The following is a 115343-nucleotide window of genomic DNA, read 5'->3' as shown; positions in this document are numbered from 1 at the left end:
CGTACCGGCATCAGTTCCGTTTCCGGCGAGTCCTTGCCCAACCGCGAGGTAGAATTCAAGCAACCACAACCCGCGGAGGGTAAGCGCATGTTGGACCGGGCAACCTGCCAGTACGCGCGGCTTGCACGTGACGCTCGCTTCGATGGCCAGTTCTTCACTGCCGTCAGGACTACCGGAATCTATTGCCGCCCGGTATGCCCGGCCACGCCGCCACAGGAAGACAATGTCGATTACTACGCCAGTGCGGTCGAGGCCGCCAAAGCCGGCTATCGTCCCTGCCTGCGCTGCCGCCCCGATAGCGCGCCTGGCTCGCCAGCCTGGAAAGGCACTGACACCACACTCGAGCGCGCGTTACGGCTGATCAATGAAGGCGCACTGCAACATGCCTCGCTCGAACAACTCTGCACACGCCTAGGGATTGGCGATCGTCATCTGCGCGCGCTTTTCCAACGCCGCTTCGGCGTTTCGCCGAAACACTATGCGCTCTATCAGCAATGCCTGTTCGCCAAGCAATTGCTCCACCAGACCCATCTACCGGTGACCACCATTGCTTATGCCAGTGGTTTTCGTAGCCTGCGTCGCTTCAACGACTGCTTTCGCACCCACATGGGCCTGGCGCCAAGCCAGCTTCGCCGTCAGGCTGGCACCACCGCTGGCGGCTTGACGCTTCACCTGGCCTATCGTCCACCCTATGCTTGGTCAGTCATGCAGCGTTTCCTGGCGAAGCGCCGGATCGACGGACTTGAGTGGATCGATGAGAACAGCTATGGCCGTACGTTTGCCTGGCAGCACACCAAGGGATGCTTTACCGCCATTCACGATCCCCGGCGGCATGGGTTCAAGGTCACGCTGGAGCTCGACGATCTAAGCGTCATGAAACCGGTCGTGACCAATATCCGACGCGTTCTCGACCTGGATGCCGACACCCGAGCGATAGAGGCTCACCTCGCCACGGCAATCCCCGGCCTGCCCCTCATCGAGGGCCTGCGCCTGCCCGGGACATGGTGCCTGTTCGAGGCGGGCATTCGGGCGATCCTCGGCCAGCAGGTATCGGTCGATGCCGCGAAGCGCCAGAGTCAGGTCCTGGTCGACAGACTCGGCGACACCTTGGCCGAGGCGTGTGGCGGGCTACGCCGCACCTTCCCGGCACCTGACACGATTGCCGCGAGCGACCTGGCGTTTCTGAGCATGCCCGGTGCTCGCCGCGAAGCATTGCGCCGCTTCGCCGCCTGGTACCGCGAGAACCCGGCATCGCATGACACTGCGCACTGGCAAATGCTCAAGGGCATCGGCCCGTGGACGGTGGATTATGCACGCTTGCGTGGCACCAGCCACCCCGACATTTGGCTGGCCGGTGACCTCGGTGTGAAACAGGCCTTGAGCGCCTTGGGCGAGGACGATATACGGCTCGACCCGCAAGTCGCCTCCCCCTGGCGCAGTTACCTGACCCTGCAACTGTGGAATCGCTGACATGTACGTGGATCACTTTATCTCCCCCTGCGAAAGCCCCCTCGGCCTGCTGGAAATTCGTGCCGATGATCAGGGCATTACACACCTGCTGTTCGTCGACGCACCAACACAGCCGCCCCACCCTCACCCGCTGCTCGAGCGCTGCAAGGCGCAGCTCGGTGAGTATTTTGAAGGGCAACGCCTGCACTTCGATCTGCCCCTGAGCCCGGCAGGCACGGATTTCCAGCAGCGTGTATGGATGCGCTTGCGCGACGTGCCCTACGGCGAAACCTGCAGCTATGCGACCATCTCTGCCGGGATCGGGTGTCCCAAGAGTCATCGAGCCGTAGGTGCCGCCAATGGCCGCAATCCGTTGGCGATCATCGTGCCCTGCCACCGGGTGATCGGCAGCAATGGCCAGCTCACCGGCTATGCGGGGGGAATCGCACGCAAGCAGTGGCTGCTGGCCCACGAACGGGCGCACCGGGATTTCGCCCTGCAAGGGGATAAATGAGTCCCGCTACTTGGCCGCATCATCCGGCTTGGCTAGGGTAGGCACGGTAACGACGTGCTGCGTGACACCATATGTGCTACGCCTACTCAAGGATGCGACCTCGGAGAACCTCATGAAAAAGCTCCTCGCAGGGATGATGTTCGCTGCTGCCATGCCGGCATTCGCCGACGGCAAGGCCACCATCACCTCGAACGACAGCCAGCAGAACATGCAGATGCAGATCCACTGGGCCGGCGACAAGATGCGCATGGATTTTCCCAGCCAACAGCAGCATGGCTATATGCTGATGCGCGATGGCAAGGGATACATGGTGACCCAGCAGGGCGGACAGCCACTCATCATGGATATGTCGATGCTCAGGGAAATGAGCGATTCGATGGGTGACGACGCCGGCGCGATGGCCACCCAGGCAGAAACCGTCGATAGTCTGGAAGCCACCGGCAAGACGGAAACCGTCGCCGGTATCGAAGGCGATGTATACCGCCTCGCGTGGACCGACCGCGGCGGCCAGAGCCACGAAGATACGCTGGTGCTCAGCGACGATCCGCTGGCGCATGAGATGCTGGGCGCTTTCCAGGATTATGTAAAAGCCGTCATGGGCCGCACCGACCCGATCGGTAAGGCGATTCTCGAGCGTGATCAGGGCATGCTGCGCTTCGGCGAGCGTTTCAAGGTCGCCGAAATCGCCGATGCCTCTCCTGATGCAAGTACGTTCGAGTTGCCGGAAAACGCCGTGACCATGGAGCAGATGATCCGGCAGCAGATGGATAACGGTGCTCAGTAACCGAAATGCTTGCTGCACCTGCCGTGTCTCAGATCGGTAGGTGCAGAATCGCCCCTCTCAATCCGCGCGCATCCGCCCACAGTTTGCCCACGGTGATCGGCAGCTTGAAACGCCGCCGCCCTCCCCCACCCGAGTTGAACAGCAGCCGCCCATCCTGCCATTCGTTGCGCGGCTTGTGGGAATGCCCGTGCAGCACGGCATCGCAAGCTGTATCAGGAGCGAAGTCGGCAAGATCATGGACCAGGTGCAATCGCCAGCCATTGACGACGAGATCCTGAGTCACGGGTAGCCGCTCGCCCCAGCCAGGCGTATCGATATTGCCACGTACGGCATACAGCGGCGCCAGGCCGGCCAGACGCGCCAGAATCTCCTCGTCACGTTCACGACTACCCACGTCGCCCAGATGCAGCAGCAGCTCGCAGTCATCGAGCATCACCAGCGCCTCGTCGCGCAGCGTGCCGTGGGTATCGGCGATGACACCGATCGGCGAAGCTATATCGTGAACCGGCGCAGCCATTCCATTATTCCAGCACGTCGGTGACGGCACCCTTGGATGCAGAGTTCACAGTACGCGCGTATTTGGCCAGCACGCCTCGTGTGTAGCGCGGCTCGGGCTGACGCCAGTCGGCCCGGCGTCGTGCCAGTTCGTCGTCACTGATATTGACCTCGATGACGTCGGCCTCGGCATCGATGGTGATCTCGTCACCATCCTCGACCAGGGCGATGGGGCCGCCCTCGAAGGCTTCCGGCGTCACGTGGCCGACCACGAAGCCGTGGCTGCCACCCGAGAATCGTCCGTCGGTAATGAGCGCTACGTCGTTGCCCAGGCCGCGCCCCATGATCGCCGAGGTCGGCGTGAGCATCTCGCGCATGCCCGGGCCGCCCTTGGGCCCTTCGTAGCGGATCACCAGCACGTCGCCAGCGACCACGGTACCGTCGTTGATGCGCGCCTGCGCTTCCTCCTCGGAGCCGAACACCCGGGCGCGCCCGGTGAAGCGCGTGCCCTCCTTGCCGGTGATCTTGGCTACTGCGCCGGTAGGCGCCAGGTTGCCGTACAGGATACGCAGGTGACTCTGCGCCTTGATCGGCTTGTCCAGCGGCATGATGATCTGCTGGTCATCCGGGTAGGGTTTCACGTCGGCCAGGTTCTCGGCCAGCGTCCGGCCGGTCACGGTCAGGCAGTCGCCATGCAGCAGCCCGGCATCGAGCAGCGTCTTCATCAACGGCTGGATGCCGCCGATGGCGACCAGCTCGCTCATCATGTAATGACCGCTGGGGCGCAGGTCGGCAACCACCGGTACGCGTTTACCGATGCGCGTGAAATCCTCCAGCGACAGCTCGACACCGATGGTACTGGCCATGCCGATCAGGTGCAGTATGGCGTTGGTCGAGCCGCCGAGTGCGATGACCACGGTAATGGCATTCTCGAAGGCCTCGCGGGTCATGATGTCGCTGGGCTTGAGGTCACGCTCGAGCAATTCCAGCACCGCCTCACCGGCGGCATGACAATCGTCGCGCTTGGTCTGCGAGACGGCGTTCTGCGCCGAACTGTTGGGCAGGCTCATGCCCAGCGCCTCGATCGCCGACGCCATGGTATTGGCGGTATACATGCCACCGCACGAACCCGGCCCGGGAATCGCTGTCTCCTCGATCTGCTTGACGGCGATGCGGTCGATATCGCCACGTGAGTGGGCGCCCATGGCCTCGAATACCGAGACGATATCGGTGTGGTTCTCGCCGGGCAGGATGGTCCCGCCATAGACGAAGATACTGGGCCGGTTGAGACGTGCCAGCCCCATCATGCAGCCCGGCATGTTCTTGTCGCAGCCACCAATGGCCACCAAGCCGTCGAACCCCTCGCAGCCGGCCACCGTCTCGATGGAATCGGCAATGACCTCGCGTGAGACCAGTGAGTACTTCATGCCCTCGGTGCCGTTGGCGATACCGTCGGAGATGGTGATGGTGTTGAAGATCACACCCTTGCCACCAGCCACATCGGCTCCGAGACGCGCCTGTTCGGCCAAGGTGTCGATATGGCTATTGCACGGCGTGACTTGACTCCAGGTCGAGGCGATGCCCACCTGGGGCTTGGTGAAATCTTCGTCACTGAACCCCACCGCCCGCAGCATGGCGCGGCTGGCGGCCTTTCCCGGACCGTCGACAACCGGGCCGGAGTAACGACGGCGCTTGTCCTGGGGGGTCTCTTCACTCATGGTCTCTCTCCGCGGCGGTATGTATGGTCAGATCAGAGTCTGGCCATGCACCGCCTCGGTTGCAAACCCGAAGCCCCTCTCTTTGGTCCGTCGCTGTGTCAGGCCAAGTCGAACAACAGCAGTTCTGCGTCCTCGAGCCCCGTCACGTCGATGGCCTCGCCAGGCTCAAAGGCGGCGGCATCTCCAGCCGACAGTGCCTGGCCATTGATCTCGACCTTGCCGCGCGCCACGTGCAGCCAGGCGTGGCGGGCATCGGGCACGACGAACGACAGTGCTTGTGCAGGGGCCACCAGCGAGGCGTACAGGTTGACATCCTGATGCACCGTGACTGCGCCATCTCGTCCATCGCGCGAGGCGACCAGCCGCCACTGATCCTGGCGATCGGCCACGGGAAACGCTTTCTGTTCGTAGCTGGGCGCAATACCGGCACGCTCAGGTTCGATCCAGATCTGTAGAAAGTGTACCTGGCGATCCCTGGCGTTATTGAACTCGCTATGACGCACACCGGTGCCCGCCGACATACGCTGGACCTCACCGGGACGGATGATCTCACCGTTGCCCATACTGTCCTGGTGAGCCAGCTCGCCCTCCAGAACGTAGGAGATGATTTCCATGTCACGGTGGGCATGAGCACCAAAGCCCTTGCCGCCCTCGACACGGTCCTCGTTGATCACCCGCAGCGCCCTGAATCCCATATGCGCAGGATCGTAATAGTTGGCGAACGAGAAAGTGTGAAAAGAGCGCAACCAGCCATGGTCGGCGTAACCGCGCTGATTCCCTGGACGAACGATCATGATGATTTCCTCCGTTTGGAGTGGCTAGATGAAGTCAGACGTGCTGCGCCCAGCGGCGATCGAGTGACACGCTACCGGCACCACTGAAGACCAGCGAGACCGAAATGGCCAGCAGGGCCAAGGCGAACTCGTAACCGTTATTGCTCATGAACAGGCCATTGCCGATATGCACGCTAAAGATCGCCACCAACATGGCAAAGGCCAGCACTGCAGCAGCCGGACGAACCAGCAGGCCCAGCAGCAGCGCCAGCCCGCCGAAAAACTCGGCGCCACCGACCAGCAGCGCCATTAGATACCCCGGCTCGATACCGATCGATGCCAACCATTGCCCGGTCCCTTCGAGACCGTAACCGCCGAACCAGCCAAACAACTTCTGGGCGCCGTGCGCCATGAAGATCAGCCCCACCGGCACGCGCAGGGCCAGTGTCGCCAGGCTGGAGCGGGTGGATACCATCTGAGAGAGTATTTGTGATTTCATGAAAGACTCCTGAGTTCGGTGATGAGTCACTGAACTCAGGATACGCGCTGCTTTCACCGGAAATGTCGCAATGTTTAGCGCAAAACGATCGACGTTTTCGATGATTCCATATCCATGAGGCCCGCTTCATGACGACACGCATCCCCCGTATCAGCCTGGAACAGTGGGCAGTCCTTCAGGCGGTGGTCGACGAAGGCAGCTTCGCTCAGGCCGCAGAGGCGCTGAACAAGAGCCAGTCCTCGGTAAGCTATGCCCTCAAGGGCATGCAGGAGCACCTGCCTGTCGATGTGCTGACATTACGCGGGCGCAAGGCGGAACTCTCGGACGCCGGCGAGGCACTGCTGCGACGCGCCCGGGTGCTGATCGACGAGGCCCTTCGCCTGGAGCGACTGGCCGATAACCTGGCACAAGGCTGGGAGACTGAAGTCCGGCTGGCCGTGGAGATCATCTTTCCGCCCGACCTGCTCGGGCGGGCACTGACTGCCTTCGTCCCCGAGAGCCGCGCCACTCGGGTACAACTGATCGAGTCGGTGCTTTCCGGTACCCACGAGGCCCTGCTTAATCATGAGGCTGACCTGATCGTCACCAATCGCATGCCGCCTGGCTTTCTTGGGCAGGCATTGATGCCGATCGAGTTCATTGCTGTCGCCCATGCCCAGCATGCCTTGCACCAGCTAGAGCGTGAGCTGACATCTCAGGACCTGGCCGGTCATCGCCAGTTCGTGGTCCGCGACAGTGGGCTCAAGCGCCGTCAGGATGCCGGCTGGCTCGGCGCCGAACAGCGCTGGACCGTGTCTCACCTCAAGACTTCAATCCAGTTTGTCACTCAGGGGCTGGGGTTCGCCTGGCTGCCGCGCGAACATATCCGGGAAGAGTTGGCCGCGGGCCAGCTGAAACCGTTGCCGCTCATCGAAGGGGGCAGTCGGCAGGAAACGCTGTATATGGTTTTTGCGGACCGTGACGGGGCGGGACCGGCGACCCGGGCCTTGGCACATGCCCTGCAGGACACGTGCCAGGCCGCCTGCGCCCGAGCAACAGGCAACTGAGTGCCGGGTGCTGTGAGGCGCCACCTAGGTGTATTGCGGGCTGGGCCGCGGCTTCACCATCGCAACCAGTATGCCCACCACGCAGGAGGCCACCAGCGCGCCAGCGAAAGGCGCCAATGTCGGGACACCGCCGGGGAAGCTCGCTGCGAGCAGACCGGCCTGCAAACTGCCTTGGGCAATCCATCCCGGCAACACGGCGCCGACCAGTCCTGCCAAACCACCACTCACGGCCGCTATCGTGCTCATGCGCGACCACAAGCCCAGCAACACCGGCACTACGGCCGTCGCACAAAGCAGATCGGCAATCAGAAACAGGCGCAGCACCGATACGCCCTGCAACGCAATGATCACGACTGGCACCATCAGCGCCACCGTCAGCCAACGCGCGCCATTCAGCGACAACCCCCGCCGCGACAGGCCATCCCCCACGGCCAGCGAGGCAATGCCGTTCTGTAGCGTGTCCACGCTGGAGGCGACCAGCGTTACCGCGAGCACCAGCGCCAAGAGCTTGAGCCAGCCCGGCGCTTCGCTGAGCAGTGCGAAGAACGGCATCGGCGGTTCCCCCAGTCCTATTCCGCTCATTGCCGCGAGAATGCCCAGTCCTCCGACTACCGTGACGACGACAACCGTCGTCACGCCGCCCAGCACAGCGCCCAGCCCCAAGGCCGCCCCGTTCTTGGCCGCCCATACACGCTGCCAGTAGCCCTGATGAAAGAGGTTGGCCGCGGTCACAGCGATCACCAGCGTCAGCGCGACGCCCAGCGCACTGCCGGTCGGCGCGCTGGGCAGCATCGCCTCGGCCGGCATGGCTGGCAGGCGCTGCAGGGCAACAACGCCCACCACGGCGAGCAGCCCGATCAACAACAGGGCCTGCCAACGATCGGTGACCAGGCTCGCCCGCAGCCCACCCAAGGCGGTGTAGGTAAAAGTGATGGCGGCGACTGCGACGACCACCACCCCGCCCGGTACGCCCGACAGCAGCGCAGTAATCCCGCCGATGGCGGTCAACTCCGCGGCCAGAAAGCAGGCCATGTAGAGCACCGAAATCAGCGACACGTAGCGGCGCACGCCATTACCGAAGCGCGATGCCGCGAACTCGCCGATGCTGCGCCCTTCGGGCAGGTGACGACGAATCGCTGGACCGCATAACGCCAGCACGATGAACGGCAGTGCCGAACCAAGCGCATAGCCCCCCAACGCTACAGGACCGACGAACGCCCCCACTTCCGGCGGCGCAAAAAGAATCCATGCACCCATGCCCGAGGCCAGGAAAGACAGTCCCAGGGTCGAAGCATTCTGGGAATTGCGCGCAGTGACGTAATCGTCGAGATTGGTACCGGCGCGGCTGGCGCGCAGGCCAAGAATGGCAAACAGCAACAAGGCAGCGCCCAGCGCCGCCAGGGTGGCGTACAGCATGTCGCTCTTCCTCCGCCGGTATTAACCGGATCAGGTTCCAGGGTCAGCCCAGCAAGAAGCCTCTGCACTCGACCATGCGGCGTTACAGGATGTTGGGATGCTCATTTACCATGCGTAAACTTCGCTCCCTCGTCCTTTTTGCCTGGCCGTCGTTCGATCGCTTCAAGCTCAACAGGACAATCTCAGCCCTACCGGTTGGCAGGACACCCCTGGCGACAGTGAATGAGATGAATTGTGGCCCCGAGGAGCTCGGGTAACGATATGATCGACCGCAAGGCACCCTGTGTAAAGCGCTACGCCTCACGGGAATCAGGAGTCGGATAGCCAGGCACTAATGCCGAGACAAGGGAAAAGCGCTCGCCCTCTGGGAAAGTAGCCCCCCGTGCTCATGGTCGAAGCGGGAGAACAGGCCATGCATGAACCGGCCAAGCGACGAATCGGCACCGAAAACTGCAGTCAAGTGCCGGTCTGCCTTGGCCAGGTGTCCCGCCAACCGCTGGCGCACTTCCTCCTCGCCGAGCAGGGCGACAAGCGTCGTCTTGCCATTATCCTGATCGACATCCTTGCCGTTCACCGCCAATCCATCGGTGAGATCGTCGTAAAGCTGGTACGCCTGACCGAATGCCAGGGCAAAACACTTCAGACGTGACGCGGTGAGTTCGTTCGCGCCGGCGGCGAGCCCCGCCAAGGCCAGGGTTGCCTGGAACAACACGCCTGTCTTGAGCGTGTTCGTCGTGGATACGTCATTCACGCTGCGCAACTGCTGGGATGCATGCAGGTCCTGATACTGCCCCCTGACCAGGCCCTGATCACCGACCGCCCGGGAAAGCTGGGTCACCATCTGCGTACATATTTCAGGAGCGAGACCGGACGCTTCCGACACCAGGCCGAACGCACGACTCAATAGCGCCACCATCGAGAGCATGGCAATGTCCTCACCGTACTGACGATGGGTTGTCGGCCGCCCCCGACGCAGGCTGGCGTCATCCATGCAGGGTAGATCGTCGAGAATCAGCGAGGCGCTGTGGATCATCTCCACGGCACACCCCAGGTCAAGCAGAGGCGGCGAGTCGTTTCCCAGCCCCCTTGCGGTGAGAATCAACAGACAGGGGCGCACGCGCTTGCCACCGGATAGCAGGCAATCGCGCATCGCCAGAGTCACGGGATCGTCTGCCTGCCTCGGCAGTAGTTGTTCCAGGCGTGCATCGATCTGGCAGCGAAGATGGGAAAATTCGCTCGCGGCCACGTTAACGTCTTCGGGTCTATGTGTTATTGAGCCCATCTAGAGACACTCCCGTTATGCACCCCGGCGCGACGTTGTTATCTTGAAGATACGGTGGGTTTGGTATCGATTGACGAACCCCGGATTTCCATTACCCTGCTTGTACAAGTTAGGTATAACTCTAGGTATTACTCTCAACAATAGCAATTTGTCATCCTCAGGCCCAGGAGACGCGCATGGCCGATGGCGATCTGGTAAACCGCAAGAACGATCATCTAGACATCGTACTGGATGAACAGCGTGCACTTGGCCCCGGACAGACGGGCTTCGCACGTTATCAGTTCGTGCATTGCGCCTTGCCACAGTTGCATCTGGATGACATTGATCTGTCTACCCAGCTACTGGGTAAGCCTCTCCGTGCGCCATTACTGATCAGCTCAATGACCGGTGGCGCCGCACGCGCCAAGGCCATCAACCACCATCTGGCCGAGGCTGCCGAAGCCCTTGGCATCGCGCTGGCCATCGGCTCGCAACGAGTGGCGCTTCAGTCCGGCAACGATCATGGACTGACCCGCGACCTGCGCAGGCTTGCGCCGAATATTCCCCTGCTGGGCAATATCGGCGCCGCCCAATTGATCGAGCGGGAAGGCACAGACTGGGCTCGCCGTGCCGTCGAAATGATCGGCGCCGACGCGCTCATCGTCCATCTCAACCCACTTCAGGAAGCCGTCCAGGCTGACGGTGACCGAGACTGGCGGGGCATTCTCGAAGCTATCGAATACCTGGCTGTGGCGCTGGGCGTCCCGATTGTCATCAAGGAGGTTGGGGCCGGCATCTCCGCCTCGGTCGCACGCTCGCTGATCGATGCCGGTGTGGCCGCGATCGATGTGGCTGGGGCCGGCGGCACCAGCTGGGCTGCCGTGGAGGCGGAGCGCTCCTCGGACGACACCTCGCGCAAGATAGCCATGGCCTTCGCTGGCTGGGGCATTCCCACCGCCCTGGCCCTGCAGTCGGTGCGCCAGGCCCTGCCCGACACGCCACTGATCGCCTCGGGCGGCATCAGGGATGGCGTGGATGCCGCCAAGGCGATCCGACTCGGCGCCAATATAGTCGGCCAGGCGGCAGCAGTACTGCACAGCGCCACGCAATCCACCCAGGCGGTGATCGATCACTTCGATATCGTGATCCGCCAGTTGCGCATTGCCTGCTTCTGCACTGGCAGCGCAGACCTTAAGGCCTTGCGTCGCGCCGCACTGATCGATCTTCAGGACCCGGCCTCAGGCAGCCTACATGGCTAAGGAACCGAGACATGTAGGTGTCATTGCGCCCCCTTTCCCCAGCCACTACCAGGCCCTGCAGGCCTTGGCCGTGACATTGATGGAGCGCGGCCACCGTGTGACGTTTATCGGCCAGCCAGACGCCGTGCGCTGGCTAGGCGAGCCACGCATCGGTTTTCACGCAGTCGGGCACGCCAGCCATCCCCCCTATTCACTGGAGCGGACCCTGCGACTGGCCGCCAACCCCGGCGGCCCGCAGGGCCTGCGTCGGTTGATAACAGAACTCGCGCGCACCACCAACATGCTCTGTCGCGAGGTACCCGAGGCATTGCAGACTCTTGGGATAGACGCCCTGCTTTGCGACCAGATGGAAGCCGCTGGCGGGCTGGTTGCCGAGGATGCCGGACTGCTCTATATCTCGGTGGCCTGCGCCTTGCCGGTCAACCGCGAACCCGGCATTCCCCTACCGGTCATGCCGATGGCATATGGCCAAGGGCTACGCTTCAGCCGCATGTACGACGGCAGCGAGCGAGTCTACGATGCCGTAACGCGCCCCCTGCGCCGGGTCATCGCCGATAATGCCAACGCTTTCGGCCTGTCGCCCCGCGACGGACTCCACGACTGCCTCTCGCCCTATGCCCAGATCAGCCAGACGGTGCCAGGCTTCGAGTTGCCGCGCCGGGCTTTGCCCGCCCACTTCCATCATGTCGGGCCACTACGCGCCCCGGCCTCGCCCCAAGACGAACTGGACTTTCCAGTGATGGAAGACCAGCCGCTGGTATTCGCCTCGCTGGGCACGTTGCAAGGGCATCGTTTTCGAGTGTTTAAGCGCATCGCCCGGGCCTGCCGACGCCTCGACGCGAAACTTCTGCTGGCTCACTGCGGCGGGTTGAGTGCCGCTCAGGCGCGCTCACTAGAGCGTGAGGGAGCAACCTGGGTTACCGACTTCGCACCACAGCGCGCCGCCCTGGCTCGTGCCGATGTCGCGGTAACTCATGGTGGTCTCAATACGGTAATGGATGCCTTGTCGGCTCGCACGCCGATGCTCGTGCTGCCTATCGCCTTCGATCAGCCTGGCGTCGCGACCCGCGTCGTACATGCCGGGGTCGGCCTACGCGCTTCACCGACATTTGCCAGCTCTCGGGCATTAGCCAGAAAACTGAATGACTTGTTAAATGGCAGCCGTTATATCGCACCGCTGGATCGCCTGGGATTGGAAGTCGACGCCGCAGGCGGGGCCCCAGCCGCCGCCGACATCATCGAGCGAGTCCTTACCGAGAGTGGGCCGGCCGGGAGGATGGGCTGCATATGACAACGCCGCATTACGATCTGATCCTGGCGGGTGGCGGCCTGGCCAATGGCCTGATTGCGCTGCGTCTCAAGCGCGAGCGGCCGTCGCTTCGCCTGCTGATGCTGGAGCGCGATGCCCGCCCCGGCGGCAATCACACTTGGTCGTTTCACGATAGCGATCTCGACGACGCCCAGCATGCCTGGCTATCGCCCTTGGTCGGTTGCCGCTGGCCGAGCCATCGAGTGGTATTCCCGCAGCGCACGCGTCAGTTGCATGGTGGCTATGCCAGCATTTTCTCGGCGGATTTCGCCCGAGCGCTGGAGATAGCCCTTGACGATGACCTATGGACCGATACGCCAGTCGACACACTGCACCCCACCCAGGTGACGCTGGCCGATGGACGCGTTCTAAATGCCGGTGCCGTGATCGACGGGCGTGGTGTCGAGGCCAGCCCGCATGTGGCACTGGGTTATCAGGCGTTTCTCGGTCAGGAAGTCAGCCTGACGCGTCCGCATGGTCTCGAGCAGCCTATCCTGATGGATGCCAGCGTCGACCAGGGTAACGGCTACCGCTTCGTCTACGTGTTGCCCTTCACGACCGATACGCTGCTCATCGAAGATACCCATTACGTCGATGGGCCAGAAATCGACGAGGCAACCTTGCGTGAGCACATCCAGACGTATGCCGGGGCCCACGGCTGGGAAATTCACGAGGTGCTGCGCGAGGAACGCGGCGTGCTGCCGATCACCCTGGCCGGGAACATCGATGCCTTCTGGCACGATGCCCATGGCCAACCGCGCAGTGGGCTGCGTGCCGGCCTGTTCCACCCCACCACCGGCTACTCGCTGCCACATGCCGTGCGTCTCGCCGAGCATATTGCAAGCCTCGATGACCTGAGCGCCCCGGCGCTGTTCGCTGCCGTCCGCGCCACGGCACACCGGGAATGGCGCCGCCAAGGCTACTTTCGGCTGCTCAACCGCATGTTGTTCCTGGCCGGGCGCAGCGACCAGCGCTGGCGTGTCATGCAGCGTTTTTACGGCTTGCCGGAGCCACTCATCGAGCGTTTCTACGCCGGCCGACTCACGGCTGCCGACAAGTTTCGCATCGTGATCGGCAAGCCACCAGTGCCACTGGGCGAAGCGGCCCGCGCTGTGCGTTTGACCCGCCCCGAGCAAGTCGTCTTTCACCAACACAGGAACCGCCCATGACCCAGCCTAAGCGTGCCGTGGTGATCGGTGCCGGCTTCGGTGGCCTGGCCTTGGCCATTCGCCTGCAAGCCGGCGGCTACCAGACCACTTTGCTGGAGAAGCGCGACAAGCCCGGCGGCCGTGCCTACGTCTATGAGGATCAGGGCTTCGTTTTCGACGCCGGCCCCACGGTGATTACCGATCCCTCTGCCCTGGCAGAGTTGTTCAACCTCGCCGGCAAGCGGCTGGAAGATTACGTCGAGCTGCTGCCGGTCTCGCCGTTCTATCGCCTGTGCTGGGAGGATGCCCCCGCCTTCGATTACGTCAACGATCAGGCTGCGCTCGAACGGCAGATCGCTGAGCGCAGACCTGCCGACGTCGAGGGTTACCGGCAGTTCCTAGCCTATTCCCGCGACGTGTTCGAGGAGGGGTATCGCAAGCTCGGCGCCGTGCCGTTTTTAACGTTCCGTGACATGGTGCGTGCCGGGCCGCAGCTGGCACGGCTCCAGGCCTGGCGTAGCGTCTATAGCATGGTGTCGCACTTCATTCAGGACGAGCATTTACGTCAAGCGTTCTCATTTCACTCACTGCTGGTGGGGGGCAATCCGTTCGCCACGTCATCGATCTACACCCTGATTCATGCCTTGGAGCGCGAGTGGGGTGTATGGTTTCCGCGTGGCGGTACAGGCGCGCTGGTACGCGGGATGGTCCAGCTGTTCGAGGATTTGGGCGGTGAGCTCGAACTGAATGCGCCGGTCAAGCGCATCGAGGTCACCGATGATCGCATTAGCGGGGTTACTGTCGAGGATGGTCGCCATTACCAGGCCGACGCGCTGGCCTCCAACGCCGATGTCATGCACACCTATGACCAACTGCTCGGCACTCACCCGCGCGGCATACGCCAGGCCAAGTCACTGGGCCGCAAGCGCTTCAGCATGTCGCTGTTCGTGATCTACTTCGGCCTCGATAGGCCGCCAGAAAACCTGGAACATCACACGGTCTGCTTCGGGCCACGCTATCGCGAGTTGATCGATGACATCTTCAATGGCGAAACGCTGGCCGATGATTTCTCGCTCTACCTGCATGCGCCGTGCGTCACCGACCCGTCACTGGCGCCGCCCGGCTGCAGCGCGCATTACGTGCTCGCCCCGGTGCCGCACTTGGGCAAGGCGCCCATCGATTGGGCCGTCGAAGGGCCACGCTATCGCGACCGTATTCTCGAGTATCTTGAGCGTTATTACATACCCGGGCTACGAGACCACTTGGTCACCTGCCGTCACTTTACCCCCGAGGATTTCCGCGACGAGCTCAACGCCCATCTGGGTTCGGCGTTCTCACTGGAGCCCATACTCACCCAGAGCGCCTGGTTCCGACCGCACAACCGCGACGCTAGGATCGACAACCTCTATCTGGTAGGTGCCGGCACCCACCCAGGCGCCGGTGTGCCGGGAGTGATTGGTTCAGCCAAGGCCACGGCCAGCCTGATGCTGGAGCAGCTCGGCGCATGAGCGAAACGACTCACCTGAACGACCTGGCGCACCATGCCACCCAGACCATCCAGGCCGGTTCGAAGAGCTTCGCCACTGCCTCGCGATTGTTCGATCCCGCCACTCGGCGCAGCGCCGTGATGCTCTATGCCTGGTGTCGACACTGCGACGACGTAATCGACGGACAGGAACTGGGATTCGGGCAGGCCAAAGGCGAGCGCGCCGACGCGGCCTGCCTGGCCGAGCTACGCGAAACGACGCGCCGCGCCTACGCCAGCGAGACAATAATGGATAGCCCGCCCTTCGCTGCCTTCCAGCAGGTCGCCCTGACCCACCGTATTCCCGAACGCTACCCCATGGACCACCTCGACGGCTTCGCCATGGATGTGCATCGTCATCGTTACGAAACGCTCGAGGATACGCTGACCTACTGTTACCGCGTCGCTGGCGTGGTGGGCGTGATGATGGCCATGGTGATGGGAGTACGTGATGAACCGACCCTGGACCGGGCCTGCGATCTGGGTCTGGCCTTCCAACTGACCAACATTGCTCGCGATATCGTCGAGGATGCCGGTATCGGCCGTTGCTACCTGCCGGCCGAATGGCTGCGCGAAATGAATATCCCGCCCGACCAGATCGCCACCCCATACCATCGCGACGCCTTGGCGGTGCTTGCAGCACGACTGGTCGACCTGGCGGAACCCTACTACCAATCCGCCCGGGGCGGGCTCAATGCGCTATCGCCTCGCTCAGCCTGGGCCATCGCCACCGCGCACGGCGTCTATCGAGAAATCGGCGTGAAGGTTAAGGCGCAAGGTGCCAGGGCGTGGGATGCCCGGGCCTCTACCAGCCGGGCGGACAAGCTGCGACTACTGGCCCGAGGGTCGCTCCTGGCGCTTCGCTCCAGGGTTGGCACACCCGAGCCAAGGCCGGCCGGGTTGTGGACGAGGCCTAGAGACTAGGAGTCCTCGTCGCGCTTTAACGGCCCATCGTGCAACTCACGCAGTTGCCGCTTGAGGGTACTCACCGGGGGCGCGACCAGGAAACCGAAAGAGACGCAGCCATCCTTGCCTTGCACGGCATGATGCATGCGGTGGGCTTGATAGAGCCGCTTCAGGTAGCCGCGACGAGGCACGTAACGGAACGGCCAGCGCTGGTGCACCAGGCCGTCGTGGGCCAGAAAGTACAGAAAACCGTACGCAGTCATGCCGGCACCGATCCACTGCAGCGGGTACCGCCCCGCCGTACCCAAGGCGATCAAAGCAATCGCCACACCGGCAAACACCACGGCATACAAGTCGTTCTTCTCGAACCAGCCGGTGCGCTCAGGCGAATCGTGCGGCTCATGGTGCGAGCGGTGCCATGCCCACCCCCAACCATGCATGATGTACTTGTGCGCAAACCAGGCGAACGCCTCCATGCCGGCCACTGTCAGCAGGACGATCAGAGTGTTCAACATATAACTCATGGTGGTCTCGTCTCCCGTGCCTTGACAGGACACTGACGTTTTGCCGTACCGCTACTGTACAAGTTACCGGCGTGAGTCGACAGGCCAGACTGGTAGAGATTTTATTCTTACCCATACATAAAAGCCGCCGCCCGAAGGCGGCGGAAGGGGGGCACGTCAGAAGGGGTACACCTCACCCCATCGAGATCGTGCTGTTGATGCCACTGGAGACGTTCTCGGGCTCGAACCAGCGGGCGGTGACGGTCTTGGTCTGGGTCCAGAAGGCGATGGCCTGCTTGCCGTTGGGGCCAAGATCGCCGAGCTTGGAGGCGCGTGAGCCAGTGAAGCTGAAATAAGCCACCGGTACCGGGATCGGCACGTTGATGCCGACCTGGCCGACATCGATGTCGCTCTCGAAGCGCTTGGCCGCCCAACCGGAGTTGGTGAAGATTGCCGTGCCGTTGCCGTTGGGGTTGGCGTTGATGAACTCGATGGCGTCGTCCAGCGTCTCGACACCTGCTACGCACAATACCGGGCCGAAGATTTCTTCCTTGTAGATGGTCATCTCGGCGGTTACATCACTAAAGATAGTCGGGCCGACGAAATTGCCGTCCGGGTAACCTTCCACCTGAATGTTGCGTCCATCCAGCGCCAGCGTCGCCCCTTCCGCTTCGCCGGTGCCGATGAGTTGCACCACGCGATCACGCGCGGCTGGTGAAACCAGCGGTCCGAGGTCGGCGTCGCGCTGAGTGCCGGGGCCGACCTTCATCGCCCGGGACTTCTCGACGATTTCGTCCAGCCATTGGCGAGCCTCGCCGACCAGTACCAGTACCGAATTGGCCATGCAGCGTTGGCCAGCTGCGCCGAAGGCGGAGCCGAGGATATTATTGATGGCCTGGCTGCGGTTGGCGTCGGGCATGATCACACAGTGGTTCTTGGCGCCCATCATCGCCTGTACGCGCTTGCCCGCCTTACCAGCCCGTTCGTGGATCAGGGTGCCGATACGCGTCGAGCCGATGAACGACAGCGCCTTGATGTCAGGATGGTCGCACAGCCGGCTAGCCACGTCCGGGCCGCCATGCACCACGTTGAGTACCCCGGCGGGTACACCGGCTTCGTGGGCCAGTTCAACCAGCCGCATGGTCGACGATGGATCCTGCTCGGAAGGCTTGAGCACGAAGGTATTGCCTGTCGCAATGGCCAACGGAAACATGAAGCACGGCAACATCACCGGGAAGTTGAAGGCGGTGATGCCGGCGCCCACGCCCAGCGGCTGGTTCAACGAATAGACATTGACGTCGCTGGCGGCATTCTCGGCAATCTCGCCGAGCTGCAGCGTGGTAATCGAGCAGGCATGTTCGACTACCTCCAGCCCACGCCCCACCTCGCCTTCGGCATCCGGCAAGGTCTTGCCATGCTCCTCGGTGATCAGTTCTGCAAGCTCGGCGGTATGTTCACGAATCAACGCCTGGAAGGCCAGCATGATGCGCATGCGCTTGGCCAGCGACACCTTTCGCCAACTCTTGAATGCAGCCTTGGCGCTGGCCACGGCACGGTCGACTTCTTCAACGGTGCAGAACGGCACCCTTGCCACGACTTCCTGGGTTGCCGGATTGACCACGTCCCGCCATTCCTGAGTCTGTGATTGTACGGGCTGGCCATCGATATACAGGGAAATTTCTCGAACGGACATGGGGTGCTCCTGGTTCGTTGTCTTTATTGGATATGCGCTATGACACCGCGAAACGCCACAATAGTGATCCTTCGAGTCTAGTCAGGGGTCGAATTGACAGACAACCGGCACCGCAGCACATTACTTGTGCACTCATGCACAAGGCATACCGGCATGCTGGATTGGCAGGACATCCAGATCTTTCTCGAAGTGGCGCGTTGCGAGCGGCTCACCGATGCCGCGCGTCGTCTGGGCCTGGACCACTCCACCCTGTCGCGACGCATTCGGCGTTTCGAGACACGTCTCAACACCCAGTTGTTCGAACGCAGCACACGAGGCTATCGCCTCACCGATGCCGGCCAGCGCCTACTCGGCCACGCCGAGGAAATGGCCCGTCACGCCATCGGTGCCCGCGAGACGCTGGGCGACCAGAATCACCAGGTCAGCGGCCAGATCCGGCTGGGCGTCACCGAAGGTTTCGGCACCTGGGTGATCGCGCCGCTGCTGGCCGCCTTTTGCGAGCGGTACCCCCGCATTACCGTGGACCTCCTGGCCCTGCCACGCATGATCAACCTCAGCCGTCACGAAGCCGACCTGGCAATCACACTGGACCGGCCTACCAGCCCCGGCCTGGTAGTGTCACGGCTGTGCAATTACGCACTGCGACTGTATGGCAGCCATCGCTACCTGCAGCGTCACGGCACCCCCAAGGTCCTGGCGGACCTGCCCCACCATCGGCTGATCGGCTACGTCGACGACCTGATTTTCAGCGAGCAACTCAACTACCTGGTCCCGCTACTCGATGCAGATGCCAATCCTGGTTCGTCGCCACATTTCAGCCTGCGCAGTACCAGCGTCTCGACCCAGCTCAGCGCCGCCCGCCACGGTGCCGGCCTGGCGATCCTGCCCTGCTTCATGGCCTCGGGGTGCGATGAACTGATCGAACTGCTCGGCAGCGAGATCGAGATTCGCCGTCAGTTCTGGATCGTGTCACGTCAGGAACAGCGCCAGCTTGCCCGGGTCAGGCTGTTGTGGGAGTTCCTGCGTGACGCGATCGAGCGCAACCACGATTTTCTTTTGGGCGAGCCGGTGGCACTAGAAGTGCCCCAGGATGGAGCGGAGTGAGCTTAAGTTCCGCAAAATGTCCGGAATACCTGCTCGCTCGGCTCCGCTGGGAGGGTATACGCCTCACGGCCGGGCTGCTCCTCGAAGGGCTTGGCCAGCACTTCGCGCAGCGTCTCGAAGGGACTGAAATCGCCCTGGTAAGCCGCCGATAGCGCTTCCTCGACCTTATGGTTGCGGGGAATGTAGAGCGGGTTGACCGCCCGCATACGCGTGGCGATGGTAGCGGCATCAACGTCCTCACGCGCCAGCCGGGCCTGCCACAGTTCCAGCCAGGTTTCCAGGGGTTCGGTGCGCTCGAAGAGTTCGAACAGTGCCTGTCGCCCTTCGGTAGACTCCGCCACGTCGGCCAGTTGCCGAAAGCTCAGGGTGAAGTCGGCACGCCCGGCGTGAAGCGCCTCGAGCAGAGAGTCGGCGAGCTCGCCGTCGCCTTCCTCTTCTCGAACCAGCCCAAGCTTGGCGCGCATCACCGCAAGCCATTCGCCTTCGTACTGGCCAGGGTAGGCTTCGATCACCTTGGTGGCCCGTTCGACGGCACGCTCCTGCTCGGTGTCGATCAACGGCAGCAGGGTCTCGGCAAAGCGCGCCAGGTTCCACTGAATGATGCCCGGCTGGTTGCCATAGGCGTAGCGACCACCCTCGTCGATAGAACTGAACACCTTGCGCGGGTCGTAGGCTTCCATGAACGCGCAGGGGCCGAAGTCAATGGTTTCGCCCGAGATCGCGGTGTTGTCGGTATTCATCACGCCATGGATGAAGCCTACGCCCATCCAGCGGGCAACCAGTGCAGCCTGGCGCGCCTGTACAGCCTCCAGCAGGGCCAAGTAGCGCTCTTCCTCGGGATGCTCGCGCAGTTCGGGGTAGTGACGATCAATGACGTGATCGGCCAGGGTGCGCACCCCGTCAATGTCGCCACGGGCAGCGAAGTACTGGAAGGTGCCCACGCGAATGTGGCTCGACGCCACGCGCGTCACCACGCCGCCAGGCTCCGGGGTGCGGCGGACGACCCGCTCGCCAGTGGTCACCGCCGCCAGTGCCCGCGTGGTAGGAATGCCCATGGCGTGCATCGCCTCGCTGACAAGATACTCACGCAGTACCGGCCCCAGCGGCGCGCGACCATCGCCGCCACGCGAGAACGGCGTGCGCCCGGCTCCCTTGAGCTGAATGTCGCGCAGCCTTCCCTGGCGATCGGTGACTTCACCCAGCAGCACGGCGCGACCATCGCCCAGGCGTGGCACGAAATTGCCGAACTGGTGGCCGGCATAGGCCATGGCCAGCGGCTCGGCTCCCGGCGGCACCGTGTTGCCGGCGAACCAGGCCGCGGCCTGATCGGTGTCGAAGGCGTCGAGGTCGAAGCCGAGTTCCTCGGCCAGGGGACGGTTGAAGGCAACCAGTTCGGGTGCCTTCACGGGAACGGGGTCGAAGTGCTCGTAGAAGCGCTCCGGAAGTCGTGCATAGTGCAACGTAAACGCAGAAAACATCGCAGCTCCAGTGGCTTCCAGCCGAATGGCAAATGACATCCTGTCCCGATCAGCGTAGGTCATGCCAGGCAGAGATGCTGGCAGTAAATGCGGTCAGGACGGAGGATAGCGTTGGCGCAATTCGTCATCATACTCGCCGTATCCATGCCCCACATAAACCTGAGGCAACCACTGCAGGTCGTGGCCGAGTACATCCATCCACTTGCGCAACTCGATAACCTCGAGCCAGGCCTGTGGCAGTCCGCCGAGGCCGAATTTCAGCCCCAGCAGGTTGCCGGCAAGCAAGCCGATTCCCTTGCTGTCGCCGGCGTGATTGACCGCCCACAGCGCACCTTCGCGGTAGTCCCTGGCGGCCAGGGCACACCATACAGCAACGGCTAGTGACACCTGAGCGCTCCGATCGGTACCCAGCATTTCGATGCCTTGCGGCGAAGGCACACTGCCTTGAGCATGAAAGTCGAGCACCGCCTCGAGGAGAAAGCGAATCCGTGCCTGACAACGCGGCAGACTGGCGCGTTCTTCATCGTCAGCGATATAGAAGTCGATGCAAGCCCCGCTCTCCATGAAGGCCAGGGCCTGGGGCAACAACGTTTCGAGGGGCTGTTCGCTTTCCAGCAGGCCGTTGATCAGGTAGGCGAACACACCGGCACTGAGGTAGGCGCAGGGATGGCCATGGGTGAGACGTGCTGTTTCGCTGGCCACCGAGAAGGCTCGTTCGCGGTGTCGCAGCAAAAAGTCGCTCCACGGGAACAGGCCGATCGGGGCGGCGCGTGTCAGGGCAGCGCAGTGATTGACCTTATTGTACGGTTGCCAGGTAAGGGCGGGTGACTGTTCAAGAGCTGCCAGGCTGGTCGCATCCGGCGAGCGCCGCTGATGCAAGCGCTCATCGGTCACCAGGCCGATTTCATCGTCTATCGGGCTCAGTGACGGCGTAATCCCCTGGGTAATGGCCCAGCGTATCAGGGCATGATGAATGGCAGCGACCGGGTCGTAGATGTCGCGCTCCTGAATACGTATATAGGCACGCAGCATACCTTCAGCGGTAAACAGCATCGTCTGGGTGTCGCCAGTCACGCTCCCCCGCCCCCCATCGCCCCCCACCAGGTCATCAACCCCGTCGGGGCCGAAACGAGCGCAAATCTGCTCCCAGCCCAGCGAGTCGACCGGTGCGCCCAGAGCATTGCCGATCGCCCCGCCAAACAGACAAGCCTGTGTCAGTTCGATCCGTGGTGCCGTAATCATCGCCCCCTCCCGCTCCCCGAAATGGAGCAGGCTAGAGCCAGCATACGACAATGGGTGTCGCTCGCCACCTGCCTTCGGACACATTACCACTCAGGTACCAGAACAAGAGCAGATTACCTGCGCATCATGACCAGATGCGCCATTCCCGCAGAGCCAGATACGTCATTCACCGGGCAGTCCTTCCTCGGCATTGCACCGAAGTCCTGTACACTGATCTTACGCCGTGTTGAAGGTATCCCTGATGATCAAGCTGATAACCTGGCCTGTTCATGTCCTGAATAGCTTTCGTCAGAGCATCGCCTACCTGACCAGCTTGATTACCCTGGCCTATCTGGCATTGGCACTGCTTGTCGTGCTGTTGCCCGTCGACTCCTCCATCCTTCCGGGCTTTCTCGATTTCGTGAATTTCGATGACCCCGATACGGCGCGAACCCTGCTGGCGACGTTGATCGCGGGCATGATCTCGTTGATGGTGTTCAGCTTCTCCATGGTCATGTCCGTGCTCACCCAGGCCGGAGGCAACTTTTCTCACAAGTTAGTCTTTGGGTTGGTCACGGAGCGCCGCCACCAGCAAGTGCTTGGCCACTATCTGGGCACGATCCTCTACATCCTGGTGTTGTTGATGGTCCCCGTGGATGGGAGAACACCGGACGTCTGGCGTTCGCTGGCGGCCTACCTCGGTGCGGGCATGGTGATCAATTGCCTGGCGCTGTTCGTCTACTTCATCCATAACGCCTCTCAATCCGTACAGATCAATGCCATAACGCAACAACTCCATGAGTCCGCGCTGCGCTCCATGGAGCGCCTCCAGGCCAGGCAACGGCACAACCAATGGTGCTACGTTGGGCACCGGGACATTTCCGACAACCGGTGCCACTATATCCATGCCCGACAGAGCGGCTACATACAGCGCGCCGACCTTCAAGAGCTGGCCCAACTCGCCAAGGCGGCGGACTGTGTAATCCATTTCAACTTCGCTCTGGGCGACTTCATCGTCAGAGGTTTTCCGATATTGAAAATAGAGTCGGAGCAGCCTCCCGATGACGAGTGGAGCGAAGCCGTCGTTTGCTATCTGGAGTACGTGGAAGGCGAGTCCATCCAGGACTTGTACGTCAATGGGCTTACCCAACTCATGGAGATAGCCGTAAAAGCGCTATCACCGGGGATCAACGATCCGGGAACCGCCCGCCTGTGCCTTCATCAGATCACCGAACTGCTCTGCGAACGCCTCAAATTCCAACCCTGCAACACGTTAGCGGATGAGACGGGGCGTGACCGGGTTACGTGGCCCGAAGAGTCCCTGGAGAGCCTTCTCTACAAGCTGTACACCCCCATTCTTCATTATGGGCGTGACGATGTAAGCATCTGTCTTGCTCTCCTGAAATCCCTGAAAACCTTGTCGTTGTTCGCCGATATGAGACAAAGGGATCTCCTCCAGGCGCACGCTCAGCGAGTTGTCGACGCGCTTTCGGAGTTGGCTGCCGATCCACTGGATAGCCAGTTCATCCTGGAGCGACTGGATGGCGGGACACATCGCCTCGCCCTGTCGAAAGACCCGTTCAAGTAGGGGCTCCCACGCGATACGATGAAAGAGGACAGGCTTCACTTCATGACAAGGAGAATAAAGTGCTTAACAAGTTGATGGCGGCTATCGGTATCGGCAGTGCTCAGGTGGATACCCGACTGGAAGCGGATATGGTTCGTGCAGGCGAGACACTACACGGCCAGATTCACATCAAGGGTGGCGAAGTTGCCCAGGAGATCGACGGCCTTAGCCTCGACCTGGTCAGCGAGGTCATCGAAGAGGTCAACGACAAGAAGGTGCGCATACCGCATACCTGGGCACGAATGAGCCTGACCGAGCGACTCAGCGTGCAGCCCGGCGAATCCCAGGTACACGACTTCACGCTGGAGATTCCCCTGCTATCGCCGTTGTCGGTGGGGCGTCAGCAGCCTCGGACTTGGGTCGCTACCCGGGCGGACATCGCCATGGCCATCGACCCACGCGATCAGGACGCCCTGCGCCTCCAGCCCGCCCCGCTTCATGAGAACATCTTCAATGCCATGGCAGCCTTGGGCTTCCGCATGACCGAAGCGCCATTGAACCGCTCGCGGAGGAATCCGCAGACTGGCTTCGTGCAGGAGTTCGAGTTCAAGCCCGAGCGTGGCGGCCGCTTCTCGCACCTCGACGAGGCGGAACTGGCCTTTCTGCCTTCCCGCGAGGGCGTGCTCGACCTGCTTATCCAGCGCGACACCAAGGCGCGCGGCTTCGGCTCGATGTTCGCTGAGATGACCGGCACAGACGAGCAGTTCCATCGCCTGACCTTACATGGCAACGAAACCCAGCAAAGCCTGCAGCACGCTCTGGAACAAGTATTGTCCTGAGCCCCGCCTAGAGGAGCCGATGCGCCAACGCTGGCCATCGGCTCTTGAAGCATCGCACGCGACATGGTTTATTCCCGCTCCCCGTCCAGTCCGGTATGGTTGGAGAATGTTCGACCGCCCCGCATCAAGGAAGCGCCATGTCACTGTTTACTGACGAAGCCCTGCAACCCGGCTTCATGGTCGTTCATGGCAATCGCCTGGAGGATCTGCGTGGCGTGGCGGTGGAATGGATGAAGCGCCACCCGCTGGCGCCGCTGGAAAACGAAGTCATCCTGGTACAAAGCAACGGCATCAGTCAGTGGATGAAGCTGGCGCTAGCCGCCGACACCAACGAGACCGGCACTGGCGGCTCCGGCATCGCCGCGGCCCTGGACATCACCCTGCCGGCACGCTTCCTGTGGCAGGCCTATCGTGCCGTGCTCACTCACGTTGAAGATGACCCTGCCGCGGTTCCATCGACCTCGCCGTTCGACAAGTCGCGGCTGACCTGGCGTCTGCTGCGCCTGCTTCCCGAGCTAATGACGCATGAGGTCTTTGCGCCACTCAAGCAGTTCCTGGACGGCGATGGCGACCTGCGCAAACACCATCAGCTCGCCGAGCGCCTGGCCGACCTGTTCGATCAGTACCAGGTCTACCGTGCAGACTGGTTGGACGCCTGGGGTCGCGGCGAGGACGTGTTGATTACCGCGCGTGGCGAGGCTCGCCCGCTGGACGACGGCCAGCGTTGGCAACCCGAGCTGTGGCGTGCCTTGCGCGAAGACGTGGGCGCCGACGGCATCGACTCCAGTCGCGCCATGGTCCACCGGCGCTTTCTCAATGCCGCCCAGGCGCTGACGCCCGAGACTCGTCCCCCCGGTTTGCCGCGCCGGGTCATGGTATTCGGCATCTCCTCGTTGCCCCAGCAAGCCCTCGAGGCGATGGCCGCCATCGCCCGCTGTTGCCAGGTAGTGCTCTGCGTGCACAATCCCTGCCAGCACTATTGGGCAGACATTATCGAACACAAGGACCTGTTGCGTGCCCGGCGCTTCCGCCAGGCGCGCAAGGACGGCATGCCCGAGCGCCTCGATGTGATCGGCGACGGTGACGGCGAGGCCGATCTACACCTGCACGCCCAGCCGCTGCTGGCGGCGTGGGGCAAGCAGGGCCGTGACTACCTGCGCCTGCTCGACGAGCACGACGACACCCAACAGTACGAAGGACTGTTTGCCGCCGAGTCGCTGCGCATCGACCTGTTCGAGTCGAACGGCGACGGCTGCTTGTTAAACCAGTTACAGGATGATATCCGCGAACTGCGCCCGCTGCGCGAGACCCGTGAACGCTGGCCAGCCGTAGACACCCACCGCGACGACTCGGTGGTATTCCATGTGGCCCATAGTGCCCAGCGTGAGGTCGAGATCCTGCACGACCAGCTGCTCGCCGCGTTCAGCGCCGACCCGACATTGCGCCCGCGCGACGTGATCGTCATGGTGCCGGACATTGACAGCTACGCCCCGCACATCCAAGCGGTGTTCGGGCAGATCCCCACGGACGATCCGCGCCATATTCCCTTTACGTTGTCGGATCAGGGCAGCCGTCATCGCCTGCCGCTACTGATTGCGCTGGAAAAGCTGCTGCGCCTGCCCGATCTGCGCTTGTCGGTGAGCGACTTTCTCGACCTGCTCGATGTGCCTGCGCTGCGAGCGCGTTTCGGCATCGCCGAGGACGACCTGCCTACCCTGCGCCGCTGGATTCACGGCGCCGGCATCCGCTGGGGCCTGCATGGCCTGCAGCGCCGAAGCCTCGATCTGCCCGACGGCATGGAACAGAACACATGGACCTTCGGCCTGCGCCGCCTGCTACTGGGCTACACCGTGGGTAGCGCCGCCGATGGCGCCTGGTTGGATATCGAGCCGTTCGATGATATCGGCGGGCTGGAAGCACAGCTGGCCGGGCCGCTGGCAACCCTGCTGGAAACCCTCGAAGACCAGTGGCACGCGCTGCGTGGCGAAACCGATGTAATCGGCTGGGGCGCACGACTACGCGCGCTGCTCGAAGCGTGCTTCTTCGCCGAGGATCCCCGTGACAGCCTGGTGCTCACCCAGCTCGAACAGGCCCTGCAAACTTGGCAGGAAAGCGCACTCGAAGCCGAACTGACTCGTGAACTGCCACTGTCCATCGTGCGTGAGCATTGGCTGAACCAGATCGACGAGCAGACCCTATCGCAGCGCTTCATGGCCGGCGCGATCAATTTCGCCACGCTGATGCCGATGCGCGCCATTCCCTTCCAGCGTGTCTGCCTGCTGGGCATGAACGACGGCGACTATCCGCGTAGCCACCCGCCCATCGACTTCGACCTGATGAACGGTGATTACCGCCCCGGCGACCGCTCACGCCGCGAGGACGACCGCTACCTGTTCCTCGAGGCGCTGCTCTCGGCACGCCAGCAATTCTATGTGAGTTGGGTGGGTCGCAGCATCGTCGACAACAGCGAGAAACCGCCTTCGGTACTGGTCGGCCAGCTGCGCGATCATCTTGCGGCCGGCTGGCGAGCCACGGATGACTCAGGCTTGCTCGACGCGCTGACCACCTTCCATCCTCTGCAGCCGTTCAGCCGCGCCTATTTCCCCAGCGCCGAGGAGTATGCTGCGCGCGACGTGGCTGCGCGCCGACTGGTGACATATGCCCACGAGTGGCGCGCAGTGCATCGCAACAAAGTACCTGACAACACAACGCGGGCCGACGCATCGAGCGCAGTCGCATTAGGCGATTTCGAACAAGACACACCCCTGACGTTGCATCAACTCGGGAGCTTCCTGCGCAATCCCGCCAAGGCGTTCTTCAATACCCGTCTCAAGGTCTACCTGGAGCGTGAAGACATCGTCAGCCACGATCAGGAGCCCTTCGCCCTCGACGGGCTGGAACAATGGCAGTTGCAGGACCTGCTGATCCAGGCCCAGCGTCAGGCCGTGGATAGCGGCTATTCCCGCGAGGCGGCGCTGAACGACATGCTCGACTGCCTGCAGGGCCAGGGCGTGCTCGCCATGGGCGCCTTCGGCGAGCGCATGCGCGAATCCCTCGCCGAGCCCATGGAGGCGCTATTCGACGACTATCGTCAAGCGCTGGACGAATGGCCCCACGCCTTCGACGAGCCAGTGCCGGTTCGCCTGGCCACGCCCGGCGGCCCGCTGCTGGAAGACTGGCTGGGCGACCTGCGCCGCGACGACGACGGCAACCGCTGCCGCCTGCTGCTGATCAGCAGCAGCCTGGTCAAGAAGAACCGCTACAACTGGCATCATCTGATGCGCCCCTGGGTAGCGCACCTGGCCGGGCATCTCGATGACGCGCCGATGACCACGCGCCTGCTCTCCAAGGCGGGCAACATCACGCTGCCACCGCTTGACCCCGACGTGGCCCGCGATCACTTGCGGACCTTGATCTATGCCTGGCAGGTCGGCATGCGCTCGCCCCTACCCCTGGCTACGGGCACCGCCTTCGCTTGGCTGGGCAAGGAAGGCACCCCGGAAAGCACGCCCGACAGCGACGCCTGGAAAGCCGCCGTCAGCACCTATCAGGGCGACGACTTCGTTGCCGGTGAGGTTGGCCGCGATCCGTACCTGGCCCACCGCTGGGCGAACTTCGCCGCGCTCTACCAGACACACCTCGGCACGCCCTACGCCTTCGCCACGCTGAGCGAGCGCTTGCTGGCCCCCGTGTACCACGCCGTGAAGGGAGGCGGAAAATGAGCGACGTCACCCAGCTCAATCCCTTGGAGTTTCCGCTGCATGGCAGCCGGCTCATCGAAGCCAGCGCCGGCACCGGCAAGACCTTCACCATCGCTTTACTTTACGTGCGTCTGGTGCTCGGCGCGCGCCGCGATGACGATCCCGCTGCCTTCGCCCGGCCACTGACGCCCCCGGAAATCCTGGTGGTGACCTTCACCAACGCGGCCACCCAGGAGCTGCGCGAGCGTATCCGTCATCGACTGGTCGAAGCCGCCAACGTCTTTCTACAGCCAAGAGATAATGCCGAAGGCGATGCGCTGCTGCTCCAGCTCCGCGACGAATACGATGAGGCTACCTGGCCAGCCTGCGCACGGCGCCTGCAGCTGGCCGCCGAATGGATGGACGAGGCTGCGGTGTCAACCATTCACAGCTGGTGCTATCGCATGCTGCGCGAGCACGCTTTCGACAGTGGCAGTCTGTTCTCGCTCAACCTGGAGACCGACCAGAGCGAGCTGATCAGCGAAGTGGTACGCGATTACTGGCGCAGCTTCTACTATCCGATGAGCGTCGACGAGTTGCCCGCGGTCATGCGCTATTGGCAGTCCCCCGACACGCTGTACGAGCACATCTGCCGGCTGCTGCCGGAATGCGACGCCCTGCCCGACGGTGCACCGCCGCCCGACGAGGCGCTGGCCGAGGCCCGTGAGGCCACCGTTCAGCGTCTCGCCGAGCTCAAGGCGCCCTGGCCACAATGGGTGGATGAGTGCGAGGCTCTGTTCGAGGATGCCGCCAAGCGCAAGGCCTTCAAGGGCCAGAGCTTCAATGCCCGCAGCCGCGCCAACTGGCTGGGCGCACTGCGCGACTGGTGCCAGAGCGACGCCGTGCGGCCTGAGCTGACCCCCGCCGCCTGGAAGCGCCTAACCCCGGAAGGCATGGCCGAGATCTGGCTCAAGGGTGAGCCACCGGATCATCCCGCCCTCAATGCTATCGCCGAGTTGCAGGCCGAGCTCGATGCCCTACCCGAGCCGCGCGCTACGCTATTGCTCCATGCCGTACACTGGTGCCGCACACGCCTGGAGCGCGAGCAGCTACGCCGTGCCGAGATGGGTCCCAACGAGTTGCTGACCCATCTCGACCGCGCCTTGGCCGGTGGCAACTGCGAAGCACTGGGTGCGCAGATCCGCCGCCAGTTCCCGGTCGCGTTGATCGACGAATTTCAGGATACCGATCCGGTGCAGTACCGCATCTTCGATTGCGTCTACCGCATCAGCGAGAACCGCCGCGATACCGGCGTGTTCCTGATCGGCGATCCCAAGCAAGCGATCTACGCCTTCCGTGGCGCTGACATTCACACCTACCTGCAGGCACGCCGCGACACCGCTGGCCGCCATGTCACGCTGGGTACCAATTTCCGCTCCTGCACGACGATGGTCGAGGCGGTCAATCGCTGCTTTGCGCATGCCGAGCAGCACCCGCCCGGTGCTTTCCTGTTCAAGGGCAAGGATGGCGGCAACCCGGTACCCTTCAACGAAGTCGCCGCCAAGGGACGCAAGGACTCACTCACGCTGAACGGCCAGACGCTACCGGCCATGACCCTGTGGCAACTGGAAAGCGACGAGCCGTTGGCCAAGGGCACCTATCACACCGAGATGGCCGAGCGCTGCGCCAGCGCCATGGTCGAATTGCTGGAACACGGCCAGCAGGGGCGTGCCGGGTTCAGTAGCGATGATGACTTCAAGGCGCTCAAGCCCTCCGACATGGCGGTGCTGGTCAATGGCCTGGGCGAGGCCCGCGCCATCCGCCAGGCGCTGGCCCGGCGCGGCGTGAAGAGCGTCTATCTTTCCGACAAGGACAAGGTGTTTGCCTCGCCCATCGCGCCGCAGGTCGAAACCTGGCTGCGTGCCTGCGCCGAGCCCGACGATGACCGTAAGCTGCGCGCCGCCCTGGCCACGCCCGCGCTGGGCCTCGGCCTGCCCGAACTCGACGCCCTGAACGAAGACGAACTGGCCTGGGAAGCCCGGGTCATGCAATTCCGTGACTACCATCGCCTATGGCAGACCCAGGGTGTGCTGCCACTGCTGCGCCGGGTGATGAACGACTTCGGCGTGCCTGCACGCCTCCTCGTTGACGGGCCTGCCAGCGATGGTGAACGCTTGCTTACTGACTTGCTTCACTTGGGGGAGTTGCTTCAGCAGGCCAGCCAGGAACTCGACGGCGAGCACGCAATGATTCGCTTTCTCGCCGAGGCCATTGCCGACCCTCAGGGCCAAGGTGATGCCCACAAACTGCGCTTGGAAAGCGATGCCGATCTGGTCCAGGTGATCACCATCCACAAGTCGAAGGGACTGGAGTATCCGCTGGTGTTCCTGCCCTTCATCTGTGGACATCGCCCCACCAAGAAGGATGACTCTCCGCTGCGCTGGCATGACGACGACGGCAAACTGCAGATCAGCCTGGAAGCCGACGACACCATCCTTGAGCGCGCCGACCGCGAGCGCCTCGGTGAAGATCTGCGCAAGCTCTACGTCGCGCTGACCCGCGCCCGCCACGCCACCTGGCTGGGCATGGCGCCGCTCAAAGGCATGGAGGGCTGCGCCATAGGCCAACTGCTGGCCAACGGTGAAGCGGTGGCGCCATCCAACTTCGGTAACATGCTGGCCACGCTCAAGGGCCGCTGTGAATCCATTGTGCTCAGCCCTGCGCCACAGCCCACCCGTCAAGTCATCACGCTGGACGACGACCAGCCCAAGCTCGGCGAGGCGCGCCAGCCGCTGCGCAGCGCCCGCGAGCACTGGTGGATAGCCAGCTACTCGGCGCTGCGCTTCTCCGGCGAGGCTCCGGCCATCGCGCCCGAGACGACCTTCGAGCCCGTTGCCGAGCCGATCACCGAGTCAACGCCGTTCGAACCGGCCACTGCCGTCGAGGCCACCGCCTTCGAGGTGATGACCGAACCCCGTGACAACGCCAACCCCGACCAGCCGGTGCCTAGCCTGCACCGCTTCCCCCGTGGCCCTGGCCCCGGTACGTTTTTGCACGGCATTCTGGAGTGGGCGGGACAGCAGGGCTTTGCGCTAGTGAACGCTCACCCCAACCAGCGCGAAGACACCCTAGCGCGGCGCTGCAACCTGCGCGGCTGGACCCAGTGGCTACCGACGCTGGACGACTGGCTGGCCGACCTGCTGAGCCGCCCCCTACCGCTGCCCGGCATCGGGCCGGAAACCGCCGAGGTGCGCCTGGAAGACCTGAGCGCCTATCAGGTCGAGATGGAATTCTGGTTCGCGGCCAACCAGGTCGAGGCGCCCACCCTCGACGCGCTGGTACGCCGCTACACCCTGCACGGCATGCCGCGCCCCCGCGCCGAGCGCGACCAGCTCAACGGCATGCTCAAGGGCTTCATCGACCTAGTCTTCGAACATCAGGGCCGTTATTACGTGGCCGACTGGAAATCCAACCATCTGGGCCTGGACGACAGCGCCTACACGCCTGAAGCGATGCGCGCCGCCGTTGCCGAGAAGCGCTACGACCTGCAGTACGCGTTGTATCTGCTCGCCCTGCACCGCCTGCTCAAGGCGCGCCTGAAGGGATACGACTATGACCGACACATCGGCGGTTCACTGACGGTGTTTCTACGGGGCACTCATGCCGCCAGCCGCGGCGTACACGCCGAGCGCCCCCCTCGCGAACTGATCGAGGCCATGGACGCGCTGTTCCGCGGCGAGCCCCTCGCCACCGTCAACGCTACCGACACCCAGGCCATGGAGACGCCGGCATGAAGGAACTCGACCTATTCGCCGATCTCAATCCCGAGGCGGACACTCCGTCCCGCGAGGTCTCCCATGCCGCCTGGCACGACCACGATGCATTGATGGCCCTGCTGCAGCGCTGGGTGGACCGCGGCTGGCTGCGTCCGCTGGATCGCGCGCTGGCGGTATTCCTGCACCGCGAGGTCGGCGACGGCCACCCACTGTTGTTGCTCGCCGCCGCCCTGGCCAGCCATCAGCTCGGTCGCGGGCACGTATGCCTGGATCTCGCCCAGACCCTGGCCGCTCCCAACCTGGCATTGTCCCTACCGCCGGAAGGCGACGATCTTAGCGACCCGCCGCCGCTGCCCAGCGAAATTCTCGACGGGCTGCATCTAGAGACATGGCGCGAAGCCCTCGCCAACCCGACGCTGGTCAGCCACGGCGATCAGACGCGTTCCGGCAATACGCCGCTGGTGCGTCTCGACACGTCCGGCAGCACGCGCATTTACCTGCGTCGCTACTGGAAATATGAGCAGGATATTCGCCACGCCCTGCACGGTCGGCTGATCCACGACCTGCCCACGCCGCCGACCGACACCCTGAAGCAGTCCCTCGATGCGCTGTTCGGCGAGGCCACCGCCACCGAGGCACATGACGACGCCCAACTCGACTGGCAGAAGCTTGCCTGTGCGCTGGCTGCTCGATCGCGCTTCTCGGTGATCACCGGCGGCCCCGGCACCGGCAAGACCACCACCGTGGTGCGTCTGCTCGCCCTGCTCCAGGCATTGCAGCTCGGCCAGACCGGTGACCGCCCCCTGCGCATCCGTCTGGCCGCGCCCACCGGCAAAGCCGCCGCGCGCCTCAACGAGTCCATCGCCAAACAGGTCGAAGGGCTTTCCCTGCTGGAACTCGCCTCGGCGACCTGCGCTGGCGGCGTGGATATCCACACGCTGCGCGAAGCGATACCGACGGAAGTCACCACGCTGCACCGCCTGCTGGGCTCACGCCCCGATACACGCCACTTTCGTTATAACCCCAACAACCGCCTGACTCTCGATGTGCTGGTGGTCGATGAAGCCTCGATGGTGGACATCGAAATGATGGCCGCCCTGCTCGGCGCCCTGCCACCGCGGGCGCGGCTGGTGCTGCTCGGCGACAAGGACCAGCTCGCCTCGGTGGAGGCCGGCGCCGTGCTCGGCGACCTTTGCCAGCGTGCCGAGGCCGCTTATTACACCCCGGCGACCTGCGACTGGCTGGCCCAGGTTGCCGGCGCCACACTACCCGAGCATTACATGAGCGATCATGGTCAGGCCTTGGATCAGGCCATCGCCATGCTGCGGGTGAGTCATCGCTTCGATGCCAGCAGCGGCATCGGCCAGTTGGCCCAGGCCGTGAACCGCCCGCTGGCGAGCGATCACCAACCCAAGGACAAACGCCGCGCGGTGCGTCAGGTCTTCCAGCAGGGCTATGCGGACATTGCCCACCTGCGCCTGAGCGACAGCGACGACCCGGCGCTGGACCGGCTGGTGGTCGACGGCAACCCCGGCGGCTTTCTCGATAAGGGCCGTGGCCGTATCGGGCGTGACGGCGAACTGCCCCCGCCCACTGGCTACCGGCATTACCTGGAAGTGTTGACCAAGCAACGCCCACCCGCCGATGCCGACCTGGACCATGACCGCGAGGCCTTCGATGCCTGGGCACGCGCGGTGATCGATGCCTATGGCCGCTTCCAGTTGCTGTGCGCGCTGCGCAAGGGCCCGTGGGGCGTGGAAGGCCTGAACCCGCGCATTGCCCGCGCCCTGCGCCGCCAAGGGCTGATCCACGCCAGCGACGCCGAACTCGAACGCGGTTGGTACCTCGGCCGCCCGGTGCTCGTCACCCGCAACGACTACAGCCTGGGACTGATGAACGGCGACATCGGCATCACCCTCGCGCTGCCGCTGCCCGGCCAACCCGGCAAGACGATGCTGCGCGCCGCCTTCCCCAGCAACGACGGCAGCGGACGCATCAAATGGGTACTACCCAGCCGCCTGCAGGCGGTGGAGACCGTCTTCGCCATGACCGTGCACAAGTCCCAGGGCTCGGAATTCACCCACACCGCGCTGGTGCTGCCCGACGCACCCAACCCCATCCTGACTAGAGAATTGATCTACACGGGTGTTACGCGTGCCAAGAACTGGTTCACATTAGCGGAAAGCGGGCGCGGGATACTGGATGAGGCGGTGCTGAGGGAAGTGACGCGGGTGAGTGGGTTAGCGTAAAGCAATCAAGGCAGCTTAGTAACCAAAGCTGCCATTCAATACCATGATCAACGCTGCTTTCAGAGGATGGCTGGATAGTCCTCGGAATGATCATGCCAGGGAGCCAGAACCTCGAACCCGTCACTGGTGACCGCGACCCTATGCTCCCACTGCGCTCACAAGGAGGATCCTTGGTGATTACGGTCCAGTCATCGTTCAGCATTCTTACAAACCGCTATCTGCAAATTGTCTTTGTAACATCGGGATAACCCGGGTTGGCCGGAGTGAGTGGACCTTGTCTATGATGGCATCAAGCGTCGCTGTGCTTTCAGGGGCTAACAGCTCTATCAAATCGGTTTTCTCGTCTTACCTGAGCAGGCCAAGCCCCATAACGCTCATGCGGGTCGGATTGAGTGCCAAACAAAAAACATGAACGTGATCATGTCGTTAACTCTCAAGGAGCGCCGCCAGGAGCCGTTTTAAAAAAGCCTTACCCCCTGATCGAATCAAGCGATAACATTCGCCATGGCACCCTCACGGGCTTTCTGGACATATTTATTTGACTGGGCCAAGGTGCTATGGCATGATGCTCTCAGTTGGTTAGCAAGTCGCATATTGTCAGTTGTACTCGAATCATTCGGTAGCCTGGTTGTATCCCTTGTTTTACCTACTTCATCTGGGGTAGTACCCGGCAATCGCATAAAGCGCCTAGCGCGTAAGGAATTCGAACATGACAACTGGCACAGTTAAGTGGTTCAACGACTCTAAAGGCTTCGGCTTCATCTCTCCGGCTGACGGTGGTGATGATCTCTTTGCCCACTTCTCAGAAATTCAGGCTGACGGTTTCAAGTCCCTGCAAGATGGTCAACAGGTCTCTTTTGACGTGACCCAGGGCAAGAAAGGCCTTCAGGCTGCGAACATCAAGCCTCTCTAACTTCGGTTAGTCTGCGCTTTCGAGCCGTAAGGCTTCGAGCACGAAAGCCCGCGTATGCGGGCTTTCGTGTTTCTGCATGTCTGAATTTTGAGTAAATACGCTATGGCTGGGTATCGGTTAAAGGCCAATTACCAGCTGTCCCGACAGCGTTAGTTGGCGCGCATATTTGCAACCAGGGTGTGTTCTAGCTCTGCCAAAGGACCGCTACTGGCCGAAAGCTAGCCACATGTTGAAGCGTCAGGAGAACCCACCTTGCCCCCTACCGAGGAAGGTGCCATGGTCAAACGGCAGCTTTCATCAACCTGACCGTAAGGAGAGTTCACCGTGTTCATCGTCATGAACCGTTTTCGCGTCAATCCCGAGAGAACGGAAGAGTTCGAGCAGATCTGGCTGGAGCGGGAAACCCATCTGCAGGGCCTGCCTGGTTTCGTCGAGTTCCATATGCTCCGCGGTCCCGATGAGGGGGATCACGTCCTTTACGCCTCGCATACCACTTGGCGTTCCCGCGAGGATTTCGATGCCTGGACGCACTCCGAGGCGTTCCGCGCTGCCCACGCCAATGCTGGCCAGAGCCGACGCGAGGGGCTTTACCTAGGCCCACCTAGGTTCGAGGGGTTTGAGGTCATTCAGACGGTTGGCAATGACTGATCACGATATCGAAGGGAAGTTGGCTGTTGTTACCGGCGCCAATGCAGGGTTGGGCTTCGAAACCACCAAGGGGCTAATCCGTCAGGGATATCGCGTCATCCTGGCGGGGCGGAATTCGGACAAGGGCCATGCGGCGATTAGCTCCTTGCGCAATGATTGCCCAAGAGCAGACGTTCGATTCGAGCCACTCGATCTGGACAGCCTGGCCTCGGTGCGAGACTTCGCTGCAAGATTGCGCGCCTGTGAGCCTTCGCTGGACGTGTTGATAAACAATGCCGGTGTCCTGGCATTGCCGACGCGGGAATTGACCCAGGATGGTTTCGAGCGCCAGTTTGGCGTCAACTTTCTGAGCCATTTTTTGCTGACCAGCCTGCTTCTCCCCCTGCTATTGGCGGCACCGGCGCCACGTGTCGTGCAACTCTCGAGCTTGGCGCACCGCGGTGGGCGTATCGATTTTGAGGATCTTCACGGCGAGTACCGTTACGACCCTTGGCGCGCCTACCGCCAGTCCAAGCTGGCCATGCTGCTGTTCAGCCAGACATTGCAGCGCTACAGCCACGCCGAAAACTGGGGGCTGGTTAGCCTGGCAGCGCACCCCGGCCTTTCGCGCACAGCATTGTTCGATCACGGCATTATCAGCCGCGGCATGGCGGGCCGTCTCTTCCGTTTGGCGATGCCGTTTGTCAGTCAGTCTGCTGTCGAGGGAGCGCGGCCCGTACTCTACGCAGCCACCGCCAGCAACGTTCGTCCAGGCAGTTACATCGGCCCTGCCGGCCTGGGGGAAACACGCGGTGCGCCCAAACCAGCTCATATTGCCCCGGCTGCCCGCGATCAGGACGTCGCCGAGCGATTATGGAAGGCGTCCTGCGAACTGACAGGAGCGAAGTGGCCCAAGGCGTGAGCGGTTATCGAACAGCATGCCGCTGCTGTACCGATTACAGGAGCGGCAGGCTAGCCCCGCAGCGGGAATACCCTGCGGGGCATCGATCAGGCACGTTTGACGAACATATACCCTCGGTTACGTACCGTCTTGATAAGATGAGGCTGGTTGGGATCGTCTCCGATCTTGGGGCGAATACGCGATACGCGCACGTCTATGCCACGATCCTGCCCGTTATAGGGAGTGCCGCGTATCGACGAGAATATTTCTTCACGGGTCAGCACGCGGCCGGCATTGTTGGCAAGCAGCCATAACAGATCGAACTCGGAACAGCTAAGGTCGATCCGCTCCCCGTCGAGCCAAGCCTCGCGAACCGTTCTGTTGATCATCAACCCACCGAAGTTCAGTAGAACCGGCTTACTCTTGCGGACGGCCGAATCCTTGCGCCGCATGAGCGCGTGCATGTGGGCCAGCAACACTCGCGGCTGTACCGGTTTCGGCAGGTAGTCGTCGGCGCCCATCTCCAGGCCCAGCACCTGATCCACGTCATCGGCACGTGCCGTGAGTATCAGAATCGGGCCGGCGTAATAGGGCTTCACGCGGCGGCAGATAGACAGGCCGTCTGCGCCGGGAAGCATCAGATCAAGAATGACGATGCCAGGCTGCAGCTCAATGATGCGCTCCACGGCGAGGGCGCCATCCGCTTCGACAATGACCCGATAGCCGTTGGCCTCAAGATATTCCTGAGTCAATGTCGCCAGGCGTTCGTCGTCTTCGACGATTAATACACGATCCTTGTTTTCACTATTCAAGCAATTACCCATCCTTAGCATGCTTTGCTATATCGTTGTCCTGAGTCCTGTCGAACGCACCAATATTACATTATTTTACTCTGCATTAATTAACAAAACTCTGAATACTGCCATTTTCACAACTTGTATTTACACATATTACCAAAGATCTCCAAAAACTCACTGGCAATAGGAAAATCTAAGCAACAAATATCAAATGTATTGCAAATCAATAAGATAGATGCAAAAGCAAGTCTTTCATGCTTGTTTTAAGCTATGTTCGTATGCGCTTTGTCATCAATCTCTTACGTGCTTGAGTTACATAGGTTATTACAATGGCACAGTACTCTTTATATGATGCGATTACTGGGTAAGGATGCTCAAGCAAGGAAGACCGAGTGCAGGGATGGCTCAGCACCAGGGATGTACGGGCAGGATGCCTGTAATGGAAGCACGGAAAGCAGCATTAGATTGCCCGGCCCAAGCGACCGGGCTTTTCTTGGTTCATCCCCACCTGAAGCCATCGCACCGTCTTGGCGATGTTTGCTTACATGGCGCCTGACACTAACCTCGCTGCGCCATGGCCCGCCGAAATTCTTCCCGATAGGCCTCGGCATGCTGTGCCGGATCTTCGGAAAAGCGCCCCAGCGTTACCGCAAGGTCGAAGAAGCCTTGTGCCGGCAGTCCCTCCCCTCGCCGGCTGACGATCAGCGCGGCGATGAAGGGGCGGTCTTGAGCGGCGTCTTCATGCATCAGGGTTTCCAGCGCCAGGGCAACGCGCTGGATGGTGCGCGGCGGACGGAGGCCCACTGCCTCGGCGAGTTGTTGATAGGTCATGGGCAATGCCTCATGCGGCGCTGCCTCGAGAACGTGTCGGACCTGCACGGGGAGCGATGAATTGTCAGTCATGGTATGGATCAGGGCTCGACCTATTGGCAATGGGCAGATGGCGATCCGTCAACTTACTCCAGCGGAGAGAGGCAGCCAAACGTGTTCGTAACCGATCGACAGTGAAACGGCAATCAACAGGGCGGACATAGTGAGACTGAACCCCTTGAGAATGACTGGATCCTCGACGCGTTTCCCTAGCACAGCGCCAACCAGCGCATAACTGCCAGGAGCCCCGATTGCCAGGGCAGCCAGCCCTAGCGACCAGACTATCAAACCGACACCATGAATCCCCACGGCAGGAAACTGAATCGTCGCGATCGGCAGTGTCGCGACGATGCCCTTGGGATTGCATAACTGCATGATCAGGCCGTCACGAAAGCGCAGCGCTCGCGGTGTTCGGCGGACGGCCGCCATGTTGATGCTCGACTTGGCGATCTTGATGGCAAGGTAAAAGATATACCCGCATCCCAGCGCCCCTATCACGGCGAGCATATCGCCTTGCACCCAGGCGGCACCAGCCAGGCCAAACAGCACGAACAAGGTGAACATGGCCAGCCCTACCCCGAGAAAGAACCCCAATGATGCCTTGGCCTGTCCATGGAGCCCGGCATTCAGGCCGAGCAGATTCACTGGCCCAGGCGTGTACATTACGCCCAAGGCATAGGCGATAATTTCCAACATGTGAGGAATCTCGGGTAAGAGGCGACGCTACGCTGATATTGATGGGGCGTCATGCCATAGATGCGCTTGAACCGGCGGTTGAAGTGGCTAAGGTCGGCAAAGCCATAACGGAACGCGACATCGTTTGGTCCAGCGCCAGACTCCAGTGCACTGCGTGCAGCATTGATGCGGCAGTTGATCACGTACTGGTGCGGCGTCATGCCGGACTGTTGCCGGAACAGGCGCAGGAAATGGTACTTCGAGAGGTGAGCGGCCCGGCTAATATCATCCAGCGATACATCATCCTCAAGATGCGCGAGGATGAAGTCCCTGGCTCGCTTAAGGAGGGCGTCAGGCCGACTGGACGTGCCATCCGGCTGGAACTTGCCGGCACGCTGCACGAGTCCTGCGGCCATCTGGTAGAGCGTATGCTCCTGATCGATGCGGCTACCGACCTGGCAGGTTACCAGGCGAGCCAGTTCCAGGATGGCCTGACGCAGGGCTGGGTCCGACATCAGGGTTTCATCGCTTCTAAACTGCCCGGCGCTCTCACGCCCTAGCGTATCAGCGAATAGCGCCTCGAGCTGGCGGGGAGAAACGTAGACCATGACATAGCCCAGCGTGCTGTCGCCGCCCGGCTGGCCATCATGCGCCTCCTCGGGATTCAACAGGATCACGTTGCCAGGTGGACTACGGTGAAATTGGCCACCGCTGAAGAAGTCCTGCCGTCCCGAGAGGGTGACACCGAAGGCATATTCTTCATGGGCATGGAAATCGTAGCTGAAATCGTTCATCGCCGCCTTCAGCACCATAAGCTCAGGGATATGCCGACTTTTGAAGAACTGAAACTGGGTGGTCTGCTTTGCCATGCCACACCTCCTGAACGCTGACTAGGCATAGCTTAGGCTTGGCCCATGCCGCGAGCTTGGACATTATTGCGGAAAGCACCGAATGAGCCGAATCCACCACGTTCGCCTGTTCAACGGCCCACAGTCTCTCTCGCGACTTGACCTGAAGCCCGGCTCGGTAGTGTGATACGTTTTGCTGTCATATGCGTCGGCACCCCGCCTTGCGCCAGCAACGAGGCCTCATGCGAAAGATACTGCTCGTCGACAACGGTTCCCTGCGCCCTCAGGCCACGCTCAATCTGCGCCGGCTTGCCCACGCCTTGAGCCAGGCCACCGGCGAGACGGTCGAGGCCGCTTCCCTGCTGCACTCCTTCAAGATCCCTCCCGAGGAACTCGAGGGCCACAAGGCCGTGACGCTGGGGCCGCTGGCCGAACGATATGCGGCACAGGGCGTTACCGAACTGCTTATCCTGCCCTTCTTCTTCGGCCCCAGTCAGGCATTGACGCACTACTTGCCCGAGCGTCTGGCCGAGGTACAGGCCAGCTACCCTCAGCTAAACGTGAAGGTAGCCCTGCCCTTGGTCGACAGCCAGGCGACGGTGGACCTGCGCCTGGCGCAGCTGCTGGCAGACAACGTGCGCGAAAGGTCGGCCGGCCTGTCACACCCGAAGGTTGTGCTGGTCGACCATGGCAGCCCGATTCCGGAAGTCACGGCCGTGCGCAACTACCTCGCCGGCCAGCTGAGCGTGCTACTGGCCGATGAGGCCAGTTGCGTCACCTTTGCCTCCATGGAGCGCCGCGATGGCGATGCCTACCGTTTCAACGAGCCGCTGCTGGAAGATCTGCTTGCCTCGCCGACGCTGGCCCACAGCAACGTGATCCTGTCCATGCTGTTCCTTTCCCCGGGTCGACACGCCGGCGAAGGCGGCGACATTGCGGAAATCTGCGAACAGGCGATGTCATGTTCACCCGACCTGAGCGTCACCACGACGCGGCTGGTAGGCGAGAACGACGCCATCGTGGATATTCTCGTAACTCGCCTACAGCAAGCCCTTGCCGGCGAGCCGCTACTGATAGAACTGCCGGCCACGGGAGCCGACATCACATAGAAAAATTACAGCCGGCCAAGTTCGCTCTCGAAGAGCCGGCCGCGATGAGTGGGTAGTTGTGGCGACGTTCAGCTGTTCGGGTCGAAGAGTTTCACTTCGCGAATATCGACATGTTCCCATACACGCCCGGTCATATAGGGCTCGGTCTCGAGCCAGGCATCAAGGTCCTGCCGGTCAACGAACCGGAAGTGGGCACTCGAGCCAATCATCTTGCCCTCATCGTTGAGGATCGCCCCGCCGCTGAGGAATTTCCCCTGTTTGGCAAGTTCGCGAACGCCCTCCAGATGCGACTCTCGATTGGCCAGTCGACGCTCGAGCGCCTCGGCGTCCGTGTAATCGTAGGCCACCACAGCGTATTGCTTCATCGAATGCTCCTTGGATTTACTAGCGGCTAGCCGGGTATAACACGATAACGTGTGCTGCGTCCGCCTCCTGACAGTTCTCGATGAGGCCTTTCTCCAGTTGAAGTTCAACTGGAGAAAGGCCTCGCCAGGTTTGGCCCTGCACCCTGAGCGGTACTATGTTGTAGGTGGTACCGATACTTAATAAATAACGACCCCAAGGAGGGAGTCATGGCCGTTGACAATGGTAATGGTGAAAGACTGGATGTAGTGGATATTCTTACCGCAGACCATCGAGAGATGACGGAGCTGTTGGCACAGGCCGAGCATACGCCGGATGCCACGCAGCGCCGGGAGCTGGTCGAAACGGTAATCGCTGAGGTGATGCGTCATTCCGTTGCCGAGGAGATGTACGTTTACCCGGCGATGGAAAAGCACTTGCCGAATGGTAAGGAAGAAGTCGAACATGACAAGCAGGAACACGACGAGATCGTTCAGGTCATGAAAAAGCTGGAAGACGCCGATGCGGCTGATCCGCAGTTCATGGCATTGGTGCAGTCGCTGGATAAACAGCTGCGCCACCATGCGAACGATGAGGAATCCGATCAATTCCCCTCGCTGCGAAAGCATCTGCCTCTGGATCAACTCGTCGACATGGGGGACAAGGTTCAGAAAGCCAAGCAGCTGGCGCCGACCCGCCCACACCCCAGCGCCCCTCATTCCGAACTGTTTCACAAGAGCGTGGGACCGGGAGTTGGCATGATCGACCGGCTCCGGGACAAGCTCACAGGGCGGACAAGCTCTTAACGAAACGTTTCCGTTGCTGCTGGTACGCCGGGAGCCAGTCGCAAAAGGCCTACTTAGAAGATGTAGGCGTATGTAATGTCCTCCGGGTAAGCCAATACCTTCCCCTTCGACGTCGTGACGTCGAAGGGGTGCTTGATTGTGCCTATAACAAGGTGGCAATAGGCCACCAGATGAGGCCGAGCGCTACACCCACGCCCTGCAGCGAGGCATCAGCCTGCCCACCGCCCCCTTGATGAGATAAGTAAGAATTAGAACATTCCTACGAGAGTCCGTGACAATGCATCAGGCTTTGCTACTTTAAGATTATGTCTCTTCAAGGAGGAAGCCACATGCACAATGACAGCCTTCTAGAAGATATTCAGGAAGTGAACCTGTCTTACCTTCTCCTCGCGCAGCGAATGCTGAAGGAGGATCGCGAAACCGCGATGTTTCGTCTGAAAATCAACGAACGCATGGCGGACTTGATGGCTTCGCTCTCAGTCAAGCAACTGAGCCAAATGGCCCGCTCCAATCAGTTGCTGTGTCGGCTGGCCTATGTCGATCCCGACCAATTCTTGAAACTGTCCGGTAACCCACGCGAGCTGGGAATGGCCCAGACCCATGCAGCCTTGCTCATGGCGGCCGACCGCTTCTCGACATCCGGCCACTGATTGCCGACTCGCCACGAGGGTATATGATGAAAAGCCTCGTCAGTGAAATGATGCAGGTGCAAGTAGCTATAGAGCTTATCGAACTCGGGGCCCGCCTGCAGGTGCTCGAATCAGAGACCGACCTGAGTCGTGCCCGGCTGATCAAGCTGTACAAGGAGGTTCGCGGCGCGTCCCCACCCAAGGGCATGCTGCCCTTCTCGACCGACTGGTTCATGACCTGGTTGCCGAATATTCATTCATCGCTGTTTTACAACATCTACCGCTGCATGAGCGAGGATGTCGGCTGCCACCGGCTTTCCGCCTTCATCAAGGCTTATCGGCTCTATATCGAACATATCATGTTGGAGGGAGCCGAACCGGTACTCGGCCTGACACGTGCCTGGACCTTGGTACGATTCTTTGAAAGCAACATGCTCCAGTTATCGACCTGCAAGGAATGCCGGGGGCCGTACGTAGCCCATGCCCACAGCCCCACCCAGCACTATGTTTGCGGCATCTGCCAGCCCCCGTCGCGTGCCGGCAAGACCGCAAAGGCCCGAGAAAGCAAGGTCGCCTAGCAACAGCAAGAAATCATTCGTCGCCTATCCTTTCCACGACCTTCGCTGTATCGAATGACAGTCGTCCTCGAATGTCCATGAGTGCAGCGAAGGGCGCTTCATAACTCCAGGCGGCATCCGCCAATGTCTCGTTGTACAGCGAGATGGCGTAATAGTTGGCATCGCCCTTGAACGGGCAATGCGTAGCGGTATCGGTGCGATTAAGATACGACATGTCCACGTCCTCCCGCGGGAGGTACTGGCGGGGCGGATAGCCTGTTTCGCGCAGTTCGATGGCGCTTCTCGTATCGGCAATCAGCGTATCGCCTGCCCAGACCCGCACGCGCCGGTAATGCAGGTGTAAGCTAATGCGGTCTGTCGGATCGTGGATCATGGCAAGTCCTGCCTGTAGTCAGTGAATTCCCTTCAGCCTAGCACTCTCCTCGCCTTCGCAAGTTAGCCTGCAATATCAGCCGAAGGCAGCTCATCCTTAATAACGCCAGGATGAAATAATCCACCCACCCGATGCCGGCGCTGGACCTATCTTCATCTCCTGGCTTTGTTGCATGATGGTCCGATTGGTCTATCGGGAGACACCATGATGTCCAAGAGCCTATTCCGGTGTGTTACCTGTCTTTTCCCCCTGCTATTGCTGGCAGGCCCATCCCTTGCCATTGAACTCGCCCAGCGAGCACAGATCGCCGAGGAAAAGGCACAAGTGCTGGAACAGGAGGCCTCGGCCGAAGGCAGCGGCCGGCCACCCGAGCCCGCCGAGCTGATCACACGGCCCGGCGCCCAGGCGGTAGATCCTGCCGGCCAGGCACCGCTGGATGATGCAATTACCTGTTTGGCACGCTCGATCTACTGGGAAGCGCGGGGGGAAGACACCATAGATATGGAGGCAGTAGCCAACGTGGTAATGAATCGGCTGGGCCACGAGGGCTTTCCCGATACGGTTTGCGAGGTAGTCAAGGAGGGCTCGGAACGGGGCAATTGCCAGTTCTCGTGGTGGTGCGATGGCCGCCCGGATGAGGCTCAGGAGGAAGATGCCTACGTTATCGCCAAAGAAATCGCTCGCAAGGCGCTGAATCAGCAACTGCAGGACCACACCGATGGTGGACAGTTTTTCCATCACCGGAACGTTACCCCGAACTGGGCCTCGAAATTTACCCGTACATTTCAGACCGATGAGCTGGTCTTTTATCGTGAGGATTCGTAAGGCTCAGGGGCGTGCTCGAAAAACGTGTCAGGAGATATTTCTGATGCGTCATTCATATGAAATAAAAGCGAGCAATCATAAGAGAAGGCCTAGGCACTGTTATGATGCGCCTAGGCCGGAAAATCTTCTTGTTGGTGCAGGAAAATCTGCCTAAGGGCATGAACGCCCAACTAAAAACACTTAAAGTTTTTTTACTCGATTGTTTTGGAAGGCTTTTTGTTATTGTGGCGCGCTTTTCGTATAGTTATTGGCATGGTGGGAGAAAAATACCACTCCCAACGTCCTAATGCCCAGTGGGGCTGGGACAAACCACCCGTTACCAACGTCGCCACACTGTGGCGATAAACCGAGTGAGCTGGCGTGCTCCCCTGGTCCCCTTCGGGGGACTTTTTTATTTCTAGCCCGTATTGTTCTTGTGGCCTTTCGGTTCGGACCGGCGAGCTACATACGACTAGTTTCCGGCTCTTGCACGCTAGAGACAACACCACCTTCGTTTAATACATACTGGTCTCGCATAAAGGCTGAATTCCCATGCATCAGCCTTTTTCCTGTTCTGTCATCAAAAATTCAAGTCCCCGCCTATACTTACCAGTCGTGGCGAAGTGTATCGCCGGCTTATTCTCGACTGGCCCACTAACGCCATCACTGTTCACCACCGTTCAATGGAAGGGACGCAGCAATGGCAAAGCACTCCCGTGGCGTCGCCTATGGCGCCTGGCTGCTATTGGCGATTTCGATCGTCGCCCTGATAGTGGCCGCCATCAACACCTTCAATGTAGGCAACGGTATCGCCTACACTCCCGGCACATATCTCGTATTGTTCTCCACCGCCATGCTGGTGATCGGGTCACTACTGATCACCTTTGTCAGAAGCATGCCTCGCTGGTTGAGTGGCTTGATTGCTTTCTTGCTGCTGATCGACCTGCTGGGCACCGGCCTTGCCTCCTACCTGCTGGAGGCCACGATCCTGGTGTGGCTCATGGTGGCGGGGTTGGTCGCCTGGCTCATTCATGTCTTCGCTGATCCCGCCAGCGGTAAACGCTCGCACCCGACAGCTACCAACCGTGAGGCCATGACGTCATGACCCGATACCCTTCACGAACATTGCTATCCATTCTGTTGCTGGCCAGTGCGCTTGGTTCGGCACACGCTCAGGACTCGCAAAGCAACGATTCGGACGGCGGAGCTAGTGGCGGCCAGCCTCAAGGCATCACCGATGTCGAAGGCACCCAGGCGGACGGGGAAAACGGTGATCAGAGCCAACAATCCCAGCAAGACCAGGAGGATCAGACAACCTCAGCCGAAAACGGCTTGCAGGTCACTCCAACACTCAAGAAGGGGCGTGTCTCGACAGGCCCCGCCGGTACGCCGCCCTCACCCGACGCCCAAGGCCTCACTCCGCCACAACAGGGGCCGGACGAGTGGATGGAGTCACCTGACACCTGGGCGACGTTCAACGGCGACCTCCGAGCGCAGAAATATTCCCCGGCGGACCAGATCACCCCGGAAAACGTCGGCCAACTCGAGAAGGCCTGGGAGTATCATACCGGCGACGTCTCTGATGGCAGTGGCGATATTCCCATGTCCGTGTGGTCGGCCACCCCATTGTTCGTCAATGATACGCTTTATCTCGGCACGCCCTTCTACCGGATCATCGCGCTTGACCCGGGCACAGGGGAGGAAAAGTGGGCATTTAACCCTGAGGCACGCCTGGAAGCCTTGACCCAACCAAACATGAAGAATCGCGGCGTTGCTTACTGGCAGGCTGACGATCCCCAGGATGGCGAGGCATGTCAGAAAATCGTCTACATCGGCACCATGGACGCCAAACTCTACGGTGTCGACGCTGATACAGGCGAGCCCTGCAGTACGTTCGGCGAGAATGGCATGGTCAATGTCAACCAATGGAACACGGTCAATGCCAAGTGGCCTTTATCCTTGTTACAGCCGCCGACGGTCTACAACGACACGCTGTACCTGGGATGGGCCGGCAAGGATTGGACCGATGCCGCCGCACCTCCCGGCACGGTGTTCGCTCTCGATGCCCGCAGCGGTGAGCTGAAGTGGATGTTCCATGCCTTGCCGGAGGAGGTGATCGATCGTACTGGCACGGCCAATGTGTGGGCCTCGATGTCCATCGATCCTGAAGCGGGCCTGGTTTACCTTCCGATCAGCTCACCCAGTCCGAACTACTACGGCGGCAACCGCACCGAAGAGCTGCCACTTGCCACCTCGGTAACAGCCCTCGATGCCGAGACCGGCCGGGTCGTCTGGAGCCGCCAGCTCGTGCACCACGATATCTGGGACTACGATACGGTTGCGCCTCCGACGCTGGTCGATATCCAGAAGGATGGCGAGACCATTCCTGCGCTAGTTCAAGTCTCCAAGCAAGGCTTTCTCTATGTACTCAATCGAGAGACGGGGGAGCCAATCTACCCCATCGAGGAGCGTGAGGTACCAGCGTCGGATATCGAGGGCGAGCAGGCCGCGCCTACCCAGCCTTATGTACCCAAGCCCGAGCCGGTGATTCCTGACGAGTGGCCTGGCGTGTCGACACTGGCCGATATCGTGAGCTTCGGCGAATGCAGCCGTCAGGCAGAGAAGTTTCGCTATGAAGGTCGCTTCACCCCACCGAGCCTCGAGGGCTCTATCGCCTTCCCTCCTACCACGGGCGGAACCCAATGGGGTGGTGGTGCCGTCGACCCCAACAGCGGAATCTTTGTGGTTAACTCCAACCATGTGGTACAGATCTATCGGCTCGTGCCACGTGACGAGTTCCAGCAGAAGGAGCAGTCGGGCGAGACAGCTGGCTACTATGCCCAAGGCGACGTGCCTTACGGTTTCCATCTGGAAACGTTCCTCAACTGGGCGGGCATGCCCTGCTGGAAGCCGCCCTACGGCACGATCGCTGCCTACGATCTGAAAACCGGTGAGCGCTTGTGGAACAAGCCGTTCGGCCAGGTCCAGAAACATGGCTTCTATATGCCCGAGTCCTGGGGCTCGGTGACCATAGGCGGCCCGGTGCTGACCAAGACAGGCCTGATCTTTATCGGTGCCTCCATGGATTCGCGGGTTCGCGCGCTCGACGCCAAGACGGGTGAAGAACTCTGGCGCGGCCAGGTCGAAGCACCGGCGGTATCGATCCCGGCAACCTACACCTACGAGGGCAAGCAGTACGTGACCTTCGTCGTTGGTGGCAATTCGATACTCTTGCCGAAGGTGAGCGATCAGGTCGTCTCCTACGCCCTCCCGGACTAAGTCCGGACAGGGCCGCCACGATCAGCCACCGGGCCCTGCCCGGTGGTTTTTTGTTGGCATTGGCCCATGTTCTCTCGCCTGACAACGTACATCACGAGACTGAATGAGAAGGAGCTTTCGTGCCACATCAAATCACCAACCGTAGACGAAGCTATCGACAGCCACCGGAAAGAGAACGTTTCTTGTGGGAGGGATTGAATGCGTCAGCCTACGTTGTGGGTGCCGCGACCTTCGTGGTCGGCAGCGTTTTCTTCCTACCCGCCTTGGAAAAATACTCGACTGCAGGTGCTGGGCTATTCATTGCGGGCTCGCTGATTTATCTGGCAGTCACGGCCCATGACTTAACGGAAACCATCAATCATTACCGCCACCACGCTTCGCATGGCAAGAAGACCGCACTGGAGTTCATTACTTCGACGGGTTATGTCATTGCATGCCTCCTGTTTCTGGTAGGCAGCATATTCTTTTTGCCAAGGCTGGGCGCAGAGCGCTGGGGGGCCTGGTGCTTCATCGTTGGGAGTGCCCTTTTCACTGGGGGCGCAATCCTCAATGTCACCCAGATCACTCAGGCCGGCTCGCTGATCACCTTGCAGTTGCTGAATGCGGTCGCTGTCTCGTTCGTCATCGGGTCCATTCTGTTTCTGGTCGCTTCCATTCCCTATCTCTGGGCGACTCATCAAGCACAGCTCGCCCATGCCCTTTACACCTACTTGGCATCCCAGTTCATTTTCGCCAGCGTACTGTTTCTCCTCGGCGGGTTGGCTAACTTCTACCGGGCCTATCGGACTCATCAGGATCATAAACAGAAAAGCCCCGACCGAAGCCGGGGCTGAACGTCATGAGAGTTGATACGGGCAATTACATCTTGGTGCCAGGAGTGCCGTCCCGGTGCTGCTGGGTACCCAGATGTGTCGGTTCACCGACTACATCGGACGCAGAGGAGCGAGACTGACCTCCTTTATGCTGGGCCGTGCCCAGATGTGTCGCCTCGCCAACGGCCTCCCGGTTTGGGGAGGCGCCGGTCGCAGTCGCTCCCTCCCCCGTCGAAGCCGTACCTACTCCTGAAGTCGTCACGGGGCGATTCGCACCGGTCAGGTGATCCTCCTGGTGAGGCGGTGCCGAGGTTGACGTGGTCGGGGTAGCCGGCATCACCGTACCTGGTTTGCTGTACCGCTCATCCATGTCCTGGCTATGCCTGGACCTACCAGAGGCTTTCTGGCCATTGCGATTTTGCGACATCATCAACCAGCCGATACCGATGCCGATCAGCAGGGTCGGGATCGGATTCTGCTTGATGGTGTTGCCGAGATTGGAAAGAAACTCGTTGGCCCCACCGTTGCGAACCTGATTGTAGGCGGAATCCATAAGATGTTTCGGCGAGAGACGGTCTTCCAACTCGTGCAGGGTATCGTCCAAGTTTTCACGTGTCTGACGGATTTCGTCTTCGATCTCATCCGGACTACGTCTATCGTGCTTATCGCTCATCAGCTGCCCTCCTTGACATGTTCACCATGATGCTTGGCCACATCCTTATCATTCCTGAAGCTGGCCATTGTTCTCTCGGGTGCCATCTGCAAATTCTTGAGCTTCTTGCGCCCAGCCTGTAATAGGATGAAACCGATGACCAACACAATGCCGCCAACGATAAGGGCCGAAAGCCAAGGCGTTTCGCCGTAGTCGATTATCGCATGGAGCCCATAGACTGCAGCGGCAAGCAGAACCAGAAAGCCACTGAACAACACTGCGCCCGCAGCGGCAATGGAGCCCGCGCCTTTCCCTGCTTGGGATGCTTTCTCGGTCATTTCGGCTTGTGCCAAGCGCACTTCACCGCGAATCAGGGTTCTTACCTCATCCGTCAGGTTCGAAACCAGTGAGCTAAGCATGGAACTCTCCGTACGGCTTCTATTCTCTTCTTCCATGACTGTCTCTCCTTGACAGAAGTTTTACTGAGTTGGCACTTACCAACGTAGTCAAAGCTACCGCCAAGGCAATGACATTTACCTTTCGATACTTAACGCCCTTTATGGGTTTGATGGCTCCTATACCGTCCAGGCCAGGCCGAGACATGGGAGCGCCCCGTTCCCACTGGACGGCATCTCGGTACATTCCTTAACGGGTGCAGTCCGTAATGCCTGGCGGATCTTACCGGATCGGCAGGCAACGACGATCGGCGCCATGTCGGGCGTTGCCGAAGTGCAGCCTGTCTGTAGCGCACACCAGCAAGATACTCATCGAGAAGTTTTATGAGCATGGTGGCCAACACGGCCAGTTTTCTGAAGTTAGCCATCGATCCGGTCCAGTGCCTGAGAGATTGAGTGGGTATCCGATGGCCGAACGAGGCGGGTGACCTCTTGGCCATTGTTCAGAAAAACCAGCGTGGGCCATAGCTTGACGCGAAAGGAACGCCCCAATCGGCGCCCTCGCCCATCCGCGATCTTGAGATGCTTGACGCCAGGGTGCGATTCCATGGCCTCGGCCAGGATCGGCTGTGTGGATATGCTGAAGCCACACCACGGAGAGCCGAATTCGAGGACGACCGGCTCTTCCAGCGCATCGATATCCTTGCGCGCTGGTTCACGCTCCAGATAGGCCGTGGTCATTGGCATTCCGTATCCTCCTTGACTTGATCCGTCAGCCAATGTCGCTAGCTTGAAAGTAAGCGCTTCCCAACCCAACAACAAACACGATATGGAGGTCGGTATGAAACGCTCGCGTTCGCTCCTGAACCTTTCTTCTTCAACCCTAGTTCGAAGTATGGCGACTTTTCTAGTTTTCGCCGTAATCTCACCACCTGTCGTTGTGGCACAAGACGGGACAGCGAATGCGATATCGAGCACAGGGGACGCACCTCGCCTTGAGGCTTCCGGCTGTGTCACGGATGCTCTGAAGGCCATGCAGGCCGAATGCTATACCTTCTACGGACAGGAAGACTGGAGTGAGCCCAATGGGCAGCTAGTGGAGTTGCCAGTCGCGGTGATTACGCCGGAACAGGCAGGCAGCCCGAACGCTCCGCCGGTCGTTTTCTTTCCCGGCGGCCCCGGCTATTCGGTGATTGGCAATCGTGATTATATCGAGCAGTTACGCAAGGATATCGGCAACCGTACATTGATAGTGATGGATCACCGCGGATTCATTCATGCCAAGCCGATGCTGGCTTGTCCGGACTATGCCGAGGTATCGCCTTACCACAACATTATCCATACTCCGGCCATTACGTCGTCCCTGGACCCGATGGAACGCATGGATGCCATCACAGGCGAAGTCGTCGCCTGCTATCGCAAGCTCGAGAGCGAAGGAGTCGACGTAGCGGAGTACAACCAATACGCCGTATCGCGCGATGTCGACGAGATTCGTCGTCTGCTGGGCTACGACACCATCGATGCCTTCGGCTCCTCGACAGGCAGCGGGACGGTACTTTCCTACATGCAATACCACCCCGGGAACGTTCGCGCGGCGATTCTCGGCTGGCCCTGGTTCACCAGCCTGCGCAACCGCTCGCCTCTGGATGAGTTCTACGTCGCCAAGCAGACCTTCAGCGACGTGCTTGCTCTGTGTACGGCGAACAGTGAACGCTGTCGAGAGCAACTGACGGCCTGGTTCCTGGCCATTGACCGAGCCCGTCGGACATTGGACAACCAACCCTTCGTTGCCACCGTACAGGATGGAGACAAGGAGAAACGCCTCTATTTTGACGGTGCCGCCTTTCTCGATACGCTCTACCTGATGCTACCCAGCGATTACGCTCAGTTGCCGCGCTTGGTCAACGAGATCCAGGCGGACGATTACTCTTCGCTGGCGCGCTTCTTCCGCATCGACGAGTACCAGCCGAACACCCAGGCACCCAACTACGCACTGGGGTATTTTCTTGCCCATGTTTGCAATGACATGGGAACCAACCGCCCCACACCAGCAGACTCGCGAGCCGCGATACAACGTGAACCGGGTATTCTTGGCTTCGAGCCGCCCTGGTTGTGTGCATGGTGGGGCGTGGATGGCGATGTGCCGAGTTCACATAGCGATCCGTTGCAATCAGCTACACCCGCCCTATCGATTCATGGCCAAATGGATCCGTGCTGCGGAACACGCTGGGGGGAGGTATTGTCACGCACCATGCCCAATCTGCAGACCATCGAGATTCAGGCCAAGGGCCACAGTCCGGTGACCGAGTGTCGCTCGCAAGTGATATCAGCGTTTCTCGACGACCCGATGGCCAGGATCGATACGAGTTGCGCCGACGAAGTGCCATTGGAGCCGTGGGCCTTGCAATAGCTTGATTAACGGCAGGGGCAGGTGACCCAGCCCCTGCCGAACAGGCCAGAAAGTCATCCCTGTGTCTGGGACTGGGTATCCTGCTGTGGCTGTTGCTCGTTCTTCGAGCCATCCGGGGCCACCAAGTACCACTCCCCGCCGAAGCCATGCACATCCTGGCCATTGACTTCGCCCGAGGCCTGATCCTTGACGAAGTAATACAGCGGCCAACCGCCGTAGGTCACTTGGGTCGTCCCGTCTTCACGCTGGAACGTACCCACCAGGTCCTGCTGCAGTTGATCCCCAACCTGCGGGTTACCGCTCTCTATCGTCAGCGGCGGCCAGGCTTCGGCACACGCGTCGTAACAGGAACTCTTGGCCTGGGTATCTCCCTGGCCTTGGGTGTCGGTCGTGAACATGTAGAGCGTCTTGCCTTGCCCGTCAGCGACATAGGCACCATAGCCGCTAGAGGTCTGTTCGGAGAGTTGGGCATCACCGCCAGACTGGGCCAAGGCCGACCCGGCGAACGCGACGGCAGTCATCATCAGCGAAAGTGAGAACAGTTTCATGGCTGGTACTCCTTTGACGTTGTCGCCTTCAACATAGCAGGTGGCGACGCCACGGCGACCGGAACCGATCACCAACATGCAAAGCGAGCAAATGAGTCAAAACTGTTGCATGGCCAGCAGCACGACCAAGTAGCGTGCACCCTTGCCAATGGCGGTCAACACGAAGAAGATCGGAAAGGAGACCCGCAGCAGCCCGGCAATGAATGTCAGAGCATCGCCGCCCACTGGCAGCCAGGCCAGCAGCAGCGACCATACCCCGAAGCGGTTGAACCAGCGCTGAGCATAGCCCAGCTTTTTTTCCTTGAAGGGAAACCAGCGACGGTCCTTGTAGTGTTCCAGGTGACGGCCTATGCCCCAGTTTACAGCAGCGCCGAGCGTATTCCCCGCGGTAGCGACGAGCAGCAGCAGCCAGAAATCGTAGCCGGCACGAAACAGGCCGGCTAGCAGCACCTCAGAGTAAAAGGGAAGCAGGGTCGCCGCGAGGAAGGAAGACGTGAACAACCCGAAGTATCCCGTCACATCCGCTCCTTTCGTTCATGAGTGGGTTACGGGCGATAAGGTAGCTATCGCCGAGCCCGGGGCCCAGCAATCAAGGCAGTAAGGCACTCGGCTCAATGTGTCGTGCCACGCTTGCCGGCAAGACGGCTAACGAGCTTCACGACACCCAGCACTACGCCCCCGGCGACGATGCCAAACAGAGCGTTGAGCAGCGTTGTTCCCAGAGTGCCGAGTACGACGCCGATACCGGGAATGGCGGCCGAGGCCTGTGAGACATCCTCCACCGCATGTTCGAGAAGCGGAATGCCATGGGTCAGAATGCCCCCACCGACCATGAACATGGCTGCCGTTCCGATCACCGACAGGCTTTTCATCAAATACGGCGCGGCACGCAGAATGGCGCTGCCGATGGCACGAGACACCTGGCCGGTCTTCTGGTTGAGATAGAGCCCCAGGTCATCTAGCTTGACGATGCCGGCCACCAACCCATACACACCGACGGTCATGAGGATAGCGATACCCGACATGACCAAGATCTGCTGGGTCAGGCTGGCATCGGCCACAGTGCCTAGCGTGATAGCGATGATTTCCGCCGAGAGGATGAAATCGGTACGTGTGGCACCCTTTATCTTGCCCTTTTCGTAGGCCACCAGGTCGACATTGGTATCGCTGAGTGCCTTGACCTGCTCGTCATGGTGCGCCTTGTCCTCGTCCTTGCTATGTAGAAACCGGTGCGCCAGCTTTTCGAAGCCCTCGTAGCAAAGGAAGGCACCGCCCAGCATCAGCAGCGGCGTCACCGCCCAGGGAATGAAGGCGCTGATCAATAACGCGGCCGGAACGAGAATCAGCTTGTTCAGGAACGACCCCTTGGCCACCGACCAGACCACCGGTAGCTCGCGATCGGCCCTGAGTCCGGTGACCTGTTGAGCGTTGAGCGCCAGGTCGTCACCGAGCACGCCGGCAGTCTTCTTGGCAGCCACCTTGGTCATCACCGACACGTCATCGAGGATGGTCGAGATGTCATCGATCAGGGTCAATAAGCTCGCACCGGCCAAGGGGTCTTCCTCTTCGATAGATTAGGCGGGTTCAGCATAACAGTAATTGGTGGTTTCGCTGCCTTCACCGCCGATTCACGACGTTGCGCGCAGGCGCCTCAGGTACTCGTCGGCCTCGCGCTGCAAGGCTTCGCGCTCCTGGGCGGCGCTTTCCCGTAAGCGGCTATCGTCGAGGCCGCTCAGGTTGGCATCCACATTCAGCAACACGGCGCTGAGTCCCGAGTGCAGCAATAATCCCCCGGCGACCACATCGCTCTGCAGGTAGGCCTCGGTCAACGGCCATGCCTCTAGCGTCAGGCCGAGCCCGGCCAGGCAGGCCTCGGCGGTAGCCAAGGGAATGCGGTTCACCTCTCGCGTCGCGGTATCCAGGGCCTGTCGCCGTTGATCGCGCTGCACCTTGTTGTCACTGGGCATTTTCAGCGCCTTGAGGTATCCCTCGAACGCCTGCATGTCACCGTCAGCGTGATCGGCCAACGTTTCCAGCAGTTGCTCCGCCTTGTCGAGCAGACGCTTGCATTCGGGACTGGAGTGCTTGGCGTCAGTGATTCGCAGTCCCTTCATTACCAGCGCCAGCCCTAAATCGGCCGAAGCTGCAGCGGCGGCGCCGCAGCCCGGGCTGGCGCGCTGCACGATCGCCTCGCGAAAATCGAGCAGTGGAAGTGTCCATAAGCTTCGTGGCGCCGTCATGACCGTCCCATCCGTATGACTTCGCCATCGCGCGAGAGCCGGTAGGTCTCGAGATCGCGAGCCAAGTAAAGCGTGTTGCGATAATGGCTACGCGCCTCATGCTCGACATCGTCAATGTTGGGAGAAACTTGGCGATTATCATGATATCGCGGGCTGAAGTGGGTCAGAATCAGGTTGGGCAGTTCAAGACGCTGGGCAAACGCAGCCACGGCCGCTGCCGTGCTGTGCTGGTTATCGGTGCCCAGGCGCTCGACCACCGCCTCGGTATAGGTGGCCTCATGAACCAGCAGGTCCGCCCCGCGGCAGGCGGCCTCGAGCCGTGACGGATCGTCATTGTCGCCGCCAATCACCACCTTTCTCGCTGGGCGGCCGGGCAGTAACACGTCCTCGCTGCGGATCTGCGTACCGTTGCCGAGTGTCACGTCTTCGCCGCGATGCAGCCGCCCCCAGTCCGGCCCGCGCGGAACACCCAACGCATCCAGGCGCTCGGTATCCAGTCGGCTTTCCACGCCACGCTCATGAAAGACGAAGCCGTACGATGCCACGCCATGGGAGAGCGACACCGCCTCCACGGCGAAATCCGGCAGCCTGAGCGACGCATCCATCGCTTCCACCGCTACGAATTCCAGAGAAAAGGTCAGATGCAACCCGGTGGTGGCCTGGATAGCCTCGAGATAGTCACGTATCGAGGTGGGAGCGACAATGGTAAGCGCGTGGCGACGGCCCGCCATCGAGGCGCTGGCCAGCAGGCCGGGCAGTCCATAGCAGTGATCACCGTGCAAGTGGGTAATGAGCACTGCCTCCAACCGATGCAGCGACAGTGGCGTCTGCATCACGCGGTGCTGGGTTCCCTCGCCGCAATCGATGAGATACCAGGCCTTGCCGTCCTGCTTCTTGAGGGCGGTCGCTGTGACGTTGCGTATCCTCGTCGGAACTCCGGCGGAGGTTCCCAGAAAGATGATTTCCATATCCTCTTCCTTGGCCTGAGCGAGTCATCAGCGTAGTGCGAGATTGCCCTACCCACCAGCCATCCCAGCCGACCAAGACAATACAATAGCCCCTCTTATTAGACTTAAGTCTTATGGACTGTAGCCGATATAGCATCATCCCACATTAATTGGAGCTGCTATGTCACTTCTGAAATCGCTTCGTCGAGCCAATATTGGAGTGAAACTATCGATTCTCGTCGCTGTAGTGCAGCTCATCGGCTTTCTAGGGCTTGGAATCGTGCTGTCTCAATCAGCCAGCCACCAACTACGTAGCCAGGTTAGCCAGAGCCTCGATAAACAGCAGAGTCAGGTTGCTGACATGGTTGAGCTCTTCGACCAGACCCTGCAAGAAGAAGCTGGCCTGCTTCTTACCCTCTTCCTCAACGGCCTGGCTCCGGGCTTCTCGCTGAACCCGAACCAGAAAGTCCTTGTAGCGGGGCGTCAAACACCAGCGCTGAGCAATGGGGGCAATGTTCTCAACGGCAACTACAGCATTCTTGACCACTTCACGGCCCAGACAGGAGCGCCTATCACCCTTTTCGCCCGCGATGGTAACGACTTCGTCCGCGTGACGACCTCGCTCAAAAAATCCGACGGCGAGCGTGCCGTTGGCACGCTGCTCGACCCGGCCAGCAAGAGCTATGCGCAGTTGATGAACGGTAAGCCCTACCTTGGCTTGGCCGAACTCTTCGGCACTCCCTTCATCACCAAGTACCAACCGATCCTGGATCGCAATGGGAAGGTAATCGGCGCCTCGTTCATCGGCATCGACATTACCGAACAGATGGCCATGCTGAAGGGCAAGGTCCGTCACATGTCGCAGGGTGAAAGTGGCTATACGATGCTTGTCAGCGCCAACCCAGCCCAACAGGGCCAGGTTATCGCAGGCGGCCCCCACGAGGGCGGCTCACTGATGAATCTCGAAACGCTGGACGGCGAGCCTGCTTTCTCCGCCCTCTTCGGCTCAGCGTCGGGAGAGATCAGTTACGCCCTTGCAGGCAACGACACACGTCAACGCACCACCCACTACCTTGCCTATCCGCAATGGGATTGGGTCATTGCGAGCACTGTTTTTGATGATGAAGTGAATTCGCACATTGTCGCCTTGCGCAACTGGGCCATCCTGGCGGCGACTCTACTCGCTCTCGGCTTCTCAGTGTTGCTGTATCTATGCCAGCGATCCCTTATCAGCAGGCCTCTGGCCAGCCTGGTAGCACTGGCTCAAGGACTCTCGAAGGGGGATCTCTCGCAGCGAATGCATACCTCGCGTGAGGATGAAATCGGCAAGCTGATCACCTCAATGAACGGGATTGGCGAAGGCCTTACCCGGATTGTCGGGCAAGTGAATGCCAGCACCAGCAGCGTGAACCATGCCGCGGAGGAGATTGCCCAGAGCAGCCGGGACATGGCATCGCGTACCGAGCAGTCAGCCGCCAATCTTCAGGAAACGTCCGCGTCGATGGAACAGATCACATCGACCGTTCAAAATACGGCGCACTCAGCTCAGCAGGCGAGTCAACTGGTTCAGGCTACGGCCGATACCGCAAAGCGCGGCAACACGGCAATGAATCAGGCTCGTGACACGATGCACGACATCAATGCCTCCGCAGCCAGGATTGGCGAAATCATCACCTTGATCGATGGTATCGCGTTTCAGACCAATATCCTGGCGCTCAATGCTTCGGTCGAAGCCGCCCGGGCGGGAGAACACGGGCGTGGTTTCGCCGTGGTTGCCCAGGAAGTGCGCACGCTGGCAACCCGTTCCAGTGACGCCTCGAAAGAGATCCGGACCCTGATAGACGAATCCGTTGCTTTCACAAGAACCGGATCAGAGCTCGTGGGCTCGGCTGCCCTGACGATGGAAGAAATAATGCAAGGCATCGAACGCGTCACGGACATGATCGGCGAGATTTCTTCAGGCGCGAAAGAGCAGAGCGACGGGGTCACCCAGATCAATATCGCCGTGACCGAGTTGGATACCATGACCCAGCAGAATGCGGCCTTGGTGGAACAATCAAGCGCTGCCGCCGATGAGTTGCGCGGCCAAGCCGAACAACTCAGCCAGTTAATGGCAACGTTCAATCTGGGAGAACACGACGGCAAGCGCGCGGGAGCGGAAGAGAAGCCCACAACACTCGGGGCAACGGTTCTGGCACAGAAACCTGTCCGCGCACCTATGCCCGCCGCGACTTCCTCCAAGCATGAGGTCGAGTGGGAGGAATTCTAAATACCTTTACCTTCTGGGCCTGCGGTTGCAGGCCCTTTTCCCCTCCTGCTCCACGAAAGATTGCCGGCCAATGGCATCGTCCCGGCCTACTGCTTACCCGCCCTCCGCGTGAAATATTTTTTCTTACCTCGGTGTCGATTTTCTAGCTCGCTGAACGACCAGGTGATGGCAATACGCTATGCCTACAACCCTGGCACGAACGAGGATGCCCTACATGAACACGACGACGGCCAACATCAGTGCAGAAAGCGAGATTCGCGCCCTAATGGATAGCTGGACACAGGCCTTCCTGGCCAAGGACCTGGACGGCATCATGGCTCACTACTCCCCCGACATCGTGGCTTTCGATGCAATTCTCGCCTTGCAGGTCAAGGGACAGGAAGCCTACCGGGAACACTGGGAGAAATGCTTTAGCTTCTGCCAGGGCCCGATCGAATTCAAACTGCACGACGTGAATATCGTAGCCGGAGATGACATCGCCTACAGTCACTCGCTAAGCCACTGTGGCGGACCCAATGAGCAGGGCGACATCCAGGCAAGCTGGATGCGGGGTACCGTTTGTTATCGCAAACTGGGCGGACAATGGAAAATCGTGCACGAGCACTTCTCGGCCCCCTTCGACATGGAAACCGGCAAGGCGTTGTTCGATCTCCAACCCTGACAGCCATACGGCTGATGTTCCGGCCCGCATCGATGCGGGCCGCTTCGTTATTTCACTGCATGGTGATGTTCGCTCGGCCTAGGCTCCTTATACTGAGGAGTTTTCAGAACTACGAGGCATGACCATGCGAATCGCGATATATGGCACTGGCGGTGTCGGTGGGTATTTCGGCGGCCGGCTCGCCGAAGCCGGAGAAGACGTGACCTTCATCGCCAGAGGCGAACACTTGGCGGCAATTCAGCGTGACGGCCTGAGTGTGAAAAGTGTCGCTGGAGACTTCCATATCGCCGAGGCCCAGGCCACCGATGATCCTGCCACGGTGGGTAAAGTGGACTGCGTGATTATGGCCGTGAAGGCCTGGCAAGTTGCCGAGGCCATCGATGCCATGCGGCCAATGATCGGTCCCGACACGTTCGTGGTTCCGTTGGAGAACGGGGTGGAAGCCGCCGACCAGGTTGCCGCGGCGCTTGGTGACCAACATGCCGTCGGTGGTCTATGCGGCATCCTCGCCTACCGTGCCGCCCCCGGGCATATCGTGCATGCCGGCGTCGATCCGTTCGTGCGTTTCGGTGAGCGGGACAATCGTTCCAGCGACCGTCTCGAGACGCTCAAGGCTGCCTTCGAGCGTGCCCGTGGCGTTCAGGCGGAAATACCTGAAGACATCAATGTCGCAATCTGGAGCAAGTTCCTGTTCATCTGCGCCATGAGTGGAATCGGCGCAATCACTCGCATGCCCATCGGCGTGAGCCGTCAATTGCCGCAAACCCGGCAAATGATCGAGCAGATCCTCGACGAGATTGCCCGGGTCGCGCGCGCGCGTGGCGTTGCCCTGCCGGACAGCGCCGTGCAGCGTGCCTTGAAGTTCATCGACGCTCTACCCGCCTCGGGCACGGCCTCGATGCAGCGCGACATCATGGATGGTCGCCCCTCCGAACTGGAATCGCAGAATGGTGCAGTGGTACGCCTGGGCGAGGAGTGTGGCGTAGCAACGCCGGTGAATGCACTGGTCCATGCTGCCCTGCTTCCTCAGGAGCTGGCGGCCCGTGGCGAGACACCCCCGACCTGACCATGCATCCGGAGGAAAAGCATCGATGCCCAACCTCTACCTCGTACGCGGCCTGCCCGGCGCGGGCAAGACCACTCTTGCGCGCAGCATTGTCGATCCGTCGCGGGTGTTCGCGGCGGACGACTATTTCTACGATGCCGAAGGCAACTATCACTTCGACGTAGATCGCCTATGGCCAGCGCACCGTTACTGCCAGCTCGCTGTGGCCCAAGCGATGAAGACCGGTAAAGACATTGCAGTGGCCAACACCTTCACCCGCACCCGGGAAATGAAACCCTACATGAAACTCGCCGAGGAACACGGCTACCGGGTGTTTTCGATGATCGTCGAGAACCGTCATGGCGGTAGCTCGCTTCATGACGTTCCCGAGGAGGATGTCGAACGCATGCGTCAACGCTTCAACGTCAAGCTGTAGCGTTGGCGCATGTCCAGCGTGCTCGCGTCAAGCCGTGGCGTAATTGCGCTTGCGCCGGTTGAAGTCCTCGACGAAGGCGTCCATGACCTCGGCATCGTACGGCTGCAGGCCACTCACCACCAGCTTCTTGGAACCGCTACCGACCGACTCGCCACCGGACACCATGCGGAACTCCAGGTGAGCCTCGCCGCGTTTGCCATTGATTTCGAAACTCGAACCAGCGAACTCCACATCAAGCGACGCAATATCCAGAGTGTCGAGGGTAAACCCCATGCTGTCGTAGATGACCAATGGCCGCTGCGGGTTGAACATCACGCCGTGGGATTTCATCAGCGGCTGCAGAAAGTGCGGAAAGTTACGTCCGGAAAAAGCGATGTAGCGCCGCGTGAAGGCCTCGATCACGGCAGGCTCGCGGGTGGTCTCACCGCTGCGTTCCACGCATAGGTATTCCTTGCCGGCATCATCGACGACACGAAGCATGCCATCTTCACATTCACGGATGGTCAATGGCACGTCGGCACCAACCATGCCACGAAAATAGAATATCATGCGCTGCGACAGGCCATGACGCGCCAGTACCAACGCAAACAGCAAGTCCCCCGGCACACAGAAGCGTCGTGCATCGGGGTCGTGAATCGGGTTGTAGTCGCCGGCCATTTGCTTGGCGAACTGACTGGCCTGCTCAGCGGCAATGCACATCCGTCCGCCGGCCAAGGCGTAGAAATCGTCGAGAAACATACGGTCCTGTCACCGGTAACGCCGCAGGGGCACCGGTATTGTTACTGTTTGCAAGAGACTGTCCGGGTGACTGTTTCTATCATCCCGAGCCAGCCAAGGCCAGAAGATATCTCTCGTCTGCATGAAAAAAGGTCTGGAGCAGCTCATCACCGGGCAAGCGTTGTTACAGTCGCCCCAGTAGCTCGGTTTTCTTGGCCGCGAACTCTTCCTCGGTCAACAGCCCTTTTTCCTTGAGCGCACCAAGACGCTCGATGGCGCTGAAGACATCGGACTCTGTCGGGCCCGAGGATGACGTGGCCACAGCAACGCCTTGCGATTGAGATGGAGAATAATCATGCGAGACCACGGGCAGGCTGGCCAGATCGATGACGCCATGCTGGCTGGTGAATGACACCGAGCCCGGGCCTCCTATCCCCTGCTGCTGTGAGACCCCACCGATACAATGATCGCCCGTGTCATAGACACTTGTACTGCCACCAACACGCACGGCAAGGCGACGCGGCTGGGCAAAATAGGCATAGCGAACATCGTTCTGGGCCCCGGTGGCATTAGGCATGCCCAATTCACTGGGCCACCATTGGTCGATCGGCTCGGACACAAGCAGGCCCGAGATGCCACGTGGCTCCTCGGGGGAGTGAGGCGGGTATTTGCCGCCACCCTGGCCCTCTGATTGAAAACTACCGGTGTCCTGCAGTCCCCTCTGGCTGGCGAGAATATCGGCAATCTCATGACAGAGCGCCCCGACACGCCCTTTGAGAGCATGATTGAACATGTCACTGAGCATCAGTAACCCGCCGCGCATCCACTGGCCCGAGCCGCCAAACTCAGGATGAGAGAACTGCGCCATACCACCGTTGCCGTTGAGCACCGCAAGTAGCATATGGGTCACGGCATCGGCACTGAAGCCATGGCGTCGAGCAAGATCGCCAACCACCGCCTGCCCTTGTGGAGTGAGTCGCTGCATGGCCGTCAACCCTGTCTGACTTAGACTCACACAGTCTAGCCGACAATCACGACCGGATGACTCAGGGCCCCTCCTCGCACAGGTACTTGTCTCTGATATATCGATGGTAGAAGCGTCCCACGGACGGCGCCTTAACGAACGTACGATAAACGGCTTCCGGCACGTCGCAGAACGTATATGTCGGCGTACTGTCGTGAAAGTCGATGAATAGCCGCCGCGTTTCTCTTTCGTAGCCGATCGCGGCGATGGCTGTCGAGGTGACGAATACCCATTCGGTCATGGTGTCCTTCCCTCCAGGGGCATAGCAGCCACCACTTGAACCCACTCAATAGGCTGCGCGGCAGTTTTTGCCGGCGCCACGCCTTGGTGAAAATTCACTTGAAAGAGTACCGCTTGGCCATGGCCCAAACACGTCTCGGAAGTTGCCGATATCCAACGATGAGGCTGACTGGAGTCATGACACACTGCCGTGGAAAAGCAGTCGATGGGTAAAGGATGCGCAGCTTTGCAAACCTAAGTAATAAGTGCGTAATATCGGGTAAGTAAAAATGCGGTGCTTTTTCATCATTTGTGCACCAGACTTCATGAAACGACAACGCTCAAGAGAGTGATTCCTCTCAAGATTTTGATGGCAGATATTGGACTTCAACGTTTGGAATCGACTTATGCCAGCTAGGCGGGGTGGGACAATAAGAGGTTTGGACCGGCTAGCCCCGCGCTGGCTGGTCTCGATCGCGCTATGTCTGACCTGTCTGTCAGGCTGGGCTGACGACCCAAACGATGTAATCATGATCGCCCATCCCAATGTTCGAGTCGAAACCCTTTCACGGGACACGGCACGTGCCATTTTTGCCATGCGCCAGCGAACCTGGCCCAACGGGCAAGCAGTCAGTGTGTTCGTACTTCCTGAAAATCACTCTGTGCATGCACGTTTTTCGAAATCCCTATTGAACGTTTATCCCCACCAGTTGAGGCTCGCCTGGGACCGCGTCGTATTTTCTGGCACCGGTCAGGCCCCAAACGTCGTGATGACGCAACCGGAGATAGTCAAGCATGTTGCCTCAACATCCGGCGGGCTGGGCTATATCGAGAGAGGTTATTTGGATGACAGTGTCAAGGTCATGCCACTGGCGAACTAGCCGCCTGCTATCGGGCTCGGGACTGATAGCATCGGTGCTGTGCATCAGTCCGGCCGCCCAGGCTACCGAAAAAGTCGTGGATACTCTGCAAATGCACGGTTTTCTCAGCCAAGCCTGGATCGCCTCCGAAGGTAACGACTTTTTCGGACCCAGCAGCGGGAACGGGGGGAGCTTCGAATACACCGAAATCGGTGCTAATGCCTCGTTGCGCCCACACCGGGACGTGCTCCTAGCCGCCCAGTTACTGTGGCGTCAAGCTGGCGATACCAGCGAGGAAGGACCTGTTCTGGACTATGGCATCATCGACTACCAGATGATTTCTAACCGGCATCGTACATTGGGCATACAGGCAGGTCGTGTAAAAAACCCGTTTGGCTTTTACAACCAAACAAGAGACATAGCTTTCACGCGACCAAGCATATTATTGCCTCAATCTATCTATTTTGATCGCACTCGTTCCTTGGGCTTGGCCGGAGATGGTGTGAGCGCCTATTTAGAGGAACGCCTACCGACGGGAACCCTTTATGTACAGACCAGTTTTGGGGAAGCGCAGATAGATGAGGATGTACAAGAGACGCTTTTACTTCCTAAATCTTCAGGTGACTTAGATAGTGGGACTTCCGCTCTTGGCCAGATACGTTATGAACATGATGGCGGCAAGTTCATAGCAGCGGTCAGCACAGGTCGTGCCCAAGCACATTTCAACTCTAACGAAGATACGCCTGGCAATGGAGAATTCCAATTCCAGCCAACGGTTTTCTCATTGCAATATAATGATGAATTTTGGAGCTTAACCGGCGAGTACGCTATACGAAAGGTATCGCTTACAGGATTCACTGACCCTAGAAACCATGAAACAACGGGAGAAAGTTGGTACTTACAATACACGAGGCGGTTCCACGACGATTGGCAATGGCTTATCCGCTACGATTATTTAGCCAATAATCGCGACGATCAGGATGGAAGCGATTATGAGGCAAGCGGTGCTGGCCAAGCGCACACGCAATATGCAAAAGACATTACTTTAGGGCTTCAATGGAGCCTTCACCCTCAGGTTCTTCTTGCAGCAGAGTATCATAGCGTCGATGGGACTGGCTGGCTCCCTTACCAGAGCAATACATCTCAGGAAGAAAGGGACAGGTACTGGAACATGCTTCTCCTCCAAATGTCGTTACGCTTTTGAATAGGCCAGAAATGAAGAGAAAGACCACAAAAAACATTTCTCGTTTCAGCCTTACATGGAGGGTGGTGTTCCTTTCCAGCCTTCTACTTTTAGGCTTGGCCTCGCTCTTTACTTACATTAGCCACAGCAGCCTAACAAGACAGTTTAGCGATCACAGAAATACTCAAGTAGAGAGCCAGGCAAAGGAAATTCAACTCGCGCTAAGAAGATCAGAAGAATCGCTCCGCCAGTTAGCCAGCTTACTGGCCGCATCGTACAGGCTAGGCCCTGCATTAATAAGCAACGACTCTACAACTGTCATTCATTCGCTTTCTTCTCAATGGCCGACACTACAATTAGAATCAGGGATTGATGAAATATTAGTGCTCAACGCCCATGGAAACCGAATAGCCTCATGGGGTATACCACAAGAAGGAATATTCAGGCCGGTTCGAGACTGGGCACAGCAGGTTATGTATTCAGAAGCTCCAATGTCTACTTTGCGCTGCACCTACGACTGCAGGCAATATATTGCAGTACCTGTCCTAGTAGAAGGGGCCAGCGTTGGCATGGTCGTCGTGTCGCGCTCGCTAGCCGATGTTACCCGTCAAGCCCAACGCATGGCCGACAGCGAGGTGGCACTTCTAGTCGCTGGTCAAGCCGCTTCTGCCGATATGGGAGGGGAGCGCACCCTTGACGCATGGAACGGACACTTGGAAACCGTAACGCACCAGTCCGTAACCCTCCCCCTACTTCGGGACGCCGCTCGCCAGGCAACCTTACCTCAGCTCGTCAACGCCCCTTTGATTATTCAATCAGGCAACTCCTATTATGAAGTTTCCGCCATACGCCTCGATAGTAATAACAGTTCTCAAAGTGCAGGCTATTTTTTGCTTGTTTCTGACATTACCGGTCAGATTCATACGATTACCCAAGATACACGTACCAGCTTAGTCATTTCATTACTTGGGTGGCTTGCGGCGGAAATCTTGCTGCTGGTTATCCTATGGCGCCCGATGGCACGCCTGAGACGCTTGGCTGATGTATTGCCATCGCTTGCCAAAGGAGGCTATTCGAAGGCCAGAGTCATGGTGCCTCTCCCTCAAAAGCGTCTCCTCGACGAAATCGACGTTCTGGATACAACGACGCTGGACCTGGCCCTGCAGTTAGAATCCTTTGAGTGCGAATTGCGCTCGCGAAGCGAGCAATTGACCCTCCGTGTCAAGGAACTGGCTCAAGAACGTGATTTCGTTGAAAGCCTACTGGACACCGCACGCGTCTTTATCCTGACTCAGGATGCTCATGGTCATATCATGATGGTTAACGACTATGCCCTGAGCATGCTCTCACTTGACGAAGCCTCCCTCATAGGCAAGTCATTTGACGATATTTTTTTATATCGTGAGCTGAAAGGCAAAGCCTCTATCGGTACACACCAGGACGAACGCGTAGTACAACTACCCGGCCAACCGGAACGTACCATTGTGTGGGCACACGCAGCGCTTCCAGCCCAGCAGGGCGAAACATCAGCACGTATTTCGGTCGGTCTCGATATTACCGAGCGTAAAGTCGCTGAAGCTCGCCTGACCTGGCTGGCACAGCACGACCCGCTGACAGAGCTTTATAATCGGCGCTTTTTTCAAGAGGCGCTGGACCGTGCACTGGAGCAGAACTGTCCCGGCGCCGTCCTGTTTCTAGATCTCGACCAATTCAAGGAAGTTAACGAACTTAGCGGTCATCATGCGGGAGATAGCCTGCTACGCATGGTAGCCGAAGCCCTTCACCGAGAGTTCGGTCGCGATTACGTGATTGCAAGACTGGGAGGCGATGAGTTCTCCATATTATTGCATGATGTCGATGCCAAGCAGGCCATACAAGCTGCAAAGTCTATCGACCGGGTGTTGGACAACGTCGGCCTGACAGTTGCTTCCCGTCTTCATCGCGCCGTTGCTAGTATTGGTATCGCCTTGTATCCCATGCATGGTGAGACCCCTTCCGACATCATGGCTAGTGCTGACGTTGCCATGTACAAGGCCAAGGAGAGCGGAGTTCAGCGGTGGTACCTGCTCGAAGCGATCCAGCATGCCAAGGACGAGTTGCAACAGCGGGTCTACTGGGTAGAGCGTATTCGTAAAGCACTGCGTGAGGACGATTTCGTATTGATGGTTCAACCCATCGTTCGGTTGGCGGACCGCGACGTACGCCATTATGAAGTTCTGCTTCGCATGCGTAATGAGGATGGCTCGCTGGTGGCGCCAGGTAGTTTCATCCCGATAGCAGAACGTAGCGGCCAGATTATCCAACTAGATCGTTGGGTACTACGTGAGAGTCTTAGGGCGCTTCGCTCGGTCCAGCATCAAGGGATCAGCTTGGCCGTCAACTTGTCTGGACAGTCCTTCCATGACGGTGGGCTAACCCGCTTTCTGGCTGATGAGTTGGCAATCAGCGGCGCGGACCCACATAAGTTGATACTCGAGATTACGGAAACGGCCGCAGTCACCGACTTTGCAACAGCACGTGGCATGATGCAGGGTATTCGTGATCTTGGTTGCCGCACGGCTCTGGATGACTTCGGCGTTGGTTTCAGCAGTTTCCATTACCTCAGCCAGTTGCCTGTCGATTACATCAAGATCGATGGCTCGTTCATTAGAAACCTAGCAACCAGCGCAGATAGTCGTATTATCGTCAAGGCAATTGCCGACATTGCCCAAGGCTTCGGCAAGCAGGCCATCGCCGAATTCGTGGATCAGGAAGCCTTGATCCCACTTTTACAGGCTTACGGCATCACTTACGGTCAAGGTTTTCACCTGGGAAAACCGATGCCAATGAAAGCCACTTTTTCCACCATGGCCGAAAACTAAAAAAATCAAAATCAATTGTCTCTAGCAAGGGAATGTCAATGGGATCTCTAATCACCAGCAAACCGACAGACAAAGAGGCTTTCAAAGAGCCTTACCTACGATTGACAGATTTTTTTAACTTCAAGCTGGCTTTTAGCGACAACGAAAAAAAGCATTTCTATAAGCTCCGCCACGAAGTGTTTTGCCAAGAACTAAGCTACAAAATGAACATACTGAATGGCGTGGAAAAAGATGATTACGACCATTCTTCCATACATTGCATCATTGAACACAAACACACAGGGATTACCGCCGGAGGGCTGAGAGTCATAACATTAGACAGCAGTCTCGAAAAGGCCGCCTCTAAACTTCCTATTGAAGAGCAGTATAAAAACAAATTACCTGAATTCATAACCGAACTTCCGAGAAAAAATATATGCGAAGCATCTAGGCTAGTAATTTCCAGACGCTTCAGGGAAGGGTTAACATATAATCACGAGCCATTAATCAAGGACGAAAAATCAACGTTCCCCTACTTGATCATTGGGCTATTTCTATCCTCTTACGCGATAGCGGAATTATTCAACAAGCAACATATGTTCGCCATGATGGAGCCAACTCTTCCTCGGTTACTAAGAAAATATGGCTTCAACTTCATAAAAGTAGGCGACCCTATACACTACCATGGCATTAGAGAGCCCTACTACATAGATAACTCAACAGCAAGTAATGGAATGGCCAAAAAACTGCTTCCTTTATATAGAGAAATACACGACCAGCTTAACTGCTCAAAAACAGAGCTTTCTACCACCATTTAGGAAATTAAAGACAACATTCCCGCCCGGTCGAGGTGCGCCCGCATCTCGTCTGTCGCGGCATCACCGTCATGGCTGCGAATGGCATCGAGAATGCGCGCATGCTCCTCCAGCGTGACATGCTCGTTGCCTTTCCAGTGCAATGCCTCGGTGTGAAAATTCGCCAGCCAGTTGAGCATGGCGTTGCTCACTGCGATAAAGATGGCATTGCCGGTCATCTCGGCAATGGCGACATGAAAGGACATGTCGGTCTTGATGAAGGCGCCGACATCGACGTTCAGTTGGGAGCGCTGCATCTCGAGTAATGTTTCGAGTCGCTCGATGTCCTTATCCGTGGCCTTCTGCGCCGCTCGGGCAACCATGCCAAGTTCGAAGAACGCCCTCGCCTCCTTGAGCTGCTCCAGCGATTGCGGTGAGCTCGACAGCATATGCATGGCAGTCAGCTCAATTTGCGAGAGTACACCCGAGGCCGTGGGCATGGTCACTGTGGGCCGCTGCCCATGATGAATACTGACCAGGCCGGCACGCTCCAGAGACTGCATCGCCTCGCGTACCGCCGGCCGCCCGACCCCGAACATCTCCATCAGTTGACGCTCCGACGGCAGGCTATCACCTGGCCGGTAGTCGCCATTGAGCAGCATGGCATATAGCCGATCGAACACCTCGTCAGACAGCTTGCGACGGGAAACCTTCAGGGCATCGCTCATGGAGTGTCTCTGAATTGATATCGGGAGGCAGCTTATCCAAACGCCCCATACATGCGCAGCCACATCATGGCTGCGACCAAAGTCGCGTTTGACAGCGTGGCGTACTTGTCATGTCATCATACCAGTTATATCGAGTTTCTTTCCATCGGCAAGGCAGGACAATAACCATGACACGCATTGCATTGATCGGCGCTGGCGGCAAGATGGGCTTTCGCCTGTCGCGTAACCTGAAGGGCTCGGAATTTACGGTCGATCACGTCGAGGTCAGCGAAGCAGGACGCGGACGCCTAAGCCAGGAGCTGAGTATCGATTGTGTCGACGCCGAGCGAGCCGTTCCCAATGCCGACGTGGTTATCCTGGCTGTGCCAGATACATTGGTCGGAAAGATCTCGCACCAGCTCTCGCCAATGATGGAAAGCGGTACCATGGTTATTACGCTGGATGCGGCGGCCCCCTTCGCCGGCCACCTGCCCGAGCGAGATGACCTGATCTACTTCGTCACTCACCCCTGCCATCCGCCAATCTTCAATGACGAGACGGACCTGGAAGCCAAGAAAGACTACTTCGGTGGCCTCAAGGCTACTCAGCACATTGTCAGTGCCCTGATGCAGGGCCCAGAGGAGAGTTTCGAACTTGGTGAACGCATTGCCCGTACCATCTATGCCCCAGTCGGGCGGTCACACCGAGTCAGCGTCGATGAGATGGCCCTGCTCGAACCGGGACTTTCCGAGACAGTCTGCGCCACACTGCTGGCAGTGATGCGCGAAGCCATGGATGAAGTCGTCGCTCGTGGCGTCTCCCAGCAGTGTGCCCGCGATTTCCTGCTCGGCCATATGAATATCCTTTCTGCTGTCATCTTCGATGAGCAGCCTGGCGCTTTCTCGGATGCCTGCAACAAGGCCATTGAAAATGGCAAGCCAATGCTAATGCGCGACGACTGGAAAAAGGTCTTCGAGCCTGAGGAAATTGCAGAGAGCATCCGCCGCATTACTTGATCGGGGAGGAGTGTCATGAGCGAACGAATCTACGCCACTTACCTTATCGAGACGCCCTACCCAGTCGAGCGCGCGGCCGAGGTGATGGCTGGCGAGCAGTCGTCAGGCACTTTCACTCGACTGGCCAACGAGACTGATGAGCTGCGCGCGAATCATGGCGCCAACGTCGAGCGTATCGAGCATCTCGAATGCGTCGAGACGCCGTCGCTTCCTGTGCGCCCGCCGAAGGGCAGCGACATGCCGCGCTACCAGCGTGCCCGTGTCACGCTGTCATGGCCGATCGCCAACCTCGGGCCGTCTCTGCCCAATCTGCTCTCCACCGTCGCTGGCAACCTGTTCGAGCTCAAGGAATTCTCCGCACTCAAGCTGCTCGACCTGACACTGCCGGATAGCTTCGCCACCGCCTACCCCGGGCCACAATATGCTATCGCCGGCACGCGCAAGCTCACCGGCGTTGAGCAACGCCCGCTGATCGGTACCATCATCAAGCCCAGCGTGGGCCTGTCGCCGGCGCAGACCGCCGAGGTTGTCGAGCAGCTCGTCGAGGGTGGCATCGACTTCATCAAGGATGATGAACTGCAGGCCAACGGGCCGCACAACCCTCTCGAGGCGCGGGTCGATGCAGTCATGCCGATCATCAACGCTCATGCCGAGCGCACCGGGCGCAAGGTGATGTACGCCTTCAACATTACCGGCGATATCGACGAAATGTTACGCCATCACGATTACGTGGCAGCGGCCGGTGGCACTTGCGCCATGGTCGCGCTCAATAGTGTGGGACTGGCTGGCGTGGCGCACCTGCGCAAGCGTTGCCGGCTGGCCCTGCACGGCCATCGTGCCGGCTGGGGCCTATTCAGTCGCTCGCCGCATATCGGCATGAGCTTTATCGCTTACCAGAAATTATGGCGCCTGGCCGGCGTCGATCATATCCACGTCAACGGATTGGCCAACAAGTTCAGCGAGGCCGATGACAGCGTGATCGCCAGCGCCCGTGCCTGCCTGACACCAATGTTTCCGCCCCCCACGCCGGGTTGCGAGGTGATGCCGGTGTTCTCCTCGGGCCAGACGGCGCGGCAAGCGGTAGACACCTACCAGGCGCTGGGTAGCACCGATCTGATTTTCTGTGCCGGCGGCGGCATCATGGCCCACCCCGGCGGCATCGCCAGCGGGGTGAAGAGCTTGCGCCAGGCCTGGGATGCCACCGTTCAGGGCACGACACTGGAGTCCTACGCCGCCGAGCACCACGAACTCGCCCAGGCGCTGGAGGCCTTTCGATGACTGCGAACGAGACGCTCATCACCTATTACGGCGATGACCTCACCGGCTCGACCGACGCGCTGGAAGCCCTGAGCAGTCGAGGCGTCTCGACGGTACTGTTCACAGCGATACCGGATGACGCGCAGCTGGCCCGCTTCGCGGATTGCCGCGCCTTCGGCCTGGCCGGCACCAGCCGCAGCGAGTCGCCAGCGTGGATGCAGGAAAACCTCACACCGGCACTCACCTGGCTGCGCGAGCGCCGGGCCGGAGTGTGCCACTACAAGACCTGCTCAACCTTCGACAGTGCGCCCGGGACCGGCAGCATCGGGTGTGCGCTGGAGATCGGACGTGATCTGTTCGATCAGGCCTGTGTCCCCATTGTGGTCGGCGTGCCACAGATGAAACGCTACACCGCCTTCGGTCACCTGTTCGCGGCATATCGGGGCGATGTGTACCGCATCGACCGGCATCCAGTGATGTCGCGCCACCCGGTAACACCAATGCGCGAAGCCGACCTGCGCCGCCATCTCGCCGAGCAGACCACACTGGACATCGGCCTGGTGGACCTGGCCTCGCTGACTGGCGACGATATCGACAGGCGCATCGATAACTGGCAACGGCAATACCAAGCGCTGCTCTACGACGTGATCGACGAGGCCACCCAGACCAGCGTCGGTCATCAGTTGTGGCGCACGCGCCAGGCCGGCGGTAGCTACGTAGTGGGCTCTTCCGGTGTCGAATACGCGCTGCTCACCGAATGGCGCCGTCAAGGATTGATCGGGCCGGCGCCGACATTCTCGAACCCCGGGGCGGTGGAACGCATTGCCGTAGTCTCGGGTAGCTGCTCGGAAACCACGGCAAGCCAGATACGCTGGGCACAGGGCAATGGCTTCCAAACCATCGCCATCGATGCCGCCCGGCTTGCCGACCCGACGAGCGGCGAAACAGCTCGAAGTGAAGCGCTACAACACGGACTTACGGCCCTGCGCGCCGGCAAGAGCGTGATATTGCATACCGCCCTGGGCCCCGAAGCGGCCGATCCGGCGCTGAATACCGAGCAGGCCCGACACGGCATCGGTCGACGCCTGGGCGAGATCCTGCGCGAGCTGGTCATCGCCGAACGACTGACACGCGTGGTAGTCGCCGGAGGCGACACCTCGAGCCATGCCCTCCAGCAGTTGGGTATTCATGCCTTGACCACACGGCTGCCACTGCCCGAGACACCAGGATCGCCGCTGTGTACGGCCTACAGCGTCGACATGCGTTTCGATGGACTGGAAATCGCCTTCAAGGGCGGCCAGATCGGCAGCGACAGCTATTTCGCCACCATCCGTGACGGTGGCATCCAGCGTTAGCGCATTTCCAGGATGCGTATCAACTCAGGCGCCAGCCGGTCGCCATGGCCTTGCTCGTTGACCTCGCGGTAAAGCGCCTCGATGGCACCGGCCACGCTGTGTGGCGCTTTCACATCTTCGGCCATGGCGTTGTAATAACCGACGTCCTTGAGCGTATTGGCCAGACTGAAGCGGAAACCCGAGGGGTCGTCGGCGGCGATAAACGGACGCAGCCGCTCGAGCACGACGCCTGCGCCACCCCCATTACCCAGCACCTCCAGAAAGACGTCATCGGCGATCCCGGCATGGCGTGCCGCCGCCGAGGCCTCGGCGAGTACCGCAGTGAAGCCCAGCGATACGTAATTGTGCAGCAGTTTAAGCTTGTGTCCCGAGCCTACCGGTCCACCATGCGTGATGTTCTCGGCAAAGTCCTGCAGCAGAGGATAGACATCCCGAAACAGCTCGTCGGAGGCACCGACGATCAGGTTCAGACGGCCTTCGGCGGCTTCCTTGGGGGTACGCGTCATCGCCGCGTCCAGAAACTGACCGCCGGCCGCAGCGACCCGCTCGGCAATCTTCACTGTGGAACTAGGGATCGCTGTGGAGCAATCAATGACGGTGGCTCCGGCGCCCAGCCCCTCGATCACTCCCTGCGAATCGAACAGTACGCTCTCCACCTGTGGCGTACCGGTAACACAGAGAATGACGACTTCCGAGGCTTCGGCGACTTCGCGGGCGGTACGTTTGATCACCGCCCCCTTGTCGATTAAGTCGTCGACCGGTTGATTGCCGGGATGATCGAGAAAACACAGTTCGTGACTGTGGCGCAGCAAGCAGCTGGCGATGCCATGGCCCATCAGGCCGATGCCCACCATGCCGACACGATAGTTTTTGCTCATGCCTGCTCCTCCTCAATGGCTGGCTGGGTTTGCGCATCGCCCGCGGCCAGCGCCTCGGCAATGGCCTGGCCCAATGTCTCGGTTGTGCCGCGGCCCTTCAGGTCCGGCGTGATCACGCTCGCATCTCCCCGCTCCATGACGCGCTCGATGGCGCTGACGATAGCCTTGCCTGCCTCGATTTCGCCCAGGTGTTCAAGCATCATCGCCCCGCACCAGATCTGGCCGATGGGGTTGGCGATGCCCTTGCCCGCGATATCCGGCGCGCTGCCATGGACCGGCTCGAACAGGCTGGGGTATTCCCGGGTCGGGTTGATGTTGCCGGACGGCGCGATACCGATGGTGCCAGTGCACGCCGGCCCCAGGTCGGAGAGGATATCGCCGAACAGGTTGCTGGCCACCACGACATCGAACCAGTCGGGGTGCAACACGAAGTTGGCAGTAAGAATATCGATGTGAAACTGATCGACGCTGACTTCCGGGTAGTTCGCCTTCATCGCCTTGACCCGCTCGTTCCAGTACGGCATCGAGATCGACAGGCCATTGGACTTGGTCGCCGAGGTCAGCTTCTTGCGCGGCCGTGACTGGGCCAGCTCGAAGGCGTACTTGAGCACGCGGTCGACACCGCTACGGGTCATGATGGTTTCCTGCAGCACCACTTCGCGATCGGTGCCTTCGAATACTCTGCCACCCAGGCGTGTGTATTCGCCCTCAGTGTTCTCGCGCACCACCATGAAATCGATGTCGCCCGGCCCCCGCCCCTTGAGCGGGCTCTCGATTCCCGGCATCAGCCGGCACGGGCGCAGGTTGACGTACTGATCGAAGGCACGCCGAAACTTGAGCAGCGAGCCCCACGCCGACACATGGTCGGGCACGGTATCCGGCCAGCCCACCGCACCGAAGAAGATGGCATCGAAGCGGGTCAACGTCTCGTACCAGTCGTCCGGCAACATGTCGCCGTGTTCCATGTAGTAAGCGCAACTAGCGAAATCGAACTGTTCGAACTCTAGCGACAGGTTGAAGCGCTTCGCCGCCGCCTCCAGCACCCGCAGCCCCTCCGGAACGACTTCGAGGCCAATCCCGTCACCCGGCAACACCGCAATCTTGTAGGTCATTGTCGTTATCCTCAGCCGTGCTTGATCGCCACTGTCTTGAGTTGGGTATAACTCTTCAGCCCTTCGAAGCCCTTCTCGCGCCCATGCCCCGAGCGCCCAACACCGCCGAACGGCAGCTCGACGCCACCAGCAGCGCCATAGTTGTTGACGAAGACCTGGCCGCTGCGGATACGCTTGGCCATCCGCAGCTGGCGTCCACCGTCACGGGTCCACACGCCGGCACACAGCCCGAAGTCGGTCGAATTGGCCAGGCGCACGGCATCTTCCTCGCTGTCGAAGCGCTGAACCGCCAGCACAGGACCGAACAGCTCCTCGCGTACCGCGTCATGGCCCTCAGGGATATCGATAAGCAGCTGCGGCACCACGAAGTGGCCCCCGCCGGGTGCCCCTTCCGCCAACTGCCCGGCGGCGGCAACACGGATACCGTCTTCCTTGGCCGCGGCAAGTCGAGCCTCGAGCTTCTCGCGCTGGCGAGCGTTGATCAGCGGGCCGCAATCCGGGTCCTTCTCGCCAGCATCACAGCGCAATGCCGAGAAGCGTTCGGTGAGGCGCGTTATCACCTCCTCGTAGCAGCTCGACTCGACCAGCAGGCGGCTACCTGCCGAACAGGTCTGGCCGGCATTCTGAATGATGCCCCGAACTACCGCGGCCAGCGCGGCGTCGAGGTCGGCATCGGCGAACACCACCTGCGGCGACTTGCCACCCAGTTCCATGGTCACGGGAACGTGATTGGCCGCTGCCGCCTGGGTAACCAGCGTGCCGGTGACCGGCGAGCCGGTGAACGATAAGTGGTTGATGAGCGGATGCGCCGATAATGCCGCTCCCGCCTCGCTACCCAGGCCGGGAATGACATTAAGCACACCGGGCGGCAAGCCACAGCGTGTAGCGATCTGCGCCAGGCGCAGCACACTCAGGCAGGCATCCTCGGCCGGCTTGAGCACCACGGTATTGCCGGCAGCGAGCGCGGCAGCAACACAGCGCCCGAAGATCTGCGCCGGATAGTTCCAGGGGATGATCTGCGCGCAGACACCGAATGGCTCCCGCAGGGTCATCACGGCGAAGTCGTTCTCGAACGGGATCGTCTCACCGTGCAGCTTGTCGGCGGCACCGGCATAGAAACGGAAGTAACGCGCACAGACGGCGATGTCGCCCTTGGCCTGGCTGATCGGTTTGCCGGTATCGGCGCACTCCAACGCGGCCAGCGCCTCGGCATCGGCGTCAATGGCTGTAGCAAAGGCGAACAACCACTCGCCACGCTGGCGGGCCGACCAATGACTCCACTCGCCCAGCTCGCCGTCGAAGGCCTGTCGTGCTGCCCTGACAGCCTCCTCGACGTGTTCCGCCTCGCAGCGGGCAATCTCGGTGAGCCTCTCGCCGGTAGCCGGCGCTTCCACGCGTAGCGTGTGCGGTGTCGTTACCCATTCACCGGCGATCAGCGCCGCACGGGGCGGCATGTCGGGTAGGTCATGCATTGTTATTTTCCTCGCTCAGTAAAGAAGATCGACCAGGCCCAGTGAGATCCAGGGCAGGTAGGTAATCGCCATCAGGCAGGCCAGCACCACCAGCACGAAACGCAGCAACCAGGGGATCAGCTGATCGATGGATAGCTTGGCCACCGCACAGGCGGCAAACAGGTTGACGCCCAACGGCGGCGTGAACATGCCCAAGGCCAGGTTGACGACGACGATCAGGCCGAAGTGCACCGGATCGATGCCGTATTGCACGGCAATGGGCGTGAAGATCGGGGCAAGCACCAGAATGGCGGCGGAAGTCTCGACGAACATGCCCACTACCAGCAGCATCACGTTGACGGCCAGCAGAAACGAGATTGGGCTGTCGAAGACCTGGGTCACCCACGCCGCTACGTCCGAGGGCAGGCCCGAGCGGCTGATCAAAAAGCTGAACAGCGTCGCGGCGGCAATGATCAGCATGATTGTCGTTGTCGAGATCACGCTCTGCTTGAAGATCGGCCAAAGGTCATCGAAGCCCAGTTCGCGGTAGACCAGCCCACCGACGATCAGCGCATAAACCACCGCCACTGCCGACGCCTCGGTGGGTGTAAACACGCCTCCGTAGATTCCGCCGATGACCACCACCGGCATCAGCATGGCCGCCCAGGCACGCCGGAAGGCAACGGGGAAGGCCTGGCGCTCCTCGCGATCGCGCAGACCGTAACCGCGCACCTTGCAGAACAGGTACAAAAACAGCAGAAGCGAGCCACCGATCAGCAGGCCCGGACCAATGCCGGCGATGAACAGGCGCCCTATCGAGGTATCGGTACTGACACCGTAAAGAATCAGCGGTATCGATGGCGGAATCAGCACACCCAGCTCGGCAGACGAGGCCTGGATTGACGCTGCCAGCGGGCGGGGATAGTCGTGGCGTACCATCGCCGGGATCAGGATGGAACCGATGGCAAACGTTGTGGCCACGCTCGACCCGGACACCGCGGCGAACATCATGCAGGTCAGCACACAGGTCATCGCCAGGCCGCCCTGCAGGCCACCGACAATCGACTTGGCGAGATCCACCAGGCGCTGAGAAATGCCCCCGGCGGCCATCAGGTTGCCTGCCAGAATGAAGAATGGAATTGCCATCAGCGGAAAGTTGTCGATACCGACGAACATCTGCTGCGGCACCATCAATAGCGGCAGCCGCGAGAAGAACTCGATGCCGATGATCGAAGCCAGCAGGATGGAAATGGCAATGGGCACGCCCAGGCCGAACAGAATGATCAGCGAGAGTCCGATGGCCAGGTTCATGAGCGGGATCTCCCGGTGAGTCCGGTCGGGGCCGGTGCGGACGATGTCTTAGCGTTGATGGGCGGCGTGTCGTGACGCGGTGCCTGGCTAGCTGGGGCAACCGGGGTATCGTGCTTGCGTTCGGGCAGCGCTTCGGCCTCTGCAGGGCCGATCGGCTCGCGCCGGGTCACTTGGGAGGCGATACGTGCCAGGACTGCCAGCACCGAGAAGGCAGCGCCGACAGGGATGGCTGCGTAGACCCAGGCGATGGATATCTGCATGCCTGACAGCATTTGCGCGCTGACCCGAATCGTCATCAAGGTACCGAAGTAGACCAGTATCCCCAGAACGAGAAGACAGCACAGGGCGACCAGCAACTCGAGCCACACCAGGGCCCGGACCGGCACCAGCTTGTAGATGACCTCGACGGCCATCATGTAGCCACCGCGGAAGCTGGCCGCGGCGCCCAGAAAGACACACCAGATCATCGCCGAGCGCGACATGACTTCGGACCAGGTCGACGGGGCGTCGAAAACGAAGCGCGTCAGCACCTGATAGAAGCCCAGCGTCACCGAGACGATCAGCATCAGCACGGCGGCGACCAGTGCGATACGTGACGTGAATCGCTCGATGCGTAGAAAGAGTTCCAGCATAGCAGTCACCATGTATCGGCCACCCCCGAACCGGGGGTGGCGAGGTTACTAGAGTGCTGTGCTTAGCTACCGGTCAGGCATTCACTGTTGCGAATACGCTCCAACATCTCGCTGCCGTACTGGTCGGTGTAGACCGAGTAGGAAGGCTCGACGGCATCCTGGAACTGCGACTTGTCGATGTCTTCGATCACCGTCAAGCCCTTTTCCTTGAGCTCCTTTACACCCGCGGTTTCGAGACGCGACACCTCGGCGCGGGTCGCCTCGGCGCCTGCCTGGGCAGCCTGCTTGAACCAGCCCTTCTCTTCATCGCTGAGGCTGTCCCAGAGTACCGGCGAGGCCAGCATGATGGCTGGCGAATAGACATGGCCGGTCAGTGACATATGATCCTGAACTTCCCACAGGTTGCTGGTTAGAATCACCGAGACGGGATTTTCCTGACCGTCGACCGTGCCCTGCTGAAGCGCAGTAAACAGTTCAGGGAAGGCCATCGGCGTGGGATGCACATCCATTTCCTTGAAGGCGGCCATGTGCATCTGGTTTTCCATGGTGCGGATCTTCAGGCCCGCGGCATCCTCGGGGGTTTTCACGTCGCGTTTGCTGTTGGTCAGGTGACGGAAACCGTTCTCGGTCCAGGCCAGGCCAACCAGGTTGTTGTTACCGATCTGATCGAGCAGGTCCTGGCCGATCTCGCCATCCAGCACGCAGCGTGCCTGATCGTAATCGGCGAACAGGAACGGCAGATCGAGTACATAGGTCTCGGGTACGAAGTTGCCCAACGGCCCGGTGGAGGTGATGACGGTATCGATAGTGCCGATCTGCAGCCCCTCGATCATGGCACGCTCACCTCCCAGCGCACCGGAAGGATGTTCCTCGACGGTGAACTCGCCACCGCTGAGTTCCTCCAGGGTTTTCTTGAAGGCATCGACGCCCACCGAATAGTGGGAGTTATCGGAAGTGGTATGACCGACCGTGACGGTCTGGGCCGCCTGAGCGCTCACACTGGTGGAAGCCAGAGCGGCGCCGGCGAGTCCGGCGATGGCGGTGTTCAGAGCGGTGCGTGCAAAGCGTGCTGTCATTATTGTTTCCTCTTTCACGTTACGCTTCATGGTGTGGCGGCGCTGCCGCCGGATGAGTCATTGTGTTCTTGTGGCTTGCCTCAGGACGCCTCTCGTTCGGCGACGAAGGTGCGTACGATCTCGTGAAAGTCGCGATCGCCGACGAAGCCAAGGCGCTCGGCTCGCTGCGTCTCGAAGCGCGCCGGCCAGCTAGTGACGATCGCTTCGATCCGCGGGTCGGGCTCGTGGCTCACTCTGGCCAGAGCCTCCTCCCCGCCGACTTCGCGCAGCACCTCAAGCATCGCGGCAACGCTGACGGTCAAGCCCGGCAGCATCACGCTGCGGTATGGCGCCAGCGAATCGCTCGGGAGCGTCGCGGCATGCAGCAACGCCTCGATGACACGCCCCGGTGACATCACGAACAGTTCGAGATCGGTGGGTACCGGGCAGACCGCGGCCTCGCCGTTCAAGGGTTCACGCAGGATGCTGGAGGCAAAGCTGGATGCCGCGGCATTGGGCCGCCCGGGGCGCACCACGATGGTCGGCAGGCGCAGTACGCAGCCATCGACCAGACCCCGGCGGCTGTAATCATTGATGAGCAGTTCACACATCGCCTTCTGGGCGCCGTAGGAACTCTGCGGCGTCAGGGCCGTCATGTCGTCGAGTACCGTCGGCAGCTCGCCACCATAGACAGCAACTGAGCTGGCCATGACCAGGCGCGTTTCGGCGAGGCCGGCCGCGCGGCAGCCTTCCAGCAGGGCACGGGTGGCATCGAAGTTGACAGCCATGCCCAGGTCGAGGTCGGCCTCGGCCGCCGCACTGACTACGGCAGCGAGGTGATAGATGACCTCGGGGCGTTCGCCGAGCAGGCTATCCAGCGCACCGGCTCGGGTGATGTCCATGGCCCGACAATCGAGTGTGATGTCATCGTGCGCCGGCGGTACCGGCGCGATCTGATCAACCAGCGTCAGACGCGTCAGAGCCCTGCCATTGAGCTCGCCGCGGTCGAGCAAGGCGGCCGTCAATCGTTGGCCGAGGAAGCCGGCAGCACCGGTAATCAATACGTGCATCATCCATCCTTATCGTTGTCGTCACGCGCTTTTGTTGATCAGGCCTGCAGCCCGTAGGCCGTGCCCCACCTCAAGCCGGCAGCGGTTTCCGCCGCTGGCTTGTACTCGCAGCCCACCCAGCCGTCGTACCCCAGCTCCGCCAGGCGCTCGAGCACCGCCGGATAGTTCACCTCGCCAACATCCGGCTCATGACGTCCCGGCACGCCGGCGATCTGCACATGCCCCATATAAGGAAACTGCGCCTCGAGATTGGCGAACAGGTTCCCCTCGGTCATCTGGCAGTGATAAAGGTCGAATTGAATGCGCAGGTTGTCGGCGCCGACCCGTTCCAGCACCTCACGGGCCTGGGCCTGTCGATTCAGGAAAAAACCCGGCATGTCGTGGGTGTTGATGGGCTCGATGAGTAGGGTACGTCCAGCCCGGGCCAGTTCCGACGCGGCATGGCGCAGATTGTCGATGTAGGTGGCCAGGTGCGCCTCGCGAGTGGCCTCGTCGGCATCCGCCGGCAATAACCCGGCCATGGCGTGCAGACTCGGGCAGTCGAGTGCCTCGGCATAGCGCAGCGCCTCGCTCACACTGTCGCGGAATTCGGATTCACGTCCCGGCAGGCTGGCCAGGCCGCGTTCCCCCGCCTCCCAGTTGCCCGGCGGCAGGTTGAACAACACCTGCGTCAACCCGTTATCGTCGAGGGCAGCACGCAGCTCTCGCGGCTCGTAGGCGTAGGGAAACAGATACTCGACACCGCGGAACCCGGCCTTCGCCGCCACCGCAAAGCGATCGAGAAAGTCATGCTCGGTGAACAGCATGCTGAGGTTGGCGGCCAGTCGGATCATGGGTGTCCTCATAGAGTCGTTGGCGACTTGTCATATCAGTCGCGGGGAAAGCGCGCTTCGAGTTCGGCCACTTGCTCCGGCGTCAGGCAGCGCGGGTTCTGGCCACGCAAGAGCAGAAACAGCTTGGCGGTTTCCTCGAGCTCTTCGGTGGCGTACACCGCTGCCTCCAGCGACTTGCCCGCCACCACCGGGCCGTGGTTAGCCAGCAGCACGGCGCTGTGCCGGCCGGCCAGGCCTTTTACCGCATCGCCCAGTGCGGTGTCGCCGGGCAGATGGTACGGCACCAGCGGCAGTCGCCCGACACGCATCACGTAGTAGGCGGTCAGTGGCGGGATGCAATCATGGGAGTCGATATCCGGCAGGCACGACACCGCCACCGAATGGGTCGAGTGCAGATGCACGATGGCCTGCGACTGCTGGCGCTCGGCATACATTGCCATGTGCAGAAAGCTTTCCTTGGTCGGCTTGTCGCCGTCGAGCAGGCGTCCATCTCGATCGAGACGCGAGATGCGCGCCGGGTCGAGCCGACCCAGGCAGGCGTTGGAGGGCGTCATCAGCCAGCCACCATCGTCAAGACGTACGCTGATGTTGCCGCTCGATCCCATGGTCAGGCCACGGTCGAACAACGACTTGCCATGGGTGGTTATCTGCTCACGCAGAAGATTGTCGTGACGGCTCATGACGGTCGCTCCCCACGCAGTGTCTCGAAAGCCCGAGTGAAGAAATCGACGCCTCCGAAATTGCCTGACTTCAGGGCCAGCGATAACGGCGCCTCGCGACCGGCTACCTGGGTCTGTGTCCAAGGTACGCCAGGATCGATCTGCTCGCCGATACGCAGTTCGGCCACGCCCAATGCCGAGACCACTGCGCCGGAAGTTTCACCACCGGCAACCACCAGTCGCCCTACGCCTTCACCCACCAGCGCCTGCGCCAGGCGTGCCAGGGCCCGCTCGACCAGTTCACCGGCCTGGGCCGCCCCGAGGCGTCGCTGCGCTTCCTTGACACGCTCGGGCGCAGCCGAGGCATAGATCAGTACCGGCGTCGTCTCGCTCAGGCGCTCGTGGGCAAAAGCCAGTGCCTCCTCGACTTGGGCATCGCTCTCGGCCAGCGCCAGAGGATCGAGCGCAAAGCCTTCGTGGAAACGCAGAAAATGCTCGACCTGGCCCAGCGTGGCCTGCGAGCAGCTTCCCGACAGTACCAGGGACGCTCCGTTCGGCACGGCTAATTGGCCCGCATTATCGACCGGCGCCAGCCAGCCGCGCTGACGATAGACTTCGGGCAGAGTCTGACCCAGCCCGGAACCGCCGGTGACCAGTGCCAAGTCGGCCACCGACTCGGCAAGAACGTTCAGATCGTTTTCATCGAGAGTGTCACAGATCACGTGGCGGACGCCGTCGCGATGCAGTTCGGCCAGGCGTACCTTGGCAGCATCGCCCCCCTGGGTCAGGGTGGCATGCGTCAGCAGGCCAACGGGATGAGGCGTCTGTTGCGCCAACACGCGCACCAGGTCGGCGTCACGCATCGGGTTGAGTGGGTGGTGCTGCATGCCGCTGTCGTTGAGCAGCCGGTCGCCAACAAACAGGTGGCCTTGGTAGACCGTGCGCCCGTTGACCGGAAATGCCGGCACCATCACTGTTTGCTCCGCTCCCAAGCGCTCCAGCAACGCATCGGCCACCGGCCCGATGTTTCCGCGCGGCGTGGAGTCGAACGTGGAGCAATACTTGAAAAAAACCTGCCGCGCGCCCTGCGCCTGCAACCATTCCAGTGCCGAGAGCGAATCGCTCACGGCCTCCTCCACCGGACAGGAGCGCGACTTGAGTGCGACTACCACCGCATCGACATCGTCGGCATCAAGGGCGTGATCGGGCACGCCAATGGTCTGGATGCAACGCATGCCGGCCCGCACCAGATTGTTGGCCAGATCGGTGGCGCCAGTGAAATCGTCGGCGATGGCGCCGAGAACCAGGCTCATGTGCCACCCTCCGCATCGTTGGCTGCCGGTAGAGCAATGCCCGACAGACGCTGGTATACCTTGATGACCGCCGCATCATCCTCGCGCCCGAACCCGGCGCCGCTGGCTGCGGTGAATTGCTGTAACGCGCTGGCCGCAACCGGGGTGGGAAAGGTCAACTCGCGCCCGGTCTGGTGCACGATATTGAGATCCTTGACGAAGATATCCACGGCGGAAAGCGGCGTGTAATCGCCTTTGAGAATATGCGGTACGCGATTCTCGAACATCCAGGAATTGCCGGCGGAATGGGTGATCACGTCGTAGAGCGTGTCGGGATCGATACCCATGCGGACACCCAGCGCCATGGCCTCGGCGGCCGCCGCAATATGTACACCAGCCAGCAATTGATTGACCAGTTTGACGCTGGAGCCCGCCCCCGGGGCATCGCCCAGCCGATAAACGGTCTCGGCCATCGCATCGAGCACCGGCCTGGCCTTGTCGTAGGCCGCATCGCTTCCCGAAGACATAACCGACAACCGCCCTTGGCGCGCCTTCGCGGCGCCGCCGCTGATCGGGGCATCAAGCATCAACAGCCCGGTGGCGTCTAGCCGTTTTCCCAGGGCCATGGCATAGCTCGGCGCCACCGTGGCGCACTGCACGACCAGGCTGCCCGGCGCTAGCCGATCCGCCAGTCCCGCCTCGCCGAACAATACATGCTCGACCTGCTCGTCATTGACCACCACTACCAATACGACGCCACAGCGCCCTGCCAACTCGGCTGGCGTAGCCACGCTGATGCCGCCGCGGGATTCGAAGGCCTCACGGGCCGAGTCGCTGATATCACAACCGATCACCGCCAACCCGGCCTCGTGCAGGGCCGTGGCCGTGCCCAGCCCCATGGCTCCCAAGCCTATTACCCCTACCGTCTCGGTGTGCGGCGTGCGCTCAATCATCTGGCGGACTCCCCTGTTGTCATGTTGTGGCGGGATCGAATGTTAGCGCTAACATTTGTTTTAGATTACCCTCTCCTGACACGCAAGGGTGGGAAGCGGGAGCACGACCAATGTCTAATTCAGAGCCGTCGGAGCGTCGCAAACGGCGTGGGGCCGACAACCCCACCCTGGCCGATGTCGCCCGCGAGTCGGGGGTTTCCACCATAACGGTGTCACGCGTGCTCAACTCGCCCGACAGCGTCCGCCAGACCACACGCGAACGCGTCGAGGCCGCTATCGAGCGCATCGGTTACGTACGCAATATGCTCGCTGGCAGCTTGGCCTCAGCCAATTCACGCTTCATCGCGGTGATCGTGCCATCGCTATCCAACGTCGTATTCATCGAGGTCATCCATGGCCTGCAGACCACCTTCGAGAAGCACGGCTACCAGATTCTGCTTGGCAATACCGAATACGACATACGCCGCGAGCATGAGTTGGTGCAGACCTTCCTCGGCTGGTCCTCCTCCGCGTTGGTCATTACCGGGTTACGCCATGATGCCGCCTGTACCGCCATGCTCAAGCGCTGGCAGAAGCCGGTCATGGAGATCATGGAACTCGGCCAGGGGATCGACCTCAATGTGGGACTGTCTCACTACGATGCCGGGCGCTGCATGGCGCAGCACCTACTGGACCAGGGCTATCGACGGATCGTTTATGCCGGCGCGCAGATGGATGGCAATTACCGCGCCCGGCTGCGCTACGAAGGACATCGCGATCTCCTGGAAGCGCACGGACTGGAAGCACCGCTCGCAGAGTGGCCGGACGCCAGCGCACTCGAGATCGGCGCCAAGGCGTTTCGCCACGTCATGGTTCAGCGATCAGGCACCGACGCCATTCATTTCGCCGACGATACCTTGGCCGCAGGTGCCATCTTGCATGCCAATCGGGCAGGTATCCGTGTGCCTGATGACGTCGCCATTGCCGGCTTCACCGGACTGCCCTTCGGCCAGCACATTACCCCCAGGCTGACGACGATCGTATCGCCTCGCGAAGCGATCGGGCGCATTGCCGCCCAGCAGGTCATTGCCCGCCTTGAGGGCAAGGCCGTGGATGCATCGGTTTGCGATGTCGGATTTGAGCTTTGTGTGGGAGAAAGTACTTGAGCGCGGAAAGTAAATACTGAGCGCAATAATATGAAGCGCAACGATAGCTTACACAAACCAAACGTGTGTTTGAAAGCAAACAAACGTGACAAGTCATGGCGTGTAGTCGACTAACGACTCAATCACGTTTACCGTTGCATGACATTAGAAACGACGCTTCCGAGAGAACAACGATATGGGCACGCGCAGACTGTAAATTCCCTGGTCTTCCGACACGCCACTCACCCCGCCTGGCTTTCCTCCCAGCCAAGTCCTGCATTCTAGCCTTGGCACTCGATACGATCTGCCAGTTCGTTCTCAGGAGCTTCACGTCATGCCACAGCGCGCCTTGGTCGTCGACGACGATATCGAAATACAGTTGTTGGGCCAGCATCTGTTACGCCGGCGCGGTTATGATGTCACCACGTTGGGCGGTCTCGACGAGCTGGCCCATCGGCCGGAGCTACTCGATGTTGACCTGATCTTGCTCGACTTCGGGCTGGGTGAGTTTACGGAACTGGAAGTTCTTCATCATTTGCGGGATTTGCGCCTCAGCGCGGCTGTGGTGCTGCTCAGTGGCTGCGATGCCGATACCCCCCAAGCCGTTCTTGGCATCGGAAGGGATATGGGACTGCATTTGCTCGGCTTTCTTCCTAAAGGGCAGCTACTGAAGCGGCTCGATGCCTTGATTGCTCCCCTGGGCAACCGCGACCGTCCACTGACGGTCAACGCCTTGGATAATGCCATGCGCCAGGGTCACTTCTTCCTGGCCTACCAGCCCAAGCTTGAGCTGCAGAGCGGTAGAATCGCAGGTGTGGAAGCGCTGCTGCGCTGGAAGGATCCCGATTGCGGGATGATTTACCCAGACAGCTTCATTCCCTTGGCCGAGCGCAGCCAACGCATTGTCGAACTGACCTGGCACGTGCTAGATCTCGCCCTGACGCAACAAACATGCTGGCACGCTCGGGGCTGGCCACTTAACATCGCCATCAACATTCCGGCCCAGCTGCTGAGAACGCCTAACATGCTAACGGCTTTCGACCGTGTCGTGGCCCGCCATACCTCACACCTTGGTGGCCTGACCTTGGAACTGACCGAGTCGGCAAGCATCGAGTGTCTCAGCCACGCATGCCAACTCCTATCGGCCCTACGTGAGCGTGGCTGCCGGCTGGCACTGGATGACTTCGGTACCGGTTACTCCTCGCTGACCCAGCTTTACCGGCTGCCATTCGACGAACTGAAGCTGGACCGGAGCTTCGTTTCACTATGCGATAAAGACCACGAGGCGCGTGCCATTACCTTGGCCATCGTCGACCTGGGTCGCCGACTCGATATGGAAGTGGTGGCGGAAGGGATCGAGACACAGGAGCAACATGGCCTGCTCAAAGCCGCCCATTGCCACATCGGCCAAGGTTATCTTTTTGCCCGCCCCATGGCACAAGAGCAATTCAATGGCTGGTACTCCCACCAGGCCCAAGCAAGCACTCTCGCATGATGACGACTTCAACGCTTGAATATTGAGTAAAAATATCAGTTCCTAGTCGCTGAGATGCCAAGCAACGCACTGCGTGTAGCAGCCCCAAGCTCGGCGAGATGCCGCATGTAGCGGTGTAGAGTCGATATCTCGGCCAGCAAACTCTCTTGCTCCATGGCGCGAGCCTGCTCGGCGATCGCCAAGCATCCCAACGACGAGGCGGCGCCCTTAAGCGAGTGAGCGTCCCTTCGAAACGCCTGCCAGTCTTCGTTTTCCAGATGCTGTCGCAGCGCGACCAGGCGCTTATCGAGGCGTGCAAAGAAAACTGTCAGCAACCCCTTCAAGGCGTCCGGATCAAGGGTATCGCGCAATTCTTTTTGAATGTCTAAATCCAGCAGCCCCACGCCTGACGAGTCTTCACTTGATGGAAGCGATGGCGGCGGAGCTGTTTCCTTGGTCTGGGAGCATGCCGTTTCATCACTTTCCCGGCACGGACTAAGATATTGGCCGAGCAGGAAATACAGCGCCTCTCGTGTAAAGGGTTTGCATATGACCTCGTCCATACCGCTTTGCAGGCAAACTTCACGATGCTCTGGCATAACATTGGCCGTCATGGCCAGAATCGGCAGATGTTGCCCAGCGGGCTCCTGTGACCGCCAGCGACGCGCCGTTTCCGGCCCATCCAGGACCGGCATCTGCATATCGAGCAATACCAGGTCGATCGGCGAGGACGACGCCAGGCAGGCCAGCGCTTCTTCGCCGTTATCGACGACAACTACATCCTGACCCATCCATTCGAGCATGGCTCTGGTCAAGATCTGGTTGATCGAGTTGTCCTCCACCACCAGGATCGTATGACGACCCAACTCCGTACCTGCCAGCGCGGTGGAGGCTAGAGCCTCGACAGCATCCGTCTCGGGCAGACTGATGGTAAACCAGAACAAACTGCCCAGCCCTGGCTGGCTACTCATGTCGATCTCGCCACCCATGGCCGTTATCAGGCGCTCGCAGATGGCCAGCCCCAGGCCCGTCCCTTCGTGCCGCCGGGCAATAGAAGCATCGACTTGAGTGAATGGCGAGAAGAGCCGCTGCTGATCGTGCGGAGAGATGCCGCAGCCGGTATCACGGACCTCGAAGCGAATGTGTTGCTCGCCATCACGGGTAACGCTGAGCCTGACGAACCCCTCTTCCGTGAACTTGAAAGCGTTTGTCAGCAGGTTCATCAGTACCTGGCGAAGGCGGTCGATGTCACCACTGACGAACGAGGGCAGGTCGGCATCGAGTTGATATAGCATCGAAACATTCTGGCCGTCCTGTCGTAACCGGTAGCCGGCACAGACCTGCTCGATGAACGTAGGCAGATTGAACGGTCGATCATCGAGATCCAGGGCACCGGATTCCAACTTGGTGTAATCCAGTATGTCGTTGATTACCGTGTGCAAACCGGCAGCACTTTGCCTGAGGGACAGTAGATACTTATTACCCTGTTCTGTCAGACGCTCGTCGCCGAGCAGATCGGACATACCGATTACGCCACTGAGCGGAGTACGGATCTCGTGACTCATCACCGCCATGAATTCCGACTTGGCCCGGCTCGCTGCCTCGGCACGTCGGGCGACTTCGTTAAGCTCGATGCTCTGTATCTCGAGTAGCTGCGCCTTTTCGTGGCGCGCCCGCCCTTCCCGCACCAACGCCTTCACCAGGGCGCCACCGGAAAACATCACCAGCACCACCAGAACCAATACCACCCAATACAGCTTGAGTAACTCCTGATGCTCGAAGGCCCGCATTTCCGAAACATGGGCATTGATGCCAACCACTACGTCACCGGTCAGCAGTTGTAGCGTTTGATTCTTGTCGAGAAGTGTCTGCACCAGCGCTGGAGACAGCCCTGCCGTATCGCCGGGCAACGCCACCAGCAGACCATCAATCTCATTGACTAGGCGCTTGGCCTGCCGAATAGGCGCGTCCAGCCCCGGTACCTCGCTAATTGATCGGGCAATGTCACCCTGCAGGAATAGCGCCATACGGCTATAGAGGAGTTCGTGGTGCAGCAAGGCGTCATCGATCGACGCCTTGCTGTCGTCCAGCAGGGCAAAGCGAAACTCCCGGACCTCACGATCGAACTGGTAGGCAGCCCAGACTAGGTTCTCCAGCAGGCGGTCCTCGATGGCTTGATGCCTTTGGAAGATCAGGCCGCCCGTGACCAAGGTGGCAAGAAAAAACAGGATCGCCGCAAAAGTGGCGATCCTGAAGCGTCGCGATAATAGCGACTGCATCGACAGGCCTCCCGAGGCCTGGGCGGTGTCACTTGATTTCAATAGCCTTCACCTGCCAGACCGAGCGTGTAATGACGTCCTCGTTGAGCAGTGACGGCTCCTCGTCGAAGGGATAGATCACGAACAGCGGACCATGGTCGCGTACACGCAGTCGACGATTGTCGGCGGACATCGCCAGAATCACGTCGTGTTCCCTGAAATCCTCTACAGGAACGCTGGCGGAATAGTCATTGAGAGCGTCAATCCGCATGATCTCGCCCTGGGCGCCCACGGTTTCAAGCAGCGAGCGTCCCAGAGGCCCCTTGAAGGTCATCTTGCCCTCGTGCCAGGGCGTCCCGGTCATGGTTTCACGCTGCTCCAGCGATTGGAGCATGTCATGGTCGAAATGCGCCTCATTGCCCAGGTTGGTCTCGGTGATATTACCGCTGACCACGAGGATCACCGGGCCTGTCGGCGCCTCAAGTGCCAGGGCCTGGCTGCCGATAGAAGAAAGCAAGGAGGCCAACATACCACCCAACAGCAGGCCCGGTGAGCGGAAAAGCGACATGTTAAGTGCCCCCAAGGTGTCTGACGTAGTGATTATATTTCGGCCGCTCGTCATCGAACTGTGAACCTTTGTCACAGTCACGGCGTGACTGACCGTATTCAATCAATAGCTGGCCACAGCCGGTAAGAAGAAAAACATGCCAAACCCAATGCATATCGGCGTGCTGGAAGACGATACCGATCAGCAGGACTTCATCGAGCAGTGTCTGATCGCTGCTGGCCACCGTATCTCGCAATTCACGCGCGCCAGCGAACTACGCCGGGCCATCCAGACGCAGGCGTTTGATATGTTCATCATTGACTGGAGGTTGCCGGACGCCAGCGGCATGGACGTCACCATGAACCTGCGCCAGCATGACGGTTGGAAAGGTCCCATTCTGTTCATCACCGCGAGCGATGAGGAGGAAAATATCGTGCTGGCCTTGGAGAGTGGTGCCGACGATTTTCTGTCCAAACCGCTACGTCCCCGCGAGCTTTCCGCACGCATTAACGCCCTTGCCCGACGCACCGGCTTCCAGGCGCAGGATACCAGGGAGCAACTCGGAGCCTACACACTGCATAGCAGTCAACGTGAAGTGCAATTCGCTGGCGAACACGTGAAACTGACGGAGCGGGAGTTCCGCCTGGTGTCGCTGTTCTTCAATCATCCCGGCGAGTTGCTTTCGCGAGCCCGTCTGCTGGAAGTCGTATGGGGCATCAATGGCGACGTATCGACACGCACCGTGGATACGCACATCAGCCGGTTGCGCCGCAAGCTGACTTTGGATGGCAGCCATGGCGTGCGCCTACGTAGCATCTATCAACATGGCTATCGGCTGGAAGCGCAGGCCATGCTGCATTGACATTGTCACTCGCGGCAGTCGCCTCGAACGTCTAGCCCCTGTCAGCAGAAGTACCCTTCCGTCGCCACTCGTCCCCGGTATCTTCCGAGTCGACAAAAAAGCGATAGTCCTGCGTTACGCAATCGGCATAGCTCATGGCCAGTGTGGACACCATGTTAACGAAGTTGTCGAGCCGGCCATCGAGCCGTTCGCACACGCTGCGAGCAAAACGTGCCGGATCGTCCGGATTCAACGCACGAGCCCCGCGCAGATGCTCGCGAGCCAGAATACGCCCCCATTGCTTGGACAGCTTGCGATAGGGCTTGGCTCCTTCGATGCGCTGAGTGGGAAAATCCACCTTGTAGGGCGACCGTTCACGAACCGAGAACACCTTATCCCCCAGGTGCAGCCAGCCCAGATAGATATCGGGGTGCTCGGCAATCGCACAGAAGGCCGCCGCATGACGTATGCCTTCATGGGGAAAAGCCCGGCGCCAGGCACGCTTCTCGTCGCGGTTCATGAGTCGCCACCCTTCCGGTGGTGTCTGTTCCTTGATATCGAGAATGACGTCGTCATGCACATGCTCCGCCCCACCCTCGATCAGCACGTAATAGCGTTCGAGTCCCAGCGAGCCGGTTCCCGCATCCAGCCGGCGCGCCATGTCCTTGACGCGAAAATGAGCGCTCTCGTTGCCAGCGGCATGCCCCTGTAACGTCTTGGGATATTCCTGCTCGATGGCCTGACGAAGCTGGATGGCCTGATCCTGGGGCAAGGGTGCCAGCTTTTTCGGACGCTCGGCGAAACAGCGTCCGTTCTCCTCAAGGCGCGTCCATTTCTCCAGCATCTTCGCGCGCGAAGAGGTGTCTGCAACCGTCCGCATGAACGGTTCCAGAATCCCCTTGGCATTTTCGAGCGTCACCGCCTGAGGTGTCTCGCCACGAACGTGACCGGCCAACTCGTCGTGATAACTCTCCAGCAGCGAGCTGAGCGCCTTGCGAATACCCTTGCGCGTCAGACCGACATTTTCGCGAGCATCCAGAACCACACTGATCGCCAACCGCCAGACATCGTATTGGTAATCACCTATCAGGGCATCGTCGAAGTCGTCCATGCCATAGCGCACACTATCATCGTGATGGCCATAGGCGCCGAAGTTGTAGGCATGGGCATCGCCCTGCAACCAGGTCTGGGTCCCGGGCAACCCGCCATAGAGGGCAAACCGCCAATCGTGCCAGACATCGGCCCAATAGAGATGGTTGGTGCCACGGAAAAAACGGTACGGCGACTCGGCCAGCTTGGTGTACTTGGCCTTGCGCTGCGCATCGGATAGGCCTGCATTGGCGGCGGCAATAGCTTCGAGCACTTGGCGGGGCCGGTTGTGACGCGTCAATGGCTGCGACATGCGCAGGCTCCTTCGGCGAAGTGAGAACAGGATCTTCAGCGTGCCGGATAAGCACGACGACGCCAAGTCCATAGTGAGCTTATACGCTTTGCAATCCTGCCCTGGGTTCTATGCTTACCGGACAGTAGGCAGGGAAATGAACCTTACATGCACTGCAACGCCTGTGACCACGGGCAAGGAGAGCAACATGGCACTGCGTTTGAAACCGCTCGATAAGCAGGTCATCGTGATTACCGGCGCCACAACGGGCATTGGTCTGGCCACGGCGCGCATGGCGGCCGAACACGGCGCCAGTCTTGTGCTTGCGGCTCGCGACGAGACGGCCCTTTCGCTGCTCGTCGGAGAGTGTCGCGAGGCTGGCGCCGAGGCAACGTATGTCGTCGCCGACGTCGGCGACGAGGGCCAGGTTCGCGAACTCGCTGCCAAGGCTATCGGAAGCTTCGGCGGCTTCGATACCTGGATCAACAACGCTGGCGCCTCGATCTTCGGCCGGATGCTCGACATCAAGATGGAAGACAACCACCGGCTAATGAACACCAATTTCTGGGGCGTCGTGCATGGCTCGTTGGAGGCAGCGCGTTACTACACCCAGAAACCGCGTGATTTCGGTGGTGTCATCATCAACCTCGGTTCGGCCGTGTCGGACCGTGCCCTGCCCATACAGGGCATGTATTCTGCGTCGAAACATGCCGTGAAAGGCTTCACCGATGCCTTGCGCATGGAGCTCGAAGAGGATGGCGCGCCGGTTGCCGTCACCCTGATCAAGCCAGGCAGTATCGCTACACCTTTCCCCGAGCATGCCGAGAATTACATGGAGGAAGAGCCCACCCTGCCGCCGCCCCTTTATGATCCGAGGGTGGTGGCCGAGGCCATTCTGCGTTGCGCGGTGAAGCCACATCGCGACATGGTCGTCGGCGGGGGTGGCAAAATGATCGCTGCGCTAGGCCAGATCGCGCCACGCCTGGCCGACAAGGCCATGGAAGCATCGGTGATACGTCAGCAGAAGTCGGGACAGCCCGAACATCGTCAGCGCTTCGCGCTGAACTCACCTACCCAGGACATGCGCGAAACGACGAGCTACCCGAGCCATGTCTCGAAATCGAGTATTTACACTCAGTCTTCGTTTCATCCTCTGCTGACGACAGCAGTCATCGCCGGTGCCGTGCTTGGCCTTGCCGCCCTGAGCGGCAAGGCCTCGCCAAACAAGTTTCGGCGCCACTGAGGCTGATCAGCGTAAGAGTTGCTTCATACCCCGGCCTGCGTGGTCGGGGCATCGTCGTTCAAGGTCCGCGTCATGATGGTGACGGCTTCACCGCGATAGGTCAGGTGTTCGCGTTCCTGCCAGCCCAGACGTCCGTACAATGACTGCTGATCCGGCGTGTAGAGATAGAAGCGTTCAAGCCCTGTACTACGCGCCTCTTCCTCGACCCGCTTCACCAAGCGAGACGCAATCCCCTGCCCACGCCATTCAGGAAGGACGAAAACCGACGCCAGCCAGGGGGTCAGGTGCGGCCGGCTCGTCATGTCGCACTCGATCAGGCTGGCGGTACCGACGGGACGGTCGTTACTCATGGCCACGAACACCCGGGGTACCCCGCCACTGCCGCACTCACTGCGAACTTCGTCACAGCGCCCGGTAAAGCCCAGCGACGGATTCAGATGTCCCCAAGCCTCGTGTTGCCAGGTGGCAACCGTGACCACATGCGGCGAGTCCGGGCGCAACGGAACGAGGACGACAGAGCTTGGCATGCCAATTCATCTCCTTGGGCTGTTCTGTACAGGCGTGTCGCTTGCTTATCGCACACCTGCGTCACGACGCCAAGATTTGTAGCCTGAACCCGCACGACACCGCACGCGGGCAAGCCCGCTATCGATCCTGATGTCGCCGACGCCATTGATACAGGCAGAACCCGCCGAGGACGGCAGCCGCCACGGCTGTCGTGGCTAACGCTGTCGTACGTTGTGCTGCGGGATCGCGGAACCCACCATCGATACGCCGTTCGCCACTCGGTGGTGCAAACAGGTTGCCCGACGAGGTGGCATCGGGATCTGCCCTACCCAATGCTGTTTCGACCATACGCGCATTGGCCAGATTGAAGCCGGGCACCAGCGCATAAGCGAACTTGGCCAGTAGCGATACGCTGCCTACATACACGCTATGCCGCGGGCGACGCGCCGCATTCACAATGGCGCGTGCCGTACGACGCGGATCGTAGACGGGGGGCACAGGCTTGGTGGCCCGCCCTGTATAGTTGCCGCCATCACGAAACCCGGGCGTATCCATGACAGGGGGATACAGGTTACAGACATGAATATGCGGCCATGCATGCAACTCGCCCCGTAGGCTTTCGGCAAATCCTCGCAGACCGAACTTGGCCGCCGAGTAGGACGCCGCATACGGCTGGGGCGCAAAGCCGCCCAGCGAAATGTTGTTGATCAGTACGCCCGACTGTTGGCGCTTGAAATAGGGCAATACGGCGTGAGCGCCCCGCACATAGCCCAAAAGATCGGTCTGGATGACCTGCTCATGCGACTCGAGGGGGATCTCATCGAAGGCACCCAACGCGCCTATGCCAGCATTGTTGACCCAGACATCAATACGGCCTGCCGTATCGAATGCAGTCCGCGCCAGGCGCTCGACATCCTCGGAGCGTGTCACATCGGCCACGACGATCCTGGCTTGCCCACCCTGACGATGGCACTCCTCGGCAACGTCATGTAACGCCTGCTTGTCGCGGGACGCCAGAAACAAGGCCGCGCCCTGGCGAGCAAATTCATGTGCGGTGGCACGCCCGATGCCGCTGGAGGCACCGGTAATGACGACGACAGCATCCTGCAAATCATGGGACATATTCGTCTCCTTCCTGTGGGTTGCGACATACGCAAGCCCAGTACACCTTACAAGCACCGACTCGCATGTGTACCTGGGCCTGTCTTAACGTAGTCGAACCTCAGCAAACAGGCGGGACGAGGGGCACCCTGCCCCATGATGGAGCCAATTCACAGGCGGCCATCAAGGCGTTCGGCGAGAAAATCGAGAAATAGCGTGATCCGCAATGACAGCGCCGTGTTGCGATAGAAGACAGCATGAATGACCTGATATCTATGCTGGGTCTGGGCCGCCAGCACCGGGACGAGGCGGCCCTGCTCACGGTCGCTACGCGTCATGTAATCGGCCAGGCAGACAATGCCCTGCCCGGCCAAGGCCAGAGCCTGGAGGGTTGCCCCGCTGGAGGCCGCGATGTCCGGTGTGATCATCAATGGTTGCCCCGCGGTATCGAACAACGGCCAGCGATTGAGTTCATCCAACCGATTGAAACCGCACAGCGTATGTTGCGTCAGCTCGGCAACGTTCTGCGGCTCCCCGTGCCTGGCCAGGTAATCGGGGCTGGCTAGCAGGCGCAGCGGCGTATGCCCCAATAATCGCGCATGCAGGGTGGAATCCCGTAATTCTCCAAAGCGAATGGCGATGTCTGTGCGCTGCTCGAGCAGGTCGATATAGCGATCATGGGTATCAAGCTCCAGCGTGATGCCTGGGTAATGTCGCCGGAACTCGCCGATCAGCGGCACAATGACATGTTGCATGAAACTCGGTGCGGCATTGACTCGCAGGCGTCCTGCCGGCTGCTGACTGCATAGCGCCATTTGCTCTTCAGCCGCTTCCACTGCATCGAGAATCGAGCGTGTTCGACTGAGAAACTCTCGGCCTTCGTCAGTCAGTTCCAGTTTGCGTGTGGTTCGGCGCAACAGAGTGATGCCCAGTTTCTGCTCCAGTCGACGCAGAGTCCGGCTGACGCCCGAGGTCGTTTGACCGAGCTGATCGGCAGCGGCCGTGATCGAGCCGGCTTCCACCACCGTCCGAAACGCCAGATATTCTTCCAGGGTCGTTTTCATGGTTATCTCGCCGTGCCCCTGTGCGGATTATTGCACTCGCATCAATTATCTTTCCCAGTTTACAGGCTTTTTCGTCAACCTAGGTATCGCCAGAATACGTCCATTCATAATCGCAACCTCACTCGATAGGAGAGGCCGTGAAGATTTTTCTCATCAATGGCGGCAAGGCCTTTGCGCACTCTGGCGGACGCTATAACGACACCCTGCACGACACCGCACGCGGCACGCTGGCGGAAATGGGCCATGAACTCAAGGAGATCCGGGTCGACGATGGCTATGACATCGATGAGGAGGTTCAGAACTTCCTTTGGGCCGATGTGATCATCTATCAGATGCCCGGCTGGTGGATGGGCGCGCCCTGGACCGTCAAGAAGTACATCGATGAAGTGTTCACGGCAGGCCATGGCTCGATGTATGCCAACGACGGTCGTTCACGTCACGACCCTAGCCGTCACTATGGCAGCGGTGGCCTGTTGCAGGGCCGCCGCTACATGCTTTCGCTGACCTGGAATGCGCCGCGCGAAGCCTTTGACGAACCTGGCAACTTCTTTGAAGGGCGCGGCGTGGACGCCGTCTATTTCCCGTTTCACAAGTCCCAGGAGTTCATCGGTCTGGAGGCGCTGCCTACGTTTCTTGCCAACGATGTAATCAAGGCACCCGATATTGAAGGCCATATCGCCGCCTATCGCGAGCACCTGAAACACATCTTCTGATCGTTGCACCGCGTTGTGAGGAAAAAACCCCGCCGACAGGCGGGGTACCGAGAGACAACGGCCTTGATGGACAACCCTCAGTCCAGTTGGAACGGGTAAACGCTGCCCAGGTTGAGCAGGCGTGTCAGCTCATCCAAGGCGGTGAGCGTTTCTTCGGCGAGCTGCGGGTCGGCGAGATCCTCCGGACTCAAGTGATCACGGTAGTGACGATTCACCCAGTCGGTAAGCTCGCCATATAGCGCGTCATCAAGCAGCACGCGTCCGGTCAGTCCATGACGCTCTGCCTCGGAAAGCACGATCCGCAGACGCAGACAGGCTGGGCCGCCCCCGTTGCGCATGCTCTGCTTGACGTCCTTGACCACCACTTCGTTGATCGGGTTGTTACCGGCCAGCAGATGATCCTGGATGGCCCGCCATACCGCCTCGTTCTCCTCGCACTCGCCGGGCACCACAAGTGACATGGCACCGGAACCGTCAGGCTGGGTAAGAAGCTGCGAGTTGAACAGGTATGAGCTCACGGCATCGTCAAGACTAATCGCCTCGCTGGGCACGCGGATCGGGATCAATGGGGTGGTCATCTTGCGGCGCAGCTCGTCGAGGGTCTTCTCCTCGTCGAGAAAGGCCATCTCATGATAGAGCAGCACTGGACCGTTGCCGACGGCAATCACGTCGTTGTGGAACACGCCGGCATCGATGGCATCAGGGTGCTGTTGGGCAAACACCGTCTGCGCATCGGACAGGCCATGCTGGCGCGCCACGGCCTGGCTGGCCTCCAGGGTCTGGCGCGCAGGGAAGCGCTTGGGCTCTCGCCTTTCTCCAGAGCCGCCGAATGCCTGGCGGCCGTAGACGTAGAGATGCACCCCGGGTTCACCATGGGCCGCGGCCAGTCGGGTATGGTTAGCCGCGCCTTCATCGGAAAACGCCGGAGTTGCCGGCAGTACCGGGTGGTGGGCAAAGCGTGACTCATCGTGAAACATCGCCGCCAGCACGCGAGCGGTGGTCTGTGGCTCGAGAAAGCGGTGAAAGCTCGACTGCAGGTTGGCTGCCGTAAAGTGCACACGACCATCCGGCGCATCACCGCTGGGGGTGATCGTGGCAGCGTTGGCGGTCCACATTGACGAAGCCGAACAGACAGCACGCAAGAGTTGCGGCGCCTCGCGGGCGGCACGCTCGAGCACTTCGGCATTGCTGCCGCTGAACCCCAGGTCCCTCAGGGCTCCGAGATCCGGGCGTTGCTGCGGTGGCAACACGCCCTGAGGGTAGCCGGCATCCTTGAGGGCCTTCATCTTGGCCAAGCCTTGCAGCGCGGCCTCCTTCGGATTGGAGGCCAGGCCGCCGTGGCGCATCGAGGCAACGTTGCCGTGAGCCAGCCCGGCATAGTTATGTGTGGGACCCACTAGCCCGTCGAAGTTGACTTCCTGTACGTTCATGTCGCTCACATTGCCTCTCATAACGTCACGCCCGGCGGCAGGTTGTCGGGCATCGCCAATGATTCACCTTCCATCGAGGCGATCGGGTAGGCGCAGTAATCGGCCGCGTAGTAGGCACTGGGCCGATGGTTGCCGCTGTCACCGATGCCGCCGAACGGCGCGTCGCTGGAGGCGCCGGTAGTCTGTCGGTTCCAATTGACGATCCCGGCACGGATGCGCAACAGAAAGTCGTTCCAATCGTCCCGGCTCCCACCGATCAAGCCCGCCGCCAGGCCGTAGCGGGTATCGTTGGCCAGCGCGATAGCCTCGTTCCAGTCACGGTAGCGATGGACCTTGAGCAGCGGCCCGAAGTGCTCCTCGTCGGGGACATCGAGGCCGGTGACGTCGATCAGCGCTGGCGTGACCAGGCTGGTGCCGTCGACCACCCGCCGCATGCGAGACAGCACGGTGCCACCCCGACTTTCCAGGTCGTCTTGGGCACGCAGCATCGCCTCAGCAGCTGCAGGACTGACCAGGCCACTATAGAACGGTGCCGGCTCGCTGAATGGCGCGGCAATGTGCAGCTTGCCAATGGCATCGTTGAGCGCCTCGATCAAGCGGTCGCCGACCTCGCCTTCGGGTACCATCAGACGCCGGGCACAGGTGCAGCGCTGCCCGCCGGAAAGGAACGCCGATTGCAGAATGGTGAGTACCGCTGCAGCCTGATCGGGCACGTCTCTGACCACGAGCGGATTGTTGCCCCCCAGTTCCAGAGCCAGGATCTTGCCCATCTGCCCCGCGAACTGCTCGTGCAGCATCCGGCCGATCTTGACACTGCCGGTGAACAGCAGACCATCAATGCCGCCTTCACCGGCCAGTGCCTGACCGACCGGGGCTGCGCCCTGGACCAGGTTGATTACGCCATCCGGCAGGCCAGCCGCCTGCCAGCACTGCAGAGTCAGGTCGGCGGTCATCGGAGTCTGTTCGCTGGGTTTGAAGACCACGGTATTGCCGGCCAATAACGCAGGAACGATATGTCCATTGGGCAAATGACCGGGAAAGTTGTAAGGGCCAAACACTGCCATGACGCCGTGCGGGCGATGGCGCAGTACGGCCTGGGTGCCACCGGCCACATCACGGCTGCGTTCGCCGGTGCGGTCCGCGTAGGCGGTGACCGAGATACCGATCTTGCCGATCATCGCGCCGACTTCGGTACGCGATTCCCATAGCGGCTTGCCGGTCTCATGGGCAATGCATTTAGCAAGTGCCTCACGGTTGGCTTCAAGCTCATCGCGGAAACGCTCTAGCAGCGCTTGGCGTTCGCTCAACGGACGGCCAGCCCACCCCGGGAACGCCTCACGGGCCGCAGCGACGGCACTGATGACCTGCCCGGCGCTGGCGGCCTGGGCCTGCCACAGCGTGTCACCGGTGATCGGATCGCATTTGTCGAAACGTTCTGCCTCACCGTCAACCCAGCGGCCACCGATCAAGAGTTGTTGCTTGGCGTGCATAATTCTCTCCTTAGTATCCCGCTCAGGTTTCCAGAACGCGGAGGGAATCGCCCGTGCCTACGTTCAGTCGGTACGCCTCCTCCTCGGTCAGTGTCAGCGTGCCGTCTTCGCTCGGGCCCCGACCGATCCATGCCGCCCGGAAGTCGACCATGCCGGTGGTCGATACCAACCAGCTCGGCCGCTCGCCATGGTCCAGGTCGCGCCCGATCTCGACTTGGCACAGCCGTGAAAGACGTACGGCGCGAACATCGTCGATGTACGCTTCCACCGTGGGGCCGCCATCGAAGATATCGACGTAGCCCTCCCAGCGCAGACCTTCCTTCTTGAGCATCTCCAGCGCCGGGCGGGTGTGCTCGTGAACTTTCCCGATGCAGGCCCGAGCTTCCTCGCTGAGGAACGTGGTATGGATCGGGAATTTGGGCATCAGCTCGCCGATGAAACTCTTCTGGCCCATGCCCGTCAGGCGGTCGGCCTCGTTGAAGTCCATGGGGAAGAAGTGGCTACCCAGACACTGCCAGAACGGGCTGATGCCGTTCTTGTCGAACACACCGCGCATCTCGGCCAGTACCTTGTCCGGGAAACGATCACGGAACTGCGCCATGAATAGCCAACGCGCCTTGGACAACAGCGCACCATTGCGGTCGCGACGGTATTCGGGGCGCAGGTAGAGCGATGCCACCTCAGCATCGCCAGTGTGGTCGGAGCTCAAGAACAGCGTGTCGATGGTTCGATGCAGGTCTAGCTGTACCGACGAGTGCGCCAGCTTGCCTACTCGGTAGTGGTAGAACGGCACTTCACGGCCGACTTGAGCCTCGATAGCGCAGCAGCCGGCCAATTCACCATTGCTCTCGTCTTCCAATACGAAGAAATACAGGCGGTCATCGACCGGCGTGCGCTCCTCGAAGGCGCGTGCCGCGGACTCGATCTTGCCGGCCAGGAATTCTCTGTTGTCAGGCAGCGAAGTGAAGCCGACGCCGGTTTCCTGGGCCAGACGCTGCAGGCCGTCCAGATCGTCGCGGGCGATAGGTCGGATGCGCATCACAGCTCCCCCTCGTCGAAGATATCTTCCCCAATGGGCAGGGCCAGTGGCGCGGCCAGCACCGCCCGGCCTTCCTCGACACCAAGCAGCTCGGCATGCTCCGGTGAGAGCATTAGCTGACCGGTTGGGGAAAGTGCATAGCGGGCCACCACACAGCGGAATCCGTCTAGCTTCTGATTGGCGATCATTGCCGGCTCAGCATCAGGCAATGACGAGGCAGGCCGGACTCGTACCGGATGCCAAGTGCTGCGGCGGAATGTCTGCAGCCGTTCACGCTCGGCCTTGATTACCGGGCCGGCATCGAAGATGTCGACATGCCTTGAGCGAACAAACCCCTCGGCAAGCATCTCATCAAGCGCCGTTTCATGATGCGGATGTTCGCGGCCGATCGCGGCCCGCGCCTGCGGTGTGAGCAACGGCAAGTAGAGGGGAAACTGTGGCATTACCTCGGCGATGAAACTCTTCGAGCGCACGCCAGCCAAGTGATTGATCTCCTGGTAACCACGCACAAAGAAATGGCGGCCAACGCTGTTCCAGAACGGTGACTCGCCATCGCCGTCGAGATAACCGGGGAAGGCGATCGCCAGGATTTCGGCGAAGCGTTCAGGATATTGGGCAATGAACATCAACCGCGCGCGGCGAAGTAGACTCTCGGCGCTGGTGCCCTTGTAACGCGAGTCGAGAGACAGCGCACAGAGCAACGTGGCCTCGGAAACCTCGTGGGACAGGGAGAGCGTCTGCACCTCACGGCGTACATTGAGTTGCTGGGAGGCGTGGATCAGCGTTTCCTGTCGATAAGTGTAGTACGCCTCATGCGCCCCGGCCTGGGCGCGGATAGTGGCAGTGCCCACCACCTCGCCTCGCTCCAAGTCCTCGAGTACGAAGGTGTAACTCTCTTCGCCTGGAAACTCTACCTCGCGCGAAAGCGAACGCTGCGAACGCGAGATGCGTTCTTCCAGCCGGTCACGGTGCGCGGGCAGGTTGGTAAGCCGGGGGGTGGCGGTGCCGGCCAGGCGCTCCAGCCCAGGCAGGTCCGCCGGCTTGGCAGGACGAACGACCAGCATGGTGTTCCCTCTTGTCAGATCCCGATAGCCCCGACTGCGAATGGTTCATTGCAGCCGGGGCAAGTCTCATGCGTTGTCGACGAGACGGGCGACGGCCCGTTCCAGGCGCTGCATGCCTTCGTCGATGTCGGCTTCGGGAATCACCAGCGACGGCGCCAAACGCAGCACGTCGGGACCCGCGATCAGGGCCATCACACCTTCCTCGATGGCCAGCGGCAGGATATCCCGCGCACGGCCTTCGTAATCCGCCGACATCTGCGCGCCGATCAACAGGCCCATGCCGCGAATTTCGCGGAATACGCCATACTTGGCGTTGATGCGTTCCAGATGCTCACGGAAACGCTCGTGACGACGCTGGACGCCCTCGAGAACTTCCGGAGTATCAATGGTTTCGAGCGCTGCCAGAGCAACGGCAGAGGCCAAGGCGTTGCCGCCATAGGTCGATCCGTGGGTGCCCAGGACCAGTACCTTGGCAATGTCATCCTTGGTCAACATCGCGCCAACCGGGAAGCCGCCACCCAGCGACTTGGCACTGGTCAGAATGTCCGGGGTGACGCCGTAGCGCATGTATGCGAACAGGGTGCCGGGACGGCCCATGCCCGACTGCACTTCGTCGAAGACCAGTAGCGCGTTGTGGCGATCGCACAGCTCGCGCAGGCCTTCAAGGAATTCCTGCGTGGCGGGGACGATGCCGCCTTCGCCCTGCATCGGCTCGACGATGATGGCGCAGGTATCGTCATCGATCAGCTCGCGCACGCTATCGAGGTTGTTGAACTCGGCATGCACGATACCACCCGGCACCGGCCCGAAGCCCTGGGAGTACTTGGGCTGGCCACCGACACTGACAGTGAACAGGGTGCGGCCGTGGAATGACTGGCGGAAGGAAATGATCTTGGCCTTGCGCTCGCCGTAGTTGTCATGCGCCCAGCGACGGGCCAGCTTTAAGGCGGCTTCGTTGGCCTCACCACCGGAAGAGCACAGATAAGCCTTGTCGGCGAAGGTGCGCTCGACTAATGCCTTGGCCAGCTTGAGTGCCGGCTCGTTGGTATAGATGTTGGAAAGATGCCAGAGTTTGTCGGCCTGTTCTTTGAGCGCATTGACCAGGGCAGGATGACAATGGCCCAGCGAGTTGACGGCAATGCCACCAGCGAAATCGATGTACTCGCGCCCCTCCTGATCCCACAGGCGGCTCCCCTCGCCTCGCACCGGTATGGTCTTCTGTGGTGCATAGTTAGGCACCATGTAACGGTCGAAATCTTCGCGGGTCGGGGTATAAGCCATGGTGTTCTCCAGCCAGTGGGATTGGTGTCATATGCTCAAGCGGCGGAATGCCATCTCGGCCGTCGTGTATCGCACGATGACACCCGAGTATAAGTGGGGAAAGCAGACATGGCTTTCAGCAATGGGACGACGAATTATGAAAAGCGGCTATCGCCATGAGCTCGTGGCAGTGTCATTTTCAGTACGGAAAAGTGTGATTGGATAGCAGTTGGACGCCAGAGGAGATAACGCCATGCTTAACACCACCGCCTGGAATCGCTTGCGCTATACCCTCTATGCGCCGATATACGACCTTATCGCTGATCGAGCCTTCCGCCGTGCCCGGCGCAAGTCGCTGGAAGCCAACGACTTGCACAGCGGGCAATGCGTGCTAATCGTTGGTGCCGGAACCGGCCTCGACCTGCCCTATCTCCCCCGCGACATCGAACTGCACGGCGCGGATCTTAGCCCGGCCATGGTCAAGCGCTTCCAGGCACGTGCCGACGAGCTTGGCTTCGACTGCCAGGCACGCGTCATGGACGCCGAGTCTCTCGACTACCCCGACAAACACTTCGACATGGTAATCATGCATCTCATCCTGGCAGTGATGCCGCGTCCCGAGCGCGGCCTGGCCGAAGTGCATCGCGTTTTGGCCGATAATGGTCGATTGTCCATCATGGACAAGTTCCAGCCCGATAGTCATTCCTCAGGCTGGGGTCGGCGCGCGCTCAACCTGGCGACCACTGCCATAGCTACCGATATCACCCGGCAGGCCGGCCCCTTGCTACAACAGGCTGGGTTCGTGGTCGAGCAGGACGAACCGGTAATGATGGGCTCGCTGTTTCGGGCACTGGTTGCCAGAAAAGCGACGGCTTACCAGACTGCCTAGAGCATCCGCTCTTCCCGCGGCGTCATGCCGAAATGATTGCGGTAAGCCGTCGAGAAATGCGCTCCCGAGGAAAAGCCCGTTTGTAGGGCGATGTCACCCACGGCCTGGTCGGTCTCGCGCAGTAACTTGCGGGCCTGTTGCAGGCGCAGGCCGAGATAGTAACGACTTGGCACCGCCTGAAGGTACTTCTTGAACAGCCGCTCGAGCTGACGCCGCGAAATCCCTAGATGCTCGGAAAGCTCGTGGGTGGTAAGCGGTTCCTCGATGTTCGATTCCATCAGGGTGACAGCATCGAGCAAGCTCTGCGGCGCGTGGCCAAGCCGCGAACGTAACGGCGCATGCTGGGGCTCGTCGCCCATGCGGATACGTTCACATACGAAGTGCTCTGAAATGCGCTCGGCCAGGCGCTGGCCATGCTGCTGACCGATCAGGGTCATCATCATATCCATCGCCGCCGTGCCACCACCGCAGGTCAACCGATCCCGATCGATCTCGAACAACTGATTCGTCACGCGCACCGTCGGGTGGTTGCGAGCGAATGTCTCGGCATTCTGCCAGGGCAATGTCACGCGATACCCGTCGAGCACCCCGGCGCGGGCCAGGACTTCGGTTCCACCGGCTATGCCGCCCAGGACGATGCCGCGCCCGGCCAAACGTTTCAACCAGTCCAGCAGACCGGCTGGGGTGTGGGTCGTTTGACTGGGAGCACAAACGAACAACAGATCCAGCGCACCGATATCGCCACCGACCGCGCCCTCCGGCGTCAGGGTAAGTTCGGCAGCACTCCTCACTTCACGCGTATCCATACCGAAGGTCATTGAGGTATAAAGCCTTGCCCCGGACAGCCGATTGGCAACGTGCAACGGCTCCAGTGCACACGCCTGTGCGAGCAGGGAAAAGCCCGGCAGCAGCACGAAGCCGACCTGCCGGGCAAATCCAGAGTGAGGAAAAGAAGATGATGCGTCAGGGGGCATCGTGGCTGCCGAGCTCGGCAATGAAGGCGTCAGAGCGTGCGATGGCTGCCTGCATGCGTTGACGTAACGCCGCTACATCACGCTCCAGCCCTTCCACTTCGCCTCGCAGGGCCCCGATTGCGCGAGCGTTGAGGTTGTGCTTGAGGAACAGCATATTGTCGCGCATTGCTAGTAATACCGGCTGCATGCTGTCGGCCGCATCGTGCATGGCTTCGATCATCTCAGCGTAACGCACCCGGGTATCGCGCAACTGCCGCTCGGACAGTCGACGATAGTCGGCACTCTGGTACAGCGAGAGCTCGTCTTCCCACTCGTCGAACAGCGCCTCGGCCACGTCCTCGATACTTTCGATGCGCGCCTCGACACGCTTGGCGGCGGCCTCGCTATCCTCGTACTCAGCGTTCAAGCGGTCGTAGGTCTGCGAGAGCTCGCTCTCGGGCACCTGCACAACCGCCCGAAACTGCTCGAGTGCCGAGGAGAATTGTTCCTGAGCCGCCTGCTGCGCGTCACGGCCCTCCTCGACACGGTCGACCAGCACGTCGCGCTTGTGAATGCCGACCTTTTCCAACGCGCTAAAATAAGCGCTTTGACAGCCGGCCATGCCGACCAGTACGACCAGCAGTAGCGGCCACAGCCAGCCAGCAGCACGCTGATGTCGTGTTCGCCTCGTCATGAGCTTGCCTACGTCTGAATCACAATTGAACGACATCGAAATCCGCGACCGGGTCGGTCTCGGCATCGTAGTCGATGTCATCACGCTTGAAGCCGAACAGCTTCAGGAATTCGTACTTGTAGCCGGCGTAATCGGTGATGTCGAACAGGTTCTCCGTGGTCACTTGCGGCCACAGGTCCTTGCAGGCCTGCTGAACGTCGTCGCGCAGTTCCCAATCGTCGAGGCGCAGGCGGCCGGCCTCATCGGTCTCGGGCGCGCCATCGGCATATAGGCGGTCACGGAACAGACGATTAAGCTGGTCGATGGTGCCTTCGTGCAGGCCCTGCTCCTTCATCACCTTGTATACCATGGCGATGTACAGTGGCATGACCGGAATAGCGGCGCTGGCCTGGGTGACCACCGACTTGAGTACCGCCACGTTGGCGCTACCACCCTTCTCGCTCAGGCGCTTGTCGATCTCGCCAGCGGCGCGATCGAGGTCTTCCTTGGCCTTGCCCAGTGCACCATGCCAGTAGATCGGCCAGGTGATTTCGGTGCCAATGTAGCTGAAGGCCACCGACTTGGCGCCGTCAGCCAGTACGCCGGCCTTATCGAGCGCATCGATCCACAGTTCCCAGTCCTCGCCACCCATGACCTGAATGGTGTCGGCGATTTCCTGTTCGGTAGCGGGCTCGACCTCGGCCTCGATGATCGTATCCTTGTTGGTGTCGATGGCAGTGGCGCGGTAGGTCTCGCCAATCGGCTTGAGCGCTGAGCGCTTGACCTCGCCACTGTCGGGCAGCTTGCGCACCGGCGAGGCCAAGGAGTAGATCACCAGATCGACTTCGCCGAGATCCTGCTTGATGAGCTCAATGGCCTTTTCGCGGGTTTCATGGGCAAAGGCATCGCCGTTGATAGCCTTGCTGTAGAGGCCTTCTTCCTTGGCGTAACGATCAAAGGCAGCGGAGTTGTACCAGCCCGCCGTGCCCGGCTTCTTATCGGTGCCGGGCTTCTCGAAGAATACACCGAGCGTACTGGCTCCATAGCCAAAGGCCGCGGTGACTCGTGCCGCCAGGCCATAGCCACTGGAGGCACCGATCACCAGCACCTTCTTCGGGCCCTTGGCCTTGTCGGCATTGCCGACCGCGGCGCGGGTGGCCTCGATCTGCTCGAGTACGTTCTGTGCGCAGCCAGCGGGGTGGGTAGTGGTGCAGATAAAACCGCGAACCTTGGGTTTGATGATCACGTCAGACCTCGACTTTATATTTACAGATTTTGCTCCCGTAGGATGGCATCGAATCGGGAGCCGCTGATTTGCGGCTATTCTAGCGGCTAGACGATTCCCTGTCCGCCTTGCTTGAGCTCATCCAAACAATGGTCGAAGATGCCGACCTAACCGACAAGTAGCGAGCAAACCGTGGAAGAAATCGAAGCCCTTGTCGCCAGGCGCGGCGAGTTATGGTTAGCACTGGCACCGTTGTGGTTAGACCGCGAGCCGCGCGAAAGCGACTACCAGCACATGATCGAGGTCATCGAGCGTCACGATCTATCCCTTGATCAGTTGGAGTGGATCTTTCGCCTGGAACTTGCGCCAGTGCTCTCACGCCAACAGATGTCCATGACCGGGGGATGGCGCAGCTTCGATGAGAATCGCCTACTGACGCATCTAGTCATCCATTACCGACGCTTGCGCGGCTGGCGCAAGGGATTCTGGATGCTATTTTCGGGGCTTACCACGATGATGACCCGCCATCGTTGGAACCTGCTGATGACGCGCCTGATGGAAGTGCGTGGCGAAACGCCTCCCTGAACGGCATCATGCCGAGAATGGCGTATCCAAGGCTGCCTCCAGCTTGGGTACGATGCGCTGCATACCGTCGCGCGGCGCGAAACGGCAGATGACCTGACCGTCACGCCCCACCAAGAATTTGGTGAAATTCCACTTGATCGGGGTGCTGCCCAGCACACCTGGCGCCTGTTTTCGTAATAGCGTGAACAATGGATGGGCCCGACTGCCGTTGACCCGCACTTTTTCCATGATCGGAAAGGTCACGCCGTAGTTACGCTCACAGAATTCGGCAAAGCTTCGTGCGGATTCGGGAGACTGGTTGGCGAACTGATTGCAGGGAAAGGCCAGTACGGTGAACCCCTGATCCCGATAGCGGCGATAGAGACGTTCGAGCTCGCTGAGTTGCGGCGTGTACCCGCAGCGACTGGCGACATTGACGATCAGCAGTACCTGCCCACGCAGTGCGCGCAGGTTGAAAGGTTCGCCGCTCTGGATGCGACAGTCCTGTGTATAGATTTGCATAACCCGCCGATTCGCTATGGTCCGCCTTGGACGTAAAATATCTCCCGCCCGGTGGTCAGCCGCAAAGATGCCATGTCTCATGATGGCGTGCCAACGACGTTGCCCTTTCGTTGGCGAACGCTTCTGCCGGATTTGCCTATTTCAGCATAGCCCTGCCTGGGTCGCCGAGCACGTTGCGCCAACGCTTGCCGCCCATGGCCAGGTCAACGGGGCTTTCCCATGTCCAGTAGGCCGCGATCAAGCATCATTTCCAGCGCAAGGCGACTGTCCGGTGTGGCTGGCTCGAGAGCCAGCGCCTCGGCCACCGGCAACCACAGCGCATCGGCGACCTCTTCCGGCTGGAGGCACAGCGGGCCATCGTAGTTGGCCAAGAACGCACTGCCGAAAATATGATTACCCTGCTCGGCAAAGCGAAAATCGAAACACGGCTGCAGGCGCACCCTCTCGATGCCCAACTCCTCAGCCAGTTCCCGACGTGCCGCCAGATGTACCGGTTCGCCGGCGCCAACCACGCCACCGGTGGCCAGATCGTAATGCCCCGGGAACACTTCCTTGGTCATCGTACGGACCTGCACGCAGAGCTCATGATGCGCATTAAGGACAAAGACGTAAGTAGCCCGGTGCCAGAAGTGAAAACGCCGCATCATGGCGCGCTCGGCACTACCGCAGGGCCGGTTTGTGGCATCGACGAGTTGGATGCGCTCCTTCTTGATGGGGACGGTGCGATCCATATCGACTGACATGCCGGGCTCCTTGGAATAATACCGGCCCAGCATGCCAGAAAAGCTGCTCATGCGTCATCGTCTCCTGCGACAAGGGCTGAATTGACCGCATGCACACGGGGTTCCATGCTCAAGCTGACAAGGAGACTCGTCATGCACGACCGCGCCCCACGAAGCCGCTTGGCCACACACAGCGTCGACAACCAGCCGCTCCCCCCGCGGGATCGCGACCTGTTGGCTCTTGATCGTCCGCTACGCGAGGCCTTGGCCCGCGAAGCGCCGGCATGGGTCACTCGCCGCCTTGCTCCGTTGGGTACCGCCGTCGGTAGTCGCGAGTTCCAGGCGTTGGGCGAAGAAGCCAACCGCCACTCTCCCGAGCTACGGCAGTTCGACCGCTACGGTCGCCGCCTCGATGAGGTCAGCTACCACCCTGCCTATCACCAACTTATGCACTTGGCATTCGATCATGGCTGGCACACGGTTGCCTGGGAGGAGGAGCAGCGGGGCGGCCACCAGGCGCATGTCGCAGCGCTCTACCTGCTCACCCAGGCCGAGCCGGGCTTCTGCTGTCCAGTGACCATGACGCATGCCGCTGTACCGGCACTACGTCATGAGCCGAACGTCTACAAGGCCTGGTGTTCTCGCCTGCAGGCTTGGGACTATGACCCACGTGCCGTACCCGCCTGGGAAAAACCCGCCGTTACCCTGGGCATGGCGATGACCGAGAAACAGGGGGGAAGCGATGTTCGCGCCAATACTACCCAGGCCGTTCGCGATGAGGGCGGCTATCGCCTGACCGGCCACAAGTGGTTTTGCAGCGCGCCGATGTCGGACGCCTTTCTGACCTTGGCCCAGACCGACGATGGGCTCGGATGCTTTCTGGTGCCCCGCTTCGCCCCCGATGGCGAACGCAATGCCATCGAGTTGCAACGCCTCAAGGATAAGTGCGGCAATCGTGCCAATGCCTCGGCGGAAATAGAGTACTGTGGCGCCTGGGCAGAAGCCATTGGCTCGCCGGATCGGGGTATCGCCAACATCCTTGAGATGGTTCAACAGACCAGGTTAGATGCCGCTACCGCTCCGGCGGGAATGATGCGCCAAGCACTGCTGGAAGCCTGGCTGCATGTTCGTGAGCGCCATGCCTTCGGGCGTCGTCTTGCCGAGCAGCCCTTGATGCGCCGGGTGATCGCCGACCTTGCTCTGGAAGCCGAAGCCAGCCTGGCACTGGCAATGCGTACCGCTCGTGCCTACGATACTCCGCACGTCCCTCATGAACTCGCTCTGGCCCGCCTTCTGCCGGCGCTCGCAAAATACTGGCACAACAAGCGAGGCCCCGGTTTCATGGCCGAGGCCATGGAGTGCCTGGGAGGCATCGGCTATGTCGAGGAAACACCTCTCGCCCGCCTGTATCGCGAGGCGCCGGTCAATTCCATCTGGGAGGGCTCAGGCAATGTGATCTGCCTGGATGTCCTGCGTATCCTGGGGCGTCATCCCGAGTGTATCGATGCGTTTCGTGCCGAGCTGGCCACGGCACGCGGCCATTCGAACCACTATGACCAGTCGCTGGCGCAACTCGACACACTGCTGCATCGCCCCAAGGACGAGATCGAAGCCAATGCTCGCTGGCTTACCCAGCGTATGGCCCAGTGCCTGCAAGCCGCGATACTGCTGCGCCATGCGCCCGAGGCAGTGGCACAGACTTTCTGTCGCAGCCGACTGGGCCACGACGCCAGTCCCGTTTATGGCGTGCTACCCTTCAATGCACCGCTCGACGCTATTCTTTCACGTATCGTGCCCTGACAAGCCGGCACATCTTTCACTGCCTTGAACCAGACATGATCCGCTCACTCGCGATGCTCCTGTTGGCCTTATCGATCATGGCCGAGCCGACACGATTGCTGGCACAGCCCGACACGACCGGCCGGAACGGTATCCATATCACTAGCGCTTTCGCCATGTCGACGCCGCCAGGTGCCCCGACTGGCGCCGCCTACCTCACCATCGGCGCCAGACAGCACTCGGTGATCCTGACCGGGGCTCGATCACCAATCAGCGAGGCGGTGGAATTGCATGACATGTCAATGCACAACGGGATGATGCGCATGCGGCATATTAAAAACCTTGAGATCGCCGCAGGGGACAGCGTGGAGATGCGCCCCGGGAATGGCGTGCACCTAATGTTGATTGGATTGAAGCACGCGCTCAAGCCGGGAGACAGACTTCCACTGACGCTGGAATTCCAGCATCACCCTTCACTGGAAATCGATGTTCAGGTACAGGGCAACAACACCGGACAGAAGACGAACGAGCCTCACCGGCACTAGGGACCGAGCAACACTCGCAATGCCAGGGCGAGCAGTAACACCCCGGTGATTCGATTGATCCAATGAGCGCGCGCCTGTAGCCAGGGCATCACCCGGGAATGCGACAGCGCCACAGCGACCAGCACATACCAGGCGCCGTCGATTAATGTTGCCGTCGCGACGATGATCGCCTTTGCCATCCATCCCATGTCGGCACTGACGAACTGGCTGAGCAGCGCGACGAAGAACAGGATCAGCTTGGGATTGGCCAAGGCAACCAGCACACCGTCACGCGCGGCCTGGACCGGGTTGGTAATGACGGCTTGGGCTTCCAGCGCACCGCCACGTCCGGCACCCAGCGCCTTGATCCCCAGCCAGGCCAGATAGGCAGCGCCGGCCCAGGTAATCATATTAAATAGCATGGGCTGATGCGTGATCACGGCGCCTAGCCCCCAGACCGTCAGTAGGGCATAGAACCCGACCCCCAACGCATGACTAAGCCCAGCCACGACGCCGGGTGTACGACCGCCTCCCAATGTATGCCGCAGGACCATCGCCAGGCTAGGCCCCGGCGACATGGCTCCCATCGCACAGACTGCGGCCAGCGACAGCCATAGTGTTAGCGGCATACCTTTCCTCTATAGACTCGGCTAGCGATGATACTGCTTGGCGGCTTCCGGCTGCCAAAGGATGGCATCGACTCGCAGGCGCGTCGGGCGCCCGTCGGGCAACAGCCAGTCGATGGACTCGCCTACGCGTAACCCCAACAGGGCAGCACCGACCGGCGCCAGAATTGAAAGTCCATCCGGCGTCTCAGCCAACGCATGCGGATAGACAAGGGTGCGTGTAATGGCGTTGCCGTAGGTCAGTTCGGTAAAGCGAAATTGACTGTTCATACTGATCACATCTGCCGGCATTTCTTCGGGATCGAAGATTTCGGCACGCAGCAGTTCGGCCTGTAGAATCTCGGCAACGGAACGGTTGTGTTTATCACAGGTGTCGATCAGGTGTTGGACACGTTCGGCATCCAGCCGATTCATGACAAGCATCGGGCGCGGCATCAGAGACTCCTTCTCTTTGGCCATGCGCAATCGCGCAGAAAAAACAGTCCTTCATGCGTTTTCACGAAGGACTGTCAGCTTTTCGATAATAGCGCCTCTTACCCCCGACGGTAAGAGCAAGCATCTTCGACTAAAGGCTAAATCCCGCAAGACAAAGATGTCGCAACGAAAAAAAGCCCGGGGACGCGAGGTCACCGGGCAAATGCAAATGCGGGATACAGCTAGGCCATCTTACGACGGCTCTCTTGCTGCCCATCGAAAAAGGAAAAGACGATTTAGACGCTTTATTAGCATCATGTGAAGATTTTGAGTCTGAATTATTACCGAAAAGCGCTTTTTCGCTGGCAACTTCACTGTTGCTTCCACGAAGTGGATCAGCTCTATCCTTGGCCACGTAAGACATCCTTTTCATCATCGGCAGCTAGCGCGAATTCTTGATGAGGCCAGCAAAACCCTGCCTCTGCAGGCTGCCTGCACTGATGACACTCCAAGCATGACAAGACGGCGCGTGTCGTCTACCTTGACACCCTAGCGGAAGGATACCGTACTAAGCCGTAATGGCGCCTTAAGAAGCAAAGGAGATGAACGAAATGGATTTCGCGAACAAAAGAACCTTGGAAATACCGCAGTGGTGGCTGAAACCTCGTGTGAGCCAACTGGCTGAAGGTGTCACATGCCATGTGATCGATCGAAACTCTCCAGTCTCCAAGGAAGGCAACGTGACGAAGCTTGCGTACTATCAGCTGCGTGTTGATGAAGTGGGCCACGATACTTGCCGCTGCACTGTTTCCAAGCGGATGAATTGAGCCTCACACGCTTATCTGCATAACAGCCCGGTAACGCACCGGGCTGATCCATCATGGCCCTACCTTCACCGTTGCGAGCAGCGCAGCTTAGCTTCCTCCCCCTCCGCCGTACCCTTCGGTTCCGTTGTGCTGTCCCCTTAAGCACAAGTTCCCTTCGCCATTGGCCGACGCGATTACAACTGCCTAGTTGTTCCATGCTATTGCGCCTCCGTTATCGATATACAGAGATACAGAAACGTTAATCATAAGCTCACTCAACGTGCCCATTTCTGGACTGCATAGATTCAAAGCGCTATAGGCACCAAAGGAGCAGGTTATTTTCCTTGAATGTAACGCGATGTGTACTAATGTATAGAAAAGGCACGGAAAGCCTTTGTGAAACACGGAGGAGTACCTTATGGACAAGACACAGAGAACGGCACATTCAATTCGCGTTTGGTTGGGTATCGACAGGATTTCCCGGGCAGACCATTCCATTGCAACAGCCCGCCGCAGCCTCGACGATGGACCACTGAGTGTTGAACAGGCTGCCAATGCACGACGGGAAGCGGAATACGTGGCCCGGCGTAATGGAATCAAGGAACCGCTTCTGCAGCTATGGAAAGTGGTGCACTAAATGTTCGGTGCCGCATGGCCTGGCTCACCAAGTGAAGGTGGCCAGGCCATGCACCTCACCTAATTCAAGGGCCGATGCGCTGCCCCGCACCCTTTCATCAAACTACGAGGGCCGACATTTGCCGGCCCTCGTCATAGTTATATAGCGGCTCTATCCGTTACGGGCTCAAGGGCTGGTCGTCGAACCGATACCAGCGCCTTGCTCTCGGCAATAACTGCCCGTTCAGCTTCCTGCGCACGCCTTTCACCTCTTCCCCATGTTCTAGAGTCGTCCCTTGCCTCAACGGAGCCTTCCTGTAGCCAGGCAGATGCTGCTGTGACAAGGCATGCTTGATTAGCGCCAAGTCACGTTTGGAGTCGGTCTCCATGAACTGGGCCAGCATACGTGCCGCTTCCTCACGGACGAATTCGTAGATGTACTCGTCATAAGTCGTGATCAGGGATCGGCAGTAACGACAGGTCAGCGCATCGGCAGGTGCAGGGTCGCCTTTCCAGAAATTGGTGCCTTGGCAATGGGGGCAAGTGACTGAGCGTGAAAGATTAAACATAAGGCCTCCTGCCTTTTGTGTTGTTATCGAAACGTAACGTACCACTGCCACATCGACACCGGTATCCCCCTTAAACAGGCTTTGGCAAACCCTGCTTTCTCTTGACCGGGACCATACCGAAGCATGAGAAGATACACCCTGAAGCGTGCGTAAGCGGCAATGTGACTCGCGTTCGCCTTTCGGGTAAGATGGGTCTCGTTTTTTGGGGAGTAGCCTGCTTCCGCCAAGGAAGTCCCCGTGTCAACACAGTCGGCATTTGCCGTGGCACGGGTGGCCGCAAGGTTGGCGAGACCAATGACATGCCCGCGCTCTAGCCGGTGGCGCGCTTGTCATTGACTCGTATCACCGGCGCGGGCGCCTGCCAATGTCCCTGTTTTCTACCTTCCTTTTAGCCTTCTCGATGTCTAGCGATGCCTTTGTGGCTTCGTTGAGCAAAGGCGCTACGCTTCATCGTCCCCGCTTCGCAGAAGCTCTGCGTACCGGCATGATCTTTGGCGTCGTTGAAACGGTAACGCCACTGGTGGGGTGGGCGCTTGGCCTATCGATGGCGCAGTATGTCGCCGCGTGGGACCACTGGATCGCGTTCACGCTGTTGCTGATGCTGGGCGGTCACATGATCCTTGAGGGGCTGCAGCGGGATACAGCTACCCCACAGCCCAGGACTTCGCGTCACTCCTCCCTACGCTTGGTCCTCACAGCCTTCTCGACCAGCATCGATGCGTTGGCGGTCGGTGTCGGCCTGGCTTTCATGGACGTTCATATCGTCTGGACGGCGCTGGCCATTGGCATGGCGACACTATGCATGACGACGCTCGGCGTCATGCTGGGGCGTGTACTAGGAACGATTGTCGGAAAACGGACTGAGATTGTAGGAGGGATCATTTTGATTGGCATTGGCTCGACGATTCTTGTCGAGCATCTGGGCCTGCTCGCCTGAGCCAACCTAGGCACGTCTAGCCTGGTGTCGTCAGACTTGACGTGCTTGGGCACGGCTAATCAGGCACTCAAGCGCTGCTCTGGCTCGGCCAGTACACGCTTGAGATAGGCCAGATCATCGGCAGTACGTGCTTCAGTGAACTGCGCCAGTAACTGCTCAGCTTCGTGTTGAATAGCGCTCCGGATGTAATCGTCATACGTCGTTACGAAGTTTTCGCAATAACGACAATGTAGGGCCGAGGTGGGGTCCGGGTTGCCTTTCCAGTAATTGGTGCCGGAACATGTAGGGCACGTAACTTGCCTAGAGCGATTTAGCATATGGCCTCCTGCCAGATGTATTTTCCTGATCTTTCCGTGACCAGGTAGAGTTAGCGCAGCCAGTCGATACGGCTGCTAACAAATGCCTAGCATAAAGCAAAATTCTTCATGTACAAGCCGAGTACAACCAAAGCATACACGACAGAATCCTAAATTTCTTTCTAAAACAATTTTTTACGCACAATCAAGGGAATGCTCCTTGAGTCATGGCCTGCTGAGTCTTATACGACAGGGAGGTGGCATGTCATGGAAAGGAATACTTTTCAGCAAACCTTGCTTGGGATGCATGCCCTGTAATGTTAGGGTACGCCGCTCGATTAGGAGACCACATGAGCATAACCGACGAATTGAAATCTGCCATCACTGAGTACCGCTTGGCGGAGCGACGCTATCCTGAGTCCATTACCGTCACTCCGGTCAAGATGGCCGAACTGATGCAGCATAGCTTGGAACAGGCCAAGACCACGATGGCGGATACCGACCCCAACCTCTTCATGGGGGTCGAGATACAGGTGAACCCCGACCAGGACGAACCCATCGTAGTTCAGCGCTAGATATGCGTTAACGCTGTCTTGTTCCCACCGGCGGCATGGCTCTGAAGCCAGAGCGTTGAGCGTTTTGGCTTCAGGGACGGTCATGGCACTGGACACAACTTAAATGAAAAGTGACCGCCTGGACCAAACCAAATAAGGAGCGCCTATCCCACTTAACGAAGTGCTCAGTGAGTGGAAAAGGACTTTTACACCGAGTTCACGCTGAAAGCCATGTACAACTACCGCCCGTATGATTCGGGCGAACTGAATCGTACTAATTAGCAAACCAAAGTGAGCAGGAGCCGGTGTGGTAACTGCTGGGGTAACGTGCCACGGAGCGTTTGTACCAAGCCTGAGTTAAATATTTCTGCCGTGGTTACCGCGCATCCTTGAAACTATGCCAAGCCTTTCTTGTACTTCTCAGGATCCACAGATTGCTCTTCTTTCCCCCAACGAAAAAACCCCAGCCGGCTGGCTGGGGTTTTCGAAAAGATGCCTGACGATGACCTACTCTCGCATGGGGAGGCCCCACACTACCATCGGCGCTGAGCGGTTTCACTGCTGAGTTCGGCATGGGGTCAGGTGGGACCCGCTCGCTATGGTCGTCAGGCGTAACTGTGGCATGCTGCGCGTGGCGCAGCACCCGGAAACGGTGCACTTTACAACGTGATCAAGCTGACTGGCGATACGACTCGCGTATCCGTATGTCGTGGCGACCACTACCCGGGCCTCTCAAGGCCCCT

General features: G+C 60.2%; 110 protein-coding genes, 1 rRNA gene and 1 riboswitch. Of the genes, 51 read left to right on the top strand and 60 right to left on the bottom strand.

Going from position 1 to position 115343, the window contains the following annotated elements; all coding sequences use genetic code 11:
- Nucleotides 1-87: 87 nt before the first annotated feature.
- The 3 genes from F568_RS0114195 to F568_RS0114180 all read left to right on the top strand — a co-directional run bounded on the left by F568_RS0114195 (nt 88) and on the right by F568_RS0114180 (nt 2747).
- Nucleotides 88-1470 (top strand): AlkA N-terminal domain-containing protein, encoded by a 1383-nt coding sequence (locus tag F568_RS0114195; protein WP_019019409.1) that lies wholly within the window; start codon nt 88-90, stop codon nt 1468-1470.
- Nucleotide 1471: 1 nt separating this feature from the next.
- The gene (locus F568_RS0114190) at nt 1472-1963 is read left to right on the top strand and encodes a methylated-DNA--[protein]-cysteine S-methyltransferase (protein WP_019019408.1); all 492 of its coding nucleotides are present in this window, start codon (nt 1472-1474) and stop codon (nt 1961-1963) included.
- Between the two features lie 112 nt (nt 1964-2075).
- On the top strand, nt 2076-2747 hold the full coding sequence (locus F568_RS0114180) for a hypothetical protein (RefSeq protein WP_019019406.1): 672 nt from the start codon (nt 2076-2078) through the stop codon (nt 2745-2747).
- 28 nt (nt 2748-2775) lie between these two features.
- Here F568_RS0114180 and F568_RS0114175 read toward each other — a convergent pair whose 3' ends face one another.
- The 4 genes from F568_RS0114175 to F568_RS0114160 form a co-directional block, all read right to left on the bottom strand.
- Entirely contained in the window at nt 2776-3264 is a 489-nt protein-coding gene (locus tag F568_RS0114175) for a metallophosphoesterase family protein (protein WP_019019405.1), read from the bottom strand.
- 4 nt (nt 3265-3268) lie between these two features.
- A complete protein-coding gene (gene ilvD, locus F568_RS0114170; RefSeq protein ID WP_019019404.1) occupies nt 3269-4960 on the bottom strand; it encodes a dihydroxy-acid dehydratase in 1692 nt (563 codons plus the stop codon).
- Nucleotides 4961-5058: 98 nt separating this feature from the next.
- A complete protein-coding gene (locus tag F568_RS0114165; protein WP_019019403.1) occupies nt 5059-5754 on the bottom strand; it encodes a pirin family protein in 696 nt (231 codons plus the stop codon).
- 34 nt (nt 5755-5788) lie between these two features.
- Complete coding sequence (locus F568_RS0114160) at nt 5789-6232, bottom strand: DoxX family protein (RefSeq protein WP_026300553.1); 444 nt, start codon at nt 6230-6232, stop codon at nt 5789-5791.
- A gap of 128 nt (nt 6233-6360) precedes the next feature.
- Between F568_RS0114160 and F568_RS0114155 the strand changes: the two genes are divergently transcribed.
- Complete coding sequence (locus F568_RS0114155; protein WP_019019401.1) at nt 6361-7278, top strand: LysR family transcriptional regulator; 918 nt, start codon at nt 6361-6363, stop codon at nt 7276-7278.
- Nucleotides 7279-7302: 24 nt separating this feature from the next.
- Here the strand turns inward: F568_RS0114155 and F568_RS0114150 are convergent, their stop codons facing one another.
- Both F568_RS0114150 and F568_RS0114145 read right to left on the bottom strand, forming a co-directional pair.
- Entirely contained in the window at nt 7303-8694 is a 1392-nt protein-coding gene (locus F568_RS0114150) for an SLC5/6 family protein (RefSeq protein WP_019019400.1), read from the bottom strand.
- A 331-nt stretch (nt 8695-9025) separates the two neighbouring features.
- A complete protein-coding gene (locus F568_RS0114145; protein ID WP_169338676.1) occupies nt 9026-9940 on the bottom strand; it encodes a polyprenyl synthetase family protein in 915 nt (304 codons plus the stop codon).
- 212 nt (nt 9941-10152) lie between these two features.
- Here F568_RS0114145 and fni point away from each other — a divergent pair, with 212 nt between their 5' ends.
- From fni to crtB, 5 genes are read left to right on the top strand one after another with little or no spacing between them, the layout of a single operon-like run.
- On the top strand, nt 10153-11214 hold the full coding sequence (gene fni / locus F568_RS0114140) for a type 2 isopentenyl-diphosphate Delta-isomerase (protein ID WP_019019398.1): 1062 nt from the start codon (nt 10153-10155) through the stop codon (nt 11212-11214).
- A complete protein-coding gene (locus tag F568_RS0114135; RefSeq protein ID WP_019019397.1) occupies nt 11207-12505 on the top strand; it encodes a glycosyltransferase in 1299 nt (432 codons plus the stop codon). Before fni ends, F568_RS0114135 begins: the two co-directional genes overlap by 8 nt.
- Nucleotides 12502-13692, top strand: a complete 1191-nt coding sequence (gene crtY, locus F568_RS0114130; RefSeq protein ID WP_019019396.1) for a lycopene beta-cyclase CrtY — start codon at nt 12502-12504, stop codon at nt 13690-13692. The genes F568_RS0114135 and crtY overlap by 4 nt, the downstream gene beginning before the upstream one ends.
- Nucleotides 13689-15179, top strand: coding sequence for a phytoene desaturase (locus F568_RS0114125; RefSeq protein WP_019019395.1), 1491 nt, complete (start codon nt 13689-13691; stop codon nt 15177-15179). Before crtY ends, F568_RS0114125 begins: the two co-directional genes overlap by 4 nt.
- Nucleotides 15176-16120: a 15-cis-phytoene synthase CrtB gene (crtB, locus tag F568_RS0114120; RefSeq protein WP_019019394.1), complete on the top strand. Its 945-nt coding sequence runs from the start codon at nt 15176-15178 to the stop codon at nt 16118-16120. Before F568_RS0114125 ends, crtB begins: the two co-directional genes overlap by 4 nt.
- Here the strand turns inward: crtB and F568_RS0114115 are convergent.
- Nucleotides 16117-16626 carry a sterol desaturase family protein gene (locus F568_RS0114115; protein WP_019019393.1) on the bottom strand — a complete coding sequence of 170 codons (510 nt, stop codon included), beginning with the start codon at nt 16624-16626 and terminating at the stop codon, nt 16117-16119. The genes crtB and F568_RS0114115 overlap by 4 nt on opposite strands.
- Before the next feature lie 172 nt (nt 16627-16798).
- The gene (locus F568_RS0114110; RefSeq protein WP_019019392.1) at nt 16799-18298 is read right to left on the bottom strand and encodes a CoA-acylating methylmalonate-semialdehyde dehydrogenase; all 1500 of its coding nucleotides are present in this window, start codon (nt 18296-18298) and stop codon (nt 16799-16801) included.
- Between the two features lie 153 nt (nt 18299-18451).
- Here F568_RS0114110 and F568_RS0114105 point away from each other — a divergent pair, with 153 nt between their 5' ends.
- On the top strand, nt 18452-19402 hold the full coding sequence (locus F568_RS0114105) for a LysR family transcriptional regulator (RefSeq protein WP_019019391.1): 951 nt from the start codon (nt 18452-18454) through the stop codon (nt 19400-19402).
- Nucleotides 19403-19404: 2 nt separating this feature from the next.
- Here F568_RS0114105 and F568_RS0114100 read toward each other — a convergent pair whose 3' ends face one another.
- Nucleotides 19405-20880 (bottom strand): protein adenylyltransferase SelO, encoded by a 1476-nt coding sequence (locus F568_RS0114100; RefSeq protein WP_019019390.1) that lies wholly within the window; start codon nt 20878-20880, stop codon nt 19405-19407.
- Nucleotides 20881-20973: 93 nt separating this feature from the next.
- Nucleotides 20974-22122, bottom strand: coding sequence for an ADP-ribosylglycohydrolase family protein (locus F568_RS0114095; protein WP_019019389.1), 1149 nt, complete (start codon nt 22120-22122; stop codon nt 20974-20976).
- A gap of 241 nt (nt 22123-22363) precedes the next feature.
- On the opposite strand from F568_RS0114095, the gene F568_RS0114090 reads away from it, so the two are divergent.
- From F568_RS0114090 to F568_RS0114055, 8 genes are all read left to right on the top strand, one after another.
- On the top strand, nt 22364-23689 hold the full coding sequence (locus F568_RS0114090) for a DUF2254 domain-containing protein (RefSeq protein WP_019019388.1): 1326 nt from the start codon (nt 22364-22366) through the stop codon (nt 23687-23689).
- Between the two features lie 59 nt (nt 23690-23748).
- Complete coding sequence (locus F568_RS0114085) at nt 23749-24507, top strand: sporulation protein (RefSeq protein WP_019019387.1); 759 nt, start codon at nt 23749-23751, stop codon at nt 24505-24507.
- 137 nt (nt 24508-24644) lie between these two features.
- Nucleotides 24645-28229: an exodeoxyribonuclease V subunit gamma gene (gene recC / locus F568_RS0114080; RefSeq protein WP_019019386.1), complete on the top strand. Its 3585-nt coding sequence runs from the start codon at nt 24645-24647 to the stop codon at nt 28227-28229.
- The gene (gene recB / locus F568_RS0114075) at nt 28226-31981 is read left to right on the top strand and encodes an exodeoxyribonuclease V subunit beta (RefSeq protein ID WP_019019385.1); all 3756 of its coding nucleotides are present in this window, start codon (nt 28226-28228) and stop codon (nt 31979-31981) included. The genes recC and recB overlap by 4 nt, the downstream gene beginning before the upstream one ends.
- Complete coding sequence (gene recD / locus F568_RS0114070) at nt 31978-34212, top strand: exodeoxyribonuclease V subunit alpha (RefSeq protein WP_019019384.1); 2235 nt, start codon at nt 31978-31980, stop codon at nt 34210-34212. Before recB ends, recD begins: the two co-directional genes overlap by 4 nt.
- Nucleotides 34213-34921: 709 nt before the next feature.
- On the top strand, nt 34922-35125 hold the full coding sequence (locus tag F568_RS0114065) for a cold-shock protein (protein ID WP_019019383.1): 204 nt from the start codon (nt 34922-34924) through the stop codon (nt 35123-35125).
- A 324-nt stretch (nt 35126-35449) separates the two neighbouring features.
- A complete protein-coding gene (gene hmuQ / locus F568_RS0114060) occupies nt 35450-35773 on the top strand; it encodes a heme-degrading protein HmuQ (protein WP_019019382.1) in 324 nt (107 codons plus the stop codon).
- On the top strand, nt 35766-36674 hold the full coding sequence (locus F568_RS0114055) for an oxidoreductase (protein ID WP_019019381.1): 909 nt from the start codon (nt 35766-35768) through the stop codon (nt 36672-36674). The genes hmuQ and F568_RS0114055 overlap by 8 nt, the downstream gene beginning before the upstream one ends.
- 86 nt (nt 36675-36760) lie before the next feature.
- Here F568_RS0114055 and F568_RS0114050 read toward each other — a convergent pair whose 3' ends face one another.
- The 4 genes from F568_RS0114050 to F568_RS0114035 all read right to left on the bottom strand — a co-directional run bounded on the left by F568_RS0114050 (nt 36761) and on the right by F568_RS0114035 (nt 39864).
- A complete protein-coding gene (locus tag F568_RS0114050; RefSeq protein ID WP_026300551.1) occupies nt 36761-37477 on the bottom strand; it encodes a winged helix-turn-helix domain-containing protein in 717 nt (238 codons plus the stop codon).
- Nucleotides 37478-38008: 531 nt separating this feature from the next.
- Entirely contained in the window at nt 38009-38353 is a 345-nt protein-coding gene (locus F568_RS0114045) for a hypothetical protein (protein ID WP_040476360.1), read from the bottom strand.
- Nucleotides 38354-38401: 48 nt separating this feature from the next.
- Entirely contained in the window at nt 38402-39016 is a 615-nt protein-coding gene (locus tag F568_RS0114040; protein ID WP_026300549.1) for a LysE family translocator, read from the bottom strand.
- On the bottom strand, nt 38983-39864 hold the full coding sequence (locus F568_RS0114035) for an AraC family transcriptional regulator (protein WP_019019377.1): 882 nt from the start codon (nt 39862-39864) through the stop codon (nt 38983-38985). The genes F568_RS0114040 and F568_RS0114035 overlap by 34 nt, the downstream gene beginning before the upstream one ends.
- Nucleotides 39865-40085: 221 nt before the next feature.
- Between F568_RS0114035 and F568_RS0114030 the strand changes: the two genes are divergently transcribed.
- The gene (locus F568_RS0114030) at nt 40086-40952 is read left to right on the top strand and encodes a sirohydrochlorin chelatase (protein ID WP_019019376.1); all 867 of its coding nucleotides are present in this window, start codon (nt 40086-40088) and stop codon (nt 40950-40952) included.
- Nucleotides 40953-41020: 68 nt separating this feature from the next.
- Here F568_RS0114030 and F568_RS0114025 read toward each other — a convergent pair whose 3' ends face one another.
- The gene (locus F568_RS0114025; protein ID WP_019019375.1) at nt 41021-41317 is read right to left on the bottom strand and encodes a YciI family protein; all 297 of its coding nucleotides are present in this window, start codon (nt 41315-41317) and stop codon (nt 41021-41023) included.
- Nucleotides 41318-41524: 207 nt separating this feature from the next.
- On the opposite strand from F568_RS0114025, the gene F568_RS0114020 reads away from it, so the two are divergent.
- From F568_RS0114020 to flhC, 3 genes are all read left to right on the top strand, one after another.
- Nucleotides 41525-42100 carry a hemerythrin domain-containing protein gene (locus F568_RS0114020; protein WP_019019374.1) on the top strand — a complete coding sequence of 192 codons (576 nt, stop codon included), beginning with the start codon at nt 41525-41527 and terminating at the stop codon, nt 42098-42100.
- Nucleotides 42101-42429: 329 nt separating this feature from the next.
- The gene (gene flhD, locus F568_RS0114015) at nt 42430-42750 is read left to right on the top strand and encodes a flagellar transcriptional regulator FlhD (protein WP_019019373.1); all 321 of its coding nucleotides are present in this window, start codon (nt 42430-42432) and stop codon (nt 42748-42750) included.
- A gap of 23 nt (nt 42751-42773) precedes the next feature.
- Nucleotides 42774-43307 carry a flagellar transcriptional regulator FlhC gene (gene flhC, locus F568_RS0114010; protein WP_019019372.1) on the top strand — a complete coding sequence of 178 codons (534 nt, stop codon included), beginning with the start codon at nt 42774-42776 and terminating at the stop codon, nt 43305-43307.
- A gap of 13 nt (nt 43308-43320) precedes the next feature.
- On the opposite strand, the gene F568_RS0114005 is transcribed toward flhC, so the two are convergent.
- Nucleotides 43321-43680: a DUF427 domain-containing protein gene (locus F568_RS0114005; RefSeq protein ID WP_019019371.1), complete on the bottom strand. Its 360-nt coding sequence runs from the start codon at nt 43678-43680 to the stop codon at nt 43321-43323.
- Between the two features lie 204 nt (nt 43681-43884).
- On the opposite strand from F568_RS0114005, the gene F568_RS0114000 reads away from it, so the two are divergent.
- The 4 genes from F568_RS0114000 (at nt 43885) to F568_RS0113985 (ending at nt 48596) form a co-directional block, all read left to right on the top strand.
- Nucleotides 43885-44505 carry a cell wall hydrolase gene (locus tag F568_RS0114000; RefSeq protein WP_019019370.1) on the top strand — a complete coding sequence of 207 codons (621 nt, stop codon included), beginning with the start codon at nt 43885-43887 and terminating at the stop codon, nt 44503-44505.
- Nucleotides 44506-45184: 679 nt separating this feature from the next.
- Nucleotides 45185-45589 (top strand): hypothetical protein, encoded by a 405-nt coding sequence (locus tag F568_RS0113995; protein WP_019019369.1) that lies wholly within the window; start codon nt 45185-45187, stop codon nt 45587-45589.
- A complete protein-coding gene (locus F568_RS0113990) occupies nt 45586-47763 on the top strand; it encodes a pyrroloquinoline quinone-dependent dehydrogenase (protein WP_019019368.1) in 2178 nt (725 codons plus the stop codon). The genes F568_RS0113995 and F568_RS0113990 overlap by 4 nt, the downstream gene beginning before the upstream one ends.
- A gap of 119 nt (nt 47764-47882) precedes the next feature.
- Entirely contained in the window at nt 47883-48596 is a 714-nt protein-coding gene (locus F568_RS0113985; protein ID WP_026300548.1) for a YrhK family protein, read from the top strand.
- A 25-nt stretch (nt 48597-48621) separates the two neighbouring features.
- On the opposite strand, the gene F568_RS23960 is transcribed toward F568_RS0113985, so the two are convergent.
- From F568_RS23960 to F568_RS0113970, 3 genes are all read right to left on the bottom strand, one after another.
- Complete coding sequence (locus F568_RS23960; protein ID WP_019019366.1) at nt 48622-49248, bottom strand: DUF3618 domain-containing protein; 627 nt, start codon at nt 49246-49248, stop codon at nt 48622-48624.
- Nucleotides 49248-49646 (bottom strand): phage holin family protein, encoded by a 399-nt coding sequence (locus F568_RS0113975; RefSeq protein WP_229804170.1) that lies wholly within the window; start codon nt 49644-49646, stop codon nt 49248-49250. Before F568_RS0113975 ends, F568_RS23960 begins: the two co-directional genes overlap by 1 nt.
- A gap of 396 nt (nt 49647-50042) precedes the next feature.
- On the bottom strand, nt 50043-50369 hold the full coding sequence (locus F568_RS0113970; protein WP_019019364.1) for a thioredoxin family protein: 327 nt from the start codon (nt 50367-50369) through the stop codon (nt 50043-50045).
- A gap of 286 nt (nt 50370-50655) precedes the next feature.
- Between F568_RS0113970 and F568_RS0113965 the strand changes: the two genes are divergently transcribed.
- Complete coding sequence (locus tag F568_RS0113965; RefSeq protein ID WP_019019363.1) at nt 50656-52032, top strand: alpha/beta fold hydrolase; 1377 nt, start codon at nt 50656-50658, stop codon at nt 52030-52032.
- Between the two features lie 53 nt (nt 52033-52085).
- On the opposite strand, the gene F568_RS22925 is transcribed toward F568_RS0113965, so the two are convergent.
- The 5 genes from F568_RS22925 to F568_RS0113940 all read right to left on the bottom strand — a co-directional run bounded on the left by F568_RS22925 (nt 52086) and on the right by F568_RS0113940 (nt 55788).
- Nucleotides 52086-52580: a COG4315 family predicted lipoprotein gene (locus F568_RS22925; RefSeq protein WP_019019362.1), complete on the bottom strand. Its 495-nt coding sequence runs from the start codon at nt 52578-52580 to the stop codon at nt 52086-52088.
- 96 nt (nt 52581-52676) lie between these two features.
- Nucleotides 52677-53099, bottom strand: coding sequence for a YqaA family protein (locus F568_RS0113955; protein WP_019019361.1), 423 nt, complete (start codon nt 53097-53099; stop codon nt 52677-52679).
- Between the two features lie 92 nt (nt 53100-53191).
- Nucleotides 53192-54133, bottom strand: a complete 942-nt coding sequence (locus tag F568_RS0113950) for a DUF808 domain-containing protein (protein WP_019019360.1) — start codon at nt 54131-54133, stop codon at nt 53192-53194.
- Between the two features lie 75 nt (nt 54134-54208).
- Entirely contained in the window at nt 54209-54820 is a 612-nt protein-coding gene (locus tag F568_RS0113945; protein ID WP_019019359.1) for a cyclodeaminase/cyclohydrolase family protein, read from the bottom strand.
- Complete coding sequence (locus F568_RS0113940; protein WP_019019358.1) at nt 54817-55788, bottom strand: MBL fold metallo-hydrolase; 972 nt, start codon at nt 55786-55788, stop codon at nt 54817-54819. The genes F568_RS0113945 and F568_RS0113940 overlap by 4 nt, the downstream gene beginning before the upstream one ends.
- A 160-nt stretch (nt 55789-55948) precedes the next feature.
- Here F568_RS0113940 and F568_RS22920 point away from each other — a divergent pair, with 160 nt between their 5' ends.
- The 4 genes from F568_RS22920 (at nt 55949) to F568_RS0113920 (ending at nt 60178) form a co-directional block, all read left to right on the top strand.
- Nucleotides 55949-58036 carry a methyl-accepting chemotaxis protein gene (locus F568_RS22920; protein ID WP_019019357.1) on the top strand — a complete coding sequence of 696 codons (2088 nt, stop codon included), beginning with the start codon at nt 55949-55951 and terminating at the stop codon, nt 58034-58036.
- Between the two features lie 214 nt (nt 58037-58250).
- Entirely contained in the window at nt 58251-58697 is a 447-nt protein-coding gene (locus F568_RS0113930) for a YybH family protein (protein WP_019019356.1), read from the top strand.
- A 124-nt stretch (nt 58698-58821) separates the two neighbouring features.
- Nucleotides 58822-59763: a 2-dehydropantoate 2-reductase gene (locus tag F568_RS0113925; protein WP_189459577.1), complete on the top strand. Its 942-nt coding sequence runs from the start codon at nt 58822-58824 to the stop codon at nt 59761-59763.
- 25 nt (nt 59764-59788) lie between these two features.
- Nucleotides 59789-60178, top strand: coding sequence for an AAA family ATPase (locus F568_RS0113920; RefSeq protein WP_019019354.1), 390 nt, complete (start codon nt 59789-59791; stop codon nt 60176-60178).
- Nucleotides 60179-60205: 27 nt separating this feature from the next.
- On the opposite strand, the gene F568_RS0113915 is transcribed toward F568_RS0113920, so the two are convergent.
- From F568_RS0113915 to F568_RS0113905, 3 genes are all read right to left on the bottom strand, one after another.
- Complete coding sequence (locus tag F568_RS0113915) at nt 60206-60916, bottom strand: DUF3581 family protein (protein ID WP_019019353.1); 711 nt, start codon at nt 60914-60916, stop codon at nt 60206-60208.
- Nucleotides 60917-61079: 163 nt separating this feature from the next.
- The gene (locus F568_RS0113910) at nt 61080-61880 is read right to left on the bottom strand and encodes an SHOCT domain-containing protein (protein WP_019019352.1); all 801 of its coding nucleotides are present in this window, start codon (nt 61878-61880) and stop codon (nt 61080-61082) included.
- Between the two features lie 61 nt (nt 61881-61941).
- Nucleotides 61942-62160 (bottom strand): KTSC domain-containing protein, encoded by a 219-nt coding sequence (locus F568_RS0113905; protein WP_019019351.1) that lies wholly within the window; start codon nt 62158-62160, stop codon nt 61942-61944.
- A 508-nt stretch (nt 62161-62668) separates the two neighbouring features.
- On the opposite strand from F568_RS0113905, the gene F568_RS0113900 reads away from it, so the two are divergent.
- The 4 genes from F568_RS0113900 to F568_RS0113885 all read left to right on the top strand — a co-directional run bounded on the left by F568_RS0113900 (nt 62669) and on the right by F568_RS0113885 (nt 67839).
- Nucleotides 62669-63019, top strand: coding sequence for a hypothetical protein (locus F568_RS0113900; RefSeq protein ID WP_019019350.1), 351 nt, complete (start codon nt 62669-62671; stop codon nt 63017-63019).
- 76 nt (nt 63020-63095) lie between these two features.
- Nucleotides 63096-64202, top strand: a complete 1107-nt coding sequence (locus tag F568_RS0113895) for a hypothetical protein (RefSeq protein ID WP_229804171.1) — start codon at nt 63096-63098, stop codon at nt 64200-64202.
- Between the two features lie 11 nt (nt 64203-64213).
- Complete coding sequence (locus tag F568_RS0113890) at nt 64214-67042, top strand: bifunctional diguanylate cyclase/phosphodiesterase (protein WP_040476357.1); 2829 nt, start codon at nt 64214-64216, stop codon at nt 67040-67042.
- Between the two features lie 38 nt (nt 67043-67080).
- Entirely contained in the window at nt 67081-67839 is a 759-nt protein-coding gene (locus tag F568_RS0113885; protein WP_019019347.1) for a PEP-CTERM/exosortase system-associated acyltransferase, read from the top strand.
- Here F568_RS0113885 and nanR read toward each other — a convergent pair.
- Nucleotides 67836-68543 (bottom strand): transcriptional regulator NanR, encoded by a 708-nt coding sequence (gene nanR / locus F568_RS0113880; RefSeq protein ID WP_019019346.1) that lies wholly within the window; start codon nt 68541-68543, stop codon nt 67836-67838. The genes F568_RS0113885 and nanR overlap by 4 nt on opposite strands.
- A 167-nt stretch (nt 68544-68710) precedes the next feature.
- Here nanR and F568_RS0113870 point away from each other — a divergent pair, with 167 nt between their 5' ends.
- Genes F568_RS0113870 through F568_RS0113860 form a run of 3 tightly spaced genes read left to right on the top strand, consistent with a single transcriptional unit; the run spans nt 68711 to nt 72150 of the window.
- Nucleotides 68711-69538 (top strand): phosphogluconate dehydrogenase C-terminal domain-containing protein, encoded by an 828-nt coding sequence (locus F568_RS0113870; protein WP_019019344.1) that lies wholly within the window; start codon nt 68711-68713, stop codon nt 69536-69538.
- Between the two features lie 15 nt (nt 69539-69553).
- Nucleotides 69554-70816 (top strand): ribulose-bisphosphate carboxylase large subunit family protein, encoded by a 1263-nt coding sequence (locus tag F568_RS0113865; RefSeq protein WP_019019343.1) that lies wholly within the window; start codon nt 69554-69556, stop codon nt 70814-70816.
- Complete coding sequence (locus tag F568_RS0113860) at nt 70813-72150, top strand: four-carbon acid sugar kinase family protein (RefSeq protein WP_019019342.1); 1338 nt, start codon at nt 70813-70815, stop codon at nt 72148-72150. The genes F568_RS0113865 and F568_RS0113860 overlap by 4 nt, the downstream gene beginning before the upstream one ends.
- On the opposite strand, the gene F568_RS0113855 is transcribed toward F568_RS0113860, so the two are convergent.
- The 11 genes from F568_RS0113855 to ltnD all read right to left on the bottom strand — a co-directional run bounded on the left by F568_RS0113855 (nt 72147) and on the right by ltnD (nt 83396).
- Nucleotides 72147-73028 carry an NAD(P)-dependent oxidoreductase gene (locus F568_RS0113855; RefSeq protein WP_019019341.1) on the bottom strand — a complete coding sequence of 294 codons (882 nt, stop codon included), beginning with the start codon at nt 73026-73028 and terminating at the stop codon, nt 72147-72149. The genes F568_RS0113860 and F568_RS0113855 overlap by 4 nt on opposite strands.
- Nucleotides 73025-74140, bottom strand: a complete 1116-nt coding sequence (locus tag F568_RS22915) for a tartrate dehydrogenase (RefSeq protein WP_019019340.1) — start codon at nt 74138-74140, stop codon at nt 73025-73027. The genes F568_RS0113855 and F568_RS22915 overlap by 4 nt, the downstream gene beginning before the upstream one ends.
- Before the next feature lie 11 nt (nt 74141-74151).
- The gene (locus F568_RS0113845) at nt 74152-75612 is read right to left on the bottom strand and encodes an aldehyde dehydrogenase family protein (protein WP_019019339.1); all 1461 of its coding nucleotides are present in this window, start codon (nt 75610-75612) and stop codon (nt 74152-74154) included.
- Between the two features lie 15 nt (nt 75613-75627).
- Nucleotides 75628-76902, bottom strand: coding sequence for a TRAP transporter large permease (locus F568_RS0113840; RefSeq protein ID WP_019019338.1), 1275 nt, complete (start codon nt 76900-76902; stop codon nt 75628-75630).
- A complete protein-coding gene (locus F568_RS0113835; protein WP_229804174.1) occupies nt 76899-77546 on the bottom strand; it encodes a TRAP transporter small permease in 648 nt (215 codons plus the stop codon). The genes F568_RS0113840 and F568_RS0113835 overlap by 4 nt, the downstream gene beginning before the upstream one ends.
- Nucleotides 77547-77596: 50 nt before the next feature.
- Nucleotides 77597-78610, bottom strand: a complete 1014-nt coding sequence (locus F568_RS0113830) for a TRAP transporter substrate-binding protein (RefSeq protein ID WP_019019336.1) — start codon at nt 78608-78610, stop codon at nt 77597-77599.
- An 80-nt stretch (nt 78611-78690) separates the two neighbouring features.
- A complete protein-coding gene (gene denD / locus F568_RS0113825; RefSeq protein ID WP_019019335.1) occupies nt 78691-79659 on the bottom strand; it encodes a D-erythronate dehydrogenase in 969 nt (322 codons plus the stop codon).
- 38 nt (nt 79660-79697) lie between these two features.
- A complete protein-coding gene (gene otnI / locus F568_RS0113820) occupies nt 79698-80492 on the bottom strand; it encodes a 2-oxo-tetronate isomerase (protein ID WP_019019334.1) in 795 nt (264 codons plus the stop codon).
- 35 nt (nt 80493-80527) lie between these two features.
- On the bottom strand, nt 80528-81172 hold the full coding sequence (gene otnC, locus F568_RS0113815; RefSeq protein ID WP_019019333.1) for a 3-oxo-tetronate 4-phosphate decarboxylase: 645 nt from the start codon (nt 81170-81172) through the stop codon (nt 80528-80530).
- Nucleotides 81169-82464, bottom strand: a complete 1296-nt coding sequence (gene otnK / locus F568_RS0113810) for a 3-oxo-tetronate kinase (protein ID WP_019019332.1) — start codon at nt 82462-82464, stop codon at nt 81169-81171. Before otnK ends, otnC begins: the two co-directional genes overlap by 4 nt.
- Nucleotides 82461-83396 (bottom strand): L-threonate dehydrogenase, encoded by a 936-nt coding sequence (gene ltnD, locus F568_RS0113805; RefSeq protein ID WP_019019331.1) that lies wholly within the window; start codon nt 83394-83396, stop codon nt 82461-82463. The genes otnK and ltnD overlap by 4 nt, the downstream gene beginning before the upstream one ends.
- A gap of 110 nt (nt 83397-83506) precedes the next feature.
- Between ltnD and F568_RS0113800 the strand changes: the two genes are divergently transcribed.
- Together F568_RS0113800 and F568_RS0113795 are read left to right on the top strand one after the other, a co-directional pair.
- Nucleotides 83507-84541, top strand: a complete 1035-nt coding sequence (locus tag F568_RS0113800; RefSeq protein WP_019019330.1) for a LacI family DNA-binding transcriptional regulator — start codon at nt 83507-83509, stop codon at nt 84539-84541.
- Nucleotides 84542-84854: 313 nt separating this feature from the next.
- Nucleotides 84855-86015 carry an EAL domain-containing response regulator gene (locus F568_RS0113795; protein WP_019019329.1) on the top strand — a complete coding sequence of 387 codons (1161 nt, stop codon included), beginning with the start codon at nt 84855-84857 and terminating at the stop codon, nt 86013-86015.
- 35 nt (nt 86016-86050) lie between these two features.
- Here F568_RS0113795 and F568_RS0113790 read toward each other — a convergent pair whose 3' ends face one another.
- Nucleotides 86051-88315, bottom strand: a complete 2265-nt coding sequence (locus F568_RS0113790; protein WP_229804177.1) for a hybrid sensor histidine kinase/response regulator — start codon at nt 88313-88315, stop codon at nt 86051-86053.
- Nucleotides 88302-88820 carry a putative pterin-binding protein gene (locus tag F568_RS0113785; RefSeq protein WP_019019327.1) on the bottom strand — a complete coding sequence of 173 codons (519 nt, stop codon included), beginning with the start codon at nt 88818-88820 and terminating at the stop codon, nt 88302-88304. The genes F568_RS0113790 and F568_RS0113785 overlap by 14 nt, the downstream gene beginning before the upstream one ends.
- A 148-nt stretch (nt 88821-88968) precedes the next feature.
- Here F568_RS0113785 and F568_RS0113780 point away from each other — a divergent pair, with 148 nt between their 5' ends.
- Nucleotides 88969-89661 (top strand): response regulator transcription factor, encoded by a 693-nt coding sequence (locus tag F568_RS0113780; RefSeq protein WP_019019326.1) that lies wholly within the window; start codon nt 88969-88971, stop codon nt 89659-89661.
- Between the two features lie 31 nt (nt 89662-89692).
- Here the strand turns inward: F568_RS0113780 and F568_RS22910 are convergent, their stop codons facing one another.
- Nucleotides 89693-91042 carry a DUF2252 domain-containing protein gene (locus F568_RS22910; RefSeq protein WP_019019325.1) on the bottom strand — a complete coding sequence of 450 codons (1350 nt, stop codon included), beginning with the start codon at nt 91040-91042 and terminating at the stop codon, nt 89693-89695.
- 187 nt (nt 91043-91229) lie between these two features.
- On the opposite strand from F568_RS22910, the gene F568_RS0113770 reads away from it, so the two are divergent.
- Nucleotides 91230-92264, top strand: a complete 1035-nt coding sequence (locus tag F568_RS0113770) for an SDR family oxidoreductase (protein WP_019019324.1) — start codon at nt 91230-91232, stop codon at nt 92262-92264.
- Nucleotides 92265-92287: 23 nt separating this feature from the next.
- Here the strand turns inward: F568_RS0113770 and F568_RS0113765 are convergent, their stop codons facing one another.
- From F568_RS0113765 to F568_RS0113755, 3 genes are all read right to left on the bottom strand, one after another.
- A complete protein-coding gene (locus F568_RS0113765) occupies nt 92288-92791 on the bottom strand; it encodes a GNAT family N-acetyltransferase (protein ID WP_019019323.1) in 504 nt (167 codons plus the stop codon).
- Nucleotides 92792-92909: 118 nt separating this feature from the next.
- Complete coding sequence (locus F568_RS0113760) at nt 92910-93893, bottom strand: SDR family oxidoreductase (RefSeq protein WP_019019322.1); 984 nt, start codon at nt 93891-93893, stop codon at nt 92910-92912.
- A gap of 149 nt (nt 93894-94042) precedes the next feature.
- Nucleotides 94043-94936, bottom strand: coding sequence for a LysR family transcriptional regulator (locus F568_RS0113755; protein WP_019019321.1), 894 nt, complete (start codon nt 94934-94936; stop codon nt 94043-94045).
- Nucleotides 94937-95073: 137 nt separating this feature from the next.
- On the opposite strand from F568_RS0113755, the gene F568_RS0113750 reads away from it, so the two are divergent.
- Nucleotides 95074-95649, top strand: a complete 576-nt coding sequence (locus tag F568_RS0113750; protein ID WP_019019320.1) for an NAD(P)H-dependent oxidoreductase — start codon at nt 95074-95076, stop codon at nt 95647-95649.
- A gap of 77 nt (nt 95650-95726) precedes the next feature.
- Here the strand turns inward: F568_RS0113750 and astB are convergent, their stop codons facing one another.
- From astB to F568_RS0113725, 5 genes are all read right to left on the bottom strand, one after another.
- Entirely contained in the window at nt 95727-97079 is a 1353-nt protein-coding gene (gene astB / locus F568_RS0113745; protein ID WP_019019319.1) for an N-succinylarginine dihydrolase, read from the bottom strand.
- A 17-nt stretch (nt 97080-97096) separates the two neighbouring features.
- The gene (astD, locus tag F568_RS0113740) at nt 97097-98569 is read right to left on the bottom strand and encodes a succinylglutamate-semialdehyde dehydrogenase (RefSeq protein ID WP_019019318.1); all 1473 of its coding nucleotides are present in this window, start codon (nt 98567-98569) and stop codon (nt 97097-97099) included.
- Between the two features lie 22 nt (nt 98570-98591).
- On the bottom strand, nt 98592-99608 hold the full coding sequence (gene astA, locus F568_RS0113735) for an arginine N-succinyltransferase (protein WP_019019317.1): 1017 nt from the start codon (nt 99606-99608) through the stop codon (nt 98592-98594).
- On the bottom strand, nt 99608-100672 hold the full coding sequence (gene astA, locus F568_RS0113730; protein ID WP_019019316.1) for an arginine N-succinyltransferase: 1065 nt from the start codon (nt 100670-100672) through the stop codon (nt 99608-99610). Before astA (F568_RS0113730) ends, astA (F568_RS0113735) begins: the two co-directional genes overlap by 1 nt.
- Nucleotides 100673-100738: 66 nt before the next feature.
- Nucleotides 100739-101953, bottom strand: a complete 1215-nt coding sequence (locus tag F568_RS0113725) for an aspartate aminotransferase family protein (RefSeq protein WP_019019315.1) — start codon at nt 101951-101953, stop codon at nt 100739-100741.
- 232 nt (nt 101954-102185) lie between these two features.
- Between F568_RS0113725 and F568_RS0113720 the strand changes: the two genes are divergently transcribed.
- Nucleotides 102186-102821 (top strand): class I SAM-dependent methyltransferase, encoded by a 636-nt coding sequence (locus F568_RS0113720; RefSeq protein ID WP_019019314.1) that lies wholly within the window; start codon nt 102186-102188, stop codon nt 102819-102821.
- Here F568_RS0113720 and F568_RS0113715 read toward each other — a convergent pair.
- Genes F568_RS0113715 through fabV form a run of 3 tightly spaced genes read right to left on the bottom strand, consistent with a single transcriptional unit; the run spans nt 102818 to nt 105693 of the window.
- On the bottom strand, nt 102818-103795 hold the full coding sequence (locus F568_RS0113715) for a GlxA family transcriptional regulator (RefSeq protein ID WP_189459579.1): 978 nt from the start codon (nt 103793-103795) through the stop codon (nt 102818-102820). The genes F568_RS0113720 and F568_RS0113715 overlap by 4 nt on opposite strands.
- Nucleotides 103785-104468: a DUF2959 domain-containing protein gene (locus tag F568_RS0113710; RefSeq protein ID WP_019019312.1), complete on the bottom strand. Its 684-nt coding sequence runs from the start codon at nt 104466-104468 to the stop codon at nt 103785-103787. Before F568_RS0113710 ends, F568_RS0113715 begins: the two co-directional genes overlap by 11 nt.
- Nucleotides 104469-104487: 19 nt before the next feature.
- Nucleotides 104488-105693, bottom strand: coding sequence for an enoyl-ACP reductase FabV (fabV, locus tag F568_RS0113705; protein WP_019019311.1), 1206 nt, complete (start codon nt 105691-105693; stop codon nt 104488-104490).
- 171 nt (nt 105694-105864) lie between these two features.
- Here fabV and F568_RS0113700 point away from each other — a divergent pair, with 171 nt between their 5' ends.
- Nucleotides 105865-106257 carry a DUF7079 family protein gene (locus tag F568_RS0113700; protein WP_019019310.1) on the top strand — a complete coding sequence of 131 codons (393 nt, stop codon included), beginning with the start codon at nt 105865-105867 and terminating at the stop codon, nt 106255-106257.
- A 6-nt stretch (nt 106258-106263) separates the two neighbouring features.
- On the opposite strand, the gene F568_RS0113695 is transcribed toward F568_RS0113700, so the two are convergent.
- Nucleotides 106264-106758 (bottom strand): glutathione peroxidase, encoded by a 495-nt coding sequence (locus F568_RS0113695; RefSeq protein WP_019019309.1) that lies wholly within the window; start codon nt 106756-106758, stop codon nt 106264-106266.
- 203 nt (nt 106759-106961) lie between these two features.
- The gene (locus F568_RS0113690) at nt 106962-107552 is read right to left on the bottom strand and encodes an NUDIX hydrolase (RefSeq protein WP_019019308.1); all 591 of its coding nucleotides are present in this window, start codon (nt 107550-107552) and stop codon (nt 106962-106964) included.
- 81 nt (nt 107553-107633) lie between these two features.
- On the opposite strand from F568_RS0113690, the gene F568_RS0113685 reads away from it, so the two are divergent.
- Entirely contained in the window at nt 107634-109280 is a 1647-nt protein-coding gene (locus tag F568_RS0113685; protein ID WP_019019307.1) for an acyl-CoA dehydrogenase family protein, read from the top strand.
- A gap of 35 nt (nt 109281-109315) precedes the next feature.
- Entirely contained in the window at nt 109316-109804 is a 489-nt protein-coding gene (locus F568_RS22905; protein ID WP_019019306.1) for a copper chaperone PCu(A)C, read from the top strand.
- Here F568_RS22905 and F568_RS0113675 read toward each other — a convergent pair.
- Nucleotides 109801-110412, bottom strand: coding sequence for a LysE family translocator (locus tag F568_RS0113675; protein ID WP_019019305.1), 612 nt, complete (start codon nt 110410-110412; stop codon nt 109801-109803). The genes F568_RS22905 and F568_RS0113675 overlap by 4 nt on opposite strands.
- A gap of 21 nt (nt 110413-110433) precedes the next feature.
- On the bottom strand, nt 110434-110847 hold the full coding sequence (gene rnk / locus F568_RS0113670) for a nucleoside diphosphate kinase regulator (RefSeq protein WP_156817450.1): 414 nt from the start codon (nt 110845-110847) through the stop codon (nt 110434-110436).
- A gap of 587 nt (nt 110848-111434) precedes the next feature.
- On the opposite strand from rnk, the gene F568_RS0113665 reads away from it, so the two are divergent.
- Nucleotides 111435-111650, top strand: a complete 216-nt coding sequence (locus F568_RS0113665; RefSeq protein ID WP_019019303.1) for a hypothetical protein — start codon at nt 111435-111437, stop codon at nt 111648-111650.
- A gap of 397 nt (nt 111651-112047) precedes the next feature.
- The gene (locus tag F568_RS0113660) at nt 112048-112266 is read left to right on the top strand and encodes a hypothetical protein (protein WP_019019302.1); all 219 of its coding nucleotides are present in this window, start codon (nt 112048-112050) and stop codon (nt 112264-112266) included.
- 157 nt (nt 112267-112423) lie between these two features.
- Here F568_RS0113660 and F568_RS25760 read toward each other — a convergent pair whose 3' ends face one another.
- On the bottom strand, nt 112424-112813 hold the full coding sequence (locus tag F568_RS25760; protein ID WP_019019301.1) for a hypothetical protein: 390 nt from the start codon (nt 112811-112813) through the stop codon (nt 112424-112426).
- 202 nt (nt 112814-113015) lie between these two features.
- Nucleotides 113016-113173, top strand: a riboswitch (yybP-ykoY riboswitch).
- A 4-nt stretch (nt 113174-113177) separates the two neighbouring features.
- On the opposite strand from F568_RS25760, the gene mntP reads away from it, so the two are divergent.
- On the top strand, nt 113178-113750 hold the full coding sequence (gene mntP, locus F568_RS0113650; protein WP_019019300.1) for a manganese efflux pump MntP: 573 nt from the start codon (nt 113178-113180) through the stop codon (nt 113748-113750).
- Between the two features lie 59 nt (nt 113751-113809).
- Here mntP and F568_RS0113645 read toward each other — a convergent pair whose 3' ends face one another.
- Complete coding sequence (locus F568_RS0113645) at nt 113810-114067, bottom strand: hypothetical protein (protein WP_019019299.1); 258 nt, start codon at nt 114065-114067, stop codon at nt 113810-113812.
- A 329-nt stretch (nt 114068-114396) separates the two neighbouring features.
- Between F568_RS0113645 and F568_RS0113640 the strand changes: the two genes are divergently transcribed.
- Nucleotides 114397-114621 carry a hypothetical protein gene (locus F568_RS0113640; RefSeq protein ID WP_019019298.1) on the top strand — a complete coding sequence of 75 codons (225 nt, stop codon included), beginning with the start codon at nt 114397-114399 and terminating at the stop codon, nt 114619-114621.
- Nucleotides 114622-115094: 473 nt separating this feature from the next.
- On the opposite strand, the gene rrf is transcribed toward F568_RS0113640, so the two are convergent.
- Nucleotides 115095-115210 (bottom strand): 5S ribosomal RNA (gene rrf, locus F568_RS0113630).
- Nucleotides 115211-115343: the final 133 nt, after the last annotated feature.

The sequence above is a fragment of the Modicisalibacter luteus DSM 23508 genome, from assembly GCF_000378505.1.
Lineage (GTDB): Bacteria > Pseudomonadota > Gammaproteobacteria > Pseudomonadales > Halomonadaceae > Modicisalibacter > Modicisalibacter luteus.
This window is presented reverse-complemented; position numbering and strand designations above follow the sequence as displayed.

Bases quoted from the DNA above. Each gene is read 5' to 3' on its own strand.
- F568_RS0114195 (WP_019019409.1), top strand. From the start codon at position 88: ATGTTGGACCGGGCAACCTGCCAGTACGCGCGGCTTGCACGTGACGCT.
- F568_RS0114190 (WP_019019408.1), top strand. From the start codon at position 1,472: ATGTACGTGGATCACTTTATCTCCCCCTGCGAAAGCCCCCTCGGCCTG.
- F568_RS0114180 (WP_019019406.1), top strand. From the start codon at position 2,076: ATGAAAAAGCTCCTCGCAGGGATGATGTTCGCTGCTGCCATGCCGGCA.
- F568_RS0114175 (WP_019019405.1), bottom strand. From the start codon at position 3,264: ATGGCTGCGCCGGTTCACGATATAGCTTCGCCGATCGGTGTCATCGCC.
- ilvD (WP_019019404.1), bottom strand. From the start codon at position 4,960: ATGAGTGAAGAGACCCCCCAGGACAAGCGCCGTCGTTACTCCGGCCCG.
- F568_RS0114165 (WP_019019403.1), bottom strand. From the start codon at position 5,754: ATGATCGTTCGTCCAGGGAATCAGCGCGGTTACGCCGACCATGGCTGG.
- F568_RS0114160 (WP_026300553.1), bottom strand. From the start codon at position 6,232: ATGAAATCACAAATACTCTCTCAGATGGTATCCACCCGCTCCAGCCTG.
- F568_RS0114155 (WP_019019401.1), top strand. From the start codon at position 6,361: ATGACGACACGCATCCCCCGTATCAGCCTGGAACAGTGGGCAGTCCTT.
- F568_RS0114150 (WP_019019400.1), bottom strand. From the start codon at position 8,694: ATGCTGTACGCCACCCTGGCGGCGCTGGGCGCTGCCTTGTTGCTGTTT.
- fni (WP_019019398.1), top strand. From the start codon at position 10,153: ATGGCCGATGGCGATCTGGTAAACCGCAAGAACGATCATCTAGACATC.
- F568_RS0114135 (WP_019019397.1), top strand. From the start codon at position 11,207: ATGGCTAAGGAACCGAGACATGTAGGTGTCATTGCGCCCCCTTTCCCC.
- crtY (WP_019019396.1), top strand. From the start codon at position 12,502: ATGACAACGCCGCATTACGATCTGATCCTGGCGGGTGGCGGCCTGGCC.
- F568_RS0114125 (WP_019019395.1), top strand. From the start codon at position 13,689: ATGACCCAGCCTAAGCGTGCCGTGGTGATCGGTGCCGGCTTCGGTGGC.
- crtB (WP_019019394.1), top strand. From the start codon at position 15,176: ATGAGCGAAACGACTCACCTGAACGACCTGGCGCACCATGCCACCCAG.
- F568_RS0114115 (WP_019019393.1), bottom strand. From the start codon at position 16,626: ATGAGTTATATGTTGAACACTCTGATCGTCCTGCTGACAGTGGCCGGC.
- F568_RS0114110 (WP_019019392.1), bottom strand. From the start codon at position 18,298: ATGTCCGTTCGAGAAATTTCCCTGTATATCGATGGCCAGCCCGTACAA.
- F568_RS0114105 (WP_019019391.1), top strand. From the start codon at position 18,452: ATGCTGGATTGGCAGGACATCCAGATCTTTCTCGAAGTGGCGCGTTGC.
- F568_RS0114100 (WP_019019390.1), bottom strand. From the start codon at position 20,880: ATGTTTTCTGCGTTTACGTTGCACTATGCACGACTTCCGGAGCGCTTC.
- F568_RS0114095 (WP_019019389.1), bottom strand. From the start codon at position 22,122: ATGATTACGGCACCACGGATCGAACTGACACAGGCTTGTCTGTTTGGC.
- F568_RS0114090 (WP_019019388.1), top strand. From the start codon at position 22,364: ATGATCAAGCTGATAACCTGGCCTGTTCATGTCCTGAATAGCTTTCGT.
- recC (WP_019019386.1), top strand. From the start codon at position 24,645: ATGTCACTGTTTACTGACGAAGCCCTGCAACCCGGCTTCATGGTCGTT.
- recB (WP_019019385.1), top strand. From the start codon at position 28,226: ATGAGCGACGTCACCCAGCTCAATCCCTTGGAGTTTCCGCTGCATGGC.
- recD (WP_019019384.1), top strand. From the start codon at position 31,978: ATGAAGGAACTCGACCTATTCGCCGATCTCAATCCCGAGGCGGACACT.
- F568_RS0114065 (WP_019019383.1), top strand. From the start codon at position 34,922: ATGACAACTGGCACAGTTAAGTGGTTCAACGACTCTAAAGGCTTCGGC.
- F568_RS0114055 (WP_019019381.1), top strand. From the start codon at position 35,766: ATGACTGATCACGATATCGAAGGGAAGTTGGCTGTTGTTACCGGCGCC.
- F568_RS0114050 (WP_026300551.1), bottom strand. From the start codon at position 37,477: ATGGGTAATTGCTTGAATAGTGAAAACAAGGATCGTGTATTAATCGTC.
- F568_RS0114045 (WP_040476360.1), bottom strand. From the start codon at position 38,353: ATGACTGACAATTCATCGCTCCCCGTGCAGGTCCGACACGTTCTCGAG.
- F568_RS0114040 (WP_026300549.1), bottom strand. From the start codon at position 39,016: ATGTTGGAAATTATCGCCTATGCCTTGGGCGTAATGTACACGCCTGGG.
- F568_RS0114035 (WP_019019377.1), bottom strand. From the start codon at position 39,864: ATGGCAAAGCAGACCACCCAGTTTCAGTTCTTCAAAAGTCGGCATATC.
- F568_RS0114030 (WP_019019376.1), top strand. From the start codon at position 40,086: ATGCGAAAGATACTGCTCGTCGACAACGGTTCCCTGCGCCCTCAGGCC.
- F568_RS0114025 (WP_019019375.1), bottom strand. From the start codon at position 41,317: ATGAAGCAATACGCTGTGGTGGCCTACGATTACACGGACGCCGAGGCG.
- F568_RS0114020 (WP_019019374.1), top strand. From the start codon at position 41,525: ATGGCCGTTGACAATGGTAATGGTGAAAGACTGGATGTAGTGGATATT.
- flhD (WP_019019373.1), top strand. From the start codon at position 42,430: ATGCACAATGACAGCCTTCTAGAAGATATTCAGGAAGTGAACCTGTCT.
- flhC (WP_019019372.1), top strand. From the start codon at position 42,774: ATGATGAAAAGCCTCGTCAGTGAAATGATGCAGGTGCAAGTAGCTATA.
- F568_RS0114005 (WP_019019371.1), bottom strand. From the start codon at position 43,680: ATGATCCACGATCCGACAGACCGCATTAGCTTACACCTGCATTACCGG.
- F568_RS0114000 (WP_019019370.1), top strand. From the start codon at position 43,885: ATGATGTCCAAGAGCCTATTCCGGTGTGTTACCTGTCTTTTCCCCCTG.
- F568_RS0113995 (WP_019019369.1), top strand. From the start codon at position 45,185: ATGGCAAAGCACTCCCGTGGCGTCGCCTATGGCGCCTGGCTGCTATTG.
- F568_RS0113990 (WP_019019368.1), top strand. From the start codon at position 45,586: ATGACCCGATACCCTTCACGAACATTGCTATCCATTCTGTTGCTGGCC.
- F568_RS23960 (WP_019019366.1), bottom strand. From the start codon at position 49,248: ATGAGCGATAAGCACGATAGACGTAGTCCGGATGAGATCGAAGACGAA.
- F568_RS0113975 (WP_229804170.1), bottom strand. From the start codon at position 49,646: ATGCTTAGCTCACTGGTTTCGAACCTGACGGATGAGGTAAGAACCCTG.
- F568_RS0113970 (WP_019019364.1), bottom strand. From the start codon at position 50,369: ATGCCAATGACCACGGCCTATCTGGAGCGTGAACCAGCGCGCAAGGAT.
- F568_RS0113965 (WP_019019363.1), top strand. From the start codon at position 50,656: ATGCAGGCCGAATGCTATACCTTCTACGGACAGGAAGACTGGAGTGAG.
- F568_RS22925 (WP_019019362.1), bottom strand. From the start codon at position 52,580: ATGAAACTGTTCTCACTTTCGCTGATGATGACTGCCGTCGCGTTCGCC.
- F568_RS0113945 (WP_019019359.1), bottom strand. From the start codon at position 54,820: ATGACGGCGCCACGAAGCTTATGGACACTTCCACTGCTCGATTTTCGC.
- F568_RS0113940 (WP_019019358.1), bottom strand. From the start codon at position 55,788: ATGGAAATCATCTTTCTGGGAACCTCCGCCGGAGTTCCGACGAGGATA.
- F568_RS22920 (WP_019019357.1), top strand. From the start codon at position 55,949: ATGTCACTTCTGAAATCGCTTCGTCGAGCCAATATTGGAGTGAAACTA.
- F568_RS0113930 (WP_019019356.1), top strand. From the start codon at position 58,251: ATGAACACGACGACGGCCAACATCAGTGCAGAAAGCGAGATTCGCGCC.
- F568_RS0113925 (WP_189459577.1), top strand. From the start codon at position 58,822: ATGCGAATCGCGATATATGGCACTGGCGGTGTCGGTGGGTATTTCGGC.
- F568_RS0113920 (WP_019019354.1), top strand. From the start codon at position 59,789: ATGCCCAACCTCTACCTCGTACGCGGCCTGCCCGGCGCGGGCAAGACC.
- F568_RS0113915 (WP_019019353.1), bottom strand. From the start codon at position 60,916: ATGTTTCTCGACGATTTCTACGCCTTGGCCGGCGGACGGATGTGCATT.
- F568_RS0113910 (WP_019019352.1), bottom strand. From the start codon at position 61,880: ATGCAGCGACTCACTCCACAAGGGCAGGCGGTGGTTGGCGATCTTGCT.
- F568_RS0113905 (WP_019019351.1), bottom strand. From the start codon at position 62,160: ATGACCGAATGGGTATTCGTCACCTCGACAGCCATCGCCGCGATCGGC.
- F568_RS0113900 (WP_019019350.1), top strand. From the start codon at position 62,669: ATGATCGCCCATCCCAATGTTCGAGTCGAAACCCTTTCACGGGACACG.
- F568_RS0113890 (WP_040476357.1), top strand. From the start codon at position 64,214: ATGAAGAGAAAGACCACAAAAAACATTTCTCGTTTCAGCCTTACATGG.
- F568_RS0113885 (WP_019019347.1), top strand. From the start codon at position 67,081: ATGGGATCTCTAATCACCAGCAAACCGACAGACAAAGAGGCTTTCAAA.
- nanR (WP_019019346.1), bottom strand. From the start codon at position 68,543: ATGAGCGATGCCCTGAAGGTTTCCCGTCGCAAGCTGTCTGACGAGGTG.
- F568_RS0113870 (WP_019019344.1), top strand. From the start codon at position 68,711: ATGACACGCATTGCATTGATCGGCGCTGGCGGCAAGATGGGCTTTCGC.
- F568_RS0113865 (WP_019019343.1), top strand. From the start codon at position 69,554: ATGAGCGAACGAATCTACGCCACTTACCTTATCGAGACGCCCTACCCA.
- F568_RS0113860 (WP_019019342.1), top strand. From the start codon at position 70,813: ATGACTGCGAACGAGACGCTCATCACCTATTACGGCGATGACCTCACC.
- F568_RS0113855 (WP_019019341.1), bottom strand. From the start codon at position 73,028: ATGAGCAAAAACTATCGTGTCGGCATGGTGGGCATCGGCCTGATGGGC.
- F568_RS22915 (WP_019019340.1), bottom strand. From the start codon at position 74,140: ATGACCTACAAGATTGCGGTGTTGCCGGGTGACGGGATTGGCCTCGAA.
- F568_RS0113845 (WP_019019339.1), bottom strand. From the start codon at position 75,612: ATGCATGACCTACCCGACATGCCGCCCCGTGCGGCGCTGATCGCCGGT.
- F568_RS0113840 (WP_019019338.1), bottom strand. From the start codon at position 76,902: ATGAACCTGGCCATCGGACTCTCGCTGATCATTCTGTTCGGCCTGGGC.
- F568_RS0113835 (WP_229804174.1), bottom strand. From the start codon at position 77,546: ATGGTGACTGCTATGCTGGAACTCTTTCTACGCATCGAGCGATTCACG.
- F568_RS0113830 (WP_019019336.1), bottom strand. From the start codon at position 78,610: ATGACAGCACGCTTTGCACGCACCGCTCTGAACACCGCCATCGCCGGA.
- denD (WP_019019335.1), bottom strand. From the start codon at position 79,659: ATGCACGTATTGATTACCGGTGCTGCCGGCTTCCTCGGCCAACGATTG.
- otnI (WP_019019334.1), bottom strand. From the start codon at position 80,492: ATGATCCGACTGGCCGCCAACCTCAGCATGCTGTTCACCGAGCATGAC.
- otnC (WP_019019333.1), bottom strand. From the start codon at position 81,172: ATGAGCCGTCACGACAATCTTCTGCGTGAGCAGATAACCACCCATGGC.
- otnK (WP_019019332.1), bottom strand. From the start codon at position 82,464: ATGAGCCTGGTTCTCGGCGCCATCGCCGACGATTTCACTGGCGCCACC.
- ltnD (WP_019019331.1), bottom strand. From the start codon at position 83,396: ATGATTGAGCGCACGCCGCACACCGAGACGGTAGGGGTAATAGGCTTG.
- F568_RS0113800 (WP_019019330.1), top strand. From the start codon at position 83,507: ATGTCTAATTCAGAGCCGTCGGAGCGTCGCAAACGGCGTGGGGCCGAC.
- F568_RS0113795 (WP_019019329.1), top strand. From the start codon at position 84,855: ATGCCACAGCGCGCCTTGGTCGTCGACGACGATATCGAAATACAGTTG.
- F568_RS0113785 (WP_019019327.1), bottom strand. From the start codon at position 88,820: ATGTCGCTTTTCCGCTCACCGGGCCTGCTGTTGGGTGGTATGTTGGCC.
- F568_RS0113780 (WP_019019326.1), top strand. From the start codon at position 88,969: ATGCATATCGGCGTGCTGGAAGACGATACCGATCAGCAGGACTTCATC.
- F568_RS22910 (WP_019019325.1), bottom strand. From the start codon at position 91,042: ATGTCGCAGCCATTGACGCGTCACAACCGGCCCCGCCAAGTGCTCGAA.
- F568_RS0113770 (WP_019019324.1), top strand. From the start codon at position 91,230: ATGGCACTGCGTTTGAAACCGCTCGATAAGCAGGTCATCGTGATTACC.
- F568_RS0113765 (WP_019019323.1), bottom strand. From the start codon at position 92,791: ATGCCAAGCTCTGTCGTCCTCGTTCCGTTGCGCCCGGACTCGCCGCAT.
- F568_RS0113760 (WP_019019322.1), bottom strand. From the start codon at position 93,893: ATGTCCCATGATTTGCAGGATGCTGTCGTCGTCATTACCGGTGCCTCC.
- F568_RS0113755 (WP_019019321.1), bottom strand. From the start codon at position 94,936: ATGAAAACGACCCTGGAAGAATATCTGGCGTTTCGGACGGTGGTGGAA.
- astB (WP_019019319.1), bottom strand. From the start codon at position 97,079: ATGAACGTACAGGAAGTCAACTTCGACGGGCTAGTGGGTCCCACACAT.
- astD (WP_019019318.1), bottom strand. From the start codon at position 98,569: ATGCACGCCAAGCAACAACTCTTGATCGGTGGCCGCTGGGTTGACGGT.
- astA (WP_019019317.1), bottom strand. From the start codon at position 99,608: ATGCGCATCCGACCTATCGCCCGCGACGATCTGGACGGCCTGCAGCGT.
- astA (WP_019019316.1), bottom strand. From the start codon at position 100,672: ATGCTGGTCGTTCGTCCTGCCAAGCCGGCGGACCTGCCTGGGCTGGAG.
- F568_RS0113725 (WP_019019315.1), bottom strand. From the start codon at position 101,953: ATGGCTTATACCCCGACCCGCGAAGATTTCGACCGTTACATGGTGCCT.
- F568_RS0113720 (WP_019019314.1), top strand. From the start codon at position 102,186: ATGCTTAACACCACCGCCTGGAATCGCTTGCGCTATACCCTCTATGCG.
- F568_RS0113715 (WP_189459579.1), bottom strand. From the start codon at position 103,795: ATGCCCCCTGACGCATCATCTTCTTTTCCTCACTCTGGATTTGCCCGG.
- F568_RS0113710 (WP_019019312.1), bottom strand. From the start codon at position 104,468: ATGACGAGGCGAACACGACATCAGCGTGCTGCTGGCTGGCTGTGGCCG.
- F568_RS0113695 (WP_019019309.1), bottom strand. From the start codon at position 106,758: ATGCAAATCTATACACAGGACTGTCGCATCCAGAGCGGCGAACCTTTC.
- F568_RS0113690 (WP_019019308.1), bottom strand. From the start codon at position 107,552: ATGAGCAGCTTTTCTGGCATGCTGGGCCGGTATTATTCCAAGGAGCCC.
- F568_RS0113685 (WP_019019307.1), top strand. From the start codon at position 107,634: ATGCACGACCGCGCCCCACGAAGCCGCTTGGCCACACACAGCGTCGAC.
- F568_RS22905 (WP_019019306.1), top strand. From the start codon at position 109,316: ATGATCCGCTCACTCGCGATGCTCCTGTTGGCCTTATCGATCATGGCC.
- F568_RS0113675 (WP_019019305.1), bottom strand. From the start codon at position 110,412: ATGCCGCTAACACTATGGCTGTCGCTGGCCGCAGTCTGTGCGATGGGA.
- F568_RS0113665 (WP_019019303.1), top strand. From the start codon at position 111,435: ATGGATTTCGCGAACAAAAGAACCTTGGAAATACCGCAGTGGTGGCTG.
- F568_RS0113660 (WP_019019302.1), top strand. From the start codon at position 112,048: ATGGACAAGACACAGAGAACGGCACATTCAATTCGCGTTTGGTTGGGT.
- F568_RS25760 (WP_019019301.1), bottom strand. From the start codon at position 112,813: ATGTTTAATCTTTCACGCTCAGTCACTTGCCCCCATTGCCAAGGCACC.
- mntP (WP_019019300.1), top strand. From the start codon at position 113,178: ATGTCCCTGTTTTCTACCTTCCTTTTAGCCTTCTCGATGTCTAGCGAT.
- F568_RS0113645 (WP_019019299.1), bottom strand. From the start codon at position 114,067: ATGCTAAATCGCTCTAGGCAAGTTACGTGCCCTACATGTTCCGGCACC.
- F568_RS0113640 (WP_019019298.1), top strand. From the start codon at position 114,397: ATGAGCATAACCGACGAATTGAAATCTGCCATCACTGAGTACCGCTTG.